86 protein-coding genes and 2 tRNA genes (2 of these 88 cut by a window edge) are annotated in these 115343 nt (G+C 36.8%); 37 read left to right on the top strand and 51 right to left on the bottom strand.

Annotated features, from left to right (window positions below):
• From M2265_RS22165 to M2265_RS22150, 4 genes are all read right to left on the bottom strand, one after another.
• Positions 1-224, bottom strand: a protein-coding gene (locus M2265_RS22165) for an IS3 family transposase (protein ID WP_264599365.1) (it extends 897 nt beyond the left edge of the window). Within the gene, positions 1-224 belong to an annotated coding region that runs on past the window's edge; the region does not span the whole gene.
• A 124-nt stretch (positions 225-348) separates the two neighbouring features.
• A complete protein-coding gene (locus M2265_RS22160; RefSeq protein ID WP_132770630.1) occupies positions 349-783 on the bottom strand; it encodes a PaaI family thioesterase in 435 nt (144 codons plus the stop codon).
• A 95-nt stretch (positions 784-878) separates the two neighbouring features.
• On the bottom strand, positions 879-3284 hold the full coding sequence (locus M2265_RS22155) for a glycoside hydrolase family 2 TIM barrel-domain containing protein (RefSeq protein WP_132770631.1): 2406 nt from the start codon (positions 3282-3284) through the stop codon (positions 879-881).
• 214 nt (positions 3285-3498) lie between these two features.
• The gene (locus tag M2265_RS22150; protein ID WP_165905911.1) at positions 3499-4482 is read right to left on the bottom strand and encodes an adenylate/guanylate cyclase domain-containing protein; all 984 of its coding nucleotides are present in this window, start codon (positions 4480-4482) and stop codon (positions 3499-3501) included.
• A gap of 427 nt (positions 4483-4909) precedes the next feature.
• On the opposite strand from M2265_RS22150, the gene M2265_RS22145 reads away from it, so the two are divergent.
• Positions 4910-6046 carry a sensor histidine kinase gene (locus M2265_RS22145; protein WP_132770634.1) on the top strand — a complete coding sequence of 379 codons (1137 nt, stop codon included), beginning with the start codon at positions 4910-4912 and terminating at the stop codon, positions 6044-6046.
• Entirely contained in the window at positions 6021-6776 is a 756-nt protein-coding gene (locus tag M2265_RS22140; RefSeq protein WP_132770636.1) for a LytR/AlgR family response regulator transcription factor, read from the top strand. The genes M2265_RS22145 and M2265_RS22140 overlap by 26 nt, the downstream gene beginning before the upstream one ends.
• Positions 6777-6964: 188 nt before the next feature.
• Here the strand turns inward: M2265_RS22140 and M2265_RS22135 are convergent, their stop codons facing one another.
• From M2265_RS22135 to M2265_RS22125, 3 genes are read right to left on the bottom strand one after another with little or no spacing between them, the layout of a single operon-like run.
• The gene (locus M2265_RS22135) at positions 6965-8377 is read right to left on the bottom strand and encodes an efflux transporter outer membrane subunit (protein WP_132770637.1); all 1413 of its coding nucleotides are present in this window, start codon (positions 8375-8377) and stop codon (positions 6965-6967) included.
• Entirely contained in the window at positions 8377-11535 is a 3159-nt protein-coding gene (locus M2265_RS22130; protein ID WP_132770639.1) for an efflux RND transporter permease subunit, read from the bottom strand. Before M2265_RS22130 ends, M2265_RS22135 begins: the two co-directional genes overlap by 1 nt.
• Positions 11536-11554: 19 nt before the next feature.
• The gene (locus tag M2265_RS22125; protein WP_132770641.1) at positions 11555-12703 is read right to left on the bottom strand and encodes an efflux RND transporter periplasmic adaptor subunit; all 1149 of its coding nucleotides are present in this window, start codon (positions 12701-12703) and stop codon (positions 11555-11557) included.
• A 360-nt stretch (positions 12704-13063) separates the two neighbouring features.
• Between M2265_RS22125 and M2265_RS22120 the strand changes: the two genes are divergently transcribed.
• The 4 genes from M2265_RS22120 to M2265_RS22105 all read left to right on the top strand — a co-directional run bounded on the left by M2265_RS22120 (position 13064) and on the right by M2265_RS22105 (position 15332).
• The gene (locus M2265_RS22120; protein ID WP_132770642.1) at positions 13064-13630 is read left to right on the top strand and encodes a porin family protein; all 567 of its coding nucleotides are present in this window, start codon (positions 13064-13066) and stop codon (positions 13628-13630) included.
• A 106-nt stretch (positions 13631-13736) separates the two neighbouring features.
• Entirely contained in the window at positions 13737-14546 is an 810-nt protein-coding gene (locus tag M2265_RS22115) for a universal stress protein (RefSeq protein ID WP_132770644.1), read from the top strand.
• A 67-nt stretch (positions 14547-14613) separates the two neighbouring features.
• Positions 14614-15042, top strand: a complete 429-nt coding sequence (locus M2265_RS22110; RefSeq protein WP_132770646.1) for a TetR/AcrR family transcriptional regulator — start codon at positions 14614-14616, stop codon at positions 15040-15042.
• 92 nt (positions 15043-15134) lie between these two features.
• Complete coding sequence (locus M2265_RS22105) at positions 15135-15332, top strand: hypothetical protein (protein ID WP_132770647.1); 198 nt, start codon at positions 15135-15137, stop codon at positions 15330-15332.
• A 316-nt stretch (positions 15333-15648) separates the two neighbouring features.
• On the opposite strand, the gene M2265_RS22100 is transcribed toward M2265_RS22105, so the two are convergent.
• From M2265_RS22100 to M2265_RS22055, 10 genes are all read right to left on the bottom strand, one after another.
• A complete protein-coding gene (locus M2265_RS22100) occupies positions 15649-17235 on the bottom strand; it encodes a glycoside hydrolase family 43 protein (RefSeq protein WP_132770649.1) in 1587 nt (528 codons plus the stop codon).
• Positions 17236-17320: 85 nt separating this feature from the next.
• Positions 17321-18235, bottom strand: coding sequence for a hypothetical protein (locus tag M2265_RS22095; protein WP_132770650.1), 915 nt, complete (start codon positions 18233-18235; stop codon positions 17321-17323).
• 44 nt (positions 18236-18279) lie between these two features.
• Positions 18280-19908, bottom strand: a complete 1629-nt coding sequence (locus tag M2265_RS22090) for a RagB/SusD family nutrient uptake outer membrane protein (RefSeq protein WP_132770652.1) — start codon at positions 19906-19908, stop codon at positions 18280-18282.
• Positions 19909-19920: 12 nt separating this feature from the next.
• On the bottom strand, positions 19921-23058 hold the full coding sequence (locus M2265_RS22085) for a SusC/RagA family TonB-linked outer membrane protein (protein ID WP_132770654.1): 3138 nt from the start codon (positions 23056-23058) through the stop codon (positions 19921-19923).
• Between the two features lie 28 nt (positions 23059-23086).
• Positions 23087-25951 (bottom strand): TIM-barrel domain-containing protein, encoded by a 2865-nt coding sequence (locus M2265_RS22080; protein WP_243655429.1) that lies wholly within the window; start codon positions 25949-25951, stop codon positions 23087-23089.
• Positions 25952-26124: 173 nt separating this feature from the next.
• A complete protein-coding gene (locus tag M2265_RS22075; RefSeq protein WP_132770656.1) occupies positions 26125-30126 on the bottom strand; it encodes a two-component regulator propeller domain-containing protein in 4002 nt (1333 codons plus the stop codon).
• 284 nt (positions 30127-30410) lie between these two features.
• Positions 30411-30989, bottom strand: coding sequence for a fasciclin domain-containing protein (locus tag M2265_RS22070; protein ID WP_237682789.1), 579 nt, complete (start codon positions 30987-30989; stop codon positions 30411-30413).
• A 4-nt stretch (positions 30990-30993) separates the two neighbouring features.
• Entirely contained in the window at positions 30994-32367 is a 1374-nt protein-coding gene (locus M2265_RS22065) for a RagB/SusD family nutrient uptake outer membrane protein (protein WP_132770660.1), read from the bottom strand.
• A 9-nt stretch (positions 32368-32376) separates the two neighbouring features.
• Complete coding sequence (locus M2265_RS22060; RefSeq protein WP_132770662.1) at positions 32377-35469, bottom strand: SusC/RagA family TonB-linked outer membrane protein; 3093 nt, start codon at positions 35467-35469, stop codon at positions 32377-32379.
• Positions 35470-35756: 287 nt separating this feature from the next.
• On the bottom strand, positions 35757-36617 hold the full coding sequence (locus tag M2265_RS22055) for an HD domain-containing protein (RefSeq protein ID WP_132770664.1): 861 nt from the start codon (positions 36615-36617) through the stop codon (positions 35757-35759).
• Positions 36618-36925: 308 nt separating this feature from the next.
• Here M2265_RS22055 and M2265_RS22050 point away from each other — a divergent pair, with 308 nt between their 5' ends.
• The gene (locus M2265_RS22050) at positions 36926-38245 is read left to right on the top strand and encodes a serine hydrolase domain-containing protein (protein WP_132770666.1); all 1320 of its coding nucleotides are present in this window, start codon (positions 36926-36928) and stop codon (positions 38243-38245) included.
• Between the two features lie 348 nt (positions 38246-38593).
• Here the strand turns inward: M2265_RS22050 and M2265_RS22045 are convergent, their stop codons facing one another.
• From M2265_RS22045 to M2265_RS22035, 3 genes are read right to left on the bottom strand one after another with little or no spacing between them, the layout of a single operon-like run.
• Positions 38594-39538, bottom strand: a complete 945-nt coding sequence (locus tag M2265_RS22045) for a HipA domain-containing protein (RefSeq protein ID WP_165905912.1) — start codon at positions 39536-39538, stop codon at positions 38594-38596.
• Positions 39531-39866 carry a HipA N-terminal domain-containing protein gene (locus M2265_RS22040; RefSeq protein WP_132770668.1) on the bottom strand — a complete coding sequence of 112 codons (336 nt, stop codon included), beginning with the start codon at positions 39864-39866 and terminating at the stop codon, positions 39531-39533. Before M2265_RS22040 ends, M2265_RS22045 begins: the two co-directional genes overlap by 8 nt.
• Positions 39847-40065 carry a type II toxin-antitoxin system Y4mF family antitoxin gene (locus M2265_RS22035; protein ID WP_132770669.1) on the bottom strand — a complete coding sequence of 73 codons (219 nt, stop codon included), beginning with the start codon at positions 40063-40065 and terminating at the stop codon, positions 39847-39849. Before M2265_RS22035 ends, M2265_RS22040 begins: the two co-directional genes overlap by 20 nt.
• Before the next feature lie 369 nt (positions 40066-40434).
• On the opposite strand from M2265_RS22035, the gene M2265_RS22030 reads away from it, so the two are divergent.
• Positions 40435-42636, top strand: coding sequence for an alpha-galactosidase (locus tag M2265_RS22030; RefSeq protein ID WP_207902439.1), 2202 nt, complete (start codon positions 40435-40437; stop codon positions 42634-42636).
• A 76-nt stretch (positions 42637-42712) separates the two neighbouring features.
• Here the strand turns inward: M2265_RS22030 and M2265_RS22025 are convergent, their stop codons facing one another.
• Entirely contained in the window at positions 42713-43087 is a 375-nt protein-coding gene (locus tag M2265_RS22025) for a winged helix-turn-helix transcriptional regulator (RefSeq protein WP_132770671.1), read from the bottom strand.
• 91 nt (positions 43088-43178) lie between these two features.
• On the opposite strand from M2265_RS22025, the gene M2265_RS22020 reads away from it, so the two are divergent.
• From M2265_RS22020 to M2265_RS21995, 6 genes are all read left to right on the top strand, one after another.
• Complete coding sequence (locus tag M2265_RS22020) at positions 43179-44171, top strand: quinone oxidoreductase family protein (RefSeq protein WP_132770673.1); 993 nt, start codon at positions 43179-43181, stop codon at positions 44169-44171.
• Entirely contained in the window at positions 44164-44637 is a 474-nt protein-coding gene (locus tag M2265_RS22015) for a cupin domain-containing protein (RefSeq protein ID WP_132770675.1), read from the top strand. Before M2265_RS22020 ends, M2265_RS22015 begins: the two co-directional genes overlap by 8 nt.
• Before the next feature lie 367 nt (positions 44638-45004).
• Positions 45005-46801, top strand: a complete 1797-nt coding sequence (locus tag M2265_RS22010; protein ID WP_132770676.1) for a hypothetical protein — start codon at positions 45005-45007, stop codon at positions 46799-46801.
• Between the two features lie 10 nt (positions 46802-46811).
• Entirely contained in the window at positions 46812-47513 is a 702-nt protein-coding gene (locus M2265_RS22005; RefSeq protein WP_132770678.1) for a hypothetical protein, read from the top strand.
• Between the two features lie 705 nt (positions 47514-48218).
• Positions 48219-48698 carry a hypothetical protein gene (locus M2265_RS22000; RefSeq protein ID WP_132770679.1) on the top strand — a complete coding sequence of 160 codons (480 nt, stop codon included), beginning with the start codon at positions 48219-48221 and terminating at the stop codon, positions 48696-48698.
• A gap of 134 nt (positions 48699-48832) precedes the next feature.
• Complete coding sequence (locus M2265_RS21995; RefSeq protein ID WP_132770681.1) at positions 48833-49201, top strand: nuclear transport factor 2 family protein; 369 nt, start codon at positions 48833-48835, stop codon at positions 49199-49201.
• Between the two features lie 83 nt (positions 49202-49284).
• On the opposite strand, the gene M2265_RS27040 is transcribed toward M2265_RS21995, so the two are convergent.
• The 6 genes from M2265_RS27040 to M2265_RS21970 all read right to left on the bottom strand — a co-directional run bounded on the left by M2265_RS27040 (position 49285) and on the right by M2265_RS21970 (position 54399).
• Complete coding sequence (locus tag M2265_RS27040; protein ID WP_413716347.1) at positions 49285-49413, bottom strand: glycoside hydrolase domain-containing protein; 129 nt, start codon at positions 49411-49413, stop codon at positions 49285-49287.
• Positions 49414-49460: 47 nt separating this feature from the next.
• Positions 49461-50930 (bottom strand): tetratricopeptide repeat protein, encoded by a 1470-nt coding sequence (locus M2265_RS21990; RefSeq protein ID WP_165905914.1) that lies wholly within the window; start codon positions 50928-50930, stop codon positions 49461-49463.
• A 151-nt stretch (positions 50931-51081) separates the two neighbouring features.
• Positions 51082-51231, bottom strand: a complete 150-nt coding sequence (locus M2265_RS21985) for a hypothetical protein (protein ID WP_165905915.1) — start codon at positions 51229-51231, stop codon at positions 51082-51084.
• Between the two features lie 418 nt (positions 51232-51649).
• Positions 51650-52000, bottom strand: coding sequence for a helix-turn-helix transcriptional regulator (locus M2265_RS21980; protein ID WP_132770685.1), 351 nt, complete (start codon positions 51998-52000; stop codon positions 51650-51652).
• 631 nt (positions 52001-52631) lie between these two features.
• On the bottom strand, positions 52632-52805 hold the full coding sequence (locus M2265_RS21975) for a hypothetical protein (protein ID WP_165905916.1): 174 nt from the start codon (positions 52803-52805) through the stop codon (positions 52632-52634).
• 49 nt (positions 52806-52854) lie between these two features.
• Positions 52855-54399 carry a hypothetical protein gene (locus M2265_RS21970; RefSeq protein WP_132770687.1) on the bottom strand — a complete coding sequence of 515 codons (1545 nt, stop codon included), beginning with the start codon at positions 54397-54399 and terminating at the stop codon, positions 52855-52857.
• 586 nt (positions 54400-54985) lie between these two features.
• On the opposite strand from M2265_RS21970, the gene M2265_RS21965 reads away from it, so the two are divergent.
• Both M2265_RS21965 and M2265_RS21960 read left to right on the top strand, forming a co-directional pair.
• Positions 54986-55180: a hypothetical protein gene (locus M2265_RS21965; RefSeq protein ID WP_132770689.1), complete on the top strand. Its 195-nt coding sequence runs from the start codon at positions 54986-54988 to the stop codon at positions 55178-55180.
• Positions 55181-55208: 28 nt separating this feature from the next.
• Entirely contained in the window at positions 55209-56957 is a 1749-nt protein-coding gene (locus M2265_RS21960) for a fimbrillin family protein (protein ID WP_165905917.1), read from the top strand.
• Between the two features lie 130 nt (positions 56958-57087).
• On the opposite strand, the gene M2265_RS21955 is transcribed toward M2265_RS21960, so the two are convergent.
• The gene (locus tag M2265_RS21955) at positions 57088-59331 is read right to left on the bottom strand and encodes a GH92 family glycosyl hydrolase (RefSeq protein WP_132770693.1); all 2244 of its coding nucleotides are present in this window, start codon (positions 59329-59331) and stop codon (positions 57088-57090) included.
• A 429-nt stretch (positions 59332-59760) separates the two neighbouring features.
• Here M2265_RS21955 and M2265_RS21950 point away from each other — a divergent pair, with 429 nt between their 5' ends.
• Positions 59761-59955 carry a hypothetical protein gene (locus M2265_RS21950; protein ID WP_132770695.1) on the top strand — a complete coding sequence of 65 codons (195 nt, stop codon included), beginning with the start codon at positions 59761-59763 and terminating at the stop codon, positions 59953-59955.
• 126 nt (positions 59956-60081) lie between these two features.
• Here M2265_RS21950 and M2265_RS21945 read toward each other — a convergent pair whose 3' ends face one another.
• The 10 genes from M2265_RS21945 to M2265_RS21900 form a co-directional block, all read right to left on the bottom strand.
• On the bottom strand, positions 60082-60822 hold the full coding sequence (locus M2265_RS21945; protein ID WP_132770696.1) for an SDR family NAD(P)-dependent oxidoreductase: 741 nt from the start codon (positions 60820-60822) through the stop codon (positions 60082-60084).
• A gap of 116 nt (positions 60823-60938) precedes the next feature.
• A complete protein-coding gene (locus M2265_RS21940) occupies positions 60939-62381 on the bottom strand; it encodes a TolC family protein (protein WP_132770698.1) in 1443 nt (480 codons plus the stop codon).
• Positions 62344-62706 carry a hypothetical protein gene (locus M2265_RS21935; RefSeq protein WP_207902440.1) on the bottom strand — a complete coding sequence of 121 codons (363 nt, stop codon included), beginning with the start codon at positions 62704-62706 and terminating at the stop codon, positions 62344-62346. The genes M2265_RS21940 and M2265_RS21935 overlap by 38 nt, the downstream gene beginning before the upstream one ends.
• Positions 62703-63521 carry a biotin/lipoyl-binding protein gene (locus tag M2265_RS21930; RefSeq protein ID WP_207902441.1) on the bottom strand — a complete coding sequence of 273 codons (819 nt, stop codon included), beginning with the start codon at positions 63519-63521 and terminating at the stop codon, positions 62703-62705. Before M2265_RS21930 ends, M2265_RS21935 begins: the two co-directional genes overlap by 4 nt.
• A gap of 153 nt (positions 63522-63674) precedes the next feature.
• Positions 63675-65342, bottom strand: coding sequence for a peptidase domain-containing ABC transporter (locus M2265_RS21925; protein WP_206368440.1), 1668 nt, complete (start codon positions 65340-65342; stop codon positions 63675-63677).
• 595 nt (positions 65343-65937) lie between these two features.
• Positions 65938-66777 carry a metallophosphoesterase family protein gene (locus M2265_RS21920; RefSeq protein ID WP_132770700.1) on the bottom strand — a complete coding sequence of 280 codons (840 nt, stop codon included), beginning with the start codon at positions 66775-66777 and terminating at the stop codon, positions 65938-65940.
• Positions 66771-68570, bottom strand: a complete 1800-nt coding sequence (locus M2265_RS21915) for a RagB/SusD family nutrient uptake outer membrane protein (protein ID WP_132770702.1) — start codon at positions 68568-68570, stop codon at positions 66771-66773. Before M2265_RS21915 ends, M2265_RS21920 begins: the two co-directional genes overlap by 7 nt.
• A gap of 9 nt (positions 68571-68579) precedes the next feature.
• On the bottom strand, positions 68580-71855 hold the full coding sequence (locus tag M2265_RS21910) for a SusC/RagA family TonB-linked outer membrane protein (protein ID WP_132770704.1): 3276 nt from the start codon (positions 71853-71855) through the stop codon (positions 68580-68582).
• Positions 71856-71953: 98 nt separating this feature from the next.
• The gene (locus tag M2265_RS21905) at positions 71954-73024 is read right to left on the bottom strand and encodes a FecR family protein (protein ID WP_132770706.1); all 1071 of its coding nucleotides are present in this window, start codon (positions 73022-73024) and stop codon (positions 71954-71956) included.
• A gap of 62 nt (positions 73025-73086) precedes the next feature.
• A complete protein-coding gene (locus tag M2265_RS21900) occupies positions 73087-73686 on the bottom strand; it encodes an RNA polymerase sigma factor (RefSeq protein ID WP_165905919.1) in 600 nt (199 codons plus the stop codon).
• A 317-nt stretch (positions 73687-74003) separates the two neighbouring features.
• Between M2265_RS21900 and M2265_RS21895 the strand changes: the two genes are divergently transcribed.
• From M2265_RS21895 to M2265_RS21865, 7 genes are all read left to right on the top strand, one after another.
• Positions 74004-74570 (top strand): hypothetical protein, encoded by a 567-nt coding sequence (locus tag M2265_RS21895; RefSeq protein ID WP_132770710.1) that lies wholly within the window; start codon positions 74004-74006, stop codon positions 74568-74570.
• 761 nt (positions 74571-75331) lie between these two features.
• Positions 75332-75413: transfer RNA gene (locus tag M2265_RS21890), tRNA-Leu, on the top strand.
• Between the two features lie 320 nt (positions 75414-75733).
• Positions 75734-76660: an AraC family transcriptional regulator gene (locus M2265_RS21885; protein ID WP_132770712.1), complete on the top strand. Its 927-nt coding sequence runs from the start codon at positions 75734-75736 to the stop codon at positions 76658-76660.
• A gap of 19 nt (positions 76661-76679) precedes the next feature.
• Entirely contained in the window at positions 76680-77726 is a 1047-nt protein-coding gene (locus M2265_RS21880) for an NAD(P)-dependent alcohol dehydrogenase (protein ID WP_132770713.1), read from the top strand.
• Positions 77727-77957: 231 nt separating this feature from the next.
• Positions 77958-78536, top strand: a complete 579-nt coding sequence (locus tag M2265_RS21875; protein WP_132770715.1) for a YdeI/OmpD-associated family protein — start codon at positions 77958-77960, stop codon at positions 78534-78536.
• Between the two features lie 868 nt (positions 78537-79404).
• Positions 79405-80904: a PAS domain-containing sensor histidine kinase gene (locus M2265_RS21870; RefSeq protein ID WP_132770717.1), complete on the top strand. Its 1500-nt coding sequence runs from the start codon at positions 79405-79407 to the stop codon at positions 80902-80904.
• A gap of 4 nt (positions 80905-80908) precedes the next feature.
• Positions 80909-81274, top strand: a complete 366-nt coding sequence (locus M2265_RS21865) for a response regulator (protein ID WP_021188607.1) — start codon at positions 80909-80911, stop codon at positions 81272-81274.
• A gap of 154 nt (positions 81275-81428) precedes the next feature.
• On the opposite strand, the gene M2265_RS21860 is transcribed toward M2265_RS21865, so the two are convergent.
• Together M2265_RS21860 and M2265_RS21855 are read right to left on the bottom strand one after the other, a co-directional pair.
• Positions 81429-82190, bottom strand: a complete 762-nt coding sequence (locus M2265_RS21860) for a metallophosphoesterase family protein (RefSeq protein WP_132770719.1) — start codon at positions 82188-82190, stop codon at positions 81429-81431.
• Between the two features lie 61 nt (positions 82191-82251).
• The gene (locus tag M2265_RS21855; RefSeq protein ID WP_132770721.1) at positions 82252-83397 is read right to left on the bottom strand and encodes a multidrug effflux MFS transporter; all 1146 of its coding nucleotides are present in this window, start codon (positions 83395-83397) and stop codon (positions 82252-82254) included.
• An 87-nt stretch (positions 83398-83484) separates the two neighbouring features.
• On the opposite strand from M2265_RS21855, the gene M2265_RS21850 reads away from it, so the two are divergent.
• Positions 83485-84249 (top strand): AraC family transcriptional regulator, encoded by a 765-nt coding sequence (locus M2265_RS21850; RefSeq protein WP_132770723.1) that lies wholly within the window; start codon positions 83485-83487, stop codon positions 84247-84249.
• A 246-nt stretch (positions 84250-84495) separates the two neighbouring features.
• Complete coding sequence (locus M2265_RS21845; protein WP_132770725.1) at positions 84496-85326, top strand: hypothetical protein; 831 nt, start codon at positions 84496-84498, stop codon at positions 85324-85326.
• A 147-nt stretch (positions 85327-85473) separates the two neighbouring features.
• On the opposite strand, the gene M2265_RS21840 is transcribed toward M2265_RS21845, so the two are convergent.
• Positions 85474-86958, bottom strand: a complete 1485-nt coding sequence (locus tag M2265_RS21840) for a RagB/SusD family nutrient uptake outer membrane protein (protein WP_031288512.1) — start codon at positions 86956-86958, stop codon at positions 85474-85476.
• Positions 86959-86995: 37 nt separating this feature from the next.
• On the bottom strand, positions 86996-90106 hold the full coding sequence (locus M2265_RS21835) for a SusC/RagA family TonB-linked outer membrane protein (RefSeq protein ID WP_132770727.1): 3111 nt from the start codon (positions 90104-90106) through the stop codon (positions 86996-86998).
• Positions 90107-90593: 487 nt separating this feature from the next.
• Here M2265_RS21835 and M2265_RS21830 point away from each other — a divergent pair.
• Both M2265_RS21830 and M2265_RS21825 read left to right on the top strand, forming a co-directional pair.
• Positions 90594-90666 (top strand) — tRNA-Ala (locus tag M2265_RS21830).
• Positions 90667-91172: 506 nt separating this feature from the next.
• Positions 91173-92354 (top strand): glycosyltransferase, encoded by a 1182-nt coding sequence (locus tag M2265_RS21825; RefSeq protein WP_132770729.1) that lies wholly within the window; start codon positions 91173-91175, stop codon positions 92352-92354.
• 74 nt (positions 92355-92428) lie between these two features.
• On the opposite strand, the gene M2265_RS21820 is transcribed toward M2265_RS21825, so the two are convergent.
• Positions 92429-93223 carry an HAEPLYID family protein gene (locus tag M2265_RS21820; protein ID WP_132770730.1) on the bottom strand — a complete coding sequence of 265 codons (795 nt, stop codon included), beginning with the start codon at positions 93221-93223 and terminating at the stop codon, positions 92429-92431.
• A gap of 270 nt (positions 93224-93493) precedes the next feature.
• Here M2265_RS21820 and M2265_RS21815 point away from each other — a divergent pair, with 270 nt between their 5' ends.
• Entirely contained in the window at positions 93494-95974 is a 2481-nt protein-coding gene (locus tag M2265_RS21815; RefSeq protein ID WP_132770732.1) for a phosphocholine-specific phospholipase C, read from the top strand.
• 117 nt (positions 95975-96091) lie between these two features.
• On the opposite strand, the gene M2265_RS21810 is transcribed toward M2265_RS21815, so the two are convergent.
• From M2265_RS21810 to M2265_RS21800, 3 genes are all read right to left on the bottom strand, one after another.
• On the bottom strand, positions 96092-96457 hold the full coding sequence (locus tag M2265_RS21810; protein ID WP_021188089.1) for a response regulator: 366 nt from the start codon (positions 96455-96457) through the stop codon (positions 96092-96094).
• A gap of 101 nt (positions 96458-96558) precedes the next feature.
• Complete coding sequence (locus M2265_RS21805) at positions 96559-98037, bottom strand: ATP-binding protein (protein ID WP_132770734.1); 1479 nt, start codon at positions 98035-98037, stop codon at positions 96559-96561.
• A 157-nt stretch (positions 98038-98194) separates the two neighbouring features.
• Positions 98195-99310, bottom strand: a complete 1116-nt coding sequence (locus tag M2265_RS21800) for an acyltransferase family protein (RefSeq protein ID WP_132770736.1) — start codon at positions 99308-99310, stop codon at positions 98195-98197.
• Positions 99311-99474: 164 nt separating this feature from the next.
• On the opposite strand from M2265_RS21800, the gene M2265_RS21795 reads away from it, so the two are divergent.
• The 4 genes from M2265_RS21795 (at position 99475) to M2265_RS21780 (ending at position 103935) form a co-directional block, all read left to right on the top strand.
• The gene (locus M2265_RS21795) at positions 99475-100689 is read left to right on the top strand and encodes a DUF763 domain-containing protein (protein WP_132770738.1); all 1215 of its coding nucleotides are present in this window, start codon (positions 99475-99477) and stop codon (positions 100687-100689) included.
• Positions 100690-101169: 480 nt separating this feature from the next.
• Positions 101170-101538: a DUF488 domain-containing protein gene (locus M2265_RS21790; protein WP_132770740.1), complete on the top strand. Its 369-nt coding sequence runs from the start codon at positions 101170-101172 to the stop codon at positions 101536-101538.
• Positions 101539-101579: 41 nt separating this feature from the next.
• Positions 101580-102794, top strand: a complete 1215-nt coding sequence (locus M2265_RS21785; protein WP_132770742.1) for a trans-sulfuration enzyme family protein — start codon at positions 101580-101582, stop codon at positions 102792-102794.
• 58 nt (positions 102795-102852) lie between these two features.
• Entirely contained in the window at positions 102853-103935 is a 1083-nt protein-coding gene (locus M2265_RS21780) for a WG repeat-containing protein (protein ID WP_132770744.1), read from the top strand.
• A gap of 20 nt (positions 103936-103955) precedes the next feature.
• Here M2265_RS21780 and M2265_RS21775 read toward each other — a convergent pair whose 3' ends face one another.
• Positions 103956-105977 carry a recombinase gene (locus M2265_RS21775; protein ID WP_132770746.1) on the bottom strand — a complete coding sequence of 674 codons (2022 nt, stop codon included), beginning with the start codon at positions 105975-105977 and terminating at the stop codon, positions 103956-103958.
• Between the two features lie 32 nt (positions 105978-106009).
• A complete protein-coding gene (locus M2265_RS21770) occupies positions 106010-106141 on the bottom strand; it encodes a hypothetical protein (protein ID WP_259194763.1) in 132 nt (43 codons plus the stop codon).
• Between the two features lie 484 nt (positions 106142-106625).
• On the opposite strand from M2265_RS21770, the gene M2265_RS21765 reads away from it, so the two are divergent.
• Positions 106626-108026 (top strand): family 10 glycosylhydrolase, encoded by a 1401-nt coding sequence (locus tag M2265_RS21765; protein ID WP_207902442.1) that lies wholly within the window; start codon positions 106626-106628, stop codon positions 108024-108026.
• 78 nt (positions 108027-108104) lie between these two features.
• Here M2265_RS21765 and M2265_RS21760 read toward each other — a convergent pair whose 3' ends face one another.
• Positions 108105-109229, bottom strand: a complete 1125-nt coding sequence (locus tag M2265_RS21760) for a lipid II:glycine glycyltransferase FemX (RefSeq protein ID WP_132770748.1) — start codon at positions 109227-109229, stop codon at positions 108105-108107.
• 278 nt (positions 109230-109507) lie between these two features.
• Entirely contained in the window at positions 109508-110491 is a 984-nt protein-coding gene (locus M2265_RS21755; protein ID WP_132770750.1) for a lipoate--protein ligase, read from the bottom strand.
• A gap of 356 nt (positions 110492-110847) precedes the next feature.
• On the opposite strand from M2265_RS21755, the gene M2265_RS21750 reads away from it, so the two are divergent.
• From M2265_RS21750 to M2265_RS21740, 3 genes are all read left to right on the top strand, one after another.
• Positions 110848-112374 (top strand): NYN domain-containing protein, encoded by a 1527-nt coding sequence (locus M2265_RS21750; protein ID WP_132770751.1) that lies wholly within the window; start codon positions 110848-110850, stop codon positions 112372-112374.
• 724 nt (positions 112375-113098) lie between these two features.
• Positions 113099-113611 (top strand): RNA polymerase sigma factor, encoded by a 513-nt coding sequence (locus M2265_RS21745; protein ID WP_021188078.1) that lies wholly within the window; start codon positions 113099-113101, stop codon positions 113609-113611.
• Positions 113601-114278, top strand: a complete 678-nt coding sequence (locus M2265_RS21740; RefSeq protein ID WP_132770753.1) for a hypothetical protein — start codon at positions 113601-113603, stop codon at positions 114276-114278. The genes M2265_RS21745 and M2265_RS21740 overlap by 11 nt, the downstream gene beginning before the upstream one ends.
• A gap of 78 nt (positions 114279-114356) precedes the next feature.
• Here M2265_RS21740 and M2265_RS21735 read toward each other — a convergent pair whose 3' ends face one another.
• Positions 114357-115343: the 3' portion of a Glu/Leu/Phe/Val dehydrogenase dimerization domain-containing protein gene (locus M2265_RS21735; protein ID WP_232789195.1), read on the bottom strand. It continues 249 nt past the right edge of the window; the window shows 987 of its 1236 coding nt (coding positions 250-1236); its start codon lies off the right edge, out of view; the stop codon is at positions 114357-114359.

Genomic DNA, 115343 nt, shown 5'->3' with positions numbered 1-115343 from the left:
AAACTCAGATCGGCAACAAGTTTCTTCAGCTGAGTATTTTCTTCTTCTAGTTGGCGCAACTTTCGAAGTTCGGAGATACCCAGACCTCCATATTTTTTCTTCCAATTGTAGAATGTAGCCTCGCTGATACCCATTTTACGGCAGACTTCCTCCACCCGGGTACCCGTCTCAGACTGCTTGATCGCAAAGGCGATCTGAGCTTCGGTAAATTTCGATCTTTTCATCGTTTTTCCTCCTATTTAAAATTAGTAATTCTATCCCGAATTCTCTACTTTTAAATACTCCAGTTTTTTGGGAGGAGGTCAAGTATACTGAAGAATTATTTCTAACTCTATTTACACTAAAATATTATTTGTTGCTTACTGAAGTTTTATATAAATTTGAAGTTCCTTTAGCGATTAATCGACTCCTTTTCGAACTCCAAATTTCGCACTCAGCAAGTACAAACTGTTTTCCTTTCTTGATGATTTTTGTCGAAGCAATGATTTTATCGCCATTTTTTGCTATAGACAAATAATCAATCGAATTATGAAGTGTGATATAAAAGTCATCCTCATTAAAAGTAAACATTGTTGCTCCCAATATATCATCCATAATAGCCGCAATAATGCCTCCATGTAAGTTATCAATGGGATTGAGCCATTCGGGTCTGATTGTATACTCGAACTCCAGATGACCCACTTCAACGGCTAATACAACAGGCTTGAGCCATCCCATAAAAGGTGATGGCGAGACTTTAAACTCTTTACCAATACATTCTTTAATCTTAACTAACCAATCCATGTTTTAGATATTTAATAATATACTAACAGTAAACCATAAATTTTATTATTTCATTTTCCATTAATTATTGCAAAGCAGTACTACAATGAAGATTATTATTTATTATCAATGATAATTTCCGATTTTGGAATACCTGGATAATTTACGGTGATCTTAATATTACCGGGATCAGTTGCTCCTTTTATGATAGCCAAAGCTCTTCCTTTCCAAACTTTTCTTGATTGGGAGGTATAAGGTTCGGTGTCCTTTAAATTAGCATTATCTATTCCTATTAAAGTACCAGGTCCCTCAATCGTAAATGTTAATTTTTCATCTGCCCCATCACAGACTGTTCCCTCATTATCTATCACTTCAATAGTTATATAGGATAGATCTTGCCCGGTAGCCTGAATTTCTTTACGATCGGCTTTCATTCTTATTTTTGCAATTTTGTTTGCTGTTTTCAGGACACGTTGCTCTATTTCCTTGTATAAACGGTCAAGTGCAATCGCTTTCAATTCTCCTTCCTGATATGGAACCTGGAACGTAGCTTTAAACTGTTCATTTTCCCCTGTAAGCTTTTCTCCAAGCAAATCTCCATTGAGATAAAGTCGAACTTTGGGGTGAGACGAATAGACTTCTACTTCTAAATTTTTATTTTCATAACCTTTCCAGTTCCAACTCTCCCAAGTAGGCCACACGCTCCATAGTGTTTCATGAACCTGTAATGGCTCCGGATTAGGTTCTCGTACGGCTAAATGAAGCTTTGATCCGCCATTGTATAAGATATCTCGGTAATGAGAGATGGGTTTACGCCATCCAGTCAAATCAATATCGCCACAATATGCACCATGCCATGGAAACAGATCTCTGTCATAATGCTCACCCGTAACTTCTCCAGTATAAAACCATCGTCCAATGCCAGATTCTCCTAGATAATCGATTGCTGTCCAGACAAAGTCACCGATAATAAAAGGATGGTCATGAACAAGTTTCCAATTTGCAAAAGCATCTCGCGGATAAGATTCGGTTTGTACAATAATTCGATCTGGAACTCGCTCGTGATCTTTTGGCGCACGATGTAATTGATAGTTATATCCGGCAACATCATGCTCAGCCATTAGTGGATCAAATATTTCCCATTCTTTGTCCCAAGTAGTCATGGCCGAAACCACAGGTCTACTATCATCTATTTCTCTGATCGCATCCCTTAGCATTTTTGCCGTTTTCACTGCATCTGGTTCTTTTCGCTCGATTATTTCATTGCCGATACTCCAGAGAATAATAGATGGATGATTTCGGTCTCTTTTCACCATAGCTTGAACATCTTTCTTAGCCCATTTTTCGAAAAGTATGGCATAATCATAATCTGTCTTCTTTGTTTTCCATCCGTCAAATGCTTCATCAATAACTAATAAACCTATACTATCACAGGCTTGTAGAAATTTTGAAGATGGCGGATTGTGCGAGGAACGGACAGCATTGAAACCTGCTGCTTTCAAAAGCTCAACCTTACGCACTTCGGCGCGATCATATGCAGCTGCACCTAAAGAACCATTATCATGGTGGACATTTCCTCCGTTCAGTTTGATCTTATTTCCATTTAATATGAAGCCAGTTGCTGCATGAAACTCTATATTTCGAATTCCAAATTTAGTATCAACCCGATCAATAATATCTTTTCCTTTGAGAACTTCTACACGGGCAGTATAAAGATTGGGAGCATCTGGTGACCAAAGCATAGGTTTTTTAACCAATAATGTAGTTGCCATTTCATTTTCTACTGATGCGGTGGCTTTGACCATTTTATTGTTTTTTGAAACCACTTGTCCATGCGCATCTATTATTATAGTGCGCACGCTGATTTCTGTTGATGATGCTGTATTATTATCAATTTGAATATTCAATTTTACTGTCGCTTCTGTACTTGAGATGTTCTCGGCCTTAATACCAATCCCCCATTGCGCAACGGAAAGTTTGTTTTTAGTAATTAACCATACATTTCTATAAATACCCGAACCTGTATACCAACGGCTATTTTTCTGAGCAGAATTATCGACTTTGACCGCTATGGTATTGTTTTCTCCATAATACAAATACGGGCTAAGGTCATATGAAAATGAAGTATATCCGTAAGGATATAATCCCAACGACTTGCCATTAATGAAAACCTCTGAATTCATATAAACTCCTTCAAAATAAATTGAAATATTTTGACCTTTTTTAGCAGCTGGCACATGAAAGCTTTTACGATACCAACCTAATCCGGTTGGAAAATATCCGCCATCATTACCTGAAGGATTTTTCAAAGCTACCTTACCTTCAATACTCCAGTCGTGTGGCAGATCAAGAGATCGCCAGTTCGAATCATCAAGATCTCCGTCTTGAGCATTAGGGGGATTACCGAGATTAAATTTCCAATCTAGATTAAACAGCTGATTTCTTAATTTATTTTTTTCTTGAGATGTAGAGTAATTAATAAAGAACCCCCAAATAATTAGGAGCAATGATACTTTTTTCATTTTTTAGTTATGTTTAATAAGGTTAGCTTAAAATAAATTTTGAGCTTGAATTGAAAAAATATACGAGGAGTATCTCTTCAATTCAAACTTAAAGTATATAAATAATAAATGTACAAAAAACATTTATTATTTAAAATACAAATTTCACTATTAATGATGATCATCATAAATAGTGAAATTTGCATTTTAAGATACTCGCTTTTGTGAGGACAGGTTAACTAATTTTATTTTGTTCTACAGCCATTACCATAACATTTTCAATTTTTCCGCGAAGTCTAAGTTCTGCTATTGGAATCACCTCAAAATGATCGCCAGAAATTTTCATCGATAGCGTTTCCGAGATTAATAAACTTTGATTATAATGATTACAGAGTTCTTGTATCCTAGCTGTAGTATTGAGTGTATCTCCATGAAAAGCAATTTCTTTTTTTATCACACCGATCTCTACAACACTTACAAATCCAATATGTGCCCCAGCTTTAAAAAAAGGTTTGTGACCAAAGTTTTTTTCATAGTATGAACTCCTATTTTCAAACTTGCGCTGGCACTCAAAGTAGAAATTACCCCATTTCATATTTGTGCCACGTGAAGAAATACGCCAAGTAATTACTACCTCATCGCCAACGTACTGATAGATCTCCCCGTTAAACCGTGACAGTACGCTGTTGATATCTATAAAACAACTCCGCAAAAACCTACTGTAATCCACGTGGCCTAATTCTTCGGCAATAGTAGTTGAAGATCGTAGATCCATAAACATAAATATCCTTTCTTCTACTCTTGGTGTTCTATATTTCCCAATTATTAAAGGCCACATCATGTTTGGTGCAAATTTTTTGCTTACCTCCGTCACAAAACTAAGGACTAGAATAACCATAAAATTGTAAACTAGGATCATATAAAATATATTCACCCAAGTATATTCTCCTATAATCTCATTGTTTGATAATGAGCTTCTGAAACGATCGAAAATAAAATCCACAAAAAGCCATAGCAACAATATCGTTATCAAATAATAAAGGATAACTCTGTATATAATATTACCCCATAAAGAAATGCGTTGAAAGAAGGTATATTCAAACAACTGCTCCGTCAGTGCAGATAAAATTCCGAGTATTAAGCCACCAATGAAGTAACATGCAAAATACACAACAAGATCAATATCGATATCAGTATTATTTGCCTTGAATAAAAGCAAAGACAAAAAAGATAAAAATAGATATGCAATTACCCAGAAAACAATTCTCGTCCAAGCAAATCTTGGATATAAATTAATCAATGTCATATAGCGTAACAAAGTATCTAATATAACATGTTTTAATCAAAAGTCTTTTATAAATCCTGCACTCCAATAAATCCTTGTCAATTATATTTTATCCCATAAATATTAAGATTTACTGCTTTTTTTAATTTTTAAATAATCATTCGTCACAAATACATTTTCAGTTCAGTGTTCTTTTCGTCAATTTCAACAGTAAATTGGGAGACTTGAGTCAAAAAAAGTTATACTAACTATTTAAAAAAGATCATCTTTGTTATGATGGAATTATTTTTTAGCACCTATTTGGAGTGCTAATTCTAAAATTTGAAAATCCATATTTCTAAAACAATTAATGAAAGACTATATGAATAAGGGAGAAATAGCAAAACAGGTATTATTTACTCGTTTTAAAAGATTATTTCTAGTCATCTTCGCATTTATTCTATTCTACCTTGTATCATATATATTAGACCCGTATAGTATATATTGGAAAGGTTATTTTCAACGAAATTTTCAAGAAATTGCTGCCGAATGGTTCATCACCTTTATGTTCTGTTTTTTAATGTCCGAATCCAGTATTTTTATTCATAAAAAATTGAATATAAAAGTTCCTTGGACAAGTAATAAATCGAAAAGACTTTTTCTAGAAATCATGCTCAATTTTTCAATTGTATTGTTGATGATCATGATGAATATGTTATTTTTCACACTATTAGACTTAAGCTCTTCCGATGTCGAAGATGTTCTGTCAATTGAAGATATAAAAAGTATTTTGCGATGGATTGTTGTTAGTTTGGTAATTTCTTTCATGATTATATCCATCAACACAATGACTTATCTGATTAGTAACTGGATCAGTATTGCGACAGAAATGTCTGAGCAAAAGCTAAAAACAGCAGAATTAAAACAAGCTTCAGCAGAAGCGGAACTACATGCACTAAAATTACAACTCGATCCACATTTTATTTTTAATAATCTGAGCGTTTTATCAGAACTTATATTAGAGGACCAACAAATAGGATTCGAATATTCTGAAAACTTCGCTAAAGTTTACCGTTTTTTACTATTGAACAGTAAAAAAAATATAATTACGCTAGATGAGGAAATTAATTTCCTAAATGCATATATCTTTTTAATAACACACAGGATCGGTAGCGGTGTGCATTTTACAATTAAAATCAATGAACACAGTAAATACATGTACATTCCTTCTTTGACATTGCAACTATTGATTGAAAATGCGATTAAACACAATAAGACCAGTAGAAAAGAACCCTTAAATATAAATATTTCAAATCCGGAAGTAGGATTGATAATTGTTGAAAATACACTTTCACCAATTGAAAACACCAAAAATATTTCTACGGGTATAGGCTTAAATAATATTATAAGTCGCTATAAGCTTTTAGGAAAAAAGGTACCAGAAGTAATAAAGGACAAACTTACATTTAAAGTTTCTATTCAATTAATCGAGTATGATAAAGAAAATAGTAATAGTTGAGGACGAAAAACTCAATGCTGATCGTATTAAACGTTTATTAAAAGAAATAAATCCACAGTTCGAAATAATAGCTGTATTGGATAGCGTAGCAGACACCGTAGAATGGTTCAATGAGAATGATGATCCAGACATCATTATAATGGATATTAGACTTTCCGATGGATTAAGTTTTGATGTATTTGATCAAGTTACTGTAGATTGTCCCGTTATCTTCACGACAGCTTATGATGAATATGCTGTCCAAGCTTTTAAGTATAATAGTGTGGATTATATACTTAAGCCTGTTGAAAAAACTGAATTAGAACAAGCATTCAATAAATTGGATGAGTATGAGTCATTAGCAGATAATCAACAGGCTTTAGATAATTTGCTGAATTTCGTAAAGCCAAAGGACTTTAGATCACGATTTTTAGTCCCTTTTCGTGATGGTTTTCAAACCATACTAGTTACTTCCATTTCATGCATATATACTGACATGAAACTCACTAAAGCCCGATTAAAAAATGGAAAAGATGTTGTTTTAAATCTGAGTTTGGATGATATTGAGAAACAGCTAGATCCTAAATTTTTTTTCAGAGCGAATCGACAATGTATCATTCATGTAGATTCAGTACATCAATTATTAAACTATTTTAATCGTAAACTTAAAATAGTATTGTATGATTTTGATATTGAAATTATAGCAAGCAGAAAAAAATCAAATCTTTTGAAAGAATGGTTAGATTCTTAAATAAGTAAAAGCATAATCAAATATTTGATTATGCTTTTGTTTTTATAAAATAGTCTAATTTGATGCAATTAAAATAGATGATTGGTCAATCTATTTTTTCCCAAAATAGAAACTAAAAAAATAAAAAGGATCGACTTATATTTCAAAGCCGATCCTCCTACCTTATAATAATGACCTAGTTGGTTGGGTTATTCAGTTCCTCCTCCAAGTGCACGATAAAGATCTGTAGTCGAATCAAATCTATCTTTTTGTATTGAAATTACATCTAAATCATTCTGTAATGAATTATTCTGTGCAGTTATAACTTCCAGATAAGTAGCCATCCCACTGTTATATAAAAGCATAGCATCCTTAACAGCTTTTTGCAGAGCCACTTTCTTGTGTTCAACTAGTGTCACTCGCTCGTTAGCATACTGCCTCTTAACCAATGCATCAGATACTTCACCAACAGCAGTCATTACCGTTAGTCTGAATTGTTCTGCTGACTTTTCTTGTTCAATTTTAGCTATTTCATAAGCTGTTTTTAACTTCTTATTTTGAAATATAGGTTGCGTAATGTTACCGGCGATATTTTTCACCAATGAACCAGGTAAGTTAAACCAGTTATCAAATTGGAATGAATTTGTTCCGATAGAAGGAGTCAAGCGTAAAGATGGATACATCTGAACCTTTGCAAGACCAGTTTCTGCATTAGCAACCATTACAGCATATTCTGCTGCCCGAACGTCTGGACGCCTACTTAGCATATCAGCAGGAATACCAATAGGAAAACTTTCTACGAAAGGTATAGTTTCCATCTTATTAATACGTGCTATGCTATCTGGAAAAGAACCACAAAGTATACTTAATGCATTTTCCTGTATTGCTATATTCTGTTTTGCAAGTGGTACCAATAACTCGGCGGTCTTCTTTTGCGCTTCAGCCTGTTCCACAGCAAGGGAATTGACCTGGGCTGATTGAAATTGAAGTTTAATAACATGCAGCGTTGCTTCACTTAGTTCAATATTACGTGAAGCAACTTTTAACTGTTCATCTAAAGTGATTAAATTATAATATGCTTGCGCAACTTGACTTACAATACGTGTTCTTAATGCGGCAAGATTTTCATGTTGCATGAAAAAATTTGCTCTTGCAGATTCCTTCTGCATGGATACTTTACCCCATATGTCGGCCTCCCACGAAATATTAAGCGTAGCTGAATAATCGTCCATATAATCCTTTCCCGTAATTTGCTCACTTAATGACCCGTTCAAAGATGTTTTTGAAAGATAATTTCGAGCGGCAGAAACAGAGAGTTCTGCCGTTGGAAGAAATCCGAGCTTTGCCTGTTTATAAGTAAGATCCAGCTGACGTAGATTCATCATCGCGACTGATATATCTTTGTTCTTTTCTAGTGCTTTCTCAATCAAAGAAGTCAAATATGAATCTTTAAAGAACGTTTTATAGGGTAGACTAATGGTATCACCAGTCACCTCAACCTTATTTCTATAATTCTTTGGAGTCTCCAAATCTGGACGGCTGTATCTTTTGTTTACAGCGCAAGAGGACACTAAAAGTGTCACTCCTAAGCTGAAAAATATATTTTTTCTATTTAATCTCATTACTCAACGCTTTGAATTTTTTGATTTTTATTTTTACCTGAAATCTTTTCTTGTAGATATTGGAAAAGAATGTATAATATTGGAATAACAAATATTCCTAATACAACACCAGATAACATACCTACTGCTGCTCCAGTACTGATTGACCTATTTCCCATAGCAGATCCTCCTGTGGCAAACATCAATGGAACCATACCTACTATAAAAGCTAACGAAGTCATGATAATGGGACGTAATCTTGATTTTGCACCATCAATAGCAGACTCTACGATTGAATAACCCGCAGCTCTTCGTTGAACAGCAAATTCAATAATTAGAATCGCATTTTTAGCAAGTAATCCTACAAGCATAATTAACCCTACCTGCACATATATATTATTGTCCAATCCAATTGCTTTAATCGATGCAAATGCGCCGATAATACCTGTCGGTATAGAAAGAAGAACTGCAAACGGTAGAAGATAACTTTCATACTGCGCTGCAAGTAGGAAGTAAACAAACATTAAACACAATGATAAAATAATGATCGTTTGGTTTCCTGCAGATTTTTCCTCTAAACTAAGTCCTGTCCATTCATATCCATAATCAGACGGTAATTTGCTCAGTACATTTTTTTCCAGATTGTCCATAATGTCACCATTACTTGCACCAGGGAGTGGTACTACACTTATGGTAAGTGAATTAAATAAATTGTATCGATTTAGTGCTTCTGGACCATATACTTTATGAAGAGTAACCATAGATTTTACAGGAACCATTTGGTTTTGATCATTACGAACAAATATTTCATTGAATGCTTCCTCATCAACTCTAAACATGCCATCTGCCTTAACATTTACACGATAAAATTTACCAAAACGGGTAAAGTTCAACGACTGATCTCCAGCGAAATACGTCTGTATAACATTCATCATACGACCGATTTCAACCCCCATTTGCTGCGCTTTATCCTCATCTACTTCCAATTCAAGTTGTGGATAATCTGTGCGGAATGTTGTGTAGGCAAACTGAACACCTGGTTGCTGCATAATTTGTCCAATAACCTCATCGGACATTGCTTTTAGTTTTTCCGGAGATTTACCTGTTTTATCTTGTAACACAATTTCTGCACCACTTGTTACACCATAACCTTCTACCGGAGGGCTTCTAAATGCCATCACCGTTGCTTCCTTAATTCCTGCAAACTCAGCGGTCAAGTTTCCTAAAACCTGGTCTATATCTTTAACCTCGCCACGATCTTTCTTATCTTTCAGCTTAATGAAACCCATAGCATAAGCTGGACTTGCGCTACTTGATAAAATATTAAAGCCAGTAATAGTGGTACTATTTTTTACAGCTTGTGTCTTCTTCAATATATCATCTACACGTGCCGCTGCGGCAGTTGTTCGATCTAAAGCTGTACCTGGAGGCATATTTAAACTATAGATAATAAAAGAATCATCTTCCATTGGAACAAAACTTTTAGGAGTACTCATCATTAACCAACCTGCAACAGCAGTAATTAAAATCACTAAACCTGCTCCAAGCCATTTTCTAGCAATTAAAAATTTTAACCCCTTAATATACTTACCTGTCAGATTATCAAACCCTGCATTGAAAGCTACAAAAAAACGTCTTCCAAAACCTTTTTTCTTATTTCCATCTTGATGATGACCTTCGGCATGATTATTTTTCAATAATAAGGCACATAGGGCAGGAGTAAGCGTAAGTGCGTTAACTGCTGAAATAATAATGGCAATAGCTAGCGTGTATGCAAACTGTTTGTAAAAAATACCTGCGGAACCTGTCATAAACCCAATCGGTATAAATACAGCCGACATCACTAATGTAATCGAGATAACGGCACCTGTGATCTCACCCATCGCACTGTGTGTTGCTTCCTTACCTGTCATATTGGTACCTTCCATTTTACTATGGACGGCTTCGACGACTACAATAGCATCATCCACTACAATACCAATGGCCAATACCAATGCAAATAGCGTCAAAACATTAATGGTAAATCCAAAAACAAGCAAGAAGAAAAATGTTCCTATAATCGCTACAGGTACAGCTATTGCCGGAATAATTGTCGATCTAAAATCTTGTAAGAATAAAAAGACAACAATAAAAACTAGTATAAATGCCTCTATCAAAGTAGATTTAACTTGTCCCGTGGCCTCATCTAGACGTTCTTTTGTACTCATTAATCCCGTGTAGTCTATTCCAGGAGGAAAGTCTTTCGAAGCACTTTTCAAAACATCACGTACGCCAATTTCAATGTCATTGGCATTGGATCCAGTAGTTTGCAAAATAGCTACAGTTACAGATCTTTTCCCATCCATACTTGTGTTACCACTGTAGCTAAGTGATCCAAATTCAATACGGGCTACGTCTTTCAATCGTACCAAGAGCTCACCATTACGTTTCACAACAATATTCTCATACTCATGTGGTTCACTCTTTTTCCCTTTATACCGCATTACATATTCTAGAGCAGCATTGGATTCTTCTCCCAACTTACCTGGTGCGACTTCTAAACTTTGCATACCAATCGCATTACTAACATCGGCTGGCTCCAAACCATAAGAAGCCATTTTCTGTGGATTTAACCACACGCGCATAGAATAGTCTTTTTGACCAAAAACCTGTGCCTGACCTACTCCTGGTACACGTTTTATCTGTGGAATAACATTGATATTTACATAGTTCTGTAGGAATAGTTCATCATATTTTTCATTATTATCGGTAAAAACGTTGAAAATCATGATCATACTATTCTGTTGCTTCGAGGTGGTCAATCCCATTCGAATAACTTCCTGTGGAAGAATAGGTGTGGCTTGTTGTACTCGATTCTGCACATTTACAGCTGCCTGATCAGGATTCACTCCTTGTTTGAATATGACTGAAATGGAAAATGAACCATCATTACTTGCAGTAGATTTAATATACTGCATATTTTCCACACCGTTTATCTGCTCTTCTAATGGTGTAACCACCGATCGAATAACTGCCTCACTATTTCCTCCCGGATAACTTCCCGAAACCATTACGGTAGGCGGTGAAATATCAGGAAATCTCGTTACAGGGAGCCTGAGGAGCCCTATAGCTCCCAATATTAATAGCACAACCGAAATAACGGTGGCCATTACTGGTCTATCTATAATCTTTTTTAACATTTTGATACTTATCTAAAAATTAATTATTCAATGAGTCTTGGCTCACTATATTCGGTAATACCACAACTCCTTCTATTAGCTGATCTATACTGTTTACAGCTATTTTATCACCTGGTTTTACCCCTGATTTAACAATATAATCAGCACCCGTTCTTCCGTTTATCGTGATCGGTTTCATGGCTACCTTATTACTATCTGCAAGCACATAAACGAAAAATTTATCTTGAATATCTTTTACTCCTGCCATAGGAAGTTTAATGGCACTTCTAAGACTTTTAGTTAAAATAATACGGGCTGCGCCACCTGAACGTAAAATCCTATCTGGGTTTGGAAACACAGCCTTTAATGCGATAGTACCTGTATTACGGTCAATATTTCCACTAGCAATTTCGACAGTCCCTTTGTTAGCGTATCGATTACCATCAGCCATAATAATTTCCACCGTATTCATTCCATCATCTGTTTTTCGATCATTCATAAATTCAATAAATTTTGCTTCATTGAGATTGAAGTAAACAAATACTTGATCAATTTCCGATAATGTTGTTAATGGATTAGCATCGCTAGGGGTTACCAAGTTTCCGACCCTACTCGGAATGCGGCCGATATAACCACTTACTGGTGCCTTAATAATCGCAAAAGCAGCGTTTAGCTGTGAAGAGCTTATTGCTGATTTAGCTTGTGCTACCTGAGCAGTTGTTGCATCATATTGCGCTTGTGCAGTCTTTAACTGTAAGTCTGATACAACCTTCCCCTGAACTAGCGGTCTTATTTTTTCAAGTTCAATTTGTGCATTTGCTTGTGCAGCTAGTGCAGATTGTAAAGATGCTTTACTATTGTTTACCTGTTCATTGAAAACATCGCTCTTTATCTTAAACAGTGACTGGCCTTTTTGAACGTATTGGCCTTCTTTTACATATGTCGTCTCAAGGTAACCAGTAACTTGAGCTCTAATATCTACATTGACTGTACCTTCAATGGTACCCGGATAAGATTCTACAATGCTAGTCGGAGACTCTTTTAGTTCGATAAAATCAGCATTTACAGGTTGCTGTTCGTATGATCCGTCTTCTTGTTGTCCGCCACATGAACTAAACATAATACCGAAAGCAAATACGGCTACGTATAGATTGAAATTGTTTTTTGCTTTGAATTCTTGCTTTACCATTTTTTTATGATTTTAAATTTCACCTGCAAAGAACAAGAGATTTTATTTTTTAAAAAAGATATAACTTACTGAACTGGGTAAAATAGCATCTGAAATGAAACCGTCGAGATCTGAATTGGCACAGCAAATTTTAACAGCAGATCAAAAATTAATTAAAATCATGTTTTTATATATAAAAAATCATTTACAGGTAGTTAGAATACTCTGATCAATACTAAAAATCACTTTTTTGCACTTCAACATTGATACGGTTAAATTTCAACATCAAAAATTGTCACTTCAGCTAGTTTTCTCTTAATACAAATATGCTTTACATATAATTTTGTATCAATCTTAAAAAGTTATTTAAATAAAATGAACATGAAAAAATTAATCTTAGCAAGTGCTCTTATCGGTCTTAGTTTATATGGAAAAGCACAACAAGTTGAAATTATTCCAAAAGTTGGTATTAATGTTTCAAAACAAAGTATTAATAGCATATCTGGTGAAAAAATGAAAGTTAGATTTCAAGGTGGATTGGGCGTAAATATTTTTACAGGAATTAAAAATTTCTCGATTCAACCAGAGATAAATTATATTGGAAAAGGAACGACCATAAAAAAAGATAATATTAAAAAGGACTTAGATCTTAATTATTTGGAATTACCTATTCTTGCGAAATACAGTTTTGGTCCTGTATACGTAAATGCCGGTCCTTCAATTGGATTATTATTGGATAAAGACTCTAAATTAATTCAAAATTATGGTGAGAAACTTAATAAAATAGATTTTGGTGTTCAGATGGGAGCCGGTGTAGCTCTACCTGCTGGACCAGGAAAAATCATTGTTGATGCTCGTTATAATTTAGGTCTTAATGATTTAGGAAAAATTTCTACTATTAAAAATCGTGGGATAATGGCTTCATTTGGTTATGCAATTCCATTTTAATATTTTTTAACACAACTTTATAATTAGTTTATTCGATGTGAATATCACATCGAATAAACTAATCAAACACCCATCATTCCAATTATAAAATAATCCTCGTTATATTATGCAAACTATTATAGTAGCAACTAATTTTTCTAAAGATGCGGATAATGCTTTGAATTTTGCTATAAAAGCTCTTAAAGGAAAAAATTATCAGATTGTACTCTTCAATTTCTTTTCGCCTTCAATTCATGTGCTGAATGCACGACTTCCTGCAGATAAATTAGATAGACTTACATTTATACGTAAGGAAATATTACAAGATATGGTAGATTCGATATCTAAAAATCATGAAATACCTGCTATTCCATATTTTGCTACAGGTGATTTTATAACAGCTTTAACAAGTTGCATAAAATTGTTTGATGCGAAGCTAATTATACTTGGTATGGCAGAAAAAAGTCTTGGTCAAGATTTACTCGGGAACACTACAACTATGATAATTAATAAAGTAAAGTGTCCGATACTAAGCATACCTTCAAATGTAAGTTATAAAGGAATAACTAAAGTACTTTTTGCTTGTGATATTGATCGTGGTGTTCACAAAAAAGTTCTTGAAAATGTTCGAGAATTTGCTCATAATTTTGGTGCCACTGTTGATATCTTTCATGTAAATAAATATTCAAATAGACCAACAGAGCCCACTAAAATTAATAACATTTTAGAATTCCTTTCAGATACGGAGGCAACGTTCATAGATGTTCATGCAGAATCGGTAATAAATGCTATTGAAAAGGAAATTAAATCATCCGATGCAGATATTTTAATAATGATCCCTTATAAATATGGTTTTTGGAATTCTATTATTCATAGAAGTTTAACCAGGAAAATGGCTTCAGCATCTAACATACCTTTACTTTCAATTCAACTATAAACTCGAACCTAACAGGTAAAGCAGCTAGAGTAAACCAGTTTATTAAAAAATAACAAGAAAAGAATCTATGAAAATTTCAGAATTTGTACATCAAAGTTTAAACGAAATAGCTCCAGCAATAGAGCAATACGGTTTTGATAACATAACTACTGATCATATTATAAATGCGACAAATATATCTAGAAGTCGATTACTGAGTCATTTTGGTGGATTACATGGGCTTTTAGAATTAGTAATGCTGGATCAAATTGCTAAGTGTTTTAATTATATTTATGAAAAAACAATTCCATCCAAAAATATAGATGAAGCTCTTATTCAATTTCACCGTTATAGAAGTGAATATATTGAAAGTAGTAGCCTTTTACAAATTTATCATAAAGAAAAATACAAACAATCGAAACGAATCATACAATTAAAAGCAGAAATTGATCAAATAGAAATACATGAGAAAAATAGATTTATTCATAATTATAAGAATTTAAAAAAAAGCAAATAAATCTATAAGTTACAGGCCTATCTATTTAAAAATAAAACAAAAATTTCATTTCTATGATTGGATACATATTAGTTTTTTCTATTTGCAAAAATATGATTTTGAGACGAATAGAAATTATGGACTATCTTCAGCTACATCTTAAAAATATTGAATTGTCTACTATCGAGCTTGAAGATAAAATATTTACAATGTCTTTAAAATCAGACGGACGTCGCGAGGATCATATTCAAAAACTAGTTAGATCTAAGGGATTAGAAATAGGGTTTCTATCATTCGAAATTATCGAATAATTGTAAAACTGAACTAGGCCTATGATCCCAGAATATCACTCTCAAAATCGATTTTAGAGAGTATCTAGTTACTTTAGGGATCGATAAAGATTCGATCCCATTTGCTAATATTGCTATTAAGAAAAAATTCTTTAATCTTATTGTTTGGTCATAATCTATTTTGAAAAAACCACCTTTAGAATTCAATTCTTTTTTGATTGCCCTTCTGCTCGCCATATTACTACTAAAAGTAGAAAGATTTTAAAGATATCAGAAAAAATATGATCTTTCCTGATATCTTTAAAATAAATTGATACGGCATTAATTATCTCAAAAATTAGCTGGTGAAATAATCAAACCAGTCATAGAAAACCTTAGCTTTTGTCCGATATCCATTGGAAGTTGAATACAGCCCGATCATCACACCTGTAAATCCTCCAGCAACTTCAGTACTTAAGTATCGTGTGTCTAATTTGCCTATTGACTCAAATCTTCCGCTTTTGGGATCTATCTGACCAAATTGATATTCTTGTGCTGTTCCTTTGATCTTCAACACAACTTGATTGGTCGAAATTTCCCTTTCCGCAACAATATATTTAAGAGACCCGACTATCGCTCTCAACTGTATGCAATAGCCATTACCTTTGCGTCTAATAAAAAAATCGTAATGATGAGAACTTGTTTGCAATAATGTCATTCCAGCTTCTTCGAATTCTGTATCAGAGAAAAATTCGAGTGCTGTACTTGCTTCAAAATCATGTTCTGTTTGTCGACGCCCAATAAAAGAGAGTGGTTTAGTTTCATTGAGTGTACCCAGACTACTCCACATACATAAAGAACCCATACGGGTATTAAACGCATACTTTGAAGAATCTGGATTGCGCAGATATTGCCATTGTAAATTTAATGTTTCACTATCAAAATCATCTCTAACAGTTGCTACTGCGAAAGGTTTCTTGGGTAAAGTTGGAACATTCATATCCAGCTGAATAGTTCCGTTTCCATTGACCTGGGGCCAACCATTTTTTGGCCAACTCACTGGAGCTAAAAATGTTTCTCTACCTAAAATATGGTAATAACTGTAAGGATGCGTAACTCTGAATCCCAAAAATACGGTCCACCAAGATCCATCTGCTGCTTGGATGAAGTCGGCATGTCCTACCCCCTGAATTGGATTTGCTTGCCCTCTCCTGTTCGAATGGCTCAAAATAGGGTTTAGTGGACAAGATTCGTAGGGACCCCATATTGATCGACTTCGTCCAATACTCGCGCTATGTGCATATTCAGTCCCTCCTTCTCCAAGTAACAAATAATAATAATCGTCTTTTTTGTAAATATGTGGTGCTTCAGGAAAACGCCCACCTGTGCCTGCCCAAACTAACTTCTCGTTAGAAAGTAATTTTCCTGTAAGCAGTTCTATTTCGGTCACACCTATACCCTCTTCTCCCTGTGTAACGAAATAACTTTTTCCATCTTCATCCCAAAAGATATCTGGATCAATACTCTTGATGTCTACCCAGACAGGATCGCTCCATGGTCCTGCTGGATTTTCTGCAGTACAATAAAAATTCCCTTTATCGGATACGTTGGTACATATCACATAATAAAGTCCATCGTGATAACGGATAGATGGAGCAAATAACCCTCTAGAAGATCCTACATCTTGTAATTTAAGCTGCGACTCACGTGTGAGACAATGACCAATCTGTCGCCAGTTCACAAGATCTTTACTATGATAAATGGGCAACCCAGGGAAATACTCGAATGATGATGTTACTAAATAAAAATCATCTCCAACCCGACATATGCTAGGATCCGGATTAAAACCTTTTATAACGGGGTTCTTAAACCCCATCTGCGCTAATGCTAATTGCGTGACAAATACCATAAATATGGTACACATACTTAATACAATTCGTTTCATTTGATGAAAATATTTTTACGTGCTACACTTAAACTCTTTCTTTCCCAAATTCGTACGATAAATATGAGGAAATACATTCTTTTTTTTATTCTGTTGCGTTCAAACTTTCCCGATAAGCTTTACTAATAAAATTATACGTCAACATGGCGGCACCTTCTTGTGAAAGAACAGGATCTCGTAAAACGGCCAGTTGCATGGTATTTTCATTCAACGACATAATGCGAACATCGCCCCAATCGACCACGATACCATCTTGAGGTTTACCATGTAAGGGTGTTGCATCAACCATTCGGATCGTCTTCTTGTCCGTATCAATCATAAAGGATCCTTTTTGCTTTCTACCTAGCATATTGTGGTTGACAATGATATTTGCACCTCCTTTTAAATTAAAAGTCATTTCTCCATAATCACCTGCTGGCATAAGCCAGGTATTTTCTTTCCAGGTGGGATCCCAAAGCCAAGAATCGCTATTGAGAGGCTTTCCCTGCTGATTGACATTGCCCCACCAGTCACCTGTTCCATAAAAATATAACGGCCCTTTGAAAACTCTTGACAGTCCATTTTGATCCAGATCCAGATACCAGGTTTTCTCTTCTCCTGCCCCACCTGCCAACAGTGTCCAGGTTTCGTCACTGATAAACTCGGCATACATATCATCTACCTTAAAAGTGGCAGGTTCTCCATATACAATACCACCGCGGGTTTCAACGCCGAACTTCACTTTGTATTCTCCAGGGAATGGAATATTCAGGGTAACCTTTTTATCTTGGCTACGTCCCTGAGGATGCTCCCACAAGGGTGTATATTTTGCATCAACCAAACTGGTCAAGTAAATAATATTGGGATTCGAAGCATCATGTTCAATTTTATACGATACGCCCTCTACGATCTGGGCCGGTGCAATATCGATATCCCCTAATTCATATTTTTCAGGAGTACAGGCTCCAAACAGAACTATTCCAATGAAGAAATAGATGCTATACTTTACTATATTTTTCATCTTTGTACAATTTTTATCAAAGCAAAATTTAACGATCGGCTTTACTAATTCCATCCGTCATTTTGTTTTAGCACGCCATTGGATAGGGTAATCTGTTTATTAGGAATCTGCATAAAACCTCTTGTCTTTAAGAAGTTCTCTTTTTTAACGGTGACTTTTTCAGGAACAGAACCACTGAGCACATCTTCGGAAGTTTCCAGTATGCCCGCAGCATTATTTAATCCCTGTCTTAAAACGTCCCAATAACGAATTCCCTCGAAGGCAAACTCAAATTCTCTTTCTCTTAAAATTGCAGCCTTGGATACAGCGGCAGCTGTGAAGTTGCTTTTATAAGCTCTTTTTCGCACATCATCAAAATATTTTTGAGCATTGCCCGAACCCAGCTCTGCAGCCATCAGTAATACATCGGCATAACGGATCACAAAATAATCCTGATCTTGAGAAAGCTGCATATCTTTCTCTCCTCCCGTATTGGTCGTTCCGTCCGGTAAAGCGGTTGGCGCATATTTCTTTACGGTATATCCGGTATATTCACGTTGATCTCTCAGATCAAAATTAGTAATGCCCTCTCCATCGATGTCAATGATAGAGGCTTCTTTTCGCGTATCATTATTACTAAATTTATTAAAGAAGTTTTTACTAACGGTACAGGCACCCCATCCTTGGCCATAAGGAGACCAGCTTTTACCTCTGAGCCCTAAGAAAACGATCCAGCGATTGCCATCAACATAACCATTATAGTTGGAGGTATTATTGAACTTTTGCGCAAACACCACTTCTGAATTCCCTTTTCCGATATACTTGGATATATCTAACGAGTTGTTGGTTTTGTTGGGAACGTAACTCGCTGCCGGCCATAGCGCGCTGAAGTTTTGTACTAAAGCAAACTGCCCACTGCTGATCACATCTTCTAATCCGGCGAGTGCTTCGGCTTTAGTGACACCTATATCTTCAGTACCATAGTATCCGGTATAAAATAAATAGACACGTGCTAATAATGCTTTTGCCGCTAAAGGCGTTGCCCGACCATCATTGATTCCTGCTGCCGATTTTGGATAGGCATCTGCAGGAATATGACTTGCCGCAAACTTAAGATCTTCGACGATCAGTTTGTATACATCCTTAGGATCTGCTTGGGGTATATTTTCATTAGTAGCACTCGTTAGCAAAGGGACTTTTTCAAATAAACGCACCAGATCAAAGTACATCAAGGCGCGTAAAAATTTTGTTTCCCCCTCAATCCTTGCTCTAGCAGCGGTTTGATTAGCAAAGTCTGTCCCGTCCAATTTACCCAAAAGGGTATTCGTTCTAAAAATACCGGCATAATAATCTGACCAGGTACCATCAAAAATATTGTTATCTGAAGAGGATTCTGAAATATCAAACCGATCGATCGCCTGAAATGCACGCCCATCTGTCGTACCTGTACCGCCAAAACACTGGTCTGCGGCAACCTCAGCTGTTAAATAAAAGGACTGGCTACCATTGGACACAGTACGCTGATAACCATCGTAACAACCCACTAAGGCCATATCTGCATCGGCTACTGTTTTATAGAAATTACTTTCTAAAACACTTGTCATCGGCTCGACATCGAGAAAACTGGATGAACAAGAGTTGAACAGTAAGGCCGACATTAAAAAAGAACTGTATATGAAATGAGATTTATTCATGATTTTTAGTGTTTAAAATTTAACGTTTAGACCGAACAAGACACTTTTAGGTCGTGGATAATAACCTAAGTCTATACCTGAAACCCAACCATCCGTGCCGTAACCGATTTCGGGGTCCATACCGTCGTATTTGGTGAACGTGAATAGATTTTGTCCCTGTACGTAGAAGCGGATCTGATTGGTGAATTTCCAGCGGAGAACTTTGGATAGATCATAACCCAATGTAATGTTACTGATGCGCAGAAAATCGCCATCTTGCAGGTAGAGATCGGAGAATTGCCAGTTGACATTTGTTTCGGTAACCCTTGGTATGGTATTGGAAGTGCCTTCACCAGTCCATCTGTCCAAGATCCGTGTGGTGTAGTTTCCTTGTTTGTTCGCGTGGTTGCGATAGGACTGTACGATCTTGTTTCCTACGGATCCATAGGCCTGTATTGAAAAATCGACTCCTTTATAATCTAAGCCTAGATTAAATCCATAGGTAAAACTTGGCATACCTACACCGAGATTTACTTTATCGGTGGCGTTTATAACACCATCGCCATTTTGGTCTACATACCTGACATCACCAGGTCGTACGTCTGCCTGTAGAACACCCTTTCCAGCATCTCTCCATGCATCAATTTCGGCTTGGTTCTGAAATAAACCATCGGTTTTATATCCCCAAAAATATCCAATCGGCTGACCGTTTTCAGCACGATAAAACTCTTCCGAGTTGTCATAAAGCATAGCTGTTCGACCATGAATAATACCGTCTTCAGTCGGAATCTGACCAACTTTATTTTTGTTATAAGCACCATTGACACCAAAGTTATATTTCAGTTCATTGACGCGGTCAGACCAATTGACCGCAAGCTCAACCCCTGTATTCTTGACGTCTCCACCATTGATAAAAGGTGGTCTTGTACCTGTTGTGGCCAGTACGGGCGCCGTAACCAACCAGTCTTTGGTAGTTTTTATATAGAAATCGGTAACAATGTCCAAACGATTATTGCTAAATTTGGCGTCTATACCAATATTGGTCTGCTCGGAAGTTTCCCATGTCAGGTATGGATTAGATAACCGGCTTGGATAAGCTCCAGCGATATTGTTATTGCTTGTTCCAAATACATAGTGCGCTCCGGGGTTGCCAGAAGTGATACCTGTTGAAGTACTTATCGGCGAAGCATATTGAAAATCATCGATATCTTGGTTACCTACCTGACCCCATGATGCTCGAAGTTTAAAAAAGTTTATCGCACTTAAGTTGTCTTGAAAAAAATCTTCAGAAGAGATCACCCATCCGGCGGATACCGAAGGAAAATAACCCCAACGGTTGTCTTTGGAGAATTTGGATGAGGCATCGGCTCTTAGGGTTGCATTTAAAAGATACTTCTCTTTGTAATTATAACCCATACGTCCAAAATAAGATACCCTGCGCGTAATATTCTCCGGTTTACCAGCTACTGTGCGGGTTTCTACAACATTACCTTTCTCATCTAAGTGCGCCTGACCTGTGGTATTATCCAAGTAAGCATGCGAAAAATCATTGAACTGCGATAATAGATTCCAATTGGAAGCAGATAGATATGTTCCTTGATAACGCAATGATTCCATACCCACCATAGCTGAAAACCGGTGATCGCTATTGATACTAAAATCATAGGATGCTGTATTGGTCCAGGTCAGCGTATGACCTTTGCTCATGTTCTGAGAAGTTGTCGTATGATCTTCGTTGTAGGTATAAATTGAAAAGCGGTACATGGGCGTAAAGCTTCTGTATTCGGATGCATAATAATTAAATCCCAACAGCGACCTGACTTTCAAACCCTTGATTGGTTCAATTTCAGCAAAGACATCGGCCAGCAGTTTCTGACCATCATTGCTATTCTTGGAATTGGTCATCATGCTACCATAGGGATTACCGTCTCCGTTGTACCAAGGCGAATTGGAGGTATCGTTAAATGGACTTCCAAAAAGACCATTGTCCGAATAGACGGGAGACAATGGCGATGTGCTAAATGCGCCACGTAGCGTATTGCTGTACTGATCGCCAACACTTACACCTCTATTTTTTATGTAGTTGAAATTGAGATGCTGTCCTATTTTTAGAAAGTTATTCAATAATTTATGTTCCGAATTACTGCGGAAGCCATAGCGTTCGTAGTTGGAAACATCCTTGCCCCCAACAATCCCTTCTTGTGCAACATAATTTAAGGACATTGCGTAGGTTGACTTTTCCGATCCACCGGTTAATCCAATATTATAGTTATCCATTCGGGCATTGTCTTTAAACATGTGGTCCAGCCAACTGGTATTGGCTAAACCTTCCATACCATCAAAATTGATAACGGAGGCCCCAGAATTAAGCGACTGTTCATTCATGATGACTTTATATTGGTCGGCATTCAATAGTTTTGCTTTGCGGGCTACATTCTGAATTCCGGTAAAGCCATCAAATGACAAGATACTTTTACCGGCAGCCCCCATTTTTGTAGTCACTAAAACAACCCCATTTGCAGCCTGAGACCCGTAAATGGCTGCAGATGCCGCATCTTTTAATACATCGATCGACTGAATATCTGCCGCATTTAACACCGAAATATCTCCTCCCGGCACACCATCGATCACATATAATGGCCCGGAGTTGCCTATTGTACCTAAACCGCGAACGACAACTTTCATGTCTGCTCCCGGTTGCCCTGAGGTCGATGTGATGGATACACCCGGTGCCTGTCCTTGAAGTGCCTGTAGCGGATTGAGCTGATTACGTTTTTGCAGATCTTCGCCTTCAACTTTAAGATTTGCTCCTGTATTTAATTTCTTTTTCTGTACACCATAGCCAATGACGACCACCTCATCCAGATCGGATACCAATGGTTGTAAACGAATGACCAGATCTGTACCTGAGGCAGCAATTTCTTCTGTTTTATAACCGACATAGGAAATGATCAAGATCGTTCCTTTTGCCGCAGGTATGGAAAATTTCCCAGATTCATTACTACTTGTTGAAGTTGCCTGATTTTTCACTTTAATACTTGCGCCCCCGATTGGCAAGTTGGAATCAGCAGAAACTACTGATCCCGAAAAGGATTGTGCACAGACAACTGAGGTCATGCCCGTCATGACGACGACGGCAATTCCCTTTTTAAACAATTGCTTACTTATCATATAATTTAAAATTTAAAATCGGTTGTATTTATTTTAATTTAACCTGTAGTGTTTTTCCGGAATAAGAAATCATCTTTGATTTTTTGGCCTGTATATCAATACCGGCGCCGTGAGCAGGATCAACAAAAATGATATTGAATTTTCGATCCTTTAGCATACCAGCAAACGAACCAGCACGGTCTGCTAATAAGAGTGTTTTTGTGCTGTTGTCATAGGTCATATCGATACGGCTATATTGTCCTTTCTCGTAATTATAATTGATTCCTTCATCTTCATATAGCGTAAATTCACCATCGGCTCCATCGTAAACATACAGGTTGATCAGATCTTGTTTTTGCTCAGTTGTAAACTGAATGGTTCTGCCTACTGGCAATATTGATCCTGCTTTTACAAATACCGGCATACGCTCATAAGCAGCTTCTGCTGTGATATCTTGTCCTCCCTGACTCATTTTGCCCGTGTAGAAATTGTACCAATCTCTGCCTTCGGGTAAATGAATGACTCTCGAAGTGGCTCCCATTTCTGTAACTGGACTGATCAATAAGGATGGTCCCCACAGGTACTGGTCATTAATATTAAACCCCTTCTGATCTTCGGGAAAGTCCATTGCCAATCCACGAATCATCGAGTAGTCTTCAAAAAATGTCTTTGCGGCTATACTGTAATTGTAAGCCAGAAGTTTATAGCGCAGATTGATGTAATACACCATGCTTTTATATGCTGGATGATCTTCTGGCGCTATATTAAAAGGTTCGCGAAATGGAAATTGACCATGAGCGCGGAATATAGGCAGGAAAGTGCCATACTGATACCATCTGGAATTCATTTCGCGCCATTCTTCCTGATCTGCAGGATTGGGCTTATGAAATCTATTCTCTACTAAAAAGCCACCGGCATCCATCGTCCAGTAAGGCGTACCAGACATTGAAAAGTTGATTCCAGCAGCAATCTGATCCTTCATATCATGCCATCTTGAAGCTATATCGCCACTCCAAGCTGCAGCCGCATAGCGCTGCTGGCCCGCAAAATAGGAACGTGTTAAAATAAATACACGTTTATTGGGATCTGTTTCGCGCTGTCCCTCATAGATTCCTTTCGCATTTTGAAGTGGAAATGCATTGTAATAGCGGACTGATGATCCGATATTTGGCTGAAAGACAGATTTGCGTTCGTTCAGATCGATGTTTGAATGTATATCAGGTTCACTGGCATCCATCCACCAGGCATCGACGCCAATTTGAAAAAGATTTTTGTCTAATAATTGCCAAAATCCATCGCGTGCTCCTTTATTGAAGGGATCATAAAAAGTCGATGTATATCCTTTTCCGATCCAGTCTTTCCGTCCATCATAAATATTTCTGGTGTAAATCCATTTATTGTCGCTGAACTGTTTGTAGACGGTAGATTGTTCATTGATCTTGGGCCATGCCGAAATCATCAACTTATAATTTTGATCATGTAATTTTTTGATCATCCCTGCTGGATCAGGGAATCGCGTCTTATCAAACTGCTGGCTTCCCCAGTCGGGCTCTGACCAGTATGACCAATCTTGTACGATATTGTCAATGGGAATTTTTCGGTTTCGAAATTCTGTTGCGACACTTTCAATCTCCGCTTGCGTTTTATACCGTTCGCGACTTTGCCAGTAACCAAAACTCCATAAAGGCATAATCGGTGCTTTTCCTGACACGTGGCGATATCCAGAAACGACTTCATCCATCGATTGACCATGTACAAAGTAATAATCAATCGCATCACCGGCTTCAGAGTTAAAAGAAAACACATTTTTACGCTGCTCTGGAATAGGGCTTTGCCAATTTAAAGTAAAATAAGATTCTCCCCCATCTGGCAACCATTCTATACGAATATCATGATCCTCTTCTCGTTTAAATTGCTGTTCAATTTCAAATGTTCCTGCATTCCAGGATTGTCTCCACCGATCAGCGACCAATTGTCCATCAATCCACACTTTCATGTAACCCGAGTATTTAAAATGGAGCACATGTTTTCCTGAATAGGGAGAAGATATACGGCCTTCATAGATAACTTTACTGTCTACGAGTTTGACATCTTTGGGAAACTTATGCTGATCAGTCAGGTAACTATATTCGATAATTGATTCGGGACGTGACAGGAAAACTTCGTCATCTTTATGCTTATTCACATAGGTTGCTGTCAACCACCCTTGCTCGCCCTCTTTAGAAGTTAATTTAAATGCATTGAGGGGCAGAAAAGCACGTGTATCTCCAGCTTTGGTGATGGAATAGTTGTGCCATAAAAGCCCATAATTGTTTGTCGAAACTAAAAAAGGAATTCCAATTTCGGTATTATATTGCAACAAAGTCACCTGTTTACCGCGATTGTAATTCATAATCGCATTTTGATGCTGACCAAGTCCAAATATACCCTCAGCGGTGTCTACAATAAAATCTTGATTTAATCGATAAAAAGGATCTCCATTATAGCTATCGGGAATGAATGCATCGGCATTTCTTTTTGATTCACTAAAAATTCTCTTACCTGATATATCAAAAAATTCGACTTTCCCGCTCACCAAAGAAACCTTAGCGATAAGATCCGATGTTGTTAAGTCGATCGTCGAATCTGTTGGTTGTACATGAAAGGATTTGAGCTGACGCTGCAAAGAATCGACGACCACCAAACTTGCTTGTGATGGAAATGGATCTCCATAAGGAAGTGCAGTGACGCGGATGATTTTATCCGTGATCACATCCAGATAAACATCTTGATCAATGGCACTTTCAGATCCCTTGAAACTGATCTTGACACCTGATTGGGTTTTTATAAAATTGGATTTATTCACTTGCGCATTTCCATTATGGACAAGTGCAAAAAGCATAATACCGCTCAGAGCAAACTTTAGGTTTTGCATATATAAATAATTACTGGTTTAATTTTGGTTATTTCCCTTTTACCGTTTGAATTGGTAGGATCAAATATAGCGCAGTAGTTATTTCCGGGAGGGGGTATTATGTTAACAATTAGGGTATCTAATGTTAACTGGTGAGATCTGCAGAGATTATCAATAAATCACAATAATTTAATTTACAGACTTTTACGATAATAGGATGGTAAAAATCCGAAAGTAGCTTTAAAGTATTTCGTAAATTGTTTGGGATTACTAAAACCAACTTCATATGCAATTTCTGAAAGCGATAAACTGGAATGTTGTATCAGGTGCATGGCTCTTGTTAGACGGATATGCCTGATGTATTCTGTTGGTGAATATCCGGTAATGGCTAATATCTTTTTATAAAGTCCTACCCGGGTCATGTGCATGTTTCCGGCTAATACTTCGACAGACAACGTCGAGTCTGACAAATCTCGCTCGACTTCAAGAATGAATTCGCGGATGAACTTCTCGTCGGCAGACTCAACCTCTGGCTGGTTGAGTTCGATTGCGATTTGCTTTTTGTATTTTTTAACCAGGGATGATTTTTGATCCAGGACACTGGCGATTTTAGATTTCAGCAATTCAAAATTAAATGGTTTTAGAACATAATCTGAAGCCCCTGCACGGATTGCCTGCAGCTGTATTTTTTGATCCAGCACAGCAGTTACCATAATGACAGGAATATGTCGGTAACGTTCTGATGATTTTAGATACAAGCAAAAATCGATACCGCTTTCACCAGCAAGCTGAATATCGGCAATCACTAAATCATACTCCTTTTTTGTCAGATGGTCTTTTGCTTCCTTTACGGTACAGACACCATCAACTACGTATTCATCGTTTAAATTTCTTTTCAAATATTCTAAAAATTCTATATGATCTTCAATCAGCAAAATCTGATTTCTCTTGTTGATTTGTTTCTCCGGGAGTACTGATGTTTCCGAAATCGCTTCGATCGGTATTTCAACCACAAAACATGATCCTTCTCCGACTTTGCTCTGAACGGAAATATTTCCATTGAGAAACTCGACATATTCTTTCACGATGGCTAATCCAAGACCTGTACCTTGATTTAAACGGCCACTGTTGACATCATATTGAAAATAACGGTCAAATATCCGATTTTGATATTCTTCCGGTATCCCGGGACTTTGGTCTTTAATCTCTAATCGCCATATATCGAGGTCATCGTTTTGTTCCTTAATCGTGCTCGTGATATGTATAGTACCTCCCGATCTGCTGAATTTGATCGCATTTGACAATAGGTTGAATAGGATACTTTCCAATTTTCCTTTGTCAAAATTACCGAGATAATGATCGCGGTTATATATCACTTCAATGCAGAGCGAATTGACTTCGGCCAATTGGAAAAAGGGCTCAATCTGTTCTTTCGTAAAAAGAATTAAATCGCCATATTCGTCCATACGGCTAAGCTGGTTTTTTTCCAGTTTTCGAAAATCCAGCAATTGATTGACCAAAATCAATAGACGAGATGCATTTTTATTGATCAGCCTTAAATTTTCTTTTTTATGCAGATCTGTTTCTTCTTTTAGAAGCTGCTCTGATGGGGTTAAAATTAAACTGATCGGCGTTCTGAACTCGTGGCTTACGTTAGTAAAAAAGCGTGTCTTCAACTCTTCGAGTTCTTTTGCTTGCAGCGCCTGTTCTTTGACCATTATCAATTGATTTCGTGTCTTTGTCCGCAGTTTTACCCACGCTTGCCACAGGTAGATACAGGAAATAGAAATCAGCACGTAAAGCATTAATGCCCAATTGCTCCTCCAAAAAGGAGGCTCAATCACGAGGGTTAATAATAATGTTTTTTCAGACCAGCTTTCATTATCGACTGAATGTCGGATGTAAAATCGGTATGTTTTGGAATCAAGATTCGTAAAATTGGCCTTCATTGTTCCCGTTTCAAAATCAAACCACTCCTCACTGAGTCCATCCAACTGATACTGGTAGATCCGATTATCCTGCTGCAAATAATTAAATGAGGATAGTTCCAAGGAGATCGCATTTTGGTCATATGGCAGTTCTAATTTCTTCACATTGGTCAGTGCCTCATTATAAATAACCTTGCCGTTTACACGTTCACCAACGTTGATTTTACGATTAAAAAGATAGATATTGGATAGAACAGGTGTTATATTTTCTTTTGATCCCAAAATTTGATTTGGATCAATAATATTATAACCGTTTGGTCCTCCAAATATGAGCTGGCCGTTATCCATCTTTAAAGCTGAATTTTCATTAAAGACATTGCTTTGTAGTCCCTGTTCTTTGGTGAAGTTACGAATGACAAATTGCTTAGCATTTTGATTGGGAACAATTTCAGATAATCCTTTTGCTGTTGAGGCCCACATATTGCCCTTATTATCTTTGATTAATACCAGTACGGCATTGTCAATCAGACCGTCGCTCGTATTGAGGTATTGGATCGTTTCATCCTGAATGATATTAATTCCCTCTTGAGTGGCCACCCAAATGCGACCCAGCTCATCTTCCTTAATATCATATATCAAATCATTGGAAAGACGCAACTTGCCTTCTTTTTCATTAAATTGATGGATTTCCCCATTTGACCGAATCAATTCGATGCCTGTAGCAGTTCCAACCCAGATATTATTTTTTGAATCTTCAAATAAAACAGATACATAGGTACTGGAAATTGTCTTTCCCTCACGCGAGCGATAGGTGGAAAACGTTTCCGTATCCTTATTAAACAAATATAAACCAGCAGATAGTGTTCCGACCCAGAAACGACCTCTTGAATCTTCAAATATTTCCCAGACGCTATCGTCTGGTAATCGATCAGCGCCTTTGTTGTATGTTTTGAAACTTTTACCATCGAACCGACTCAATCCCCCGTGGTAAGTACCTACCCAAAGTATATTTTTTTGATCCAGATACAGACTTACGACAACGTTACTGGGTAAAGAAGTTGCATCATTTGGATTGTGTAGATATTGTTTATATACTTTATCTTGAAAGTTATAATGCAAGAGACCGCCACCATTTGTACCGATCCATAAGTTATGATTTTGATCTTGAATAAACCTGTTGACATCATCAAATGGCAATGTTTTGGCGTATCCTGCATAATTTTGGTATACCGGAAAAAGCAGTAAGTTTGGATGATAATAACTGATACCGCCCTTATATGTCCCAACCCAGATAATACCTTTCGGATCTTTATACAGGGATGTAATACTATTATAGGGTAAACTTCTTAAATTATACGCCTCGTGATTGATCACAATAATTGATTGCATCTTTTTATTAAAGACGTTGATTCCACCATGATCAGTAGCTAACCAAATGAGACCTTGTTCATCTTGAACGATACTGCCTACAAATACATTCGAAAGTTGTTCTTTGATGTGACTGATCTCATCCGATCCAGCTCTGACCCAAAATACGCCGATTGGAACATCTTTTGAATAAATCCACAGATCTCCTTCGCGATCTATAAATAGACCATACGTAACGCGCTGTTTGCTGGCAGGTAAAGAAAATTGTTTAAGAATCTTCCAGGTCTTTTTTTGTACGAGCTGTGTCAAACCGTTTTCATAGATTATCCAAAAAGATTCCTTCGAATAATTTACAACATCGACAATTTTTTGATTCTTAAGTGGTGAAAATTTTCTCGTTTTTTTTGAAATCGTATGTGTTAGCATGAATGAATTATCGCTGTACAAAACAGCATATTCATCATCTTCAAAATGGCGGATAATTTGAGGATCTCCGATCGGTAAATTCCATGTCTGAAGAATGGAATCTATATTTTGAATGATTACTCCTTTTTTTTGATCGTACACATTCATTTTCGAATGGGTACGGATCCAAATTTGTTGCCCTGGTCCTTCAAACAATGCCGATATACGATTACTGCTCAATCCAAAGCCTTTGTTTGATGAATAACGGAAATTTGTAAATTGAAGTCCATCAAATCGACTAAGTCCAGATTCCGTTCCAAACCACATGTAATTATATTGATCTCGCAGGCTGCAATTGATATGGTTATGTACCAATCCTTGATCGGAAGTGATGTTCTTGAAAGAATAGACTGTCCCTTGCTCTTGACCGAAACAAAAACTAGTAATCCATGAAAAAAAAAGTATACTGATCGAAAGTAAGGTACTACGGAGCATCAAAATTTATAATTAGTACTGTAATACCAATATTAACAAAAATATTATTCAAATAAGAATAACCGATTGAAGTTTCGACATTTGTGTAGACAAATTATATGGATCTTTAACAAGCGATGAGGGGAACTGATACTGAGCCAGCAGAACGGGAAAGAACAAAAAAACTATTTAATCAGGCTTTAAAAATAAGAAGTAATTGGATCAGGTCTTGAACATCCGGTACTTTCTCAAAGAAAATTACGTTCCTGCATTTTAACTGTTGTGGAAATGCAGGAACAATATACCTATTTTACCTTCTCGGAATAGAAAACAACCTGATCAACAATATGGATGACACCATTGTCCGGAACAAGATTTGACGTACGGATTTGCCATTGCTTATTGGTTCCTTCATTGATGAGCCCCACATACGTACCGGTATGGGATAAATACATGATCTCACCTTTTTCAGTCTGATATGCAATGGGCTTGTTCTTTGGAGACAATGCAGGATCATTAAAATTCACTACTGCTTTTACAATATGATAACGCAACATATCTTTCAGTATGGATACCGGTACTGTACCTATAGCGTCGTAATTATTTTCTTCTAAATATGCCTTAAACGCACGATTCGTGGGCAGAATAAAGGTCGATTTCTCTGTACGTTCGTATAATGCTTCATCCTTAGCTAGCGTAATTGCTTCTTTTAGGGAAGACAAAGAATCATTTTTTTGGATATAGGCCCATGCAGACATATTTAATTTGCTATTGTCTTCTGCATAATCGTATTCAAAGCTGTCCTGTACTTCGCAACTAAAAAAAGTAACCACCACTGCAAAACTAAACAGAAAAAAAGTAACGATATATTTGATCTTCTTCATATGATTATCTATAAAATTCATTTTGTTTCAAATTTGGATTTTTTAATAGTTCGCCTTCGTGTATTGGCCACAGGAGATTTCGATTGTCCGAGAGACCGTTGATCGGTTTCATGGTTGAAATTGCAGTACCAGTCCGTACAAGATCAAACCACCGATGTCCTTCAAAAGAAAGCTCTATAGATCTTTCGTGCAAAATACCGGTGAGTAAGTTTCCAAATTGGATGTTGGCTTTATTTTGATCCAAAGCAACGAGTCCTGCACGAATGCGGATACGGTTCAGTAAGTCCAATGATTCAACGGGCTGGTTTAAATTTGCATGTGCTTCGGCCTTCAGTAAGAGGATATCAGCCACTCTGGTAAGTACCATATTTCCTGCCGAAGGTTCTGGACTCTCGTCATTAAATCCCTGTCCAAAAAATTTCCAGATCTTACGTGGCTGTACTTGGGACACATCGTAAATCCGTGGTTTGCGGAGATCCCCCGGTTCGATAGACGCAATAAAAGATGTACTGGGTACATAGTCACTATCTGATCCCATGGCGTACCATATACGGAGGTTATTGGTCTGTACTTCATTGTAGCCGACTTCAAAAATACTTTCAGCACTGCTCCCTTTTACAAAAATGTTATTCCAATCCTCGATCGACACCAAGGTATATTGCGGATCTGCGAGCACCTTTTCGGACATTTCTATGGCCTGCGCATATTTCTTTTGCCACATATACAGTTGCGTCAGAAATGCATAAGCAGCTCCTTTGGTGATTAACACGCGATTCCCGGCACCTGAATAATTTGTAGCACAATTCTCCGTCGCGAGCATCAAATCTTCCTCTACCTTAGCCAATACTTCAGCCTCCGTGTTCTTTTTGACAAACAGATCTTGACCCAAACCCTCATACGGTTCGATGACTAAAGGTACCTCCCCCCAGATCCGAACTAAGTAAAAATAAGCGAGTGCCCTCAACGCATGTGCCTGCCCGAGTAATTGTTTTTTTAGTTCGCTATCCTCATCTCCAAATGCTTGGGGAATATATTTGATTGCGTAATTCGCGCGGGATATAACGGTATAAAAATTATCCCACCGTGCTGAATTGATAATTGGCGTTAGCGTATTTTGTTGCAGCGCTCCAGGATCACCGGCATGACGGGTCACCACATTATCAGCCCGGCCCTCGCCCCAGTGGGCATAATTTTGACGGAAAAGAGTTTGTAGACCATTATAGATTCCATTGACTCCAGCTTGGGCATCACTGGGCTTTTTATAATACCCTTCTCCAGAAAAATTGCTAATAGGTTCCTTATCCAGCAATGAATTAGAACAGCTGGTAACAGATAGAAAAAGAATAGACCAAAATATGTATTTATACAATTTTTTCATCGTTATTTATTAAAGTCCAAAGATTAAACCAAACGTAAATGTGCGGCTCTGTGGGTAAGAACCTTCATCCAACCCTACACGAAGGCCGGAATAGGAATTGACATCGGGGTCAAAGCCAGTATATTTGGTCCAAGTGACCAGATTCGTAGCAGTAACAAATGCATCCAGCTTGCGCAGGCCGATCCGTTTGCTCAAAGCTGAATCAAAAGAATATCTTAAATTGACGTTCTTTAATTTGAGATACGAACCATCTTCAACCCATCTACTTTGGACCCTGCTATCGGACTGTTTTGGATCGTCCCGAATCAATCGTGGAAAATCTGTTTGATCCCCCTGCTCCCGCCACCGATCAAGGGCATCGGTAGATAAATTGTTGTAACGAACAATTGAGTTTCGTTGATGATTCAATTCGTTGTAAATCTGATTTCCGACAGCATACTGAAAAAACACATTCAGATGAAAGTTCTTATAGCTAAAATCGTTGGAGATTCCGCCGAAATACTTAGGCTCTGCATATCCGATTATCTCCCGGTCATTCTGATCGATAATTTTGTCATTGTTGACATCCTTCCAAATGGGGTCTCCACCTACAAAGACAGCTCCGTTGGCTCCGTTTGTTAGCTTGTTTGTATTGTCTTCATCACGCGCATAGACGCCAAGAAAACTCCAACCATAAAATACGCCAATAGGTAAACCTTCTTGCAGTATATGGAAATTACCGTTTTGGATATGCCCGTTAGTCAGTAAATTTTTAGGTAAGGAAGTCACTTTATTCCTATTCAAGCTAATGTTTACATTGGTGCTCCAACGAAAGGCTCCTTCTAGATTACGGGTCTGTAGGCTAAATTCCAAGCCCCGATTCTCAATCGACCCTATATTTTGCGTAATATATTCAAAACCAGAAGTTCCAGGGGTAGGCACATTATACAGCAGATCTTTTGTTTTCTTCAAGTACGCATCTGTTGAAAACAGGATTCTATTTTTAAAAAACCCTAGCTCTAAGCCCAGATTATATTGGTGGGTAGTCTCCCAAGTGAGGCTCGGATTGGGCATCACTGTCGGCGCAGCACCCGAAAAATCCAAATAGTTTGTTCCTAAGGTAAACTCTCCTCTTGATGTGTAATCACCGATGGCTTCATTTCCAGTACTTCCGAGGCTAAAACGGAGCTTACCGTCGCTCAGCCAACCCAGATTTTTGATACCTTCTTCTTCCACGAAACGCCATCCTGCGGATGCAGAGGGAAAGAACCCAAACCGCCGATCACGGCCAAAGCGGGAAGAACCGTCAGAACGAAGATTGAATTCTAATAAATATTTGCTCTCATAATCGTATGTAACCCGGCCGAAATAAGAAAGCATAGCATGTTCGGAAGCGACATTTACACCTTGGTTTGAAATGACAGATGCACCATTTAGGGTACGTATGTCATCGCTTGGAAAATATTCTCCATTGAGACCTGTTCTGTCATAACGCCATTTCTGAAAGCTCACTCCAAACACAGCCCCAATATTGTGCTTATCCGCTACATTTTTGGTGTAAGTAAAGTAGCTCTCATTTCCCCAAGTAAGATTTCCGGAAGATCGCACAGCACCGCTATTGTATCCTTCGCGATAGTCCAGTATCGATGGCATAAATTCATCTTCCTTCATTGCAATATAATCCAGATTGACATTGCTCCGGAATTTAAGATCTTTATAGATATCAATTTCTAGATATTGGCTTCCAATAATGCGATTGCTCTTATTGAGATTGGTTGAAAACAAAGCCATACCGACAGGGTTGCGCTGTCCAATCATATAGCCGTTCAGTGATCCATCAGGCAAGTACATCGACATATTTGGCGGCCTTATCAATAAACTCCTGATAATACTCAAATTCCCTGATCCAGCAGCATTCGTTCGGTTGTTGACCGCGTTTGTGTAGGAAATGCTCTGCCCTATCCGCACACGATCTGAAATTGTAAAGTCAACATTCAGTCGGGAGGTGAACCGTTTATAATTCGAATTCAATATAACTCCATCTTGATCCAAATAGGACGAACTCCAGGCGTATTTTGTTCCTTCATTACCTCCTCTTACAGAAAGATCCAACTTATATTGTTTTGCTGTACGCATCAATTCATCCTGCCAGTCTACATCACCATTGTTCATGGGGTTGAGGGAATCGATAATCGTATAGAAAGGGTCTTCTGGGATTGTCATCCCACGATAAGAGTCCAACACTGCTTCTCGGTATTGTCTGGCATTAAGAACACTTAGTTTTCGCGTCAAGGAACTCACTCCTGCATTTGCATTCAATATCACTTCCGGCTTACCAGCTGCACCACGTTTGGTCGTAATCATCACAACTCCATTGGCAGCGCGGGAACCATAAATTGCTGTTGAGGCTGCATCTTTTAGGATTTCAATAGAGGCGATATCGCTTGGATTGATATCCGCCATTGGATTTAGACCTGAATTTTCTGTACCATTTAAAGAAGAAATAGAATTGGATTCCAGCGGAATACCATCTACAACAAAAAGCGGATTATTACCCGAGTTCAGCGAAGAACTTCCCCGGACACGGATACTCATCTCTCCCCCAGGTGCTCCCGAATTGGACGATACCTGCACGCCGGCTGCCCGTCCCTGTAAAATGGAAATCGGATCCTGCAACGTTGTTTTCTCAATTTCAGCAGCACCCACAGAAACAATAGCTCCTGTTAGATTTCGTTTTTTCTGACGGCCGTATCCCACCACAACCGTTTCTTCTATCACATTGGAAACAGGTGCTAAAGATATTGTATAGCTTGTACGCGTATCTATTTTTATCGTCTGACTGGAATATCCCAAAAATGAAAAAGTTAGCGATTGTCCTATTGCCGCATTGTCTAATACAAATCCACCTTGTTTGTCTGTCGTTACGGTTGTACCATTTTTATCGTCAAGCTTTATCGTAACTCCTAGTAAGGGTGTCTTTGTCACCGCATCGATCACTTTACCAAGGATCGTTTTTTGCTGCGCTGCCGAAGCGCAAGGAATAATGAATAGGACATGCAAAAAAAACAAGGATGGTGCATAATACGACAACCATAGTTTACATTGGGTAGCACTAAATTTCATACAAAGGTTTTAAGTTTAGATCATCTAAAAATTGTCGATAACGATTAATAAAAAGTATTTTAATGAAAACATTTACATTAAAACTTAAGCATTATCAAATAATTAACGACGAAAAAAAACCTATAGTATATGAAGTAATACATTTTGTAACATTATTGTTATAAATATGGATTTCCTGCTCCTGAAGCATACACTTATTCTGACCGATTTATGAGGGGAATTGGCAGATATAAATTATTATATAAGATTAATGAGAAATTTAGTGATGGTAAAAAAGATTTCCTTTATTAAGTACCTATGACCATAGGCTTTAGTATTCTCTCTTTGAAAACCTCTCCAGATCGAGATTCTGAAAAACTTTCAAAACCTTCCAAATTTTTGATTTTTTCAAGTTCGGCATTGAGATCAGGATCGGTCTTTATTATGGATAAAACTGCAGGATCATCTTTCCAAAGATCTAATAAAACAAGAATACCTTTTTCCAGTCCCAAAGCAATCAATTCTGCAAGCTTTGTATTGGCAAATATATGTTCCGGTTTTCTGAAATATGCATTATTGAGCTGAAGATATTTACTGGTAATCCATGAAGCTACTTCTTCACTCTGAACACCTATCTTACCATCCTGAACACCAAGTTCGCTTATAAAATCATGTGCCTCCACAATATCGATGAGGCCGAAATGATATAAATCCCTAATGCTATAATCTATTCGATCTGCACAAAGCGCAGGTAGCGGCATCTCAAGCAAGGTATGCTTTGGATCTTCCAATAAGGAAGTACTGAATCCATATTTAGCGAGAATGTTAGGTATCGTAGACTTTCCTATTACTGTTTCAAAAATTTGCTCATGATAATCTTCGCCTTTATGCTGCAAGACATAATCAATAACATGTGAAAAAGCAGTGTGCGAAACATCGTGCAAAAGCGCAGCTATCTGTTCTTCCAAACTCCCTCCAAGTTTCCTCACGAGAAGCATAACGCCGATAGAATGTTCATATCTGCTGTGATCAACATGTGGAGAAATCAAAAAAATGGCACCTCCCTGATGAATATTTTTTAACCGTTGAACAGGCTCCGAGTTTATTAGCTCGCTAAGAATATCTTCAAGTTCGAAATTGCCGTAAAAAATATCACTTACTATCATCATTCAAATATAAAGTATTTAAGGTAATGATAGAGGTAAAAATGAAAACACCCTTCTTTGTACAGGAATTCTATTAAAAAAAATATTTACAGTGCAATTGAACCAGTATGATTTACTATAAAAACTTATTTACACTGTTGGGCTCCATTTTTTAAAACACAATTCTAATGATCGCATGGATTTTATTCAAAGAAAATCAAACTCGTAAAGTATTAAAATATAAACTAAAACAATTATCTTTAAAGTCTAAGAAGCTGTAAATTACGACAGGCTCTTTATCCATCAAATTAAAAACCATAAGACAAATTATTATGCTTAAAAAAATTTCAAGTTACTTCGTACTTCTTTTGATCTCGACTAGTAGCTATGCGCAAAATATCGACTCACAAAAACTAGACTCGTATTTTGCATCACTGGAGCAAAATAACAAGTTTATGGGAAGTGTGGCTATATCAAAAAATGGTACACTTATATATTCCAAATCGGTCGGCTTTTCTGATCTTGAAAAAAATAAGAAAGCAACTACAAATTCTAAGTATAGAATTGGTTCCATTTCAAAAACATTTACTTCTGTTTTGGTTTTGAAAGCTGTAGAAATGAAAAAACTAAAACTAGATCAAACCATCGAAAGCTTTTTTCCGACGATTAAGAATGCCGAAAAAATAACCGTAGAACATTTATTAAGCCACAGAAGTGGAATACATAATTTTACGGATGACAAGGATTACCTGACCTGGAATACACAGCCTAAGACCGAAAAAGAAATGGTAGCAATTATTGCAAAAGCGGGTAGTGATTTTGAACCTGACAGCAAAGCGCAATACAGCAATTCAAATTTTGTACTGTTAACTTACATGCTTGAAAAAAGTTTCAAAAAAAGTTATACAGATCTGTTAAAAGAATTTATAACAAAACCTCTTGATTTGAAGAACACCTATATGGGAGGAAAAATTAATCCAGCGAAAGAAGAATGCAAATCATATACCTTTAATGAGAAATGGATTCTTCAACCTGAAACAGATATTTCTATACCTCTGGGGGCTGGAGGAGTTGTTTCTACACCAAGCGATTTGGTCGATTTCAGCAATGCACTGTTTAATGGCAAATTGTTGAATCCTGAAAATCTTGAAATCATGAAAAGCATCAAAGATCAATATGGGGTAGGCTTATTTCAAATTCCTTTTTATGATAAAATTGGATATGGACACACCGGAGGAATTGATGGTTTTAGTTCTGTCTTTTCTCATTTTGATGACGAAAATATTGATTTTGCTTTAACTTCAAACGGAACTAATTTCAATAATAACAATATTGCTATTGCGTTATTAAGTGCAGTTTATAATAAACCATATGATATTCCAAATTTTTCCAGCCATGAAGTATCTTCAGAAGATCTGGATAAGTATTTAGGTATTTATGCGTCCAAACAAATCCCCTTGAAAATTACGATTACAAAAGACAAAAAAACGCTGATGGCTCAAGCAACAGGACAGTCGGCATTTCCTCTTGAAGCAACAGAAAAAGATAAATTCAAATTTGAACAGGCAGGGATTGTTTTAGAATTTAGACCGGAAGAAAAAACAATGAAATTGAAACAAGGTGGTGGAGAATTTCTGTTCAATCTGGAATAATAAATCAGTAGGTCAAGGTAAGACATTCTAAGCCGATTACAATATAAAATGCTTGTAAATATACGATTTGCAAGCATTTTATATTAACCAATGACTTGTCCTCCAATACTTTTGTAATTTTTATTATTTAAATAAAAATTTTAGCCCCTTCTTTAATTTTAATTATAAAATCAGTTTTAGCACCTCTATAACTTACACAATTATACTCATACTTTTTTTTGCGAACGCAACTTTTAGCGTCTTATGTGATGTCCCTATCTCAGGAAACGGAATCAGAAAATCCCTATAACACTTCTAATCCATGATTTCCAAGTCCTATTTGAATATGAAATGTAGAAAAGAAAAAAACTATAAAAATAAACTTGCTCTTTCCTCGACTAACGTTTTGAATGCAGATTTATTATCATCGTTTAAAAAAGAAATATCAATGAGCTGTAATGCTTTTGGATTCCATTCTAGTATTCTTTTGTAAACCGTTTTAACTTGCTTATCATTTAAACCCAAAACTTCAGCCAATCGATTAAAATATCCTTTACTAAAATTCATCTTTTTCCCGCCTAATAATAAAGCTGTATCTTCCTTATCTTTAGGAAAAATGATCTTGACATTAAGCAAATCGTAAGCTGGAGAAAACACCCAGCCCAAAGAAGAATCGTTTAGCATAGAAAAGTTCTTTAGATGCATATCGTTATTTCCAATGATAAAGTTGAAAACAGTTAGTTCAAAAAATCGACGTTTATCTAACAAAGTATGGTTTGACAATTTTCCTATCATATTACCCAACAATTCCATACTACCTTTATACTTGTTTTCCAACTCCAATATCTGTAAAAAGTCTATCATATGATTTTTTGAACCATCTACATTGCGATCGATACGCTTGGTAATATAACAGAGCTCTCCAGTGATTAGTCTGATCATAGCATATGGAACTGTTTTTATATTAAATAACTCTGCTAATTTCATGGATAAATGTTCATTTTCTGGCATTTGGCTATACAAAGCATTTTGTGGCTTTAAAATATAATTACCTTCCAAGGCGTCTAAAATCGTTAATCGTCCTCGTTGACCATCAGTTAACAAATTTTTTATCCAGCCCAGAGAAAGTTTGGGTTGTACACCTGGTACTGTGATTGAATGTTGTACAGATTCTCTTGCCAAAAGTTCCATTTCATCCAAACGATATGGTAGAACGGGAGGTTCCTCTGCTCCATAAAACAATTTAGAGCATTTAGGATGATAGTCAATTTCCCTTTCACCTAATTCCTTATAGCAATACAGACATTTATTCATCTTCGTTTAATTCTATAGGGTGTACGGATACTGCGCCAATACTATTTTGACAACAAGCCAATAATAATCCCATTCTATCATTTTGATTTAATTTCCAACTTGCACTTGCAATATCTAATAACCAGCCCTCAGGTATCAAGCCGTCAAAAAATGGAAACATGGACACGCTATTATACGGGTATTTCCTTACAGGCATTTGAAATGTTATAAATTGATCAGGAAATTCTTTAATATATCCTTCATTATATTGAAAAACATATGTCCCTTCTTCTGTTTCCGTAAGTGTTCCTGCAATTATATTATTATATTTAATGATTCCCTGTCTCATAATCTTTAGCATTAACTGGTCCTAAAAAATGTCCAAAAAGCATTAACACCTGATTTACTTTTGTTAGACTTAAATTATCTTTACCTTGCTCAATCTTACGGACAACTGTTAAAGCTACTCCAGCACTTTCAGCAAGATCCTCTTGTGTGAGTCCGAGTTGCTTTCTTTTGGATTTTACAAATTCTGCTATTATATTCATTTTATATGCTTTTACATATAAAAATAAGAAAAAATATCAAATTATATGCATAAGCATATAAAAATATGAAATAATGATATATTATATGTAAAAGCATATAACCCACTTATTATGTCGCTTTTGCCCAGGCATTGATATCTTGGGTAAATTCATAAGCCTCAACCCTACAAACCATAAAAAAATAAAATAAACAATCTGCAGTTCTGATTATAATTATTGATCATTTTGAGAACAATCTAGCAATCACTATCTTAGTTGAAACGTTACTATTTATTATAGTCCACACCGATGCATCCGATCAATACGATATGGAATACATTAGGCTTTAATTAAATAGTGCTAATTACTTCAGAACCCTAAACCAACAATATGACAAAATTTATGCTACTATTTTTGTTGCTCCCTATTTTTATTGATAGTAGTGCACAACAAACGCAATTGCAACTCAAGACAACAAAAAATATCATCCTCGAAACTGCTGGCATCGCACTGGTTCTGAATGTAGAAGAAAACAAAGATGTCAATATGGTCTACCTTGGAAATAAGCTGTCAAAAGCCGATGAATATACACAAGTAACCAGGCAATATAAACAGGCTCATGACTACACCAGTATGTATCAATCTGCTTATTCGGCTTCGGGCACCCGAAACTTACTTGAACCTGCTATAAGCGTCGAGCATGCCGACGGTAATCAATCTTTAGATCTTAAATATATCGACCATAAAAATGATATCAGTATTGCTGGCAAACAGCATGTCACCATTTTTATGAAAGATGAACTGTACCCTTTCTATGTCGAATTACATTATCAGGCAAATTATCAGGACAACATCTTTGAACAATGGACGGTTATTCGGCATGAAGAGAAAAAAAATGTAAAACTAACCAAATTTGCTTCGGCTAATCTTAACCTGAAATCAGACGATTTTTACTTACGTAGCTATCACGGTGACTGGATAGCCGAGATGCAACCAGAAACAGAAAGACTTACCCATGGTATCAAAACACTGGACAGTAAACTGGGTACCCGGACCAACTTGTTGATGAGTTCTTACTTTGCCATTGGTATGGATAAGACATGGAATGAAACACAGGGAACAGTCTTACTAGGTGGGTTGGATTGGAGCGGCAACTTCAGAATTGATTTTGAAAAAGATCCGCAGGATAATTTAAGAATTATTGCAGGCATTAATAATTATGCATCGCATTATGCTTTAAAACCTAAAACAGCTTTCACTACCCCAAAATTCACCTATACGCTGTCGACGAAAGGTGTAGGTGAAGGATCTCGTAATTTTCATAGATGGGCAAAAAATAACCGCCTGGTTGATGGAAACGGAGAACGCCTCACCTTGCTCAACAACTGGGAAAGTACCTATTTTGATTTTGATGAAAAGAAAATCTTTCATCTGCTTGAAAACACCAAAAAATTAGGTGTTGATCTTTTCCTGTTAGATGATGGGTGGTTTGGAAATAAATATCCCCGAAATGCGGACACATCTGCATTAGGAGACTGGACTGAGAATAAGAAAAAACTACCCAATGGAATTGCCTCAATCACAAAAGACGCCGATAAAGTGGGTGTGAAATTTGGTATCTGGGTAGAACCTGAGATGATAAGTCCCAAAAGTGAACTTTATGAAAAGAAACCAAACTGGGTGGTGAAGCAGACAAACAGACCTGAATATTATTTTAGAAATCAGCTCGTGCTGGACTTATCCAATCCCGAAGTACAAGATTTTGTCTTCAACACTCTTGATCAATTATTACAGAAAAATCCTTCTTTAGCTTATATCAAATGGGACTGTAATGCTGTGATATACAATGCATACTCGAGTTTCCAAAGTGACCAAAATAATTTCTATGTTGACTACACCCTGGGCTTATACAAAATTCTAGAACGATTCCGCGCCAAGTATCCGAAACTTCCTATGATGCTTTGTTCTGGTGGTGGTGGGCGTATCGATTACGGTGCATTAAATTACTTTAGTGAATATTGGCCAAGTGACAACACGGATCCTTACGATCGGATCTTTATGCAGTATGAAAACTCCCTGTTCTTTCCCGCAATAGGAAGTGCAAACCATGTCACCACTTTTGGCAAACAAGATCTTAAATTTAAAATTGATGTAGCCATGATGGGAAAAATGGGTTTTGATCTAAATTTAGAAGAACTGCGTCCGGTAGAACTAAGCTTTGCACAAAAAGCCGTCAAAACATACGATAATATCAAAGATATCGTGTGGCATGGTGATCTTTATCGCTTTTCTAATCCTAGAGAAAATAATTATGCTAGTCTTGCCTACATAAACAGCGATAAAAGTAAAGCAGTGATGTTCAATTACCTCACCTTTTATAACCATGTTTTTAAAATCACTAAACCGATCAAATGGCAAGGTTTAGATCCGAATAAATCGTACAAAGTCCAAGAAATAAACCTGAATAAAGACGATAACACGATCGCTGAAAACCTGATCCTATCAGGAGACTTCTTAATGAATATCGGATTAAATCCTGTTTTAGAAAATAACAGAAGAAGCGTAGTCATCCTGTTGACAGCTACTCCATAAGTAGATCGATCACTTAACAACTTTAAATATCCTATTTCCTTTTCCATTCGACGGGGAAAGGGAATAGGATATTTTATTACAACGAATTTTTAATTTTATCTCTATGGATCAAACCCCAGTTTACCAGCGTCTCGGTCACCGGAAATACTGATTTCCCGTATTCTGTTACAGCATAAATGACCGTAATGGGTTTGGTATCTTGAATGGTTCTTGTAATCAGTAAATTGATTTCAAGCTCTCGGAGTTCTTTCGTAAGCATTTTTGCTGAAATTCCCTCTATCCCTCTTTGCAATTTCTTAAAATGAATTTGTTGATCCGTTCTGTTGGTCAGATAACGCAAAATCATCAGTTTCCACTTACCTCCCAATACATCGAGACTGTCGCGCATGGCAAAAAGCTCTTCTGTACATGTCGCCGGTCTTTCTACACCATTCTCTATAATATTTGCCATAATAGTTACCTTCATGTTACTAGTTACCAACAGTTAACTAGTGGCAAATATAAACTATTCTGCATATACCTTTGTATAAAATAAACACGTCATGAAAGTAGTTATACTCAATAAACAGGGTCAGCTGGAAGATGGATCTATTCCTAAACCAATACCGAAAGACCATGAAGTTTTGATCCAAATAAAAGCGAGCGGTTTTAATCCTATCGATTACCAGATGCTGCAAAATGAACATGAAAGAAAACTGATCAGTTCACCGATATTGGGACGAGAACTGGCAGGAATCGTAGTGGACAAGGGTGCTCAAGTACTTGATCTTCAAATCGGTGATGAGGTATTCTGTGCTAGTGGATCAATGGGCAGCAATGGTACATATGCTGAATTTATTACAGTTCCTGAAGCTATTGTTGCTGTAAAACCCAAGCGAATTTCCTTTGAGGAAGCAGCGGCAGTACCATCGGCGGCGCTAACTGCTCTACAAATTTTTAATCGGCTCCAAATCAGTCCGAAGGACACAATGCTGATTACGGGAGCTACTGGAGGAGTCGGTTCGTTTCTTGTCAAGATATTAGTGGCGCATAAAATTAATAATATCATGGCTACTGTAGGTAGTGAGGATAGTACTAAACTGCTCTTGAATATGGGACTAAAGGAAAATCAGATCGTCAATTATAAACTGCCTAATCTAAGAGATAATCTGCTTAAAGCAAACAACAATCTAACCTTTGATATCGGAATCGATCTGGTTGGAAACGAGATTGCCGAAATTACAGCGGAATTGCTAAAAATTAATGGAACCTATGTTGATGTTACTTTTATGAACACCACAAAATCCCGTGAAACGCTCTTTAATAAAGGAAGTAGCATATTGAATATCTCCAATTATGCACACAGCATGACCAAAAATTACGCATACTACAAAGATAATCTCCAGCGTATTGCGGAAATGATCCAAGACGGAACCATAAGTCCGCCAAGTTATAAAATTGTAGGCAAGCTTTCCACTGAAACAGTGCTGGAAGCTCATCGTATGCTTAAAAACAACCAGACAAAGGGAAATAAATTAATAATGATCCATGAATAAAATACCAAGAAGAATCGTCACCGGAATCCAAAACGGAAAGTCTGTGATCCTTGAAGATAAAATTGTAGCAAATGCTGTAGAACATTTTCCCAATTTGGTGATATCAGATGTTTGGAATACGCAACAGATGCCTGCCAGCCTGGATTATGAAATGCAGATCCCCAATAAGGGTTTCCCTGAAACGCCAAAAAACGGAACGTATTTTCGTTATGTCTCTATACCTCCTGACAAAGAGCTTGGTGTAGATGTAAAAATTGGACAGCCCCATCCGATGATGCATCAGACCTCCACATTGGATTACATCATCATCCTTTCAGGAGAACTTTATCTGATCATGGAAGAAGGTGAAACCCTTTTAAAGGCGGGAGACATTGTCATTCAGAAAGGAACGAACCACGCTTGGAGCAACCGCTCTGACAAGCCATGTATACAACTTGCCATTTTAATTGACGCAGTACAAGAATAATTAGTTATCATCTTCTGAATGATGAGACTGTCAATACATTATTTCTTGCGGAAATTTCAGGTTCCAAATTTGAAGGCATTCATAATATGTAATAAAAGTCAGAAACCTGACAATTTATAACCTATTCTTGAATCCAATCAGAAATCGATCGATCAGAAAAATTCTAAAGCTAAAGTGTTTTTATAATCACTAAATGAAATTTTATTAAAAAGAGACTTAAGGTATTAAATAATTTTAGTTATTTTTGGCGACAAATAAAAACCATCAATTAATCTATATGCGTCGCAAGAACTTACTATGTATTTTTAAATTATACATATGTTTTAATTTATTATGTCTTATTTCCTGTAAATATGAAAGTGAAGACTTGAATTTTCATGAAATTAAACAACCTGACAAGAATGTAAAGGTCACCATGAATGTCGCGGACGTGCCTAATGGTGAAACTATTTACATCTATGGTGCAACCGATCTAATGTATACGATCAATGCCGCTCCTGGAGCTGTTACTAAACAAGAATTTTATCTTAATAATAAACTGATTGTTGGCGAAAAGGAAGTATTGCATTTAGATCCCTCAGATCTTACAGGAAACGATTCTGATATACTGAAAGTAAAAGTAAATCTTTCTTCAGGAAATGGAAGTTTAGCTGAAGTTTTAGGCGAAGAGAAATCAAGTTTTGAATTTATATATCCAATAAAATATGTAAATCCCCAGATAAATTTGAACATTAACCAACGGATTAATTCTTCTAAGAAATTAGAAATCTATTGGAACAAGCCAAATCTTGAAGGAGCCGAAATTGAAAGTTATGAAATTTATAATTTCGACAATTTAGATCAGATTTTTATTAATAAAATTACAGATCCTAGCAAAACTAGTTTTATCGATGATGATTATTCCTACGGAGCTAAAACATATAAAATAATTACAAAATATAGGGGTAACAAAGTTCCACCAAAAGAAGATTTTTATTCTGTACAATATAAAGTTTTCACAAGCAACTATTTCAAGACAAAGACCTTAAAAAACCTAAGTTTGGATATACAATGGACCCATCCTGATGGCATTGAAAACAAATACGTTCTCGTATGGAAGGGAAATGTACTAACCATACCATTAGGTAAAAATAATGCTGAAGTATATAGACCAGCATTCCCTTTTCAAGAAGAACAGTATTATGAATTGTATATCTTACCAGAAAAAGCTGACACATGGGATTATGCTAAATATCCGAAGATTATCAACTACTTTAAGGAGCAGAAATACGGCGATCCCGAAGTAGACAATGCGCATCTTATCTTGGTTGAAGGTGACGTTAAAAACAAATTAATCCTTTCTATGAGAAGTAATAAAAATGGTTTTGGAATTCGAAATTTTGGAATTGATGACCTTGTCTTGAAAAGTAAAAATCCAGATCTTGTCCAATATCCTTATTATATCAGTTCTTTTAAAGTTTCTCAAGCGACGGGAAAAGTTGCAGTTCATTTAAGAAGCGATGTTTATGAAACTAAGCCAAAAATCGAAGTGTACTCAGATTTTACTTTCAGCAAAAAAATTAGAACTTATGTTAGCGATGATTTTCCAGTCTATTATTTGACCAATGATGATAAAATCCTTGTTGGTAACAATAATTTATATGACTATGAAATTTATGATTTAAACTCTGGTAAATTGTTGAGTAAAAAAAGAGAAGCCAATGGACAGTTCTTTCCTGGTATTTCCGAAGACGGCAGGTATACCACAAGTTCTGGGAGCTATAATAATGGTTGGTACAAAATTTATAGATATGAAAATGATCAATATACAGTAATAGCCGAAAAAACTGGGAGCCGTACCAGAAACGCTGTTGAATTTCACCCATTAATTCAAGATCAGGTTGTTCTTCAATCCTTTGATAATTATTTTTCAATTTGTGAATTACCAAGTTTAAAAGTAATTAAAAAGGTGCCTGGAGAATTTATATGTTTTGATAAATTCACTGGAAAAATATTATTTAAAGATGAGAATTTCTCTTCTAATTCGCTTATTAATGTTATGGATAGTAAATATAGCAGTATTGTCTTTAGCCTGACGACAGGCCTTTACTTCCATCCTTTCGCAGCGAGACTTTTAAACAATAATATTATCCTAAACAACAATTATGTCAATATTGGCCAATAGCCTAAAAATTATGAAAAAACTAATATTAAGTATTGCATTGTTACTGATGACTATAACCTCAATGGCGCAAATTGGGTTTGGCTATAGATTTGGCATTGGTAATTATAAAATGTCCGAAATGAGTTCATTCTTGAATGTCATTCAAAGCGGAATTAAATTAGATTATCCCGTACCTATTTCAGTTACCGACAATTTCCCAAATCATTATACCAATTATGGTGAAGTGACATATTCCGTTAAAAATAGTGACTACGGGATCAATGTCACTTATTTATCAACAGGAGGTCGATTGGCTTATTCGGATTATTCCGGCGCGATTGCTTATAATTTGAATGCAAATGCTTATCGTATCGGAGCTTTATATCGAAATTATTTCTTCCAAACCAATCAAGGACATGAGAATAATCTATCCCTTTTTGCGGAGATTTCTCCTGCAGTAACATTCAATAATATTACTTCAGATGGATATTATGAAACGCAATCAGGTCGAAAGGAAATTGATAAAAAGCATATTGTTGAATCCAAATCAACGGGTTTTTCCATTACACCTTATGTTGGTGTGCAGTGGAATTTCATAAAATCTTTGGGTGCTAACCTTGGTGTTGGTTATAATGCTGAAATCCCTGGTAAAAGCAGTGAGATGAGAGATAGTAAAATTGATTGGACTGGGCTTCGTGTTGGATTAGGCTTGAGTTATAAATTCATAAATTAATATATTGCGTTTTATCATTTCAATGTATGCTATGAAATATTACATTACTTGCTTACAGTAAATGATATCTTTTTTAAATGCGCCAAGAGTTTAAATAAATAAAAAAAGCCGTTTTGCGTAAGTAGATCGGCTTTTTTTATTTATTCAATCTTCAGAATTATCGTTTACCATTAAGAAAACTTACTAATTTATTTATATCATTAAATACATAACATCCTGCTAGAATCTTCATTTTATATGCTTTTACTCACAAAAGTATCAAGTCAAGATAAACAATATGCAAAACATATCGTTTGATATATTAAACATGACTTTCATCATTATAATAATGATTTACTAAAGCAAAACCGTTAGTTATAATTTCTAAGAAACTGCAACTATTAGATTACACCCACAAACAAAAAAACTTAATCCATTGGTTCATATGTGCTATGGACTTGCCTCATCAAAAAAAACAATTATGCATTAATAAAAATTGGATAATAAAAATATTTTCTTTTCTTTGTAAAAACACAAAAGAAAACACTTTCATAATGAACAATCTAGGACAGATTAATATTAACATCTTGATTAACGCTACAGTCGTGGTCATCGTCATTTTTTGTTCAAAATGGGAGGTTAATACTTTGTAAGATATTTAAAAATAAATAATATTATAAAAAGCTTCCCAAAAAATTTGGGAAGCTTTTTTTTTGATTCCATGTTATGAAAAAGAAAAATATGACCTCTAAATTGTTCACCTTGAATTGCAAAAATCAACGTGATTTACTACCAGAAATCATTTCAACAATGTATCAATTAGGATTAGAAATTGAGACCATTTCACAATCCCGTACAGATATTCCGGAAATAGTATTGATAACGATTGAGGTAGCTATGCCTGGAATCTTAATCGATAATACACTACTCAATCTTAAAAAAATAGCCGATGTACTGGATGTTACAATCACTTTTGGTTCTGTTTTAAATGCTGCATTGTTTAAAATATCATTTGACACAAATGAAAACATCTGGGAAATTTTACATCGTTATAATGTACGCTGTGTTTCTATGGAAAATAACACCTTGTTAATACACCAAATTGCTAAGGAAAGTGATATTCAAAGGTTATACAATGCCTTAGAAGGGCCTGGACTAATATCTTTTTCGCAGTTGCCACTTTCAAATTATCAATCTACCATTTAATAGCAGTTTCGGTACACAGCAATTATCCATTTATGCAACAGGAGTATGAGGAGAGTTATTCTTTAAAAGTTTATTTAATTAGTAGTGGACTAAAAATAAATCATTGAAGTTGGACGCTAAAAATATAATAACCAATGATAGAAACAGATATTTTAGATCAGGAAAATAGACTTTATGAAGCGATCAAGGAAAGTAATATAAACGTGCTTGAAGAACTGCTGCACGATGATCTGCTTTTTGTCCTTCCAAGCGGAGACGTCATAACAAAGGAAATGGATTTACAGAGTTACCGTGACGGTAATTTAAAAATCCGTGAGCTTATTCCCCATGTTGAACATCTAAACATCATAGATGATACAGCAGTGATTACGTTGACCTTGGAATTAAAAGGAAATTACAGTGGTCAAGACTTTGAAAGTAAGTTTCATTACATCCATTTTTGGAAAACATTCCCTAGTGGAATAAAAGTAGTTGGAGGAAGTGGAAGGATTGTTCATGTTTAAACGGGCAGTACCATTTAAAAGCGTTGCAAAAAGCCATTAACTTTTTGCAACGCTTTAAATTAAAACAGTGCTACTGCAACAACTTATTTCTTATACCATACTGGCCCAGGTTTGTTCCCCATTTCGAATACCAACGTCGCACCCGACATCAATTGCCGATGCGTGATATAACTTGTTTCAAGCGGTTTGCCATCTATTGAAACAGATTGGATAGAAATATAAATGGTTGATAAGATGCCTGATCGACTGACCTGCGTTCTTAATATACCTTTTCCGCAAGTCCGCGCATCCAGTTATTAAAATCCGCATCCGAAGGGATTTCAAATTTTTTACGCAATCTGTTCTTCCGAACCTGTACTGCTCTAACTGTCACAAACGTATATTCTGCAATATTTTTTGTTGAAAAGTTAAGAAAGGCCATAGCGCAAAACTCCAGCTCTGTGCTTCTAAGATTTGAATCACGTGATTTCAACGCCTGTATAAACTCCGGATACAATTCAGTAAACAAAGTCAGAAACTCCGGATTATTACTTTTAGCTAGTTCATTCAGATTATTGAATTTATTTTCTCCGATCTGCTCTGTCAATTCCTTGTTGATGGTTTCTGTCTCCTGTAGAGCCTCTTCTTTCTGTCCCAAAACTTTACGATTGTGCCTAGATCGCCGTACAAAAAAAGTGACCGCGATAGTGAGCACTACCAAAGCAATTATTGAAATGGTAACTGATTTTGACACCTTTGCGTCAGATTCCTGATCTTTTAATTTCAAAATCTGATTGAGCACCTGATCGACAACCTGTCTATTTTCATTTTCCAAAGAATCATTGAGTCGGCTAAAGGCCATTTCATAGTGATCAGCTTTGGCTTTGTCCAAGTTATTTGTTCGGTAAAAATCAGCCAACTCCCGATATGAATTCTTCATTCCAATTCTACTACCGGCCGCCCGCTTTTTTACTAGACTCTCTTCATAAAAAGCCGCAGCTTTTTTAAAGTTTTTTCTTTGTTTCTCCAAAAGACCCAAAGCACCATAGGTATTTAGAACAACTGGAATTTTATATTTCTTCATGAGTTCCAGGGATTTGTCAAGGTATTGTTGCGCCTTCACTAAATCGCCTTTTTGAACATATAAACTTCCCAGGTTTTCATACACTATCTGATAACGCATGGCTGCATCTTTCTCTTCAAAGACCTTTAGATTCTCTAATTGTAATTCGGTATATTTTTGCATAGAATCAAGTTGTCCCATACGTCGAAAAGCAGCGCTTAAATTTTCGTAGTTAAACTGATAGGATTTTACTTTTATTTCGCCAGTCAGCCTTTTGATCACCTCCTGTTGCAAACGGAACTCCCGAATAGCTTGCTGATGAAGCATGAGCCCCCCATATGCTCTTCCCCGCAACCGATGGACTTCTGATTGCATAAAAGTTTCATTCTTATAGAAGTCCGTGGCTTCAATACGATCCAGCTGCTTCAGTCCTTCCTTAAATAAGCCTACAGTCACAAGACCTTCAGCAATATAAGAGCCAGATTTTGCTTTTCCTTCATCATAGTTGGCAACATTGGCCAAATTAAGCGCTTTAATCGCCGTTTCTATATAGGTCACCAAATCTCCTCTACTAGCAAATTCCATCGACTTCGCTAAGAGTGAATCAATCTCTTGCTTCTTGTCATCGCCAGCGATTGCTTTAAACGTAAATAATAATAAAATAAAAAAAAGAAGTTGTTTTCTCATTTGGTAGGTCATCAATTGTGATAGATAGTTATGAATCACAACAGTTTAAAGCTCCCTCCAGCCTTAAAGTATTGCGCTACTAATCTAAGATTTTTATATCATTAACCAGATATCAAACCATCTCCATAATACATTTTTCATCCCGAATTGTCTAATCCTCTAACTTCAGATAATCATCCTCCAATGGCGATCCTCCCTGGGAAACCTGTGCAGAACCAGCAGCAACTCCCAGCTCCATTTCTACGATTGTAATACTCAAAATCGGAGGAATATAACTTTTCTTTTGATCTTTTGTTTCCATGACTATTTATTTGTTAGCTTTTATTAGGCGTAAATCTTTCTGACAGCTTATTGTTTTAGATTGATCATTTATTAAACCTTCGATTTGCACAGCCTTAAGCAATAGCAAAATCAAATTAATTATTTGGAACAAAGATTAGGATTTTGAAATACAATCGATGAAAAATGACCTATCACATAGGTATCACATAAAAACTAAGCATCATTTATTAACTTGAAATGGATCAAAATAAAATAGAAATAGTGAAAAACTTTTTGTTTTCAAATTATATTAACACTTTCTCCTTTTATGTCTACCACAAAATTCAATGTAGAGGTTGAAATACTGTTCTAGCAAACAAATAATCTTCTCTTAAAATTTTCTTTAATATTACTGAACAATTCAATTGAAGTAGGAAAGTCTAATATTTACCACATTGCTAAATAGTCTCAATAGCTATTTGCTCTTGTTCAATCATTGGAATTCGCTGAGTCTGCTCGCGCATCCAACAATTAAAATCAATATCGGAAGCGATATTTAACTTTTTGCGCAATCTATTTTTACGTACCTGTACGGCACGTATCGTAACAAAAGTATATTGAGCGATATTTTTGGTCGAGAAATTCAAAAAGGTCAGGGCACAAAATTCTAATTCACTACTACGGATTTTCGGATTTATTGTCTTTAACGAGACAACAAAATCGGGATAGATCTCGCTGAACAGCGTCAAAAATTCAGCGCTATTATTTTTCGCTAAAGCAATTAAATTATTGAAGTTATTCCTTTCCATTATATATCATTATTTAGTAAATTTTCATTTCCATATTTCCGCCCTTGGAGATAAATTCCTTCAACCACTAGCTACCGATTTTGCTTATCTCTTTGAGGAAATAGCAATTAAAATCGACAGCTCGAAATTGATACCCATAGACTAAATCCAACTATATTAGCACGGACCTTCACACAAATTAGGTACGGGCAATAATGCGACAACAAGCATCAAAATGTTCTCAACAATATATTTTTGAATGCTTTTATCCAGCGGCACCTGAAATAAATTGTACTGTCTTATTCTGCCTGACAAATATTTGCATTAAAAGAATGAATCAAAAAAAACCGCCTTTCACATTCATATCACACTTTATAAAAAACTGATAAACAACACTTTAATGAAAATAAAACAGTAAATAACTTAAATATAAGAATTCAGAAAACGGCCGCCACCCCTAAAAAGAAAGTCCGTCTTATGAAAGAAGGACTGTCTTTTTCCCTGATTTAGGACTTTTCGAAGTCTATTTGAACTGAATTTGTGCGAGGATCCAGTTTAAAATCTCTATGCTATCTCATAAAAAAGCTCGACAGGAGTTATTAAAACCTGTCGAGCAACTAAGATGAATTAAACAATAATTAGTTCGGATACATTACCAGTCGATGGTACGATTATCATCATCAGCATTATCCCATGATTGTTGTGGGTCATTACTAAAAGTATCTGCTGGTGCAGCTGAACCAGCAGCAATACCTTGTTCCAATTCGACATTTGTCACCTCTATTTTTGGGCTGACATATATATTTTTTGACTGATCTGTTTTCATATTTTTAATTTTATACACTACTTAAATACTTGCTGAAATTTGTCGCTGCCTATGGTGCACAGGCAACTTTCTTTCTTCCACTTCCAGCACCAACCATTTTGGTCGCTCCCTGTACAATTTGGGTAATTTTCACAGTATTTGAAGTAGAGCTCCATGGCACGGTATTGAAAGAGCCTTGTGTCAACACTAACGGAAACAATTCTCCCCCATTGCTTTTACTACCATACATAGATACTTCACCGGAACGGCTAATGACCACACGAATAACCGGATTTGCGGAAGTACCTGTAAGTGAGTAGACCTGTGGAATGCTTCCGGAACCATAAAGCGATCCATCTGCAAATTGAACATTTCGTGGAGCTATAGCGATTCCATTCTCAAACTGAATCTCTTGTGTCGCAAGTTTTACTCCGTTCACTTCCATATTAAAGGAGTTGTCCAATTGAAGAATATCAAACACAAATCCATAATCAGCACCTGGTGCTGTCAATGTCTGTGTAACTAAGTTTCCGTTAGGAACAAATGTACCATTGACATTGGCACCTGATCCAGAAGCAGGATAATCCCAGTTTAGATCCGCACCTCCTGTCACTGACTCTGTACAAGTTTTGAAGTTTAGGTTTAAGTTATAACGTTGACCTGGTATAATCTGTAACCCAGCAACGCCTACATTAGATCTTGTCTCTCCATCAATAGTTATTGATCCAAAACTAAATACTCCATTGTTAGCGCCAGGGTGAATTAACAGTGTAGGGATACTCGATACAGTCCGTAAGCCCGCTCCCAAAGCTGGAAATTGTACAGCAGTGGTTGTAGTACTGCCATTATAGGATATCGTTCCATCTGCTAATTTTAAACTTGCACTCGGATGCGTAGGGTCTATCGTTGGCGTAACCAAGCTTGTTATTGCTCCAGTCATTTCAGTTGCCATACTTAAATTGGTTGTTACCTCACTATACTGATGTTTCAGTACTACATCAAGATTATTCTCACCTGAATGAACTGTTAAATCTTTCTTAAAGTACATCAGATCTGCACTGATGTTATCCAGGCTGGCATTAACGAGTTCGTTCTGTGCAGTCACCCCTGGAACTGTTGCCGTACTATTGATTGAATAGGCTACAAAAGTATAGGTCTTTTCAGCATCCAATGTGATTTCACTATTATTGTCAACAGAATTTGTGTAGATCTTTTCTGTTACATAATCCCCATCTGCATTATACACCACGATCTTGTACTTGACATTAGCTGCTAAGGGTGTTCTCTCTTCGGAAACTGCGGCACGGTTTCCCGACGAGGACCGCAACAGGTTACTAGCCTCGGAGGACTTGCTTGTCAACGTTGCTTCAAAAGAACTTGAGCTTGTCAACGGAATTACCTGAGTTTGGGCTGTATTCCCAATGCTTCCCCCATTGCTTGCTTTCTTACTTGTAACAACCGGGTTTTCTACGCCAAGTAAATGAATGCTGACGCTAGCTTTACCACTGGCCGCTACACTGTCTTTGCTTTCCTTACAGGAATACAACGATCCACACACCAAAGCTGATAGAACCAATGCCTTCCAGCTTATTTTTGTCTGTGATTTTAAAATCATTTTTCTAATTTTTTTGATGATTAATAAACATTTTAATTAATTCGTTGCAAATGTTGTAATAATTTCTCAAAAGGAAACAAAAAGCTTATATCACAAAGATATCACACATTAATATGACTATTAACAAAATACAAACCATATTAAAGAAAAGTATTATCATAAAAAGATGTAAAAGATAAAGTACAAGATAAACTATGGAAATTAGGGACAGTATTTTTCTTAATAGTTTTATCAAATCAACACAATAACCTGTATTTCAATTAGTTAAATAACTGATATAGGGATGTGATATTAATGTGATATGTGCATTATGCTATATTTTTCTTTATCCGTATTACCTTTGAAGTACAGAATACAAAGAGTTTTGATGTATTAAGACCATATAAGCAGATAGCGGAAAATTACCGATATCATTAATTATTTAAATGAAGAGAAATTAACTTTTAGATCGCCATAAAAATACACGCAATTGAAACCTGAGCTAATACAGGATATTTATCAGGGTGATATAACTGCTTTGATGCCATGCTGGGCGCCGTATCTGATGTGGCAGATCTTAAAATATAAACCAAATAAAATATTAAACATGAAAAAGAGAACTGAAAAAAACATTTACGTGAAACCCGTAATCGAACAGTTACAGGTAGAAATGGAACATGGTGTAGCTGCAGGTTCAGCTGGATCAGGTCAACCTGGAGGTGGAACTGGAGTTAACGAAACTGACTGGAACAATGGCGGAACGGAAACCCAGGATCCGAATGGCGGTGAATGGTGGAACTAATACCAATCAAAAATTATTTATAACAATTATGAAAACAATGTATCAGATTATAAAGATAAAACTAGCCTTGATCGTTCTTCTAGCAGTTGCCGTTTCCTGTAGTAAGGAGAAAGGTGAAAATACTCTTGAAGCGAATAAAGGTGGTATAAAACTGGCTTTAACAGAAGCCCAATTCGGTGGAGATAATGTATCTGTGGCCAAAGCATCGGCAAAGGCTAGCACGACTGAACCGTTAGTAATCACGCAAGAAGTGCAGTCGGGGCCATTTACTTTTACTGCAGAGCTTACAGAAAATACAACAACGAGCAACGGACTTAAAGCTTCGGCCAATAAAAAGGCAGCCACGTCATTGTTGTCATTGAGAGGTGCGATAACGTATCGGGTAGTAGTCTATGAAACGGACGGTACCTATATTGACCAAGCGGTTGGTGATGCATCAGATGCAAGCCAGGTGTTTTTTGGAGATAAATTGATCGCAGGCAATAAATATACCTTTGTGATCTATTCATTGGGCTCTACGACTACCGCTCCTGCTGCTGCCCCAACAACAAATCTGTATACTGCAGGTCAGGTTTATTTCGGTTTCACAAGCTATGAGGAGAATGGAGCGGACTTGATGTATGCAATCGAAAAAGATGTCACTATTCTCGGAAACAATACGCCAACACCATTGACGACACCATTGAAGCATTTGTTTACCCGTGTCACTCTTCTGGTCGATAATAGCGATGCTAGTGGCACATTTGGTACGGCAAACTACCTAAAAGGAGGTTATCTTTCAGAAGTTCCGGTTCAAGCGGAATGGGTTTCGCCTTTCACTGATGCCACTGTTGACCTAAGTACTGGCGCAACAGTAGCCGCAACAGATATGACGAATATACCTCCTATTGCAAATCTTAATGCAACGGCCCGGACTTTTATCGTAAACCAGAATCAGTCAAACACTTTTTCAATTGCATTAATGATACCAAGCGGTCAAGTCAAAATAGGTCATGATGTCAATGCTCAAGCTGTAAACTTTAATTTTTCAAATGCAAGCCTTGGTTTAAAACCAGGTTATTCGTACACCATGAAATTGCGTTTTAACAGTGACCGTTATGTGAATGCGCTTAATGAAACAAGAAGCGTAACTGCTGCTGATGCGCGTTATGCCGTGATCGGTGGATACCGTTGGGATCGCTATAACCTGGGTGTAGCAAATGTAAATCCAGCAACAAATAATCCAGATGCCAATCCTTCAGTACAGGCACTATATGGTAATTATTATCAATGGGGCCGTCAACTGCCAGTGGCAAACGCTTATAGTGGTGATGGCGCTATTGTTGGATGGAATACAACATCTGCTCCTGATGGTTCCTGGAATAATGGTACAGCAACTGTTCCAGTCAAAGCGGCATTAGACCCATGTGGTACGGGTGATCGAGTGCCTAGTCCTGTCGAATATACCCGTTTAGGAAATTATACTCGCCATACTTCCATTGGAAACTGGATTCCTAATACAGGAACTTCTGCTGGATTATCGGACTTTACTGCAGCACATATTATGACCAGTAAAAAGAGCAGTGATATTAAATTAAGCTTTCCAGCGGCTGGTCATAGAGAAACAACTAACGGATCACAGCGTGTTAGACAAGCAACCGCTATTTATTGGTTAAATACTGAAGTTGGCGGTAATGATAGAGCAATACATGGCCGAGGATTCGAAGGTGGTGCTTGGGATACTCAGAATTATTTTAAACGTGCGGGCTATCCCGTACGCTGTATCCAGGACAAATAATAGACAAATTATAAATTTATTTCATAGTTTTCGCATTATTCCTACCTATTCAAAAACAACCTATTGAAATCAATAGGAATTAAAAAGCCCGGCATGGTTGATCCATGCCGGGCTCTTCAATTCCTATAAGTTATTTCTTATACCATACTGGCCCTGGTTTGTTCCCCATTTCGAATACCAACGTCGCACCCGACATCAATTGCTGATGCGTGATATAACTGGTTTCAAGTGGTTTTCCATCTATTGAAACAGATTGGATATAGATATTCTCTTTACTGACGTGATTGGCTTTGACTGTAAATTTCTTACCGTTAGCAAGCATAATTTCACTATGGTCAAAAAGCGGTGTACCGATCTCATAATGGCCACTGACAGGATCTACCGGATAAAAACCTAATGCACTGAAGACATACCATGCAGACATCTGTCCACAATCTTCATTGCCACTCAAACCAGAAGGAGTATTTAGATACAGTTTTTCCATTACCTCAGCAGCATATTGCTGAGTTTTCCAAGGCTGTCCGGCAGCATTGAATAGATATAAAGCATGATGGCTCGGTTCATTGCCATGTGCATACTGCCCAATCATACCGGTGCTAAAAATAGGCAGTTTGGTCGTATCTGAAGGATGTAAAGTAAACATACTATCGAGCTTTTGTCCAAAGCGTTCTTCCCCACCAACTAAATTGATCAACCCGGGAATATCATGCTGTACCGACCAAAAATATTGCCATGCATTACTTTCACAGATATGTTCACTATAATCTTCAGGATCAAATGGGCTTATAAATTGACCATTACTATGACGTGGCTGCATAAACGAAGTTGCTGGATTATAGACATTCTTATAGTTTTTTGATCTCGCCAAAAATGTAGCAGCAATATCCTTTTTCCCCATCTTGCTTGCCATTACGGCTATACAATGATCATCGAAAGCATACTCCAATGTGCGCGATAAGGACCAGTTCTCTGCATTGTATTTATCAGCAACGTCATAAGGAACATAGCCAAGTTTTTTATACAGTCCAACTCCTCTGTATGCATCGGTGTTTGCTGAAGCGACACAAGCTTCAAGCGCTTTATTGACGTCAAAGTCACCGATCCCTTTTAAATAGGCATCGGCGATAACAGGTATAGCATGGTGCCCGATCATCATATCGGTTTCGCTTCCATATATATTCCATACCGGTAAACGACCATGTTGCTCGTAAAAGGCAATAAAGGACTTAATCATATCATTTACACGATCTGGATCAGTGATGGTAAATAATGGATGTGATGCTCTATAGGTATCCCACAATGAAAAAGTACTATAATTGGTCCAATTTTCGGCCTTATGTATTTTCCGATCAGCACCAAAGTAAGATCCGTCTACATCTCCAAATATGGTAGGAGCTAACATACTATGGTATAATGCGGTATAGAATTTCACCTTGGTATCTTTATCTGCTGTCTGGATAGCGATCTTGCCAAGTTCATCATTCCAATTTTTTTCAGCCTGCGCGAGATAATAGTCAAAATCATCTTTTGGCGCTTCTGCTTTTAAATTGTTTGATGCTCCTTCCATACTCACTCCGGAAAGTGCTGTACTCAATGTGACTTGATCTCCTTTAGCTGTTTTAAAATCAAAACGGGCTTTAAATGCTGTTCCAGTTCGTTTAGTAGCTTTTGTAAGGGTATCTGTAACGGATAAGATGGCAGTACTATCTAAGTGTACGGCAGTAAAGGGTTTTGAAAATCGAGTTTCGAAATAGACGCGTTGCCCTCTTGCCCAGCCTTCAGAAAATCGATAACCGCGTATCGTAACCGAATCGACGACTTCAATATGGGAATCAACTGTCGCATCCCAGTTCATTGCTTTCTTCAGGTCTAATAATACAGCAGCATCTGCTTCCGGGAAAGTATAACGCTGAATACCGCAACGAGGGGTTGCTGTCAATTCAACGTTGATATCATAGTCAGTTAATTTTACTTGGTAATAACCGGCATGTGCCTGTTCGTCTTGGTGCGTAAACTTGGAGTGAATGCCCAATGGGGCTTCAGCTTCTTTATACGGAAGGATAACTGGCATAAAAGAGATATCATACAGATCTCCTGCTCCTGTTCCACTTAGGTGTGTATGACTAAAACCTGCGATGGTGCTATCCGGATAAAAATATCCCGATATGCGGTCCCAGCCTGGTAAACCATTGTCAGGACTTAATTGGATCATACCAAATGGAGCCTGCGCTCCGGGGTAGGTATTCCCTGTAAAATCTGTCCCTATAAAAGGATTAACAGATTTTGCATAAGAATCACGCTGGGTATCTTTTTTGGAAGCACAGCCTAAAACAACGAATAGACTTGCACAAACCATATAATTCACATATTTCATTGTATATATCGCTTTTTTTAAATTTTATTTACAACTATTTATCACCCCTAAAAGGAGATCATCATGGCTATTTTACGGGAGTTTGATCAGTTAGTTTAAACTTCCTCGACTTCCTCTTTTGTTATCTTTTCTACACCAATTTCTAACAACCGATCGCTACATTCTATGATCTCACTACTGTTTAATTAACCAAACAACTGTTTTAATCAAGAAAAACAAGAGCACAATATAAGATAAATGGAGCGATCAATAAAATTAAATTTAATTTCTTGTTATATATTTAAAACGTTTTAGCAAAATCACATAGTGCTCGTTTGATCTTGTTCCAAGATCAAACGAATATTAATCCAAAATCCCCGAATATACATTTATAGCGATTACAGCAGTAAATTGTCCTTATCTTAATTTCGTAAATAAAACTTTATCAGTATGAAAAATTTAGAATTGTTAAAAGAAAAATCGACCATGCTTTCCAAAGAACAGATGAAAGGCGTGCAGGGGGGTATGAAATGGACAAAGGACAGAAGTAACAATGTCCATGATACAAGATACCTGGATGGCTGGCTCAAGCACAGAGCGTCATTATCAGCCGAAACTATTTTATTCGGTCACGATCGATATTAGTATTCGTAATACTTCATTAACGAAATAAATCCCATCAAGTCACTGCAAGCTATACGATTATTCAATTGTAAAGAATATCCGTATAGCTTGTGCTTACATTAAAATAAGATTTGATAAAAGATAAGTTTATTTCGCATTCTCCGCATAATAAAGGTCGGCAAATAGCTTCGACAGTTTAGCAGGATCTTCTCTCCAGGCATTATACATGCCCTGCCCCATTTCGTCAGGTATACTATCGAGTTTACCGTCAGCTACACCTTGCAGTATTTGGATACCAGTACTGTCTGGATCGGGCATATCCCAATCACTACCTTTGTTCATATCCGTGTCAATTGCTCCGGGATTGACCGCATAGACGGATACATCTTTTTTAGCCAATTCAATTCGTACAGATTGTGTAGCAGAAAAAAGAGCTGCTTTTGAAGCCGCATATCCTGCAATAGATGGCAAAGGGGAGTAAGCGGCAATAGAAACAATATTGATCATAATGGAGGGTTTATTTCGAATCAGAATTGGTGCAAATGCCCGCATCATTTTTATTGTTCCAAAATAATTAACCTGTAAATCATTATCCATTCCCAGGAGATCTCCTTCTAAGATATTTCCAGAGTTTACTGTTCCGGCATTGTTGATAAGAATTTCAGTATCCTGAGCTACGGTTGCTACCCATGCAACTTGTTGGTCATCTGTAATGTCTAGTTCTAACGGTACTATCCGATCGTCATTAAATGATGGCATTTTCTTTAAATCCCTGCAGGTTGTATATATTTTCCCTACCCCATTATTAAGTAGAACCTTTACAAGTGATTGGCCTATTCCCCTATTGGCTCCTGTAATTAGGATCACCTTATCTTTAAAAATTTGCATCGTGTTTTATTTTTTGGTTAACACAAAGCTAGTGTGACGAAAGGAATGATAAAATCCAAAACGTGCGGTATTAAAGAATGGTCTCCATTCATTTCACAAAACACCTATGATGTTGACTAGCGCAGTGCTACCGACAAATCAAAATTAGCATTTGTCCATTTCAGTTTATTATAACTTTTGAGAAATTTGAGTCTTAATTCTAAGATCTTTTCTTGGGCATCAATAAGCTTATTTTCTCGGCTGTTGATTAGAAATAACGAACTTTCGCCATTAGCATATTTGGATTGCTCGGCCATCAATAATCGTTTATAATTATCCATGTTTTTGGTGGCGATACCGATCTGACTCCAATAGTTGTAGATTTCATTTTTGTAGCCGGTTATCTTGGTTACCAATTCCTGACTTTTATAAGCTAGATCCAAACTGTTCTGATCGATCTTCAATTTTGCCATTTTATAATCAGCTCTTGCCTGTCTTAAAAAAATCGGTATTTCAAGTTTTAAACCATATTGGAAGTTATTATCAAAAAGTGGAAAAAACTGGTGTGTATACCCTTCTTTATTATAAAAATTATAGCTAAAATCAATCTTAGGCAATAAGCTCTGCAATTTGAGGCGACGTTCGCTTTCTAATATTTTGCCTTTTTCATCATAATAACGTACAGAAGCATGGCCATTTAGCGTATGCGCATCCACCTGCGCCAATAGATCGGTGTATTGCGTATCGTCAGTATTGTTCTGCAGTCTTTCTGAAGGAACAAGACCTTCTGTTACGGGATAGGGCTTAAGATCTTCCTCCCATAAATAGATCGAAAGCTTTTGTGTTGCACTGACAAATTGAAGATAAGCATCTTGTTGCTCCAGCTCATAATTCTGCAGCTGGGAAAGTGCTTCGGTCGTATCAATTGCGGCTTGTTCACCATAATGAAATGTTTTGATCACAAATGCCAACCGCTCTTTATTGATGTTAACTATTTCCCGTTGCAGCCGATAGAGCTCATATTGTTTTACCCATTCCCAATAGCTGTTTTCCGCTTCCAGCATCAGCTCGTTGGTCAACACGGTTTGTTCTGCTTCCGTCATACGTTGCGCAATCTGTGCCTGCTCCAATAAAGCACGTCTTTTATCATACAGCAGATTTTTAGCTAGAGGGACTGTTACGCCAACTTGATATAAACCTCCCTTTGTATCGCTATTGTTGAGTTTTTCTCCATCTAAATAGCTGTAACTACCATTTAATTCAATACCATACCAAGTTGGGATACCGAGACCGATATTACGTTGCTGATAATACTGTGTGCCATCAATGGTTTTTTCTCCCGTTTTAGCATCAAGAACAGGGTCAAAATTACCTTTAGCCTGCTGTATACCGGCAGAGGCAATGCGGTTTTCTAGGCGGTATTTAAAAGCCATCGGATGATAATTTTTGACGATTGCCAAGAACTCGTTACGTGATAACCTTAATGTATCCTGTCCAAAAGAAGATTGGCAGAAGCAACAGATCAGAATAAGGATGATATAACTATTTTGCCGCTGCATCGTTCGTTGCTTTATTTTCATTTTTGACTATATAATAATCTGGAGGGAAGCCATTTATATTACGCCACAGCTCATACCAGATCGGCACATCGTTCAAAATCGCAATACCTTGTACGCCAGCCCCAACTTTAATCTGTGGAGGCCACGGTTTTTGTCCTTTATCTTCAATGACCAAAGCCCTAAAAAGTCCGCTGGTATTGATGTTATTTTCTACCGCGATTACTTTACCGGCAAAGGTTCCGTAGCTCGTGGTTGGCCAGCCTGAAAATACAATGGCAGGAAAACCATCAAACACACACATCACCCGCTGTCCAACTTTGAGTAAGGGTAAATCTACAGGTCTCACAAAAATTTCGACAGCGTAATCAACCTTGTGGGCACGATCGTACCGATGCTTTCTGTTTCTTTCAGGATTTCTCCGATCCCCCCCTTATTAAGCTGTACAATCTGCCCGTCCTGAGAAGCCTGAACAAAGTATAATCCCCGTCTCGCTCTATAATTGGCAACCTGATTTTCAAGTTTTGCTATTTCGCCGGTACTTCCCTCAATCTGCCCCAAACTCGAGAATCTGTCACCTTCTGTCTTGCTTAGCTTTTCAGTATAATCCTGGATCGTTGCGCGCTCTTCGATCTGTACCGTTAAAATCTCCTGATTCGTCTGTGCCAACTTATTGTCTATAGCTGTTTTTTTCGCCAAGACATTTTGGAAGGAAACATTTCTTTGCTGCAATTGGGTAAGCGATACCAGTCCGTCATCGTACATTTTTTTCTGTCGGTTAAATTGATCTTCGCTCAACTTTAACTCGTTGGTAATAGCCAAAAGTTCTGCCTGCTCCGCCTGTAACTTATTATTTAACTGACTGATTTTCACTTTCAATTGTGCCAGCTTGAGTTCTCGCCCAGCACCAAGAGCTTTGATTTGATCTACAGTGGTCCCCACTTTGGCTTCGTAATAATCACGTACCCCTTTCTTGGCGCTGACCTGCTGCTCGGTACGCTCCAGTAGCTGCGGATCCATATAATCATCTTTCACTTCAGCCAGCTGCAGTATGGTATCGCCCTTTTTTACAAAATCGCCGTTCTTGACATACCATTTCAAGATTTTACCTGGGATAGGCGAATTAAGCTGCTGCGGGCGCTGATCCTGATACAACGTGGTCACAGTACCTTTCACCTTGATATTCTGCGTCCACGGTAAAAAAAGTGTCACAAAGCACAGGATCCCAATGAAGATGAACCAGTTTTTAACTGTAGACTGCTTATGGATATGGTATATTTTATCGAATGATTTGAGTTTCATCTGTTCGGGGTATCTTTACTTAATTTCAATAGTACGGTTTTGCAGGTAGAGATGCTGATCTGCAATCTCCATTACTTCTTTTTCTTTAGACACTAAGATCACAGTTGTATGTTGCTTGATTTCATCCAGATATTGTGTCAGTTTTTTACGAAATACCTCATCCATCCCGTCAAGAGGATCCTCCAATAGTAGTAGACGATTATTTCCAAGAAGTGCTCTCAGAATTAAGATCATCTTTCTTGAACTAAAAGAAATCTCGGTATCTGTCTCACTCAACAAGGTATAAAACCCGTTGCTAAATTGATCGGAAAGCTGTTCAATACCAATGGATTCAGCAAGTCGGAGTATATCTTCTGTACTGATGTTTTCACGGCCAAGCACGAGGTTTTCGTGCAGTGTTCCTTTGATAATCGTCATATCTTCCATGTACAGGCCGATGCGATTGCGTAAGGCAATTTTATCAATATTTTTGATCGGTATTTTATCAAAAAGGACTGTTCCTCCAGAGGGTTCATAAAAACCGGCTATCATATTTAAGAGCATGGATTTCCCGGCACCGACCTGTCCCGAAATCATGGTAAGGCTATTGGCCGGAATAGTAAAATTCAAATGGATAAAAACCGGACGGCTGTCGGCAAAATTTAAGCTGACATCTTTAAAAACAACTTCCATTCCTCTTGCTGTACTCTCCAATACAATCTCGCCATTGGATTCTTCACGAAGACCCGTCACCTTATGGAGTTTAAGTACTGAAGCAATCATATCGTAGTAACTTTCGAGACTTTTAATCAGCTTTTCAACCGCCGACATAATCATGATAACCACAATTTCTGTTGCAACAAATGCACCAATATTGAGTTTTTGATTGATCAGCAAATAAGTTCCAATTCCCAGCATAACCAGCGTAATGGTCACATTAAAACCAATAATGGATTTGTACTGAAACAACAAAACCTTGAAATGCGAAGTGCGGTGATCAAGGTATTGAACGACCCGTTCATCTGTACCCGTTAAATGCATATCTGATTTTGAATTAATCTTGAATGTTTTTATAGCGCTGGCAATGTCTTCGAGCCATGAAGCCACCTCATATTTTTTATTACTTTCTTCAACACTGGACTGGATCCCCGAATCCATTGTAAAATAAAAAATACAACCCACAATAATGATCACAACTGCTCCGAATACTAAAAACCAGACATGATAAAAAGACAGCAGGATGATACCAAAAAATATCTGAATCAAGGCGGTTGGAATTTCGAGCAGAATTTTAGAAATACTTTTCTGTAAGTTTAGAATATCAAAAAAACGGTTAACAAGTTCGGGAAGATAATATTTTTTAGTGGCGGCGAGGTCTATTTTTGGAAGTTTCTTGGCAAAAGCGATGGAATATTCGACGAAAATCTTTTGCTGAATCTTCTCAATAATCTGCATGACCTTAACTCGGAAAACCCCGTATAAAAATGTACCCAGCACCACAAAACCGATAAGCAGATAGAGCGATGTGACCATTGTGGCACCCAAAACAAAACTGACGATTGCCTGAATACCCAACGGAATACTCAATTGCACAAGACCACTGAGAATGGCATATATATAAATGGACGCAACATCTTTCTTTTCCTTGGTTATCTGCTTAAACCACATTCTAGTGCTTGCAGTATAATCTTCTTGATTTGCCATTATAATTTATTTTTGGACAGTATATTTAATATATTTAGAGGGCCGATATTTTGCTTATTCTCCAATAAAATGTGGTATAAATAATCCTGTAATCAACAGTTTCCTTATCTCAAACTTAGTAAAAAATCCAAATAAAATGCACAGGCATACTGCATTTTTATACGCGAAAATAGGTCTAAAATATAAAACCCACCACCTTGTGCAGCATTTATCTAAAAACCGATATACACACTTAACTACCTGATTACCAAATCTATTAACACCAAGACACCCTGCATATATAAGATCAACAGCTGTGCCTTTTAAGACTCAAATTTAAGTAGCATAAAAATCAAAAAGAACAACATGCTCCTTATAAAAAATATGAATGCACCAATAATGCGAAAGTTTCAAAAACGGAATTAAATCCAATAAATTGGGCTTTAAAAGGTTAAAAACAATGACTAATATTTGAATGGAAGCTATGGGTAGAAATAACCCATTAAAGAAACGCATCTAGTCCTCACTTATGACAGAAAGGTAAAATAAAAATCCCCCAGAAAATATTAAGTTTTCTGAGGGATAGTCAAAACCATACTTCTCTGAAAAGTTTCTCTTATTTGATGTATTTCCAACTAAAATTTTGTCCCTTTACGTCAACTTCAAGGTGACCAGGTACTGTTCCTTCAAAACTACCTTGCCACCAATTTCCAGAAACTGCTCCTGCTGTGATAAACTGTACCCCTTTCACTTTGATTTCTTCATACAAATGCATATGCCCCTGAAGGACCAATTTCAGATTATGATCTTTAAAAAGATCAAATACCTGCTTCTGATTTGTAAACGTATCGGCAGCAGTGTAACGTCCTTCCAAAACAGGATAGTAGACGGATAAAAAGGGAACATGCGAAACGATAACCAAGGGTTGTTCTTTCTTCGTCTTGTTGATCACATCCTGCAGCCAATCAAACTGTTGCTCACCGATGACATATTGATTATCCTTCACTTCCACACTATTGAGGACAATGAATTTCCACCCTTTATGATCAAAGGTATAATACGTCTGACCAAAAGTGCGTTCGAAAAGTTCAAAATCATTTTTACCGTTTCTTAGATCACGCGGTAATCTATCGTGGTTTCCGATAGCCATATGATAAGGCTTTTTTGTATGTTCAAACACATCTTTAAGCAACTTGAATCGTTTTTCTCCCAGGGGTAGATCAGTGTTTTTTAAATTGTCGATATCGACATTATCTCCACCACTCATAATAAATTCCACCTGTGGCGACAGTAATTTAAGCCGTTGTGCTACCTGCCCCAATGTAGAGTCACTATGCGTGTGCATGTCGGTCAAAAATGCAAATTTAAAATCTTGTGCCTGCGCCGTCTTTACGCGAAATAGCGCTATAATTAGACAACATAGTAGTAATCGTGCGATTGGATTATGCTTTACCATCCGAATATTTGTTTAAGGTTATCGTTTAAAAGTATCTCTCCCTGTGGTATAGGGCGATAGTAAAATTTTGGTGTTTCAAAAGTTCCTGTATTTTCGACTGTTTCTACGGTACCGCTATTGCCATCGGATAGAAACACGCCCACGTCCTGGCCAAAACGCCCAACGCGATAGTACTGTAATTCTCGTCCAAGACTATTTTTTTCTTTGACTTCAGGAATTGACAATGAGGATGCTAACAATACTATATCGGGAATACCATCACCGGTCATATCATGTTTTCCTAATCCGGAAAAATAGACTCCTTCACGCTTATTTTTCAATAATTCGCCCACATTCCAACGCATAAGATCTGTAAATCGGAATCCCTCAAATGCGAGTTCGACACGACGCTCTCTTCTGATCTCCAGAACGAGATTGCGCTGATTACTTTCAATATTTGCATAGCGGGATGCCATGATAGGATCTATCGGTTCACCAAGTGTCATTGTAGGCATACCTGCTCTTGTGCGCAATAGATTGACACTACGGTCTAGGTCGGCTTGTGTCAGCAAACCCAGTTCAGCCTTTGCTTCGGCAAAATTCAAGAGAACCTCCGCATATCGGTACAAGGGAATATCTAAGTTATTACGAGCCTCTAGACTCAGCGTATTTTGAAATCCTTTAATTTGATGATAGCCTGAGAAATTTTTTGCCAACTGCTGTACATATAATCCGGCTCCCTGTGCATAAGTGTGGGAGTAGATCAACTCCCATCCCGGATAGGCATAGGTCTGGGACAGACGGGGATCTCGGTTCTCAAATTCCTTCACGAATGGATACTTATCATATCCAGCTTGCGCAGAATAGAAGGAACCATCTTTCATCAGATAGGACTGTACCAGATCTCGCAAAGGATAATATTCATAGTTACCGAACATACCCGGCCATGAATCGGCGTTGAGCACATTGTTGGCATAAAAACGTCCAAATACAACCTCTTTATTGTTTTCTAAATTTTCACTAAAAAATAAGGATCCATAATCCTGATTGGGTTTTCCTGTATTATGGATACTAAAACCTCCTTCACGGATGATTTGCTCGCTTAATTGCTGTGCTTTTGTCAAAAAATCATTTGCAGAAGCTTTGATATCCAATTCGTTATGATACTTGCGATAAGTACCTTCGTAAAGTGCAAAACGACTGTACTCTTGGAGTACAACCCACTTATTAACTGTCCCCAATTTAATTCTGGGCTCTACATTTTTTGCAGCAAACTCAAAGTCTTCCATAATTTTCGCAACAACAGTAGCTCGAGGATCGCGCTTCGCAAAAAGATAGTCCGTATCGCCCACTTCCAATGCTTTATCTACCCAGGGTACATCCGAAAACCGTTGCACTTTTTCGACATAAAATCTAGCACGAAAATATCTACCGAGACCTTCGTAATGTGCTTTCTCGCTTGCACTGATCTGCGCTTTCTGCATATGTTGCAAAAAGAAGTTCACCTTGCGGAGCTGATCCCAATTCCAACCACCTGAAATAGTTGCCGCAGATGCATTGCCGGCCATAAGCGTCTTGATCTCCACATTACCTGTGGTACTTGCATTGTCACTGGTAGCATCTGCCTGATAAATGCCTAATCCCGAAAAATTATACAATCCTGTAATATACAATTCCAGGTCGGTTGCCGTATTAAAAAAATTCTCATTATTGATCGCTGTTTCCGGAACGCGATCCAGATATTTATCGTTACAGCCGCCTAAAAGTGAAAGCCCCGAAAACACAAAAGCTAATTTTATATATTTATTTATCATGATATACGATTAAAAAGTTAATTGGACACCAGCAGAAAAACTGCGTTGAAAAGGATAAGTAAGTCCATTGCCGACACGATCTGACCCCGCAGTAGGATTTGTATAGGTATTTTCATTAAGGGTTTCAGGATCAAAATAGCGTTTTACAGCAGACCATTCGATGATGTTTTCACCACTCACATATACCCGAAGCTGACGGATCTTGGCACGTGAAGTAAACGATTTAGGTAAGGTATAACCGATCGTTAAATTCTTGAGTCGCAAATAAGCAGCATTCAATAAATAGTTTGTTTGTGGAATAGCCAATCCCTGCGCCTGATCGATACGTGTACCTAAATTGCGGTCGGCTAGCCAGGACTGCAGTATAGGATAAGCAGCATCGAGGTTTTGATCTGCAAGCCCTAAATTTAAGTATGCTTGTGAATGTTTGGCTCGATCGATCTCGGAATCACTATCGGGACGATAGAAATCAAGCAAATGGCCATAAAAATTCCCGTAAGGCTGCTGATAGGTACCCCAGTATAGGTAATCTAAAGGGTAATAATCACGTTTGCCGATGCCCTGGAAAAATGCACGTAGGTCAAGACCTTTCCAATCTGCCGATAAGTCGATACCAAATTGATAACGTGGAGTGGAATTGCCAATGATTTTAAGATCTTTTGTGTCGCCCAGGGTATATCCCTTCTCTATCTTACCGTTATTATCCTGGTCAACATAGGTCGGCCACCCCGGTACAATGGATAACGCTCCCCAAGGAATGATGGAAGTCTGGTCAAGCTTGGCAATCTCCGCCTGATCTTTGAAAAGACCATTATTCTCCAATCCCCAGATTTCACCTAACTGCATGCCATCATAATATTGTAAAATACTTTTATTGGGATTGTCAAAACGGGTGATCTTAGACTGCGAATCTGACAACAGCAGTTTAGCATTGAAGTGCAATGGCGAATTACCCACTTCAAAACGTTCCTGAAAATTAAGTGTCAACTCCCACCCATTAGTTCTGAGATCAGCTGCATTTTCCCGTGGTTCTGCAGCTCCCAGTATATTAGGAAGGTCTTTACCGAGCGTCAGCATACCCAATGTGCTTCTTGAATAATAATCAAAACTTGCTGAGAATTTATTTTTAAGAACAGCGACATCTAAGCCGACATTCACGGTATTGACTTTCTCCCAGGTATAATTAGGTGATACCAAGGACGGGACCTGAATGTAGATACCGCGCTCGCTACCAAGCAAGTAATCTGAATCTTTTTTCTCCATAGAAGGAAGATAACCATAGTTGGATACAGACTGATTACCAAGCTGACCATATGATGCTCTAATCTTTAATAAATCGATACCGGATAGGGATGACATAAAACTTTCTCGGTCTAGTCGCCAAGCAACCGATCCTGACGGGAAGAAACCAAAACGCTTATTTTTCGGGAAACGAGAAGAACCATCGTATCGTCCATTAAATTCAACGATGTACTTATCGTCATAGGTATAATTTAAGCGATAGAATGCGCCGCGCAATGCATAGGTATCAATGGCTTCCCCCATTCTCATTGTTCCTGTGGCAAATTGGACGGTAGGGAATGATTCGGAAATTAATCCTGAGCGTTCGGCATTTATAAGCTCGTACCGGTAGTCTTCCTGGTTAAAACCTAACACAGCATTTACCTGATGCTTATTAAAAGACTGCATATAGGTACCATATATATTATAGACGTTATAATAGGAGAAGCCAGCCTCGCGGAAACCCCCCGTAGTTCCTTCTTTTCGCACATCGTCAGGTCCATAACCGATCTGATATTGTGTGGTATACCAATTGCGATTCAGCGAATTACGCTGAAAAGTATAGTCTGCATTAAGTTTAAACTTATTGCTAAAAAAACGAAGTTCTGTATTAAAAGTAGACTGCACATCCAAACGTTTCTGATCACTTTTACCACCATCGACCATCATTGCTGCAATATTGCCGGCGGGAGAACTGGCCCATGTACCGTCAGGGTTTTTATCGTAACTTGTTGGGAATATATTATAGATATCGGCCAAGTTCATTTGAGAAGGCTGTAGTCTACGTGTACTGCCAATCACGGTATTGTTACCGAATGAGATAAAATCGGAGAGTCGATAGTTAACTTTTGACCTGAGATTATATCGGTCAAAATAGTCTTCTGTAAGTTTAACGGGTGAATTTTGGCGATTGTAACTCCCACTGATGTAATACTGTACTTTTTCATTGGATCCTGAGATAGACAGGTCGTGTGAATGGGTTGAATTCCAGTCGGACAAGAAATAGCGTGTCCAGTCTCGATTTCCCATATATTCCCAAGCTTTGGCATCTGATGGATTGATCCTTACCCCAGGAATCGAAGGATTGTCAGAACGCTCTCTTGCATATTGATAAAATTGATCGGAGTAATTCACATTATCCCATGGGGTGTTGTCTGTGGAGGTCTCCAATAATCTTGAAAACACATATGGATCTGTTATTTTATCGGGCATAACAGTCGGCGTATTCCAGGTAAAATTATTTGAATAACTCACTTTGACCTCACCTTTACCTGTTTTAGTGGTAATGATCAAGACACCGAAGGACGCACGCGCTCCATAGATCGCGGCGGCCGAGGCGTCTTTAATAACCGTAAATGATTCAATATCCTGCGGTGCGATACGAATCAATTCGGCCGGTGAAACAGGTACGTTATCGACTAAAATAAGTGGATCTCCACCATTAATGGACGTAATACCACGAATGTTGATATTGGGGACCGCACCTGGTGCTCCAGAATTAAACTGTATATTCAGATTTGGTGCTATACCCTGAAGTCCCTGTGCGGCATTTGAAATCGGACGGCTCTCCAATACTTCACCACTGATATGATCGACAGCACCGGAAAGATTGGTTTTTTTTTGAGTACCATAACCGATGACAACAACTTCATCCATGTTATTGGAGGCCGTATCCGTTAGTTGAAAAACCACACTTGACCGTTTGTCCGAAGTGACAATATATTGGCACTCTTCTTTGGGAAGCAGTCCCGTGTAGGTAACTAAAATACAATAATTACTGTCTACAGGTAAGTTGTTGAATACAGCTTTTCCTTGCTGATCAGCTTGACCAGATCGTTTCAAGTTATTCACTTTGTTCTTTACTGTTACAGTGGCATTGGCAAGCCCCTTGGCCTTTGCATCTTGTACGATAACAACAAGTTCCCCTCGCTGCTGAGCAAAGCCTCTTTGGCCAAAAGCAATAGCTAATAGCAGTAATAAAGCCCTTTTACCAGGCGTTTTCATAGTTAAAGATATTCGCATATTTTTCATTAATAATTGTGCATATTATTCCCAGGTATCCTCTTTTTTGAGGGTACTGAAGGGTAGATTTTTATTGCTATTTATAGGTTATTTTTTTTAATCGTATAGGTATTAGTTATTCCATCAAAACTGAATTCTAAATCATTTGCTATGCAGATTGTATGTAAGATCTGGGTGATATCATCCTCTTGTGTATATGTTCCATAAAATGACAGCCCTAAAACTTCGTCCGACGAAAAACGAATAGTGGTGCTGTATAATGTGGCTAATGCAGGAAACACCTCGGCTAGAGGTTTGTGATGAAAAATCAGGGTATTGCCAACTACCGGCACCTCTGTTTTTTGTTCTTCTATAACTGGACGGTACTGTGGCTTCGATAATACTGTTTCTTTCCATGTCTGTCCAGGAACCAAAAATGCGAGTAAGCGCTCTTCTCCGTTTTCTGCTCGTTCTTTAATTGAAACCCTTCCTGTAACTAAACGCACTTTAGGATTTCCTGCTTTATGATCTTGTACAATCCAAAAGGATGTTCCTAATGCTGTTGTTACTATATTACCTGCCAAAACGGTAAAGGGACGATTCTTATCGTGGGAAACTTCAAAAAATGCTTTTCCCTGCAACTGAATAGCACGACGGTTTGCTGGGAAGGGCTGCTCCCAGGTCATTGTCGAATTGGCCAAAAGATGAACACGCGTACCGTCTTCGAGGACAATCAGACTGTCGCTTGATACCGTGCATGTCGTTTTAAAAGGCTTTGCCGATCTTGGCTCCTCACCGCTATTGCTCACTATTGCTTGTTCTTCAAGACCAGATCCAGCTACTAGATACCAGCCCAAAGAGAAACAACAAAGCAAGACTGCTGCCACCTGTCCCAAACGTTGCCATAAAAGACCAAACTTTTTGTCGTCGACCTCCGGCAGAAGTAAACGAGAATCAATCTGTTCTTTCATTTTATAATAGGACTGATTCATATCAATCTGCTCTTCGTTCGAAAGATCCAGTTCACGCATCCACTTCATTAAGTGTCCACGCTCCAGATCAGTAAGCCGTCCTTGCGAATATTTATTGATCAACTCTTCCAATTCTCTTTTTCTATCTTGCATACACCCTATAGTTGCTCTAATCGGATGATCGTACCATGCAAAATGCATTAAGATTATGTTAAGTTTATTTTAAATAAATAAGCAGCTATGGCAAAGCAAATTGCAACTGTCTAAAACAACAAGAATAAGGCAACCGACAAATAAAGCATAGGATTTAATTGTTGCTGCTGCATATGCGTTCGAACAAGTTTCAATGCTTTGCTTAATTGATTTTTAACGGTCTGAATTGATATCCCTAATTGTTCGGCGATTTCAAGATTACTGAGACTGCGCTGATATTTCAAGTTAAAGACTATACGCATGCGATCTGGCATTACTTCAATAGACTGCTCAATAGCAACTAAAACATGGGTGTAATTTTCTTCGTAGCCATCAACGGCAAAAATTTCCTGCAGACCATCGTGAACCAATAATGTGTATTGGTCGATATGTTTTTCATGAATACCTTGCTTTCTAAAATGCTGAAAAAGTTTATGATATAATACTGAAACAAGGTATGCACGTAATCCAGTATGTATCGTAACGGTGTGCCTTCTCTGCCAAAGGTCTACAAAAAGATCTTGTACAAGATCCATGGCTATATCTACATGCCCTGTTTTCTTAATGGCAATACGAAGAAGCATGCTCCAATAATGGTCATAAATCTCATCAAAAGCACTGTATTCTGCATTTAAGAGTCGATTTAATAGAATTTCGTCTATTGTTTTCACAGGCATATTCGTTAGATCAGAGGTTTTTCGTCTGCTGCAAATATCCTCCTTTAATATAAATTGAGTATTAAGGATAGGTGAAAAATCTATTAATCAATGTATTCAAAAATATATTTTTATTCCCTTCATTGATTTTATGATCTAGCTGTTACGAGACAGCTCTTCGTGCTAAATATTCAACCATAGATCAGGTTATTTTTAGTACTTTTATAATTTTTGAATAGAGAGGTACTGTTATGAATGATACTTGATAGATGTTGTACAGAATACAACAGTAAGACTATAAAATAAGCACGCAATCTCAAAATTAATAACATATGAAAAAATACATGTTACTCATAATAGCATACTTCGTAATCAGTTTGGCGAATGCTCAAGAATCAAATTCAAAAGCTTTTATGCAGGCTTTTAAACCACATTTGGGTAATTATTATGAAGGAATTATTACCGCTGGTGGAAAGGAAGGCGACGGATTTACAGGCAAACGCTTGTTGATGCAGGTAATGAGCTATAATGACAGTGAGGTAAAAGTGCCATTCTTTGTTGGAGACGACAAATCACGCACTTGGATCTTCTCTTTGAACAATAATCTTGTAGAGCTAAAACATGATCATAGAAAGCCGGATGGAAATCCTGATAAAATTACTTTTTATGGCGGAACCGCTACCAACGAAGGAACAGCTCATATGCAGATGTTTCCAGCTGATGCAGCAACCGAAGAACTTATCGATTACGCCGCTTATAATGTCTGGTGGGTAACAATTGATGATACCAAATTTTCGTACAACTTGAGGCGGATAGGTTCGGAACGGATATTTTCTGTAGAATTTGACCTGACAAAATCTGTCTCATCTGATTTTAAACCTTGGGATAATGCTAAGTAAAGCATCATTTATCCTTAACAGTACTTGGGATTTAATTATGGGCAATGCAAAAGATTCAGTAATAATATTTTATCGACGTCTATTATTAACTCTATGCTAGGAGGGTATTTTGTTACCACACATATCGATGTTAAATAATATGGAAAGAAAATGAACTCAACAAGGATCACGTTAATCCCTGTTGAGTGAATTCAACTGTACCATTATGAACATACAATTGAAATTTCATTTGATAATTAAAAAAGTAATATGCGCTACCAATCGATGGTCCTATTGTCACCATCAGCAAAGCATAAACATATCTCAATTATTTCTGAGGTAAAGATTAACATTAAATAAATAACCAAAGAAAAAAGACATTTCACATCGCTATCACACTTTTACAAAAAACTATAAATGAGTGAATTAAAATAGAATATTTCAACCCATTTACCAGGATTCTTGACGCGGTAATATTAGCTGTTTTATATATGAAACAGCCTTATAAAAAAACTAAATGGATACAGAACATTAAATGAATCTAGTTTTCGATTAATATGGGTGCTTTTGGGAGCAAAAGCTTCAACATAAAATCAAATTTTCAAAGCTTGATGTTTATTATCATCAAGCTAAAATAGAATTGTAAACAAAAAAAATGAATTTGCTAAAAAAATATCCTGCTCATAAACAGCATCATCTGTATCGGCCATAACGAATAAAAGCAGAATACTTGCAAAGTATAGGTTTCGTTTTTATATTTGCGACATCAAAGAAATCCTAATGCGGAAGTGGCGTAATTGGTAGCCGCACCAGACTTAGGATCTGGCGCCGCAAGGCGTGGGGGTTCGAGTCCCTTCTTCCGCACTTGATATCCTCCTGAGCTTAAAACCTCAGGAGGATTTTTTTATACTCCTTTCTGAAACATCAGACCCTCCTGCTTTTATTAACCCCAGCATTTTGAAAAAAATGGAGTTATGCATCTACTTTCTCGATAATGAAATAGAGCAACTATCTTAAATATTATTTAAATTAGCTATGGCGCATCTATATTGATTTCCACCTATGTGGATCATATTCTTATTTGGTGTGACCTTTGATTTTCATAAAAAACAGAAAGTAAATCATAATAGTTTGAAAAAGACAACCTGTACATTTGTATCCAATAAAGTATTTAATATCTCATTATGTTGAAAGCTTCGGATGTCGAAAAAATAGATTTGTTACGAAATTCAGAGGATTTCTTACCAGTAAGCCATGCCTACTTTGAGAATTGGAATATTCGTGTGGTGAGCCGAAAAGAGGATCCTTGTAAAAATTATTTGTCTCCACATCGTAGGGACTTTTATAAAATATTATATATTTCTAAAGGAACAGGTATTCTTACTATTGGTACCCACACTTATTATATAGATAATCCGACAATTATATTTCTGCATCCGAATGGAATAATCTCCTGGAAAAATCTTTCTGATGATTCTGACGGATATTACGTTCTGTTTAAAAAGCGTTATCTGGATGAGCAACCGATCTTAAAAGTTGCTATGGAAAAATATGAACTGTTTAGTAAAATAGAGAAAAATGTCATTCGATTGGGAGAAAATGATCTAGATCCTTTAAACCATTGGTTTGAAATCATGCTAAGGCAATATGAAGATCAGGATGATATGACGGAGGACCGCTTACAAACATATATGCAAATGGTGATGATCGAAAGTTTACAGGTTGCTAATTTTCCAAAACCAGATATTGTTAGTGATGAATATAGACAAATTCATGATTTTTTTCAATTACTGGAAGCAGAAGCTTCGAATATTAATAGACATAATCCTGTACGCATTAAAACAGCTAAAGAATTTGCCAACTCGCTCGCTATACATCCAAATTATTTAAATGCGATATTAAAGAAGTATACGGGGCAAAATGTAAGCACACACATTAAAAATCGGTTACTGGAAGAAAGTAAAGCTTTATTGATACAATCGGACTGGAGTTTACAAGAAATCGGATTTAGTATAGGTTTTGCAGATCAGTCCAATTTTAATCAATTTTTCAAGAAAAATATAGGCCTAACTCCGCAAGGATTTAGAAAAAGCTATCAAATAAAAAATTAGTTTATTTAAAACAGAATCTATGATTACAACAAAAGGATATGCGGCTCAGCAGGCTGGTGCTGAGCTTGCCGAATGGAACTTTGAACGTCGTGAACTGGGGCCTAAGGACGTGCAGTTTGATATTTTATTTTGTGGAGTTTGTCACTCGGATTTACATCAGATTAATAATGATTGGTTTGAAGGTTTATTTCCCATGGTACCGGGACATGAAATCGTAGGTAAGGTTGTTCAAATCGGATCTGAAGTCACGAAATTCAAAATCGGTGATTTAGCAGGAACAGGATGTATGGTGGACTCTTGCAGAGATTGTGAAAATTGTAAGGATGGATTGGAACAGTATTGTAAAAATGGTAACGTACAAACTTACAATGGTGTGAATCCGTACACGGATGGTATGCCTACATATGGCGGCTATTCTAAAACAATCGTGGTTAATGAAGATTTTGTACTACATGTGTCTGATAAGTTAGATTTAGCGGCAATAGCCCCTTTGTTATGTGCAGGCATAACTACTTATTCTCCCCTACGCCACTGGAAAGTGGGAAAAGGTCACAAAGTCGCAATCTTAGGATTAGGGGGCTTAGGCCACATGGGAGTGAAATTTGCTGTTGCATTTGGTGCTGATGTTACGGTGCTAAGTACTTCACCTAAAAAAGAAGCGGATGCCAGAAAATTAGGTGCCCACCATTTTGTTGTAACAACAGATCCAGAACAGTTTGAAGCGGCTAAAGGAACATTTGATTTTATATTAGATACCGTTAGTGCAGAACATGATATCGCATTGTATTTATCTCTATTACGTACAAACGGAACTCATATTTGTGTCGGAATTCCTGCAGTCCCTTCTCAAATACCGCCATTTGCACTATTAGATGGACGTAAAAGTCTAGCCGGCTCGGGTATAGGCGGTATTAAAGAAACGCAGGAAATGTTAGATTTCTGTGCTGAAAATAATATTGTATCGGATATTGAACTGATCGATATTAAAGATATTCATGAAGCGTATAAACGGATGGAAAAAGGCGATGTTCGTTACCGTTTTGTAATTGATATGGCAACGCTGTAATCAATACAAAATACTGTTTTATTTAAAGGAATAATAACTTCTATAAAACAACTATTGTTGATTAATGTAATATTAATCAACAATAGTTTTAATGTAAAAGAATATAACTAATGATAATGCTTCCTGTTTTTCACATGAAGTTTAGCAATACCATTCAGTTTATCATTACATATTACGGAATATCAAGACGTTCGATATTGAGCAATAAAACCTGAACTATCGTTTTAAATCATGAATCAAGAAATAGAGGTATTTTATCCTATTGATAGTAGAGCCTGGCGCGAATGGTTAATGGAAAACCATCAGACAAAACAGGCTGTATGGATTGTTTTTCATAAAAAAAGTTCTGAAAAAAAATCGATTACCTGGAGTGAGGCAGTCGATGTTGCACTTTGCTTCGGCTGGATTGACAGTAAAAAGATTTCTGTAGATAACGAAACTTCCCATCAATATTTTAGCAGACGTAAATCTAAAAGTACTTGGTCAAAAATCAATAAACAAAAAATAATAAATCTCATTGAAAACGGCCTCCTGCATGAAGCTGGTTACAACAGCATAGAAATTGCAAAGGAAAATGGTTTCTGGACACTACTGGATGAGGTGGAAGAATTGATTATCCCAGAAGATCTTGAAGCGGAATTTGCAACTAAACCTCATGCTAAAGTGTTCTATGTAAGTTTAAGCAAATCGGTAAAGAAAGCTATTTTACAATGGATTGTTCTTGCCAGACAACCGCAGGTACGACAAAAAAGAATCACTGAAATTGTCGAATGTGCAGAACAAAACTTAAAGCCGAAACACCTTCGATAAAACTTACTTACCAGGAAACAATTATATTATAGCGGTAATTATTCAAAAAGTTCCGAAAAATCAAAAAAATATTTATTTATATGAACTTTTTCTGAGCCCAAGTGTTCATCTCATATAAAGCAGCAATCAACATTACTTTTTATTAAGTATAAAACGATAAATGACGTAGTGCAGTAATAAAATCCAAGTGTCCCAAAACCATTTGGATGATGAAACAAAAAAGAGGAAACGATAAGAAACATAAAAATTACTGTGCAGTTGAACGCCAAGATAAAGGGTCTAATGAGAATTAGGCCCTTTTGATTTTAATCAATTTATAACAAAGGCCGGGAGATGAACTTTGAACGTAAAAGTTAAACAAGAAGATCGATTTATAAATTACATATAGCAGGGAATTAAATTTACAACGGAATTAAAGCATCATTTTTAAATGATCTTTAGCAACGAAATGTAATAAATTCGAATTTCCTTATGGCATGTAAAGAACAATCAAAAAATACCTGACCTTCATGAATTTCTACGGTTTATAACTACCACACTACGTTATATTCATCGAAAAAATACCGTTTGATCGACAATGCTAATTTGTTATAAATTATCTTTCCATTGGATGGATATAAAAAACTTAATTCACTTATTTTTAACCGTTAAAACCTCAATAAAGTCCGCCAAATGATGGCAAGATATCTTTAAATAAGATGATTATCGAGAAGGTTTTATGGGCAGTAAACGATCCGCTTGTAGAAAATTATAAAAGATGAGGTGCTTGTAAAGGCATAGTATTTGTAAAATTGATTCTATAATTAATATATTTTGAAATGCAGTCTATACATCCTGATAAAGACAGCATGTAACGAAAATAAATTTTATGATAAATGAGAATCTCCATATATATCTTCAAGCCTTAAATTCGGCAAACTCGGGTATTATTATCACAGATAATTTGCAACCCGATAATCCTATCATATATTGTAACAGCGCATTTGAAAAAATATCCGGCTATAACAAAGATGAAATAATAGGTCATAACTGTCGCTTCTTGCAAGCACAGGACAGATCGCAAGCAGAAAGACAACTACTTAAAGAAAGTATAAGAGATGGCAAGGAATGTAAGGTTGAAATTAGAAACTACCAGAAGAACGGTCAATTGTTCTGGAATGAACTAGTAATATCTCCTGTTAAAAATGAGGACGGGCTTATCACTCACTTTATCGGAGTGCAAAATGATGTAACACATCGGAAAAAGGTGGAGTACGATTTGCGTGAAGAGAAATCATCTGTAGAGGAAAAAATACAGCAACGTACTAAAGAATTGATGGGAAAAGAGGCTTTTTTATCTAGTATTATTCAAACGGTAAGAGAAAGTTTATTGGTACTCGATTCAAACTATGTTGTTTTAAGTGCAAATAATCACTTCCTCAGTTCATTCAAAGTTACCCAAGAAGAGACTGTCGGTAAAATACTTTTTGAACTCGGAAACCATCAATGGGACATCGATGGTTTAAAAGATCTCTTAACGAAAATATTGCCAACAAATAATCCGGTCACTGATTATGAAGTGGAGCATCATTTTCAACATATTGGAAAAAAAGTGATGCTTCTTAATGCTTATAGAATAGAGTTTGAAGGACAGTATAAGGATAGAATACTCATTGCTATAGAGGATATTACAGATAAAAAAGAGTTGGATCGCAGAAAAGATGATTTTCTTTCTATAGCAAGCCATGAACTGAAGACGCCGTTAACGACAATAAAAAGTCTGATACAACTGCTCCAGCGTATGGATCCTGTTAAAAATCCAGATCAGTTCACGACATCTCTCGATAAAGTTTCTATATATATTGAAAAACTAAATAAGCTTATTTCTAAATTACTGGACACATCAAAAATTCATTCTGGCAATATAGAATTACATCTAGAACCTTTTGAAATTGATAAAACTATAAAAGAAGCAATTGAAAACCTATCCGTGGTTAATCCTGAGTATAATATCTCATTTTCAGGATGCACAAATGCCAGCGTTTGTGGTGATGAAATGCAGATTTTACAGGTATTCAACAACTTAATTTCGAATGCAATAAAGTATGCTCCAGGATCTAAAAATATTGAAGTTTACATCAATGTTGTCGGAAATTTTGTGAAAATTTCGGTTAAAGATTTTGGAATGGGTATCAGCCACCAAGATAAGATCAAAATCTTTGAAAGGTTTTTTAGGGCAAGTAATATTCAAAAGAAATATCCCGGATTAGGAATCGGATTATATGTTTCTCATGAAATTATCGTGAATCATAAAGGAACGTTATGGGTAGAAAGTGAAGTGGGCGAAGGATCGACCTTTAATTTTACGTTACCCGTCATAAAAAATTAATGCTATGGATAAGAAAAAGATAATGATTTGTGACGATGATCAAGGAATACTTGATGTGCTCCAGATGTTACTGGAGATTGAGGGGTTTGAGGTTTTACCACAGATCAATAGTATTCATATTATTAATGAAATTTTAACACAATCGCCCGATCTTCTATTGCTGGACCTTTGGATGCCCGTCTTGCCGGGGGATGAGATTTTAAAAATAATCCGAGATAATCCGGAGATAAAAAAGTTACCCGTTCTTGTGATATCTGCAAGTGGGGATGGAAATAAGATCGCAATGGAGGCGGGAGCTGACAGCTTTCTAGCAAAACCTTTTGATCTAAACGAAATCATAGCAGAAGTGAACAGCTTATTACCAAATTAATGGTAATAAGCAAATTTTGAGGTAACCATTTTAGGTATATGAATATTACCTAGAAATACCTGTGAATGATTTTAAGCTTATGCTATGATCGATATTCAAAATCTTTTTAATGAAAACCAGTATGTTGCGATATCCTATTTGTGATAGCGTACACTCACTTATCAAAACTGATTAGGGTCCTGCTAATATGATCATTTTCGATTGCGATGAGGCCATACCCATAGATCTGATCATTTATAATGATAGTATCAACATCCTTTTCTATCTGATAGGAACAAGCAAGGGTTGAATATTGGAGTATATTTTTTTCAGAAGTGACATCTTCCATGTGGTAATGTCCGCAAAAGATAGTTACTTCATTGTCAATCTGAAGTAAAGCATATTTTATTTCGTCCCGTCTATTCAGAGCGGCACCAAGATGATCAATTGGAGTACTGATTTCTAAAATAGGATGATGCGAAAAAACAATAATTTTTTTTACAGTTTGCAATTGTTCTTTGAGCCATGTCAACTGGCCTGCAGTAATGGCGTTAGAAGATGTATCCAAATAAATATATCTAAAAAAGTCATCTTCCTGTACGTTTAGCATCTCCTGTGCATCTGATGCAAAATCAGAAATAAAATATTTTGAAACTTCTGAATAAGAATCATGATTACCGAGAATAATCCTGGGTTTGATACCATACGAACGAAGGGTATTAAAAAAGTCCGAATTTGATTCTTTTGACCCGATATCCCCGCCAAATACAACCTCAGTTATTCCTCTTTCAACAATATCTTTTAAAATAGCTGTTAAATTTTCTTTATGTGTATCAGGCTCTTCCCGATAATTCATTTTTTCAGAACCTAAACCGTCATGTACTACATAAACTTCCTGACCTAAATGTGTATCTGTAAAAAAAGCTATTTTCTTCATAATAATTTATTCCCTTGAATAGATCTGATATGGCGTAAAAGTAACAATTTTTTCAATAGTGCTAATGCGTGCGGGAGGTGGATTTTTTATATGCGCCAGCAAATAATATGGCCAATAGAGACGAAATTATAAGAACTAAACCAAAATCTTGAATCCACCCTGATGCTGTAAGACCTAAACCTATAAGTGTATAATAGAGTAATCCAAAGAGGGCTCCCGCAGTCCCAACAACATCCTTATACTTAATAAGTGCCTGACTTAGTATATTGGGTATTGCAATACTAAATGCAATCAGTATGAAAAGCATGGGAAATAAAAACCATAGACTGCCCTGCAATATAAAGATGCCTAGTGCACCGATTATAGAAATCGCCGATGAAATATAAATCAATCGATGTGCAGAAAAATTTAAATGAATAAGTTTTTTATTCAATACCCCCCCAGCTAATGAACCAATGGCAAGTAAAATGCCACTATATCCAAATTGTGTTGCGCTATGCCCTGATTGTTCAAATATAAATGGGGCTAGAGAATAGTAACTAAATAACATGATATTGAATAAGGCCACTAGTAAAGCACTTAACCAAATTATCCTATCATGTAACAGTTCCAGTAAAACGACTCCTACTTTTGGACGATCTCGCTTAAGTTGTGGTTTTGTTTCAGGCAGAAGCAGTATAATGCTAATCGATAGCAATACTGCAACCAGCAAAACAACCATAAATACCCCATGATAACCAAAACCTTTAGTTATAAAACCTCCTGCCATAAAACCGATAATAGGACTTAATGAGAGCGCAATGCCAATAATAGAAAAAACGTAACCAAGTTCTTCTTTTCGATATACATCCCGGAGGATCGTCTGTGTTATAATAGAGCCTACGGAAGCTCCAAAAGCTGCCACTACCCTAGCAAACAATATTATATTAAAATCTTTTGTTAATAGTGCCATAAAAGCTCCTATTGCATAAGTAAACAGTCCCAAGATCATAGCGCTTCTTCTCCCTATTATATCGGATAAAATGCCCCAAAAAATGACACCTAGTGCAAAAGCAATAAAATAAAATGATAGGGTTAATGAAGCCTGCTGATTGCTTACCTGAAATGCTTGCGCAATATTGGGTAATGCAGGGCTATAAATTGTTTCGACAAATTGCGGAAACATAATCAAGATGATTAATAGCATCAAATTTGGTTTATTTTTCATTTTTCACTTTAATTAATTTGCAAAATAACACATGATTTATCGTATCTTGTTATTGGTATTAAGACAAAAAATATCAATATTAAGACAATGACATACATAGCTAAAGATGATTACTTTGATCCCGACAAAATAGATGCTGCTGTAATTGGCATTGCGTCAGAATTGAATGCTCATGATTCAGGACGCCACAAACATCAAAAGGCGCAACTATTATATGCTCCTAGCGGATGCATGTCAATACGTACAGATAGTACACAGAGTTTATTACCGCCCACAATGGCGGCATGGATTCCACCAAATGTATTACATAGCGTTATGATTAGAAATACAGTCGCTTATCGTTCTATATATTTTGATCCCAACAAGTTCAAAAACCTACCTAATGAATTAATAATCATGAATATAAGTCCTTTATTAAAAGAAGTTATTGAACGCATATCGTATTGGCCCTGGGATATGCATTGGAGCAATCAGAAAAATATAACAGCTGTTTTTTTTGAAGAATTTCAGAACGCATCCCATGAAAACTTAACCTTAGTAGAGCCGTCGGATCCAAGATTTCAACCCTATATAGATCAGTGGAATATAGGGAAGTCAAAACCTCCGTTAATGAAGAAATTTGCGTTAGAAATCGGGATAACTGAAAAAACAATTGGACGCATTTTTATGAAAGAAACAGGCATGTCTTATCAGGACTGGAGGCAACAATGGAGACTGCATCGATCAATAGAATTATTAACCAATGGTAGAAATGTTAACGAAACAGCTGATGAATTAGATTTTTCTAGCCCGAGTGCATTTATAGAATTCTTTAAAAAATATCTGCGAAAAACGCCAAATCAATATTTATAATTTTTAATCTAAAAGAGCGAAAAGACTTAGTAGATCAACCCATTGATGTCAAAATGTAATGACCTCTTTCAATTTTCTTTTAACTCTTTGAAGCTGCTTTTCCAGCCATTGCATTTCTGTTTTTAATCAGATAATTTGATAGATTAAAAACCATTTCTAATGGCTATTTGTTAATCTTTTAAGCTCGCTAACAGGCAATATTTACGATAGCAAAATATAAGCAGGCAAAATTAATCTAACTTAACTATGAAACACATTTTAAAATTTACAATTTATCTCTTCACTTTACTGATATGCACGTCCACAGCTTTTGCGCAGCAAAAAGAAGATGTCATTTACCTCATGGACGGTGGACAGAAAAAAGGAAAAGTAATCACTATTGGAGACGAAATAGTCAAGTTTTCTTATACCGGTGAGGAGCTACAATATGAACTTAAAAAATCTTTAATTGATAAAATTGTATTTGCCAATGGAAGAGAAGAATCGTTTAAGTCAGCTGGTAACGCCAGCAGTACAGTCAATACAACAGCATTACAATCTAGCGCTATACAGGGCGGGAACAGACTTGCTGTTATTCCATTTGAAATTGCCAGTAATGACCAAGGGCTAACCACTGATGTGATGAGACGGGAAGTGCAGCAGGCCTGTGTCGATGCTTTAAGATCACGATCACTTTCTATTCAGATGCAAGATTCAAGGACGACCAACGCTACCCTTTCTAAAGCAGGTATTAATCTCGCTGATATTGCCAATCATACACCGGAAGAATTAGCAAAGCTATTAGGTGTAGATTATGTCGTATTAGGGGTCTATGATATTGAAAATAAAGGAACATTCAGCTATGGATCTGGTGTATCATCTTATGATGACAAGAAAAAAAAAAATAAAACAAAGGGTACTGTTGTACAATCAAACAATAGCTACACCAGTACAAATTATGATACAAAAGTCTTAATGACTATTTATGATGCGACTGGAAGACAACTGTTTTCGGACACAAGAAAACCATTTCTTGGCGGTGTTGACTCTTACAAAGGAGCACTAAAAACATTAGCCAAACGAGTACCTTTAAAATAATTATAGTTGACTGGAAATAAATAATAGTCTACTATTTGCTATATATAGAATGTAATAAGAAAGATTAAAAATAAGCGTGAAATAAGTCATAAAAAAACAGGCCCTTACTACTGTAAGAGGCCTGTTATTATTAAAAAGCAATTGCTATTATAAATTAGGATTTCTGACAATCTCTTCATTTGGAACAGTAAATAGATAATAAGGGCTATTTTCCACGAAATTTGATCCATCCGGAAATTTCACCACACGGTGCCCCTGCCCGTTCACAAGTTTGGTTCCGCCATTTGCTGTTTTAATCGGTACTTGAATTGGTTTACCTGTTTCATCAATATACAATTTACGCTGTACTTTTCCTTGGGTTCTGATAATATCAGATAAAGCGAACCCTTCACCCCACAATTCTTTACGACGCTCGATTAAGATCTCATCAATTAAGTTTTTCCCTTGGCTCACGTCATATAGTTTTGCTTGACGGGCAGTACGCAATGTATTTAATGCGGCAATGGCTTTTTCCTGCAGGCCTGCTCGCGCATAACCTTCGGCTTCAATCAATACCATCTCGGAAGAACGCATATATACGATATCTCCGATCACATTAGGCTTAAATTTGAATTTTTTATATCTTAAAAACCCTTCACGTCCAGCCAATGGATCCCACTCGAATAAACTGTAGCGCGTATCGCTTTCGTCAAATAAATTCTTAAAATAAGGATCTGCCATAAAGCTGAAATAATAAGATGCATCCGAGGATACGTCTAAATAATGAAAGGTATAACTAGCATTGCTTTGTTCAGTCGTCTGCTTATGTCCCCATATCCATTCTGAATTTCCAAGATCATTGAACCCTGCCTGATAATCAGCTGCACCCATAAGATTGTAAGTACTTCTTGCTTTTTCTGCAGCCTCAGCTGCTAGCTTCCATTCACCCACCTGCAGATAGGTACGTGCCAATAAACCCTGAACTACATGCTGATTGATCTTATATTTCTCGGTACGGGTATATCCTTCAAGAAGTGTTTGGCTATCTTTTAAGTCACTTAAAATTTGATCGTAAAGTTGCTGTAGACTTGCTCGCGGATTTCCTTTGGTCGCTGTGGTGCTTGGTTCAGTATAAATCGGTGCTGTTAACGCATTTTTATCTTTCTGATAACTAAACTGATAAAAAGAAGCTAGATTCAGATAGGCAAATGCGCGGAGTGCTTTTGCCTGCCCCTTTAACCTATTCTTATCTTCTGTACTGCCTTCAGCGCCATCGACTTTAGCAACAACATTATTGGCATTATCGATGACTTTATAAAGCAAAGTCCAGAAAGAGTTAATGCGGTAAGATCGGTTATTATTGAGTTCAGAAAAAGTATAAGCATCGCGGTACCCGTATTTTGTCGTCAAAGCAACGTCACTCCCCATGGCATCACTGGTACGCAAAATAGCTGAGTAGCCCGGATTGGCATACGTGAAAAACGTATCATTGAGGTATTTCCAAGTGCCATTAATAACCGTTTCAACATTCGCGGTCGTTTTATAAATCTCGGACTCAGCGACGGCAGTTGTCGGATTGGTGTCCAAGACATCTTTACAAGATGTACCGAGTAAGGAAACTGCCAAAAGTATATAGGTAGATTTTAATTTCATATTCATACTGTTTTATTTTTATATGATTGCCTAAACATTAAAAAACAAGCTGCAAACCTCCTGAAATGGTACGCATAGCCGGGTACCGGAAATAAGTAGCTCCATTTAATGTCTGCTCCGGATCCATTCCTTGATGTCCATAAAAAGTTAGAAAGTTTTCTGCTGTTGCAAATACGCGTACTTTACCGAGTCCAATTCTTCGGATTAAATCTCCAGGTAAACTATAGCCTAAGCTCACATTCTTTAAACGCGCATAAGTTGCATCATATAAAAAGCGTGTGGAGGTTGAAGTCCAGTTTAAATTATCTGTGGTCAACTTTGGGACGTTTGTAGCTGTATTTTCTGGTGTCCAATGATTCAACATTTCAACACTCCACGCTCTTCCCACATTATTTCCGGTATGCATCAACTGGATATAATCGTTATCCAACACTTGTCCACCTAAACTGAAGCTGACCAAAGCAGATAAATCAAAATTCTTATAACTAAAGCTATTGCTTACACCACCTATTAAATCAGGCAATGAGCTTCCGACATCAAAAAATCCAGCTTTAGTATACTCAGATGTTTTTTGATCTGTTTTTTTCCCGTCCTGATCGGCCACATACCATTGAGGTAATCCATTTTCAGGATTTACACCCGCCCATTCCGGCATAAAGAAATCATAGATCGTACCACCAACACGTAATGCACGTGTGCCCGTAATGATATCTTTGTTATTATTTGGCAGCGAGGTGATTTTATTGGTATAATGAGATAGATTCACATCCAAGTTCCATCTGAAGTTTTCAGTCAGTACTGGGATCGTGTGTATATCGATATCGAATCCTCTATTTCGAAGTGATCCAATATTAGCATCATAACCTGAATAACCGCTCGAATAAGGCATCGGCATTGTAAATAACAGATCTTTACTTTGGCGATTAAAATATTCAACACTTAATGAAACTCGATTTTTAAAAGCAGCAACATCCAAACCCACATTAAAGTTCAAGTTTGTCTCCCATTTCAGATCTGGTGTTGGCAATCGGCTTGTAACCGTTCCGCCTTCACCTAAACTATTGGAAATAGTATATAAGCCTTGGTAAGCATAGTAAGTTCCCAAGTTGTCATTTCCCTGGCCTCCATAACTAGCTCTCAAGGTTAACTGATTAAGAGCTGAAACATCTTTCAAGAAATTTTCCTGCGCAATTTTCCATGAACCGCCCACTGACCAGAAAGTTCCCCAACGGGTTTCAGGTGCAAAACGGGATGATCCATCGGTACGTAATGAGGTCGAGAAATAATAACGGTTATCATAGTTATATTCGGCACGTCCAAGGAAACTCAATAAGCTGTAATCGACGCTAGATCCTGTAAAATTATTCAATTGCGACGCTGCGACCGGTTCGTAAAATCCTGGAAGTACAAATCCCTGACGACTACCACTCATATTGGAACTGTTGAAATCATAATATTCCTGACCTGCCAATACATTCAAGTGATGTAGGTCAAACTGCTTATCAAACGTTAAAATATTGTTCCAAGTTTGTCCTACTGTTCGTACATTGGATTTGGACACAGATCCTTTTGTATCGACACCAAAACCAACCGTAGGATTGGTATAATTATGGGTATTACTATTGATATAGTCTAGACTATAAGTAGATCGGAATTTCAGATCTTTTGAAAAAACAGCCTCAAGGTAGGCTCTAGCGGCAACATTTTCTCTTCGGATATCATTTTTATCTAAAGGCAGTGAAGCTGCCAGATTGTTCTTTGGAGTAGCGCCACTCGGACGGTAAAGTCCAAAATCATATATTTTATTTCCGTTTTCATCCAGCACATAAGAACCGTCTGCTGCACGCTCGTAGTAAGGATAAAAAGAAGGTACTAAGCGGGAAAAATTGATAATATTAGCGGTGTTGCTATCTTCGGATTGCGGATATTTCTGCTGTGTACTGCTACCTGCTATATTGAGACCTGCATTTAACCAGGATTTCATCTTTCCATCAATATTGGCACGTACATTATACCGTTTGAAACCTGATTCAATTGCAATACCCTGATCATCCAAATAACTCCCGGACATAAAATAGGTATTTTTAGGACCACCACCACTGAAACTTAAATCTCCTTGTGTACGCACACCTGTACGTTGCAAAACATCGGTCCATGGATCATTCCATAATGCTTTTGCTCCTGGAACTAATTTCCCATCCAGTCCTACCGGCTGCGGAAATGCCGATCCATATGGATTTTTATTCAGATCAGTTATAACACTGTTCGTCGCATTTGTTGCTGCCTGCGCGGCTGTCAAACCATTTGAAAGGTTTTTATTACGAAGTGCCTCCCAATACATTTGGAAATAATCATCCGTAGATACCTGATCGTAGTCACGAACCGCTCTTCCAGAATAACCTTGGGTAAAATTAAGATTGATCGTCGTATTTTCAGAAGACTTACCACTTTTTGTCGTAATGATAATGACACCATTAGCACCTCTAGATCCATATAAGGCGCTTGAAGCAGCATCTTTCAGAACAGAAACGGATTGAATATCATTGGGATTGATCGAGTTGATATCTCCTGAAAATGGATTTCCGTCCACGACAAATAACGGTGAACTGGAGGCGTTGATAGAACCGATACCGCGAATTCTGATCGCCGCATCGGTACCGGGCTGACCTGAAGATGCGACCGACTGTAAACCGGGTACTTGACCTTCCAACGCTTTCGAAATACTGGAGACCTGTCTATTTTCAATTGCTTTTGCATTAACCGTGCTGACTGATCCGGTAATATTGGCGCGCTTAGATGTACCATAAGCGACCACCACAACCTCATCAAGGTTTTGACTGGTAACCTGCAAAGCGACAGTCAGATTAGCGCCGTCAGCTTTTACCTTTTGAGTCTCATAACCGATATAAGAAAATTCGATAATGGTATCTGAAGCCTGCTGTACGGGGAGTGTAAATTCTCCATTTACATTTGTTGTTGTGCCTCTAGTCTGCCCGGAGAAAACAACATTAACTCCTGAAAGCGCTTTTCCTGTTGTGGCATCTGTAACTTTACCTTGTACATTGCGCTGCTGAGCCTGAAGTTGACTCATACTTGAGACGGTTAATACCGTAGCTACTAATGGAAAAATTTTGTTTGTTAACTGCATGTAATACTGTTTAGAATTTTTAATACTGCACTTATAAAGCATTTAATACGGACTCCGTTTCGCTTATATTTATTGAAAAACAATAATCTACTAAACTAGTAGTCTTTATTGTGTGGCAAAAGTAATATTTTTATATATAGATTTAGTAGACTTTTTTGTCATAATTAAAACACAATCAACAAACAACTCATTTACAAGGAATTATTTTCTAATTGCACCTATCAAGAACATAATGGTCCGAAGTTGAGGCTTTATGAAATCTCACTTATCAAAAATTTATGGTTAAAAAATAAAGAAAATAGATTATTACGCTCAAATACAATAAATTAACTTATGTAAAATAAATAGTTTTAAATCTGTATAAACCAAAATAGTCTATTACTCTAGCTATTCTAATAAAAAATACAGAGGTAAATGAAAAAATTAGAACGCCGATGTTTTGAATTTCATATTAAAGTACTATCTTGGTCCTGTCTTACGACATACTGGGGTATTAGCTCATTTGGTAGAGCGCTTCGCTGGCAGTGAAGAGGTGATCGGTTCGATTCCGATATGCTCCACATTAAAAAGGCTTATACATATTTTTATGTATAAGCCTTTTTATTTTTTATAAATAAATTTAATGAATGACCACATTCATTCTTGCTAAATTATCGACCATCTGTAAACTAATTATATGTAATTATCTATTTCTTGCACGGTAATCTAACTTTTTGCCTCAGAATAAAAGCAAACCAATTCGTATCAGCCAACGCTAAAAACAAGAATATTTCTATGTGTCCGTACAAATACGCACGCTCTACGCTTAGTACTGTCGATAAGTAACAATCTACTTTAACTGACCTAAAAACTACGGTTATGTACATAAAAATAGGTTTTGGGTACAGCTTTTGATTTACAGCTTGCATAAAAAGGACGTAGCATTTAATCATACTATATATTATGGAGCATATCGATCAAAAAGCAAAAGAAATGGGCTTAGACAGAGGATATTATTTATTATTGATGGCGATTTTGGATATACCTGTTGAGCAGGCAGATAATAACATAAGCAAGTAGCAATAATATGAAGAAAATTGTCATTATTAGCACCTGCCCTCCTCAGAAATGTGGACTTGCAACCTTCACTAAAGATCTGAAACAGGGAATGGAGCTCGATCCAGATGTAACAGTCGATCTAATTGCTGTATGTAAATTAGGTAAAGAACAATTTGATAACTCAATACGATTTGTCATTGACAAGGATGGATTAGACAGTTATATGCAAGCTTCATGTATCATTAATGAGGAATATGATTATTGTATATTACAACATGAATTTGGGATTTTTGGTGGTGCTGATGGCATTTTCATCAATAACCTGATCAATAACTTAAACATACCATTAATAACGGTTTTTCACACAATAATACAGGATCCAACCTTAAGGAAAAAAGAAATCATGGAATCACTCCTGAAAAAATCAAAGCAGGTCATTTCTCTTTCGCCCAAAGGATGCTCAATTTTGAAAGAGATTTTCCCAGATCTTTATCATCACAAGATTAAAATGATTCCACATGGAGTTCCTCAGTTTGATTATAACCAAGGATTAGCAAAGCAAAAATTAGGCTTACAGCAACATTTTATGATGCTGACTTTCGGCTTAATCAGACGGAGTAAAAATTTGGAATACGCTATCAAGTCTTTGGTAGGTCTCGATTTACCAGATTTCAAATACTTTATTGTCGGAAAGACACATCCGCATGTATTGGCAAGTGAAGGTGAATCCTATCGTTATGAATTACAAAATCTGGTGGAACAATTAGAATTACAGGATAAAGTCGTATTTGTAGATGAGTTTTTATCGGATGAGCAACTCAAAGAATATCTTACAGCATGCGATATTTACATATCTCCCTATCAACATAAGGAACAATCAAGTAGTGGAACTCTATCGTTCGCAGTTGGAGCTGGAACAGCTGTTATTGCTACTCCCTATTGGCACGCTAAGGATTTATTGATCGATGACCGAGGCATACTCACACCTTTCGATGATATAGAAGCGATGCGCGAAAACATCAGCCTTTTGTATCATTCCCCAAGATTATTGGCTTGGTATCGGTTCAAAGCGCAAAGTTTTGGAGAACTATCAACATGGAGATTGATGGCAAATAATTATATTGAACTGTTGAGTAACCGCACAACCCCCATAAGGTCACTTGAGTATTTTGAAAATTACATATCTTTTGATATGAGAAGGGAAGCATAAGAAACCGAAGCCTCAGTATTTAAACGCTGAGGCTTTTCTAATATGTCAAGAAACTAAAACAAAGCTCGTAGGCCTTAGAACTTTGGTTCCCAAATTAATCTGGTCATAAAATCCATTTGAAACTCTTTTGATTTTATCGGAACACCACACACTAGACCTACTGCAAAATTAGGGGATAACGCTAACTTCATTTGAGGTCTCATGATATATTCTAAATGACCATGCTCGATACGCATATCATTTTCAATACCGATGTAATGACTTGAATTGGGAACCATGAAATGCACGTTTGCGTTCAATACAAAATTGGTTTCCATTCCTTTCTTTTTAAAGTGATATTCGAATTCAGGTCCTGTATAAATCAATGTACTGATCTGATTAAAATTCTTAGCTGCTATAAAGAAGGGTGATGATACAAAACCATCAAAAAGAGGTGTATTTCTTACAGTTGGATTTGATCGGCCAAATTCCATTTCATGTACATACCCGATAGCCAAAGAAGTCTGGTGTTTCTCATCTACCAGAAACGTATATTGTGTTCCTAATTTTAAACCTTCTATATGATTGGTTCTTTGCCCTACATTATCTTTTGCAAATAGTACAGGCACTTCAACTTCCAGTCCCAGACGATTGGCAACAGCCCACTCGTATTCAATAAAAGCATTATGCTCTACTTTATTTTTGAAACGTCCAGTACCATATCCAACATTAAATTCTGCTTCGCCTTTTCTAGCGCCAAGATCCCGCATGAGGTCTAGGTAGAGTGGTTCTGCATGTTTTACTTTTGCTGGCTTAGGTATTGTGGTTTCTTGTGCAAATAAAAAATTGGAAACGAATAGGAAAAATAAAAGTGTATATATAAATTTCATGATATTAATGTTTGAAACAAACTTATAGGCACATTTAGGAAAAAATTAGGAATTCTAATTGTATGTTGTCCTTATCTGAAATTTTTCACTTATATCAAGATTGCTCTTAATAAATTACGATGTCGAAGTGATCTTGAAATAAACGTTAGCAAATGATGAAACTGTGGGAGAAAAAAATCTTCCACAGTTTTTTTTTGAAACCTAATCGTTACATAACATACTTACAAATTCTTTTTACTTTTAAACCTAATTAAGACAATAAAACACGAAATGGACAATAGAAGAGATTTTTTAAAGAAAGCCTCCCTTTTAGCTGGAGCGATGGGTTTAGAATGGGGATTGCCCGACGCCATACAAAAAGCGATGGCAATCGAGCCTCTTGCCGGATCTAGTTTTTTAGATGCGGAACACATTGTCATGCTTATGCAGGAAAATCGTTCATTTGACCATAGTTTTGGTACGCTGTCTGGTGTACGTGGTTATGGAGACCCTAGAGCGATACAATTACCGAATGGAAATCCAGTATGGTTACAATCTGGAAAAGATGGAAAAACGTTCTCTCCTTTCCGGTTGGATATTAAAAGATCTAAGGCGGCCTGGACGAGCTATCTACCACACTCCTGGGAGAATCAATCTGCTGCACGCAACCAGGGAAAACACGATAATTGGATCGACGCAAAACGTTCTGACTATAAAGATTTTAGAGATATACCTTTAACAATGGGTTATTATACACGGGAAGATAATCCATTTTACTATGCATTTGCTGATGCTTTCACGATCTGCGATCAAAACTTCTGTTCTTCAATAACCGGCACGACAACAAACCGACACTTTTTTTGGACAGGTACCTGTGTACCGGGTAAAGGAGAAAAACCATTAGTACGCAATTCGGATATTTATTTTAACCGCTGGGCGAGCTGGAAAACATTTCCAGAGAAACTTGAAGCGGCGGCTGTCTCTTGGAAGGTGTACCAAAATGAAGTCAGCATACAATCTGGCCTACAAGACGATGGGTTATTGGGCAATTACACGGATAATAATCTGGAGTGGTTTTTACAATATCATATAGAATTTAAGGAAAGTCATTTAGCATTTCTAAAGAAACGCGTAGCAGAGCTTCCTGCTGAAATCGCTGGTATAGAGAAGCTGCTTCAGGACGGTCAAGCAACAAGTGTACAAAAAGAACAGAATAAACTGAAGCAAAAGAAAGAACAGCTGCTAAGTTTTGAGAAAAAGCTTGAGTCATTAACACCGGAAGCCTTCAACAAGGTATCACCATCAGAACAAGCCCTTTTCCGTCGTGCCTTCCAAACAAATGAAAACGATCCGAATTATCGCGAAGCCATTACCGTAAATGAACAAGGTACAGACATTCGGGTTCCTAAAGGTGACGTATTACATCAATTTAGACAAGATGTAAAATCGGGAAACCTACCGACTGTCTCTTGGTTGGTCGCCCCAGAATATTTTTCAGATCATCCTAGTGCCCCCATGTATGGTGCATGGTTTACCTCAGAAATTTTAAACATATTAACTGAAAATCCCGATGTCTGGCGCAAAACAATTTTCATCTTAAATTATGATGAAAATGATGGTTATTTTGATCATGTCCCTCCTTTTGTAGCACCGAATCCTGCCGATCCTACTTCAGGAAAAGTATCGCCTGGATTGGATATTTCTGGCGAGTATGTCAGTCTGCAACAGGAATTGGAAGCAGGTGTTGATAAGGAAAATGCCACCGAAGGACCTGTCGGATTAGGGTACCGTGTTCCTTTAGTAATAGCTTCCCCTTGGTCTAAAGGTGGATGGGTCAATTCCGAAGTTTTTGATATAACGTCTACTATTCAATTTATTGAGCAATTCATAAATAAAAAATATGGTAAAAATATCCATGAAGATAATATTAGTTCATGGAGAAGAGCAATTACTGGAGATCTGACATCTGTCTTTCGCACTGCTGTTTCAGGCAATGCTAAAAAACTTCCTTTCTTGGATCGTAATGCACAAATTCGTGCTATTGATGAAGCTAAAAAATTACCACTGCCTAATAACTATCATCAATGGTCTGAAGTAGATATTGCGCAATTGAAACTTCATAAAAAAAGCAATTCGTTATTAGCGAAGCAAGAAAAAGGACAACGACCATCTAATGCACTCGCTTACGAACTATATGTGCATGAAAAAATTGATAAAAAAGAGAACAAAATTAATTTAAAACTAGAAGCAGGAAATTCCATTTTTGGAAAAATGGCGCTAAGCAGTCCATACAATGTATACGCAGGCTCAACTTATAAAGGTGGCGTGAAGTTTTGGCCTTTTGCTGTTCTTGCTGGAGAATCTCTAGATTTCAGCTGGAATTTATCGGACTTTAAAGACCATACCTATACTTTAACAGCCTATGGGCCGAATGGATTTATGCGCGGATTTAAAGGTAAAGATGAAGCGCTACAAGTACAGTCTTCTTATGAATTGGATCAAGGAAAGCAGGCAACAGGTAACCTATTGATCACTTTAATAAATGAAGGACAAGAAGCCTTACTTATTGAAGCAAAAGATAATGCATATAGCAACTGGCATAAAAAAGTATCATTACCTGCAGGAAAATCGATCACTTGGAAAATTGACACACACCAACAATCTGGCTGGTATGATCTCAGTTTACATGTAGTCAATACAGCTTTCGAACGCCATTTTGCAGGCCGTGTGGAAACTGGAAAACATTCAAAAACAGATCCGCAATTGAGTTAGTTCATTACTATAATCCAATAATAGTCGATCCTGTAATCTGAACGACTATTATTGGATTATTGATCATTGCCCTTTCTCAAAAGTGATTTTATCAAAGGTTTTTAAGTAATTCAAATGCTACTCCAGATATTTAGCAACTATATTTTCAAGATCTTCTAAATCAAATGGCTTAGCAAGATAATCATCTGCACCTGCATCTGCTGCAAGAGACGCGATATCACTATTTGCTGTAACGTAAATAACGGGTATATGTTGAAATAAAGGATGTTGTTTCAATAGTTTTGTTGCTTCTTTCCCTCCAATATCCGGAATCCAATTGTCCATCAAAATCAAATCGGGTGTCAGTTCAGCAACCTTCTCAATAATATCGTGAGATGTCTCAGATATGGCAATATGATATCCCGCATCTTCTAAAATAATGGTCACAATTTCTAAAATGGAAACATCATCTTCAAATATTAAAATCTTCTTTCTATTATCCATGGCTCTATCTTTAAACTGTTCGTGCTAATTTTTTTGTAGTATGTTCATTTTCATCAAGGGTGATACTGAGGTTTTTCACATTTTTGGAAACTCGGGTAACTTTAGTGTACTACTCTTAAAGGAAGTGTAAAATAAAATGTGGTACCTTCACCTGCTTTACTCGTCATACCATATTGTCCCTCATGTTGACGGATAATTTCTGCACAGATATACAAACCCAATCCCAATCCCTGAAAGCGTACCGAAGTCTCCTCTACCCTATAAAATTTATCAAATATTGGCGCTTGATTTTGAGGCGGAACACCAATACCAAAATCTTGCACACTGACTTTCACTTCCTTATCATCCTTTTCCGTATGAATTATAATATGGTCAGAATCTGGTCCATACTTAATTGCATTGCTCATAAAATTGATCAAAACTTGTTCAATACGCATCTCGTCTCCAAAAATCGGGATTTCCAATTTTTCACCTGTGCGTTCAATATTTAATATTCTCTTTTCCTGAGTATGATGCATCGTATCGACCACTGTATCAATCACAGCATCTAAATCAAAAAATTGGTGATCGACGTATAATTTACCATTATCAATTTTTGAAATATCGAGCAGGTCTGCAACCAAAGTACTTAGTTTATTTAATTGTCCTTCAACCCGGTTCATATATTTATATGCTTTTGAATGTGGCTCGTCTTTTAAAGAACGATTCAGAAGTTGCACATAACCACGCATGCTTGTAAGTGGTGTTTTTAACTCATGCGACGCAATACTTAAAAATTCATCTTTCTTCTGTGAAAGCTGTTTTTGATCATCAATATCTGTAAAAGTACCAACCCAATGGGTAATGAATTGATCCTCTTCAATAGGTACAATTCTTAAAAGATGATAACGGTAAAGTTGTGCATCTAGAGGTTTTATTCGAACCTCCATTTCCAGAGCAGTTCCTTTTTGAATGTGTGATCTTAAAGTTACCAGAATAGCTGGATCGTTTGGATGACATTCTGGAAAATCATTTTGCGTCCTAGAAAAAGTAAACCAGTTACGATTAACAAAATCAATCCTCCCATCCGGTGTTACCGTAAATGCTATCTGTGGAAGAGCTTCTAATATCAAACGTAAATGATTGGCTTTGGCGACTAACGAATACTGGGCTTTTTTACGGCGTTCAATTTCGGCCTTTAAATCTTCTTGCACGGCATTAAGAACCAAAGTCTGTTCATATAGTCGATAAAAATTTTTTACTTTGAGCAGTAATATATTCATATCAACTGGTTTGGTCACATAGTCAATACCGCCAGATTTATATCCCTGTTCTATAAATCTCTTGTCACGATTAGCTGCTGATAAAAATATAATCGGAATATCTTTGGTTTTGGTATACTTTGCCAAGTGATCAGCCACTTCAAATCCATCCATATCGGGCATCTTTACATCAAGAATAATAAGAGCATATCGATTCTTAAATGTCTTTCTCAATGCTTCGTCTCCTGAAAAAGCGGTATCTACACTAAAACCTCTAGACTCTAACAGTTGTTGCAAGGAATAGATATTCTCTGGTTTATCATCAACTATTAAAATCATAATTTAGTTCTTCTACTTTTTGACTGTTTTTTATTTTGGGTATTAAATAAACTGTTTGTGTGCTGTAAGTTTATATAAGCATCCACGATAGTAAAATCAAAAATCAATCCAAATAGTTGCTATCTACTAGGTTAGCGAAAAAGATATAAATCACATTTTAAATCTTCACGAAATACTTATTTTTATATAATAGGTATAAAATCAGAAATACGATATAAAAATTTCCGGCAGTTAATATGATTGGAGCAAGTTCCGGCCACTGGTTCTCTAAACCAAATGTCAAAGAATGAACTACTGATCTGAAGTTAACAAATTCACCAATAAAATAAGCAACAATAGAATTCATGCCATATATTTTTAACCATCTAAAGGGCTTAACCACCTTTTTAACATCAATCACATAATAAAATATAGCCATCAGAATAAAGCAGATTCCACCTGAAAACAAGGTCATACTACTGGTCCAGATACGTTTAATAATAGGCATTTGAAAATGCAATAATACTCCTGCCAATAAACATATAAAACCGATAGCGATCAAATCACGAAAAACTCTATTGGGATTAATACGTGCATTTTCTTTAATGATTTTACCTGCAAAACAGCCCATCATCACGGTAACTGTAAAGGTCAAACTGCTCCATATCCAAGAGTAATCATAGGTGTCTGAAAAATCCCAAATGCCCTGATCCCAGTACACTCCATCCATCCAGGAACCTAATATTTTTTTATCCACACGAATTGCAAAGTTTTCTTGTGGGCTATAATTGCCGTCCAGTACAAATGGGATAGTATATACAACTAATAAACAGATGCTCAAAGTAATTACTTTTCGTATCGGCAAATTAAAGTAAGCTAATGATGTGAATAAATATCCCACAGCTATGGCCTGCAATGTATTGGAATAAAGTTTGAAATAATGCCAATCAAAACTCAGTAGATTTCCCTGTATAACCATCCCTAGGAACCAAAGGATAGCAAAACGTCTAAAAATATGCCTATATATCGGTCCAACAGATTGTCCGATCTTACTGTCAAGAGAAAAAGGAACAGTAACACCGGTCATAAATAAAAACAAAGGCATAATCAGATCCCATAATCGGAAACCTTCCCAAACTTCATGATCAAATTGAAACAAAAAGGTATGATAATAAGAATTGTCCCAGACCTGACCGATCGCTACTAGCACAGGTTGTAATGCAACCAATAAAAATAAGTCAAATCCTCGTAGAATATCCAGTGACTCCAGTCGCTGTGATTTTTGGTCTTGCATAATTAAGTTTAGTTTAGGAGTGTTGTTTTCTAAGCGAATATATACAATGAAGACGAATAAACAACTGTTGCTATAGCCATTTTACCTGGTAAATCAAGATATAAAAAAATGAACTGTAATTTTTATTTACTACATTTACACTAATAATATTAGCAAAAAACAACATGAAACGTTCCGGGACAGCCGATTTACCTCTTCACTATGGAAAAGTGCCTGCTTGGCTTTATGAACGTATGTCGGCTTTGGGACTTTCTATAGTAGAGACAATTTTAACGGAATATGGTAAAGATGAAGTACTTCGTCGTTTGTCCGATCCATTTTGGTTTCAAAGTTTTGGCGCTGTACTCGGTATGGACTGGCATTCTTCCGGCATCACCACATCGGTAATGGGTGCTTTAAAACGAGCCATCAATCCAAATTCCACATCTTTAGGTCTATACATTTGTGGCGGAAAAGGTAAGTTATCCAAAGAAACCCCAATGGAGCTATTGCGGGTAGCCGATCATGCTGGTCTTGCAGGAGAGGAATTAGTGCGTGCGAGCAAATTGACTGCAAAAGTGGACAACACCGCAATACAAGATGGATACCAATTGTACCTGCACAATTTCATTGTGTCCGATAAGGGAAATTGGACAGTTGTCCAACAGGGAATGCATGATCATGATGGGACTGCTAGGCGTTACCATTGGCATTCGGAACAATTAAAATCTTTCATCGATGAACCGCATACCGGTATTAACGGTATATCACAGGGGCGAATATTAAACCTGACAGCTTCGGGCGCTTCTTCCAATAGACAGGGAATTCTCGCCATTGCAAAAACAGATCCTGCAAAAACAATACAAGAATTTGCACATTTGATCATGCCTAAAAGACACGATATCCAATCTTCTGATGTTGATCTTAAAAGGCTTGGCGCCTTATTATATGTAACTCGTGAACTACAGACCGACAATTTTGAAGAACTGTTGCTTTTAAAAGGTGTAGGCCCCCGCACCATGCAGTCCCTAGCTTTGGTCAGTGAGGTTATACACGGTGGTCCGGCCCGTTTTCAAGACCCGGCCCGTTTTTCATTTGCACATGGTGGTAAAGATGGCCACCCTTTTCCCGTGCCAATAACAATATATGACAATAGCATTGCTGTTTTAAGAAAAGGAATAGAAAAATCAAAATTGGGACAGTCTGATAAATTACGTACGATTAATAAACTGCATCAGATTGTTCTTCAGGCTGAGGCGAATTTCAACCCTCAGTTTGATATTCAAGAAATCATTGAGCAGGAACGACGAGATTCATGGAAATATGAAGGTAGAACTGTCATGGGAAAAGCCCAGAAACCCGACCCAAATAAACCAGGCATTCAACTATCTCTTTTTTAAACTGATACTGCACTCAATTTCCAACAAGCTTCATCCATTCTCGCTAAAAACGAATCAGATTTCCTATCAATAAAGATGGAAATAAAAAGCTCCGAAATGGGGTTTCGGAGCTAACTAAACATAAATTGACCAAAGTAACAACAACTAATTACATGTCATTTTCTACTTCTGCTCCTTCACATCATTTTATATCATTTTACCACCGTGTTCAAGGCAAATTTCAATACGATCATGTCATGATATTTGGTCTAAAACAAATATCGCATGTATAATCGTTTGCGACTTACCACAATTACTGAAATAGGTATACAAATTACTGTTTAACATGCTTCATAAAGTGTGACATCGACTACAATCTATTAATAGTCGATGTCCTTTTCCATATTGATTCCTTTACCAATGAAATAAATAAGCGGTTTGTACTTATATTAATTATGCATAAATAGATTTGCTATCAGGATTTATCACTAAATTTAAACTATGCGACCAGATATAAGTATTAAACGTATCTATGAAGAAACCGATAGTCATGACGGTTATCGAGTTTTGGTGGATAGACTATGGCCAAGAGGTCTTACTAAAGAAAAAGCTCATATTGACGAATGGGCTACTGAGATTGCACCTTCTATCGCAACCCGGCTCGCCTATGCTCATGTTCCGGAACGATGGGACACCTTTAAAATCCAGTACAAAAACGAACTCCTAAACAATGAACAGTTAATTTCTTATCTGGATAAATGGGATGAGCATCCCATCATAACATTACTTTATGCTGCTAAGGATAAAGAGCACACGCATGCGCTTGTATTGCAGGAATATCTGATATTTTGCTACAATTCCCGAAAGTAATTTTAATAATAAAATCATCATAAACCTAAAACCTACACCCAATGAATAACAAAAGCATCGATTTTGGAACACTTGCCATACATCAATTGCATACTGATGGTCACCATTCTCATTTAGCACCCATATATGCCAGTTCCACTTTTACTTTTGACAATGCCGAACAGGGTATGCGAAGATTCTCCGGTGAAGATTCTGGTTATATTTACTCCCGGTTTGGAAATCCAACTACTGATGCCACAGCTCAAGCTATAGCCGATCTTGAAACCTGGAAGATCTTAAATGAAGACGGAACGCCAATGCGCGCCAGGGCACTGTTAACCTCAAGTGGACAGGCGGCGATGTCTACCTTATTTATTTCTTGCTTAAATGCCGGAGATGCACTATTGGCTACGCCTTCTCTTTATGGTGGCACTCATGAATTTATCACGAAAATGCTCCCTAAATTTGGGATCAAAACCTATTTTTCGGATATGACAGATGTTACTGAACTGGAAGCACTTTTGAAAGCAAATCCCGAAATTAAGCTTGTTCATTTTGAGTCCCCCGCTAATCCAACGATGCAATGCATCAATATTGAACGTGTTGTTCAGATTTCAAAAAAATATCAGAAGCTAGTTTCTGTAGACAACACTTTTGCAACGCCTTATTTACAACAGCCGTTTAAATATCAGGTGGATTTTATTTTTCATTCCACTACAAAGTTTTTAAATGGACACGGTAGTGCAATCGGTGGTGTCCTGATTGGCCGTGATCTAAATGCCATGCAGACTTACGTGCACCAGACACATAAATTACTGGGTGTAAACAGTAATCCATTTGATGCATTTTTAGTTTTGCAGGGAATAAAAACGTTACCATTAAGAATGGAACAGCATTGCCGAAATGCCATGGATGTGGCCTATTTTCTGAATAATCATCCGGAGATTGCTAGCGTACATTATAACGGTCTACCGAGCCACCCAGATTTTGAAATTAGCAAAAAGCAGATGCGACATGCGGGATCCGTCATGAGTATTGAGCTAAAAGGTGGATATGAAAAATCAATTGATTTTGTCAATAAGCTACAGATATGTACACGAGCAGTTTCAATCGGCACCGTAGATACTTTGGTCTCGCATCCGGCCTCAATGTCCCATGCAGGTATACCTCGGGAAATCAGACTGAAAACCGGTATTACGGATGGTCTTATCCGCATCAGTGTTGGGCTGGAGTCCATCGAAGATTTAATTGCAGACCTCGAACAAGCTTTGCAATAAACTGAGCGGATCAGAATTTACATCAGAACCTTTTTATTAGATTTTTATTTTTAGTCCTATGAGATATTTCACACTGTCCTTGTTTTTAGTATTTACATACTGTAATCTGTTTGCGCAACGAAGCGACCCATGGTATGCATTTTACAATCAAGACAGTACTCTTATTGGTTTTAAAGATGGACTTGGCCACATGAAAATCAAACCAAAATTTGAAGGTGTCACAAGAGCAAATCGTTTTGATGACATCCTAGCTGCTACTGAAAAAAATAATGGTCAATGGAATTCATTCTATCTAACAAAATCAGGCCGTAAAATTGGTCACGATAGCTTGCATATCATCGACAATGGCGCCGATTGTGAAAGTGAGGGGTTTATCCGATTTAGAGATCCGCAAACCTCTTTAACAGGTCTTTTTAACCGGAATGGCGATATCGTCATTCCCGCGATTTACAGTGGCTTGACTCGCGTTCATAATGGTCTTCTGGTTGCTTTAAAAGGAGCTACAAAAAAACGCGTCGGAATAGACAGCTTAATAACTTGGGTTGGTGGTGAAGAAGTACTTTTAGATACCAGTAATAACGTTATAATTGCAGATTTTGAATACCAACCAACCCTAAATTTTTTCTCTCTTCAAAAAACAAAAGAATCTTTAGATGATCCCTCTCGAATTTCTTTTGTCGGAACTGACGGTTTACATTATTCCTTTATTAATTTTCAGAAAGAATTTGAAAATTGGTTAAAGACAGATTTACTCGTTGATTTAACAAAGTCAAAATTATTAAAGGCAACTTATTCACAAGTCACTTGGGAAACGTCCATTGCATGGGAAGCATCAGATAAGATCATGTTTATGGAACGCAATTTTGATCTTATAAAAAATAATTTGATGGAAACTACAAGCTCAGAAACGGACTATTTCATTTCTGCAGATGGCTTAAATCCTTTTATGTTCGATGCTCCAGAATTTCAGAAATATTTTAATAATTGTGGTGAATCAAAAGATTGGCTATATCCGACCATGTCTATAATTATATCCCATAAGAACAAAAAGGATTTGGTTCAGGATCATCTTGAATTCTTAAGAACAGATGAAGGGTATAAACTTTTATGTGTCACCATCAGAAAAGGTCAGTTAAAATAGCTTACACATGCAGACCTATATTACGATTTATCTTGAGGTGGAAAGAAAAATGACCTCGGACTAATTTTAAAATAAATCCAGACTGCTTTTGCCATTTTAATCAATTCTCCAAAGGACAAATTACGGGACCGAAATGCGAGCGTCAATGATAACGAAAAACTAACAGCAAAATTAAAAAAACCGATAAGTCCTATACCTAAAATGCCCCAGATCCACATATCTGTAGTCAGCGACATGTCATTCCCAAATAATCCTAAAGCTAAATTTCCACTGGCAAAAGTAATATGCCTAATATCTAAATTAAGACCTAAAAACATACCGACTGAAGCTGTTGTTCCCATAAAAACCCCGAACCAGATATTAGAAACGATCCCGGCCCATTTCTTTTCGTAAAAACGGGCAACTTTTGCAGTTTTCTCCTTACCAAATATTTTCTTTAACACAGGTTGTTCCTCGATTCGATAATAAACTGAATTGTGTTTATCTCGGTTAGAGATACTACCCGCAATAATTCCTGACAAAAATAAAAATACACCTGCTATACAGGCATGCAGAATCATAGGGGTTTCTGTCGGATTAAGATCATTGACCAAAGTCATCCATTTCCCCGCAGCGGCATTATAATGGAAAAGCTCTTGTATACCCCATATTAAAACCAGACTAACAGGAAAAGCCATAATCACATTACCTACAAATGCAATAAATTGGGAACGGAACAGTCTTGCAAAAAATACGGCAAAATTCCAATATCGATGTCGCTTTTCATCTTGTCCAGATGCACCATTCTCAATGGCAGCAACTAAAGCAGACGCAGTCATAGCGGGTTGTTTTGTCGCCAATGTTGCGCCAAAGAGATAAATAGCTGTAAACCCGATTGCATAATTTATACTATAAAGTAATGCATGTCCGAACTCACTTGTCTCTACTTTTCCTAAAAACAATTTCAGAATACACATAATACCCACAATGATTCCACCACCACATGCAGACCGAAACATATTCCAGTATTCTTTCTTGCTTGATGTAATATAATGTTCTCCCGTCTGTGCGGTATGGTGTGTAATTTCATAGGCTAATAGCTGTGTGCTCTGTCCAACTAACTTCCGTACATTACTCTTACGGCAGTTGTAACCGATCAACGTCTGAGCAAAAGCAATACTTTTATCAACCTTTTCCTGCTCTTTATCAATAACCAAAAAAGAAATAATCGCTTTAATTCTTTCCAATTGTTGCCGGATCCTTAATAAAGATTGATTGACTTTAATCGAGATGCCAAAACGATGAGAGTTTGCAAAGGCAGTATCAATATAATTTTCACATTGCTTATGCAAAACCAGGATTTGTTTATAAGCAAGATCATCGGAGGTCATAAAATGCAAGTTACCCGCTAAAAAACGATCGTTAAGTTCGCTAAACTCACGCATGATGGCAATAAATGGACTATCAAAATTTTGAAATTCAGGAACCATCTTGTTGACATCTGTTTCCATTGCCCTACCTGTAATACGTTGAACCAAAACTTCAAGACCATAGAGAATCTCCTTGATTTCAAAGTTTACATTGCTCTCGTATAATGAATTGAAATCACATATCTGATAGAGTCTTTGCAACTGATCATTGGGAATGACCGCAACCCAATCTGCATCTTGCGAATGATAGAAAAGCTGATTTAACACATATTGCAATGTTGATTTGGGAGGTTGTGAAGGAAGATATTTCTCCGTTATTCTCTTTTTGATCTCATACCTAAAATCGGCATAACTGATAATTCCGGTATCTGAAATTAATTGATCAAAATCTTTATGATCTATAACTCGACGCACATAAGAAGAAAAACTGAACTTGATGTCAGGTGAAGCTTCTAAATAAATCAATAATGGCGCAATATCGACCTGGTAATATAACGATCGTCGCTTTGGTCTAAAGAGATCTATTAATTCAGCCAAGAAGTCCAGATCGATGTAGGCTGGATCACTAAGTTGAGCCTCGAATCTCTCAAAAAGTTGTTTTATCTCTTGACTGGCATTTACTTTTTCTCTCATGTAGAACAGCTTGAAATTGCGTAATAATAAAATTAGAGTATGCTGATGCTATTTACATTATAAAATACAGCAGGCATATGGCTGTTAAAAATTTCTCTTGTACTATTGGAAATTTCTAAAATGGTAAAACCTAAAGGCATCGTAATAATTCGTATACTTTTCATTTTTTACATTTCTTCAATGATAATGCCACTTTATCATTGCGTACAGAGAGCTGATATGTTCCTCATCATCATATTACGAGTTCTCTCAACTGACCTTATTGCTTAAATATACTACACAAATAATCAAATTGTGAGGAAAATAGTTAAAATCTGTTAAAATTCATGATCAATTATATTAATCGGCATACTAAATGCGTTTAGTATGTATTCATAATTTAGGTTAATAATTGGTTAGTTAAAACGCCTGGAGTTCCCCGCTTCAGGCGTTTTTTAGTACACCATGTAACGTTTTCTTTTAGAAAATTTAACGCTATCCTTAATTTTTGCTAGATCAAACAATAAAAATCACTTTGTCTAATTAATGGTTAAAACGAACCAAAAGGTATAACCATTTAGTCCAATTTGATGAAAAATATTTATATTGCAGCTTAAACAGTATAAATCGAAACATAACCAAAACCGTGTTTCAATAAAGCTATAAATTATGAATCACCTTCATTTGTCACGCATGCGTTTTTACATTCTTTTTTTCTTTGGGCTATTTCTATTTACCGCTTCTGAAACCAAAGCGGCCGAAAAGGATGGTCAGCCTATGTTCTGGACTTGGTTAGATTATAGACCTACAAGCAATTTTGATTCCTTATGCCGTGAAATGCAATATCTAGGTATTGACGGAGTGATGCTCAATGCACCATCACCCGACGATTACAGAGTTGCTATCCCGATAGCACATAAGTATGGGATTAAAGTTGTGGCTTGGTTATGGACCATGAATCTAGAACATGATCGCGAGAAGATATTAAAGGAACATCCGGAATGGTTCAGTGTAAACCGTAACGGAAAAAGCCTGGCAGATACAACAGCATACGTCGGTTATTATAAATTTTTATCTCCAGTCTTACCTGAAGTCAAAGACTATATTAAAAAGAAAATTGAATCATACTGTGCTGTAGAGGGCTTAGATGGTATATCGATCGATTATCACCGCTATGTAGATGTTGTGCTCCCAACTACACTTTGGCCAAAATATAATATTGTTCAAGATCGCGAATATGCGGCCTGGGATTATGGTTATCATCCCGTCGCAATCCAAAAATTTAAGGATCAATATGGCTATGATCCTAGAACACAAAAAGATCCTTCCAGTGATCTTAAATGGAGACAATTCCGTTGTGATCAGATTACAGATGTGGCTAATATGATCGCAGACGTGGTACATGCCAGTGGAAAAATTATGGCAGCATCGCCATTTCCAACCCCTAAAATGGCATCCCGTATGGTAAGACAAGATTGGGGAAAGTGGAATCTGGATATGGTATTCCCAATGGTATATAGTAATTTCTACACGGAAGATGCTAGTTTCGTCAGAGACTGTACAATTGAAAATGCAAGAGATAAAAATAAAATGACCAGCTTATATTGTGGGCTGATGGCTAGTAATAGCGATGCTATGTTTACAGAGATGGACGAAGCTTTAAATCATGGTGCACAGGGAATCGCAATTTTTACGGTAAACAGCATCCGTGATCCTAAAGTCAAAGAAAAATTTAAAAATTATACTGCACAGGCAAAAGCAAAAAAAGCGGCTAACAATGGAATAATGCCTCTTGTTGGGACGAATAAGGTTGAAAAAGATCCTTTCAAAAAAGAAGGTATTATGAATTTGATCACAGCTAAAATCCAAAAGATGGTATCTGGTTCAGAAACTGCAACCAGCCTTCCTGCGGTAAAATTATCAAGTTTCAAAAAAGTAGCTTCCTATGATGTTACAGAACGTTATTTGGTGTCTGATAAAATCAGTAATAAAAAATTCCACGTCACTTTTTATTTTTATGGAGGTATCCTATCAGGCTGGAATGTAGATGCAGTAAAGGAAACAGTGTAAAATTTACTCATCCAAGAAATCGGAACATATTTCAATATCGAAAAGGGTTGATCATTGCTATGATCAACCCTTTTTAATTTAACTCAAGTGGTAACTCTGGTTCTTGAATTCCATAGAAGTATAATATTTATATTTCTCATTATCCAGTGGATAATCCCAACAACCCATACGATGAAAGATTTCACCACCAAAACCCGTTTTAAATCGGTACAATCCATACATCGGATGTGACTCATCTGCCTGCGGAGCAACTCCAAAAAAATCATATTCAGTACAGCCTTTTTCTTTTGCGATTTGCATAGCACGCCATTGCAATGCATAGGTTGCCATATAATTTCTATTTTCTGTGGCTGATGCTCCGTAAAGATATGTCCCCCTGTTTGCTGACACGACTAAAAACATGGCTGCTAACGGTTTGCCTTCGACCTCAGCAACTAATAAATGAACTTCTGCCGGTGAAAGGGTATCATTAGCACGAGCAGAAAGTACAATTCTAAAATAGCTGATATCATGTAAAAAGAAATTATTCCGCACTGCAGTCTGTTTATACAGGTCATACCAAATCGCTAAACTATCCATACCAAGAGAGCGAATGTTGACTCCTTTTCGCTTTGCTAAATGGACATTATAACGCGTTTTAGCCTTCATTGCACCTAATAAGCTATCTTCATCTTTTCTCAAATCCATAAAAATGGTATTTGAAGGTAAAATATCGGTATTGGCTTTTCTTAAGTTCCAATTATTGGTATTAAAATTAAAACGGATTTCCTGAATTTTTTTATCCGGAACTCCTAACCAGTTGCCATTGATATCATAGCAGTCATCGTCTTTTGCCCAATGTGATTCCCAAGATAAATCATAACGAATCATAATGCAGTTTTTAGGTAAACAAGATCTTAAACTCTCGGACAATTGCTCCAAGAAATAGCCTTGATTTTCAACTGATGGTTCGATCTCTGGTCCATAGGGAACGTAGGCAATACTGTGCTCCTGATCGATAGCCTGAATCAAAATCAATAGATCTCCTATAAAATAGGCACTGTCTTCGGAATCGACATAAAGATCTGCTATCTTAGTTTTAAAATTAAATGCTTTTGAAGTTACACCCTGTAACCTTTTTACTTCAGACCAATAGGCCGTTTGCTGAATGATTGATGTTTGATAAATCTGTTTAATTTCTTTGTCTTCTATTTCGGCAATCATGACGTTTTTTAATATTAAATCAATGGGCATTGAAATTTGAAACTTCCGTTTTCAAATTTCAATGCCCAAAACGACAAACATAACCATAAAGATTAAAGACGGCAAGTCCATTTGTCAGGGACTTGTTAAAATGAAGCATAATTATCAAAGATGCGAGATCTTCTTGCTGACTTCAAATAAGAAAAAGGGTAAAGTTAAGACTTAAAAATTATGAGCACTCTTCAAATTGGCTTAAAAATTCAATAACGAGCGAAGAGTACTACTGAAATAACCCACAGTTATTTGAACAATTCCATTAATTCTGCAATATTAACTTTACCGAAGTAAGCCGTTACATCATGCTTTTCCAGTAATTGTGCAAGGTGGACAGCCTCATGTTTTTGTCCGATCAATATATTCTCCAGCTCCTCAATTGGTTTTGATGCAAAAAAATCTCCAAATATCTTCGCCTTTTCAATATACCCTTTATGGACATCTAAATGTATTTCAATAAATCCAGCAGGTATCTTTATGGCTTTCTTAAAATTGTAATTAGGAGAAAAGCCAAAATTCCATTCCCAGGTACTGTACTTTTCTGCTACCAATTTTTCGATCCCCAGAATATCTTCATCCGTTAGTTTATAAATCTTAGCTTCAGGATTATTCTTTCTCATCTCCTCAATCAACAATTGCTTGAAAGCTGAGACTGTCATATCTTGTGGTAAGTACTCATTCAGATTAATTACACGTGCACGATTGGACTTGACAGCTTTATCTATAAACTTCAAAGGATTAACTTTTAGCGCATCGCCCAGTACCTCCATCTGTGAACTAATCAATAACGTACCATGTTGGATCATTTTTCCATTTTTTGCAAGTTTGGCATTTCCACTAAATTTCTTCCCTTCAATCAACAAATCATTTCTCCCCTCCAATTTTGCAGGTATGTTCATACTATTTAACAACGATACGACGGGCTGAGTAAATGTCGAGAAATCCATAAAATCATTTTCGCCCAACAAGATGTGAAAAGAAAAATTCAGATTCCCAAGATCATGATAAACCGCTCCTCCACCTGACATCCTTCGAACGACCTTTATTCCTTGAGCTTGAACATAATCCAAGTTAATTTCAGCTAATGTATTTTGAAATTTGCCTATGATAATTGAAGGTGCATTAATATACAGAAGGAAAATAGCTTCTTTTGGGTATTTATATAATAAGTATTCTTCCGATGCTATATTAAAATAAGCATTATTAGAAGGTGAATCGATAATCAACATAAGATTGAAATTTTAACAAAAATAATAAGTTTTTGACAGAAAGACGATGCCGGGCCTTCAGTGCTTTATACAGGATCAAGTCTGGTCAATAATACCTTCATAAATAAACAGTTTTAATCTCTAACAATGAAATAGCTTCAATAATTGAAAAAAGGGGAACATGGATTAAGAAAAATATTAAATGAAACCATTATATTTACAAGAGAAGAGCTATTAAAATAACGTTAAATACTTTTCCACGAAGTGTATTACGCTGCTTTTTTTATCAACTATACTTCGTTCAGATTACATTAGAGAAATAAATGATTAGAATTTTATTGCAAAATAATAGATCGTGCATATTAAAGAAATAAGGGATGCCAGAAGAAACAGAAAAAAAAATAGCGATCTTAATTGATGCTGATAATATCTCCTATAAAAAGATAGAAGAGATATTGAATGAAGTAAAGCGATATGGGATCCCTACTATCAAGCGTATTTATGGAGACTGGACTAGTCCTTATGTTGAAAACTGGAAAGACAGTCTTTTGACTCATGCTATAACACCTATTCAGCAATACAGTTATACACAGGGCAAAAACTCGACCGATTCGGCTTTGATCATAGATGCCATGGATATCCTACACTCGGATCGGGTAGATGGATTTTGCATTGTTTCAAGTGACAGTGATTTCACACGTTTAGCAACTAGGCTACGTGAATCAGGAAAACTTGTCATTGGCATAGGAGAAAGAAAAACACCAAAACCGTTCATATCTTCATGTGATAAGTTTATCTATGTGGAAATTCTTGAGAAAGAAGTTTCAAAAAAGGCGGTAAAAAAGAAAAACAATAATACCAGTCCGACGCCATCACCAATTGAACGGAATAAAATATCAGCATTGGATGAAGAGACGCTCGAACTATTAAAAGACACTGTAGATGATACGGCTGATGAAAGCGGATGGGCATTTTTAGGGGAAATTGGTAGTTTATTTAATAAAAGAAAACCTGATTTTGATGCCCGTAATTATGGATATGAAAAAATATCGCATCTTTTCAAGGCTTATAAAGAAGATTTTGAGATTGAAGAACGGAATACTGAAAAATCAAGAATAAAGAATTACTACATTAGAAATATCATTAATAAAGTCACACCGGCTACTCCTGCCGTCCCGAAAGCGGAGCATCCTACTCCTAATCAATCAAAAACGACACAGTCTCACTCCAGTTCCGCGCAAACAGGACATAAAGGACATAATCAAGGAAAGCAAAATAATCCGGGGCAAAATAAAGTGGCAAATACACCGAATTCCACCAAAACAGAAAGTGTATCTAGTCATCAAGGAAAGACTGTGAATACGCAGAATCCCCCTGATCAAGCAGAAAATATCTCCGGAAATCAAAAACAAGAAAATACAAAATCAAGTTCTGCGAAATCCAAAAGTGCGACCAATAATCAGAAACAAGGGAAAGGGCAAGCTCACACTGAAAAAGCTGAAATTACTGTAACTAATCAAGGTAATGCAGACAATAATGCTTCAGAAGCTACTCAAACAACTGATGGAACACCTTCAACAGTAAAAAATACAACAATAAATTTAGAAACGGCAATCCTTCCCTCTAAAGGAAATCAGATCACTGCAGAAGATGTTACTAAAAATCAGATTAGGATCACGAAGGATCTAAAACAATTGTTCCCAAATAAGACAAAAAAAATCCGAATTCTTATTGATAATGAATATGAGTGTTCCTTTTCTTATAGAAGAGATCGTTCACATGTGCTCAGTCTGGGAACTGCTGCCGCACAAGAGTTGGAACTTGAAGCAGGAATATCCATTAAAGTTACAAAACTAGGCGAAAACTCTTATCAATTAGAGAAAGTGATTAAAGAAAGTAACTAAAATTACTGCAAATCATGTAACATTGTTAATGTAACACAATTAATAATAATTAGTTTATCTTTTGGCGTAAAATTTGAAATAACTTTTATTCATAATTTAGATTAATAATTGGTTAGAAAATGCCTAAGGCTCCCAACCTGAGGCATTTTCATTTTTAAACCTTTATGCTCAGGTTCAGAATATTCTCAAATACTCCTCTAACCCTTAATTAAACACCTTTTAATCTAATAAATTAAAAGCTTAACATAATTTTAATTTAGGATAATTAACAAATTACTAAACGAAATATTAAAAATCAATATCATAGTTTTATTGTTATAGTATATAAATAAGCCGTGCATAAATGATTTCCAAAACCGAAGTGAACTTAGAAGTACACAGTATGTATAGGGCAATATAAAAAGTTATGAGCTAACTTCCGGAACAATCAAATACCTAATGGATTACCAATAGCATTAATCCATTCGTAAAACAGGACAAAGACATGACGTAGGAAATTTATGGCAATCGTAATTCAGTTAGGCTATGTGCACTTGTAAATTCATCCGGATAAAATCCTATTTTTAGAACAGCCCAGAAGCCTTGATTTAATTTAGCAAAAAAAAGTGTAACGAAACAACAAGACCCTGTACTTACTAACAAACAGAAAGGAACATATCCTTAAGCAGTAGGTTTATGAAAAGAAATAAGGCATTACTAATTAAAACATTTGCAAAAGCATAATATGCAAGCAGACTCTTTAATCGAAAAAACATTTTTAAACCTAGTAGAGGTTCACAAAGGCATCTTGCATAAGGTCGCTCGATTGTACATGGACAGTTCGGAAGATCGGGAAGATTTGCAACAGGAAATCATCATACAATTGTGGAGATCCTATCAGAACTTTAAAGGAGAGAGTGCCTTTTCGTCCTGGATGTACCGGGTGGCTATTAACACAGCCATTTCCTATTTTAAAAAAGAAAAACGAAGAAGTGATGTGTATACTTACGACAATATAAAAGAGCCTGAAAATGAAGATTACAATCCTGAAAAAGATAGACAGCTAGAGATTTTTTACCAGGCGGTACAGGAACTAAATGCGGTGGAAAAAGCTTTGATCTTTTACTTTATGGAAGGACTATCGCATCGAGAGACAGGTATACAGCTCGGTTTAAGTGAAGGAAATGTACGTGTAAAATTGAATAGAACGAAAGAAAAATTACAACAAATCATAAAAAAAACAAATTATGAATCTTGATGAATTAAAAACGGCATGGAATTCCGAAAGCACAAATGATGTGCGTATTCCATCAAAAATAAAACAGCTCGGGCAGGCTAAGCATCCTTTAGATAAACTAAAACGGAAAATGAAAAATGAATGGTATATGCAGATTATAGCTATCCTATTTTTACTATTCTTTCCACAAGTCATGCATATCCATCCATCGTTGTATATTATTTATTACACATCTTATGCTTTGCTGGTTATAATCTCAGTTTATTATCTCAGCCTTTTCCGTTTATTTTACAATAAGATCAACGATTATACAGCCGATACAAAGGATAGTCTATTGGAAATATACTATGAGCTTAAAATTAATATTGAGCGATACCATGCCTTTGGTTTTCTTTTACTTCCCGTAGCACTTGTGGCTATTGCATTATATGTAAATACAATTAAATTAGAAAGAGGTGAAAGTTTTCCTGCAGAATCTCACAGCGATATCATATCGTTTATCATTCTTACATTGGTTGTCAGTTTTACATTTATTTTATCCATTCTGGCTTGGACAAAATATATTTATGGTCCCTATGTTAAACAATTGAAAAAAATTTTGGATGAACTGAAAGAAGAAGAACTTAAAGAGAATGAATTTAATATAAATCATTCGAATGAAAATATACAAAAAGACGGTAGGCAATAAACGATATCAAAAATCAATTACAGAAAAAAGCATTTGCTGAACGGCAAATGCTTTTTCCATTATATGTTGACATCTCGATTACACCAATTGTTTTAGTGCAATTTCATATGCTTTTGAAGACAGATGTATTTTGGATTCTGATATTGCTCTAATCCGATCTATAGCTTGCCCGATAACACGAGATACATCCGAAAATAACGCATCATCAGAAATTTCTACATTGGGTTGCATCAGATAGGCGAACACACGAGCCATACCACAATTTGCTATAAAATCTGGAATGACAGAGACTTGAGAATCGGCATATTCCATGACCGGTCCATAAAATATTTCCCGATCTGAAAAGGGAACATTCGCTCCAGAAGCAATCAACTCCAATCCGTGTGTGACTAATTCGCTTACCTGTTCTTTTGAAACCAAACGAGAAGCAGCTGCCGGAATAAAAATAGATGCACCCATACGCCAGATCTGGCTATTGACTTCTTCAAAAGATAACAAATCTGGGCTTGCTAGTTCATTTCCTTTACGATTTAAAAATAGTGCAGTGATCTCGTCTTCTGTAAAGCCCAACGGATTTATTAAACCTCCTGCCCGGTCAATAATGCCTACAATCTTAACCCCTAATTTGCTTAAATAAAATGCAGCCGCCGCGGCTACATTCCCCCATCCCTGTATAATTGCACTTTTACCAATACAATCGGTATCGTAACATCTGTAAAAGTGTTTAACAGCTTCTGCCACACCATAACCAGTAATCATGTCAGCAATTTTGTATTTGCGCTTCATATCCGGACTGTACTGCGGGTCTTCCAAAACTTTAGAAACACCGTACCGCAACTGCCCTATCTGATGAATTCGTTCATTTTCACGCACATTAAAATGTCCATTCAATACCCCCTCTTGCGGGTGCCAAAGGCCATACTGTTCTGTCAAAGGAATAACATCATGAATTTCATCGACATTCAGATCACCGCCTGTACCATAGTAATTTTTAAGTAACGGAGTGACCACCTTAAACCATCTATCCAGTACTCCTTTTTTTCGTGGATCTGAAGGATCAAAGTT

It is taken from the genome of Sphingobacterium kitahiroshimense, assembly GCF_025961315.1.
Taxonomy (GTDB): Bacteria; Bacteroidota; Bacteroidia; order Sphingobacteriales; family Sphingobacteriaceae; genus Sphingobacterium; species Sphingobacterium anhuiense.
This window is presented reverse-complemented; position numbering and strand designations above follow the sequence as displayed.

Coding starts and splice junctions, on each gene's coding strand:
- M2265_RS21940 (WP_132770698.1), bottom strand. CDS start 62,381: ATGAAAATAAAGCAACGAACGATGCAGCGGCAAAATAGTTATATCATC.
- M2265_RS21910 (WP_132770704.1), bottom strand. CDS start 71,855: ATGAAAACGCCTGGTAAAAGGGCTTTATTACTGCTATTAGCTATTGCT.
- M2265_RS21870 (WP_132770717.1), top strand. CDS start 79,405: ATGATAAATGAGAATCTCCATATATATCTTCAAGCCTTAAATTCGGCA.
- M2265_RS21975 (WP_165905916.1), bottom strand. CDS start 52,805: ATGAAAACAGATCAGTCAAAAAATATATATGTCAGCCCAAAAATAGAG.
- M2265_RS21865 (WP_021188607.1), top strand. CDS start 80,909: ATGGATAAGAAAAAGATAATGATTTGTGACGATGATCAAGGAATACTT.
- M2265_RS21880 (WP_132770713.1), top strand. CDS start 76,680: ATGATTACAACAAAAGGATATGCGGCTCAGCAGGCTGGTGCTGAGCTT.
- M2265_RS22015 (WP_132770675.1), top strand. CDS start 44,164: ATGAATAAAATACCAAGAAGAATCGTCACCGGAATCCAAAACGGAAAG.
- M2265_RS21795 (WP_132770738.1), top strand. CDS start 99,475: ATGAAACGTTCCGGGACAGCCGATTTACCTCTTCACTATGGAAAAGTG.
- M2265_RS22105 (WP_132770647.1), top strand. CDS start 15,135: ATGATTTTGAGACGAATAGAAATTATGGACTATCTTCAGCTACATCTT.
- M2265_RS21995 (WP_132770681.1), top strand. CDS start 48,833: ATGATAGAAACAGATATTTTAGATCAGGAAAATAGACTTTATGAAGCG.
- M2265_RS21845 (WP_132770725.1), top strand. CDS start 84,496: ATGAAACACATTTTAAAATTTACAATTTATCTCTTCACTTTACTGATA.
- M2265_RS22020 (WP_132770673.1), top strand. CDS start 43,179: ATGAAAGTAGTTATACTCAATAAACAGGGTCAGCTGGAAGATGGATCT.
- M2265_RS21950 (WP_132770695.1), top strand. CDS start 59,761: ATGAAAAATTTAGAATTGTTAAAAGAAAAATCGACCATGCTTTCCAAA.
- M2265_RS22080 (WP_243655429.1), bottom strand. CDS start 25,951: ATGCAAAACCTAAAGTTTGCTCTGAGCGGTATTATGCTTTTTGCACTT.
- M2265_RS21925 (WP_206368440.1), bottom strand. CDS start 65,342: ATGGCAAATCAAGAAGATTATACTGCAAGCACTAGAATGTGGTTTAAG.
- M2265_RS22145 (WP_132770634.1), top strand. CDS start 4,910: ATGAATAAGGGAGAAATAGCAAAACAGGTATTATTTACTCGTTTTAAA.
- M2265_RS21825 (WP_132770729.1), top strand. CDS start 91,173: ATGAAGAAAATTGTCATTATTAGCACCTGCCCTCCTCAGAAATGTGGA.
- M2265_RS22055 (WP_132770664.1), bottom strand. CDS start 36,617: ATGATGATAGTAAGTGATATTTTTTACGGCAATTTCGAACTTGAAGAT.
- M2265_RS22140 (WP_132770636.1), top strand. CDS start 6,021: ATGATAAAGAAAATAGTAATAGTTGAGGACGAAAAACTCAATGCTGAT.
- M2265_RS21945 (WP_132770696.1), bottom strand. CDS start 60,822: ATGCAAATTTTTAAAGATAAGGTGATCCTAATTACAGGAGCCAATAGG.
- M2265_RS21920 (WP_132770700.1), bottom strand. CDS start 66,777: ATGGTAAAGCATAATCCAATCGCACGATTACTACTATGTTGTCTAATT.
- M2265_RS22025 (WP_132770671.1), bottom strand. CDS start 43,087: ATGGCAAATATTATAGAGAATGGTGTAGAAAGACCGGCGACATGTACA.
- M2265_RS21755 (WP_132770750.1), bottom strand. CDS start 110,491: ATGTTGATTATCGATTCACCTTCTAATAATGCTTATTTTAATATAGCA.
- M2265_RS21840 (WP_031288512.1), bottom strand. CDS start 86,958: ATGAAATTAAAATCTACCTATATACTTTTGGCAGTTTCCTTACTCGGT.
- M2265_RS21820 (WP_132770730.1), bottom strand. CDS start 93,223: ATGAAATTTATATATACACTTTTATTTTTCCTATTCGTTTCCAATTTT.
- M2265_RS22110 (WP_132770646.1), top strand. CDS start 14,614: ATGAAAATTTCAGAATTTGTACATCAAAGTTTAAACGAAATAGCTCCA.
- M2265_RS22035 (WP_132770669.1), bottom strand. CDS start 40,065: ATGAATATAATAGCAGAATTTGTAAAATCCAAAAGAAAGCAACTCGGA.
- M2265_RS21985 (WP_165905915.1), bottom strand. CDS start 51,231: ATGGAAACAAAAGATCAAAAGAAAAGTTATATTCCTCCGATTTTGAGT.
- M2265_RS22085 (WP_132770654.1), bottom strand. CDS start 23,058: ATGATAAGTAAGCAATTGTTTAAAAAGGGAATTGCCGTCGTCGTCATG.
- M2265_RS21965 (WP_132770689.1), top strand. CDS start 54,986: ATGAAAAAGAGAACTGAAAAAAACATTTACGTGAAACCCGTAATCGAA.
- M2265_RS22090 (WP_132770652.1), bottom strand. CDS start 19,908: ATGAATAAATCTCATTTCATATACAGTTCTTTTTTAATGTCGGCCTTA.
- M2265_RS21800 (WP_132770736.1), bottom strand. CDS start 99,310: ATGCAAGACCAAAAATCACAGCGACTGGAGTCACTGGATATTCTACGA.
- M2265_RS21780 (WP_132770744.1), top strand. CDS start 102,853: ATGAGATATTTCACACTGTCCTTGTTTTTAGTATTTACATACTGTAAT.
- M2265_RS21765 (WP_207902442.1), top strand. CDS start 106,626: ATGAATCACCTTCATTTGTCACGCATGCGTTTTTACATTCTTTTTTTC.
- M2265_RS21770 (WP_259194763.1), bottom strand. CDS start 106,141: ATGAAAAGTATACGAATTATTACGATGCCTTTAGGTTTTACCATTTTA.
- M2265_RS21810 (WP_021188089.1), bottom strand. CDS start 96,457: ATGGATAATAGAAAGAAGATTTTAATATTTGAAGATGATGTTTCCATT.
- M2265_RS22040 (WP_132770668.1), bottom strand. CDS start 39,866: ATGAGACAGGGAATCATTAAATATAATAATATAATTGCAGGAACACTT.
- M2265_RS21885 (WP_132770712.1), top strand. CDS start 75,734: ATGTTGAAAGCTTCGGATGTCGAAAAAATAGATTTGTTACGAAATTCA.
- M2265_RS22130 (WP_132770639.1), bottom strand. CDS start 11,535: ATGTTAAAAAAGATTATAGATAGACCAGTAATGGCCACCGTTATTTCG.
- M2265_RS21860 (WP_132770719.1), bottom strand. CDS start 82,190: ATGAAGAAAATAGCTTTTTTTACAGATACACATTTAGGTCAGGAAGTT.
- M2265_RS22155 (WP_132770631.1), bottom strand. CDS start 3,284: ATGAAAAAAGTATCATTGCTCCTAATTATTTGGGGGTTCTTTATTAAT.
- M2265_RS21970 (WP_132770687.1), bottom strand. CDS start 54,399: ATGATTTTAAAATCACAGACAAAAATAAGCTGGAAGGCATTGGTTCTA.
- M2265_RS21915 (WP_132770702.1), bottom strand. CDS start 68,570: ATGATAAATAAATATATAAAATTAGCTTTTGTGTTTTCGGGGCTTTCA.
- M2265_RS21955 (WP_132770693.1), bottom strand. CDS start 59,331: ATGAAATATGTGAATTATATGGTTTGTGCAAGTCTATTCGTTGTTTTA.
- M2265_RS22030 (WP_207902439.1), top strand. CDS start 40,435: ATGACAAAATTTATGCTACTATTTTTGTTGCTCCCTATTTTTATTGAT.
- M2265_RS22075 (WP_132770656.1), bottom strand. CDS start 30,126: ATGCTCCGTAGTACCTTACTTTCGATCAGTATACTTTTTTTTTCATGG.
- M2265_RS21750 (WP_132770751.1), top strand. CDS start 110,848: ATGCCAGAAGAAACAGAAAAAAAAATAGCGATCTTAATTGATGCTGAT.
- M2265_RS22045 (WP_165905912.1), bottom strand. CDS start 39,538: ATGAATAAATGTCTGTATTGCTATAAGGAATTAGGTGAAAGGGAAATT.
- M2265_RS21855 (WP_132770721.1), bottom strand. CDS start 83,397: ATGAAAAATAAACCAAATTTGATGCTATTAATCATCTTGATTATGTTT.
- M2265_RS22050 (WP_132770666.1), top strand. CDS start 36,926: ATGCTTAAAAAAATTTCAAGTTACTTCGTACTTCTTTTGATCTCGACT.
- M2265_RS21740 (WP_132770753.1), top strand. CDS start 113,601: ATGAATCTTGATGAATTAAAAACGGCATGGAATTCCGAAAGCACAAAT.
- M2265_RS22120 (WP_132770642.1), top strand. CDS start 13,064: ATGAAAAAATTAATCTTAGCAAGTGCTCTTATCGGTCTTAGTTTATAT.
- M2265_RS21760 (WP_132770748.1), bottom strand. CDS start 109,229: ATGATTGCCGAAATAGAAGACAAAGAAATTAAACAGATTTATCAAACA.
- M2265_RS22005 (WP_132770678.1), top strand. CDS start 46,812: ATGAAAAAACTAATATTAAGTATTGCATTGTTACTGATGACTATAACC.
- M2265_RS21745 (WP_021188078.1), top strand. CDS start 113,099: ATGCAAGCAGACTCTTTAATCGAAAAAACATTTTTAAACCTAGTAGAG.
- M2265_RS22065 (WP_132770660.1), bottom strand. CDS start 32,367: ATGAAAAAATTGTATAAATACATATTTTGGTCTATTCTTTTTCTATCT.
- M2265_RS21850 (WP_132770723.1), top strand. CDS start 83,485: ATGACATACATAGCTAAAGATGATTACTTTGATCCCGACAAAATAGAT.
- M2265_RS21980 (WP_132770685.1), bottom strand. CDS start 52,000: ATGGAAAGGAATAACTTCAATAATTTAATTGCTTTAGCGAAAAATAAT.
- M2265_RS22000 (WP_132770679.1), top strand. CDS start 48,219: ATGAAAAAGAAAAATATGACCTCTAAATTGTTCACCTTGAATTGCAAA.
- M2265_RS22125 (WP_132770641.1), bottom strand. CDS start 12,703: ATGGTAAAGCAAGAATTCAAAGCAAAAAACAATTTCAATCTATACGTA.
- M2265_RS22160 (WP_132770630.1), bottom strand. CDS start 783: ATGGATTGGTTAGTTAAGATTAAAGAATGTATTGGTAAAGAGTTTAAA.
- M2265_RS21785 (WP_132770742.1), top strand. CDS start 101,580: ATGAATAACAAAAGCATCGATTTTGGAACACTTGCCATACATCAATTG.
- M2265_RS22135 (WP_132770637.1), bottom strand. CDS start 8,377: ATGAGATTAAATAGAAAAAATATATTTTTCAGCTTAGGAGTGACACTT.
- M2265_RS21835 (WP_132770727.1), bottom strand. CDS start 90,106: ATGCAGTTAACAAACAAAATTTTTCCATTAGTAGCTACGGTATTAACC.
- M2265_RS22100 (WP_132770649.1), bottom strand. CDS start 17,235: ATGAAACGAATTGTATTAAGTATGTGTACCATATTTATGGTATTTGTC.
- M2265_RS22070 (WP_237682789.1), bottom strand. CDS start 30,989: ATGAAGAAGATCAAATATATCGTTACTTTTTTTCTGTTTAGTTTTGCA.
- M2265_RS21875 (WP_132770715.1), top strand. CDS start 77,958: ATGAATCAAGAAATAGAGGTATTTTATCCTATTGATAGTAGAGCCTGG.
- M2265_RS22060 (WP_132770662.1), bottom strand. CDS start 35,469: ATGAAATTTAGTGCTACCCAATGTAAACTATGGTTGTCGTATTATGCA.
- M2265_RS21905 (WP_132770706.1), bottom strand. CDS start 73,024: ATGCATTTTGCATGGTACGATCATCCGATTAGAGCAACTATAGGGTGT.
- M2265_RS21990 (WP_165905914.1), bottom strand. CDS start 50,930: ATGAGAAAACAACTTCTTTTTTTTATTTTATTATTATTTACGTTTAAA.
- M2265_RS22095 (WP_132770650.1), bottom strand. CDS start 18,235: ATGAAAAATATAGTAAAGTATAGCATCTATTTCTTCATTGGAATAGTT.
- M2265_RS21790 (WP_132770740.1), top strand. CDS start 101,170: ATGCGACCAGATATAAGTATTAAACGTATCTATGAAGAAACCGATAGT.
- M2265_RS21815 (WP_132770732.1), top strand. CDS start 93,494: ATGGACAATAGAAGAGATTTTTTAAAGAAAGCCTCCCTTTTAGCTGGA.
- M2265_RS21775 (WP_132770746.1), bottom strand. CDS start 105,977: ATGAGAGAAAAAGTAAATGCCAGTCAAGAGATAAAACAACTTTTTGAG.
- M2265_RS21805 (WP_132770734.1), bottom strand. CDS start 98,037: ATGATTTTAATAGTTGATGATAAACCAGAGAATATCTATTCCTTGCAA.
- M2265_RS21895 (WP_132770710.1), top strand. CDS start 74,004: ATGAAAAAATACATGTTACTCATAATAGCATACTTCGTAATCAGTTTG.
- M2265_RS21960 (WP_165905917.1), top strand. CDS start 55,209: ATGAAAACAATGTATCAGATTATAAAGATAAAACTAGCCTTGATCGTT.
- M2265_RS22115 (WP_132770644.1), top strand. CDS start 13,737: ATGCAAACTATTATAGTAGCAACTAATTTTTCTAAAGATGCGGATAAT.